This window comes from Actinopolyspora sabaoui, assembly GCF_051225635.1.
In the GTDB taxonomy this organism is placed as follows: Bacteria; Actinomycetota; Actinomycetes; order Mycobacteriales; family Pseudonocardiaceae; genus Actinopolyspora.
Map to the genome: position 1 here is coordinate 1 of NZ_JBMIHH010000014.1, position 115,343 is coordinate 115,343.

Sequence of the window (115,343 nt, forward strand, 5' to 3'; positions counted from 1 at the left end):
CCAAACCGACCTCGACCACATCGCCACCCAACTCAACACCCGCCCCCGCCACACACTGAACTGGATGACACCCTCCCAAGCACTAGCCCAAGCACTCGGTGTTGCAACCACCCCCTGAGACCGCCCGCGAAATCGCCGCGCCCCCAACCGAGCACCCGCGAAAACGTCCCCGGCACCGCTCAGGCGACCTCGCGGTGAATCATCTCGTAGGCCCGCCTGCGCGCCAGCCGGATGTAGTCGTCCCGCGCGTCCTGGTCGTCCAGGAACTTCTGCAGGAACTTGGTGTTGTCCTCACCGCGTTCGATCACCTTGTCCTGGAACCTGGAGTCGAACACGTCGGCGAAGGTCTCCTCGCTGTTGTTCAGCGCAGCCGCCTGCACGTGCCCGTCGGCGATGACCCGCTCCACGTCGGCGAGCATGTCGTGCTCACCGAGGTTGGTGCCGTGCCGCTCGTTGAACTCGGCCAGCAGCTCGGCCAGCGTGACCTTCTCCGGCTCTGCCGCCGCGCCCGAGCCGCCGCCGCTGAATCCGGGCAGCACCTGCTCACCCTCGGGTTCGACGCGCACGTCGTGCTCACCGGTCTTGCTGATCCGCAGGTGGGTGAGGTCGACCTTTCCGATGTCGACGGAGCCGTCCTCGCCGCGCGGCAGCACGTTGAGCAGGTGTTTGCCGAACAGGTAGAGCTGTTCCAGGTCGGTGTCGCGGTACGGGATCACCTGCGCGAGGAAGGCGTACATCCGCACGTAGTCCCGCAGCGCGGCCCGGAACTCCTCGGCCTCCTCCGGTTCCCGCTCCTGGTAGTGGGCGAAGCGTTCCTTGGCGGGTTCGGCGAACCGGTAGAGGTCGGCGTGGGCGCGCTGCCACTGCGCATCGGTGGTGGCCTGCTGCTGCGCGGCGAAGTAGGAATCGGCGAAGTTGCGCATCTCCGATTCCACGAGCAGCGCGTAGTGCATCACCCGGTGCTGCGCGGTGTAGAGCAGGTTGGGGTCGGTGGGCGGGGTGACCGCGTGCTCGTGGAACTTGCGGAACTCGGCCTGGATGTTCTCGGCCTCGTTGGCCAGGTCGAGCACGAAGATGTCGTCCTGGCTCTTGAGCGGGTGGGTGCGGTTGAGCCGCGAGAGCGTCTGCACGGCCGCCACCCCGTTGAGCTGCTTGTCCACGTACATCGTGGTCAGCAGCGGCTCGTCGAAGCCGGTCTGGTACTTGTCAGCGACCACCAGCAGCCGGTACTCGCGTCTGCCGTTGTGCGCGGCGTTGGGGTCGTCGGCCCTGGTGTAACGGAACCACCCGGTCAGCTCGTTCTCACCGAAACCGTTCAGGCCGGTCTCGGTGTACTCCGCACCGTCGAGGGACAGGCTGCCCGAGATCGCCACCAGCGAGTCGGGCTCGGTGTAACCGCGGGTCTCGACGTACTCGCGGATGGCCAGGAAGAGCCGAACCGCGTGCTCCCGGGAGCGGGTGACCACCATGGCCTTGGCGCGGCCGCCGAGCTGCTTGGCGGTGTGTTCCCGGAAGTGCTCGACGACCAGCTCGGCGCGCTGCCGCATGCTGGTGGGGTGCAGCTCGGCGAAGCGCACCAGGTGCGCCTTGGCCTTGCGCGCCTCGACCTCCTTGTTCTCGTTGGCCTGTTCGGTGGCCAACCGGAAGTAGGTCTTGTAGGTGACGTAGTTGCGCAGCACATCGAGGATGAATCCCTCGTCGATGGCCTGACGCATCGAGTAGACGTGGAACGGTTCGTAGTTGCCCAGCTCGTTGGGGGTGCCGAACAGTTCCAGCGTCTTGGGTTTCGGGGTGGCGGTGAACGCGAAGTAGGACATGTTCGGGTGCCTGCCGCGCGCCAGCGCCGAGGCGGTCAGCGGGTCGCCGTCCTCGTCGACGTCGTCGCTGCCGAGCTTGAGCAGCACCCGTTTGAGGTCCTTGGAGGAGTCGCCGGACTGCGAGGAGTGCGCCTCGTCCACGATCAGCGCGAAGCGCTGCTGCCCGGTGCTGGCGACCTGGTCCAGCACGTACGGGAAGGTCTGCAGCGTGGTGATGACGATCTTCACACCGGGGTCGTGCAGCGCGTGGGAGACGTGCGCGGACTTGGAGCCGCCCTTCTTCCCGTCGATCGGCTCGACCACCCCGACGACGTGGTCGAACTGGTTGATCGTGTGCTGCAACTGCCGGTCGAGCACCGTCCGGTCGGTGACCACGACGATCTTGTCGAAGACCTGCTGGTTGGGGCGTAGTCCCGCCCGGACGGCCTCGGGGTCGAGTTCGGACTGCTCGCCGGGAGTGTGCAGGCTGGACAGCCGGTGGGCGAGCCAGGCGATGGTGTTCGACTTGCCCGAGCCCGCCGAGTGCATCACCAGGTAGTTGTTGCCGGGGCCGTGGGTGGCGACGTGTCGGCTCATCCGCAGCACCGCGTCCCACTGGTGGTAGCGCGGGAAGATCGTCTCGCTCTGCTTGGCCTTGGCTTTGCGCGTGTTGGGCTGCTTGGACTTGTCGGGCTGCTCGTGGATGAACCGCCGGATCAGGTCGAGCCAGTTGTCCGGCTGCCAGACCTTCTCCCAGAGGTAGGAGGTGCGGTAGCGGCCGGGCTCGGCGGGCGGGTTGCCGCCTCCGCCGGAGACGCCGGGGCCCTCGCTGCCGGTGTTGAACGGCAGGAACCGGGTGTTCTCGCCCTCCAAGCGGGTGGTCACGAACACCAGCTCCGGGTCCACGGCGAAGTGCACCAGCGCGCGGCGGGCGAAGATCGTGTCCGCGGGGTCGCGGTCCTGGCGGTACTGGTGCTTGGCCTGCTCCACGGTCTGGCCGGTGAGGTGGTTCTTCAGCTCGGCCGTGGCGACCGGGATGCCGTTGAGCAGCAGCACCAGGTCCAGCGAGTCCTTGGGGTGCTTGTCCGAATGGTGCAGTTGGCGCACCACGGTGAGCCGGTTGGCGCGGTACTCGGCCAGCGCGTCCTCGGCCACGGTGTGCGCGGGGCGGAAGTAGGCGAGCTTGAGCAGCACGCCCTTGTCCTTGACGCCGTGCCGCAGCACGTCCAGCGCGCCCCGCTGGTCGATGGCCTCGGACAGTCGTTTGCCGAAGGCACGCTGCGCCTCGTCCGGGTCGGGGTAGAACGCGCGCAGCCGTTCCCACTCGCGGGGCTGGGTCTCGCCGAGGAACGTGAAGACCTCGGACATGTCCAACGCGATGTCGGCGCGGTAGGTCTCCGTCGAGCCCTTGAGCCATCCGGAGTCGAGTAACGCCTGTTCGATCGCCGCCTCGAAAGCGGCTTCGCCGTGCGGTGCGTGCATTCCTTCCCCACAGTCCTGGTCGAGTGGACCTTCACGAGCGCCGCGCGGCGAACGAGCGGCGGCCCCGTACCCGCCTTCCGCCCGCCGTACGCTTCGGTCGGCTCACGCGAAAGCTTGCCCTCGGTTTCTTCCGGTTTCCGATCGTGCGGGCCACCACGACCGGAAAGCCCGCCATTCTCCCGCGGCAGTGGCCCCGGGCCATCCGCCGAACGAAGGAAAGTCACGCCCGCAGATCCGACGTCGCCCGCCCCGCCGTCGTCACATCCAGCTGCCCCGTTACAGCGGCGGTGATGAGGGCCTGCTTGCGTTCTGCGAGGAGGTCGAGCTGTTGCTCACAGAGAGATACAGCATTATTTTTTACTTCAATTTCATTTTCTAGGTCATCCTCAATGAGCCTCTGATCATTAACCGTCACCCAAGGTACAGGAATTGATTTTATATCCTCCATGTTCAAGTGTGGATGCAAAGAACCTTGCGTCTTCAGCTCAAAGAACAGAGAAATACTCCTCGAGAGAAGAACATGTGCCAAGTACTTCGATCTCACCATCCTGAGATCTGGAGAAATGAGAACCATTCTCTGGCCGATCGCAATAGCAGGATCATTTTCGGAGTAGTACCCAATCTCTCCCACTGGAGCCTCTCGGCTCAAGAGTATGTCTCCAACAGAGGGAACCCTTCGCTTGGTCCACTCCGCATAAGACTCACTATCGGTTTCATAAAGCTGATCATGAACTATTTTTCCGCCCCTGACTGCGGAGGTCCCCGCTATCCAATACCCACCGCCAGTAACACCGGGGGCAGTCTTGTGCTCCGTGTCTGTAATTTCAGCCAGATACTTAAGTGGCACCTTCCTCAAAAAACCTTTAGATATCCTTTCCTCAACAGAGGAGAAAAATCTCTCAACTACAAGATCCAATTGACTTCTTCTGATTCGAGAAATGCTATCAATTCGAGGAAATTCCCTGTCAAGGAAGTCGGCGATGCGGCGCTGCTCTTCGAGAGGGGGAAGCCACATCCGATAGTCTCCCATTGCCTCCCACGAGGTCCGAGGCATCCTTACGCCGTAAGAAGTCGCAACAGCCCAATCGACCCAAGGAGCGGAAAGTGAACTGTAGAACAGGTAACGTTTGTCCAAGTTTTCACCTGGACGCAACACCATCAGCTCATTCGTGGCCACTCCCACATCTGTCGGCATAAGCGATTTCGAAAGATACGGACGCAACTTCCCAAAAAGGACATCACCAGGACGATGTTGGATTTCTTCTTCCGCATCTTTCAAAGGTAGATCGCTACGAAGCAGCTTTCCACTTCCGGATTCAACATCCTCGAGAGAAGTGTACGGCAGCTTTCCACCTCCACCCTTCACCACAGGAGAAGTAGCGCAGTGCTTCAACCGAACCAGCTCGTAGCTCACTCCGTCACCTCCGAAAGCAGCCGCTGGATCTCGGATTCCAGGCTCTTCAGTTCGGCGTCGATCTCCGCCAGCGGCCGGGGCGGCACGTACTTGTAGAAGTACCTGGTGAACGGGATCTCGTAGCCGATCTTGGTCTTGCTGTGTTCGATCCAGGCGTCGGGCACGTGGGGCAGGACTTCGCGGGTGAGGTACTCGTCGATGTCCTCGCCGAGGGGGACGTTCTCGTTGTCGCGCAGGTCCGGGTCCGGCAGCGCCGTGCCCTTCTTGTCGGTCTGCAACTCGCCGTCGGCGTCGGAGACCGCGACCGCGTTGCTCACGACCTTGTTCACCGAAGCCGGGAGTTTGCCGCCGGCACCGGCCTCGGCCAGTGCTTGGCGGAAGGCGGCGTCGAAGTCGACCTTCTTCCACCAGGTGTTGCCGACCAGCCCGCGCAGCGCGGCCAGCAGCGCCTCGCGGTCGTCGTAGTTGCCCACGGGCTTGGCGCTGTCCACCTCGGCGAGGGTCTGCTCGGTGACCTCGAAGCGTTGCCGCAGCGGCCGCTCCACGGTGATGCGCTGGTAACCGAAGTCGGTGGTGTCGAAGATCTTGACCTTGTCGTGCAGCTCGTGGTTCTCGTCGGCCGCGATCGAGTCGGCCTCGTTGTAGAGCCGGGTGAGCTGGGCGATCTGGTCCTCGGTGACGTACTTGCGCTTGTCGCCGAGGCTCTTGCGCATCTTGGCCCAGTACTCGCGGGCATCCAGCAGCGTGACCTTGCCGCGGTCGCGTTCGGCCTTGTTGTTGGACAGGATCCAGAAATAGGTGGAGATGCCGGTGTTGTAGAACAGCTGGTCCGGCAGCGCGACGATGCCCTCCAGCAGATCGTTCTCCAGGATCCAACGACGGATGTTGGACTCGCCCGACTCGGCGGCCCCGGTGAACAACGGCGAGCCGTTGAACACGATCGCCACCCGCGAACCGCCCTCCTCGACCCGTTTCATGTGCGCGATCATGTGCTGCAGAAACAGCAGCGAGCCGTCGTTGATGCGCGGCAGCCCGGCGCCGAACCGCCCGGCGTGGCCGAGGTCGGCCTCGCGCTCCACGTCCTCACGGACCTTCTTCCACTCCACCCCGAACGGCGGATTCGCCAGCAGGTAGTCGAACCGCTTGCCGTAGTGCCGGTCGTGGCTGAACGAGTTGTCGTTGGCGACGTTGCCAGCCTCCTGCCCCTTGATCAGCAGGTCGGACTTGCAGATCGCGTACGACTCGGGATTGAGCTCCTGACCGAACAGCGTGACCGTCGCGTTCGCGTTGTAGCCGGTGACCACGTCCTCGGCCGCCGAGAGCATCCCGCCGGTGCCGCAGGCCGGATCCAGCACCCGCAGCGTCGCCCCCGGCTGCACGATCTTGTCGTGATCCGGGTCCAGCAGCAGGTTGGTCATCAGCTTGATGACCTCACGCGGGGTGAAGTGCTCCCCGGCCGTCTCGTTCGAGATCTCGGAGAACCTGCGGATGAGCTCCTCGAACAGATACCCCATCCGCTGGTTCGACACCGTGTCCGGATGCAGGTCCAGCGAGGCGAACTTGCCCACCACCTGGTACAGGATGCCGCCGGATTCCATCCGGTTGATCTGGGTGTCGAAGTCGTACTTCTCCAGGATCTCGGCTGCCTCCTGCGAGAACCCGCCGATGAAGGCCCGCAGGTTCTTGCCCACCTGGTCCTGATCGGCCAGCAGCGAGGTCAACCCCTCGACATCGCGGGAGAAGGTGAACTTGCTGGTGTTGTAGAACCGGAAACCCGCTTCCTTCCGCAACAGCGGGTCGATGTTGCTCACCCCGAGCTGCTCGGTGGCGTGCTTCTTGCGCTCCAACACCTTCACCCGCGTGGGCTCCAGCACGCAGTCCAACCTGCGCAGCACCGTCAACGGCAGGATCACCTTGCCGTAATCGGACTGCTTGAAATCCCCACGCAACAGATCGGCCACCGACCAGATGAAATTGGCCAGCTCCTGGTCCTTCGTGCTCAACTCGGCATCCCCTCAACCATGTGAAACCGTTCCGATTCGATCAGTAGCGTCCGTCGTCACTCGCGGCGGGTGGCCTCAGCCGCGTTCCTCGTCGCGGGGCGGCCGCAGCCCGTTGCCGGTGAGCCCGTCGATCATGTCGTCGACCCACTTGCCCCCCTGCTCACGCACCCGGTGCAGCCCGTGCTCCAGCCGGAACAGTCCGCGGAACGTATCGGACCAGCGGCGCTGCTCCTCGGGCGGGACGCGGGGCAGCTCCACCTTGCGCACGTCCAGCCGCGCCGTCCCGGAGCCCGCGCCGAGCGCGGCGTTGGCCGAGTTGCGCAGGAAACCCGCCAGGAACCAGGAATCGAGCTGTTCCGGGTTCGGCCGCAGCAGCCACAGGTGCGGGCCGAGCACCGCCTCCTCACGCTCGATCACCCGGCTGACGAGCCGCTCACCGAGCATCGGCAGCACCACGTCGCCCTCGCGGAGCCGAACCGGTTCGGCGGCACCGCGCAGCACGCCGGAAGGCGCCCTGCCCGCGTGCACGTCCTGCGCCGTCAGCGCGGTCAGCTCCGCGGCGTCCTCCTCCCGCGCGCCGGTGGGGACCTGCTGCAGCACGGTCATCGCACCGGTGCGGGCCAGTTCCCCGATCCGCGCGTGCGGCCGTGCCGGGGCGTCCTCGGGCAGCACCTCCGGCACGAGCGCGGGGAGCTCCCGCAGCAGCCCGAGCAGGTGCTCCCTCGCGGTGCGGATGCCCGCCACATCGGTCCGCACCGAACCGGCCAGGTGCCGCGCCGGGCTGAGATCGACCTCCTCGTCGAGCAGGTCGATCGCGGGCACCACGCGGCACACCCCCGGTTCCTCGGGCCACGTACCGGCCCCGTCGAACTCCCGCCAGGCGGGCAGCACCAGCTCACGCAGCGCGTCCCAGTCCGGCGACTTCGCCTTGAGCAGCCGCGAACCGTCCAGCAACAGCACACCGCCCGGCGGTTCGGCCCCGGCGTTGCGCAGCACCCACAGCACCGTGCTCGCCGAGGTGCCGGGCAACGCCCCGCTGGGCAACGCGACCACCGCGCGCAGCACGCCGCGCCGCACCAGCTCGGCGCGGATGCGCCTGCCACGCGCCTGGCCGCACACCCCGGCGGGCAGCCCGAGCACGGCCACCCCCGAGGTGTCCAGGTGCGCGAGCGCGTGCTGCACCCAGGCCAGTTCGGCGGCACCGCGCGGCGGCAGGCCGTACTCCCACCGGGGGTCGAACTGCAGTTCCTCGAATCCCCAGTCCTTGACATTCCACGGCGGCACGCAGCGCACCGCACCGAAGGTCTGGCCGGGAAACCCGTCCTCGCGCAGCGCGTCACCCGCCGCCGGCCGAGGTGGGGTTCGGGTGTGCAGCAGCATCCGGGCGGTGGCCAGCCGCAGCAGCTGCCGGTTCGGGTGCTGCCCGGCGGCCACACCCGAATCCAATGTGGGCAGCAGCAGCTCACCGAGACCGCAGTAGGGGTCGAACACCTCGTCGCGATCGGCCAGTCCCGCCATCAGGCGAGCCAGCTCCGGCGGAACAACCCCGGCACCGCGCGGCTCCGCGCGTTCGGCGGTGGAGACCAGCAGCTCCTCGAAGGCGGACGGTTCCTCGGCCGCGCGGTCCAGCAGCCGCAGCAGCGGCGCCCAGTCGGGTTCGGGCGCGAGCGGTTCGAGGTCCAGATCCAGTTCCCCGACGGTGGTGGACACGCGTGCGGCGACGGCTTCGGTGAGGGCGCGGTCGTTTTCGAACGTCTCGGTGGTGAGCTCGGCGGCGAGCCTGCCGTGGTGGTCGAAGAGGTGGCGCAGCGCGACGGCGAACGTGATCAGCACTTCCACGGTGTCGGTCGTGCCGCGCAGCCCGTCGAGTTCGCGCCAGAGTTCGTCGGCCAGCGGGAGTTCGGCGAGCTTGCCGTACTTGTCCAGCCACGCGCGGATCTCGTCGGCGTCGAACAGCGGGCTGCTCGCGGTTCCCGCGATCTGTGCGGGGAAGTCGTCGTAGCGCTTGCGCCAGTTGCTCACCGCCGCACGACGCACCCCGGCCAGACGCGCGATGTTCACCGCGTTGATGGTGGTCACGGTGCCGGTGGGTGCGTCCTGCTGATCGTTCACAACGAAACCCTAGCATCACGTGACCATGCGTTGACAAGGTTCACAGCAAATTCGTGCTCACGTATCAGTAACAACCGCGTCCCGGCTCCGGAAGCGGAACCGGGACGCGAGAGGGCGAGGGCGACGTCAGCGGTCGAAGCGGCCTTCGCGCAGCGCCACGGCGAACGCCGACCACGCGGAAAGCCGCATCGCAAGCACCGGACCGTCGGGGCCGAGCTTGCTGTCGCGGACACCGATTACGCCCGGGGCCGAGCCGACCTCGACGCAACCGTTGGCCCTGCTACGCGAGGACTTCCGCCAGTTCGCGATGGCATGTGCGGGGTTCGAGTTCCGGTCGTTCGTCATGATCCCAGTTCCTCGGCTATTCGTTCGAGCACCGCGGGCGCTTCCTGCGGAGTACACGCGTGCGCCTGCAAGTGCCGCATCACCCAGCGATACGTGGCGATCTCTTCGGGCTGTTCGTAGTAATACCCTTTGACTCGGGTTTCGGCATAGACCGTGCCCGGATCATTTTCCAGCTCGGGCGGAAACGCCAGATAGATGAAAGCGCCCTCGATGCCGGTGTGTGCGCCCGCCGACATCGGCAACACCTGCACTGTGACGTGCGGCTGCTCGGACAGGCGCGACAAGTACCGGAGCTGTTCACGGGCTACCTCGACCCCACCGATCGGCGTGCGCAGCGCAGACTCGTGAATCACCGACCACAGCGCGGGTGGGCCGCCGTCCCGGTTCAGCACTTCGCGCTGACGCGCCATCCGCAGTTCGACACGTCGTGCGACTTCCTTCTCGGAACTTTCCGGTTGCAAACCCCGAATAACCGCCTCGGTGTAGCTCCGCGTCTGCATCAGACCGGACACGAGCTGTGCGTCGAAGCTCTCGATCGAAGCCGCACACGACTCCAGACCGAGAAAGAGCTCGAAGTACTCGGGCAGCACTTCGCTGGTGAAATCGAAGTTGATCCACCAGTCCCTGCCCTTCTTCGCGCGCGTCCGCAGCTCCTGGAAGAACTCGGAACGCTCCGGGACTCCGTAGAGTTCCAACAACTTGTCGAGCTGCAACGGCGGAGGCAATGAACGGCCGTTCTCGATGTGGCCGATCCCCTGCTCGCTTCCGCGCACCGCACGGGCCGAGTCCTCTCTGGACAGCCCCGACCTCTCGCGGAGCTTGCGCAACTCGAAGGCGATCCAGCGCTTCAGCACCGTGGGACTGCTCGGCGTACTGGGCACGTCTTCCTCCCGCCGCTGATGTTGCCTCGCAAGTCCATCACACCGGTTCCAAGCGGCATGCTCAGGTTCCTGCCGGGCACGACGCGGCAGCGATGATCACTCGATCGATCGACTATTCAATGAGCATGCTCATTTGTAGCGTACTCATTACGACATCGAGGCAACTCGCTTCGCCTTCGGTGATCGTGAGCCCAGGCAGCGGATCCGGGATGTGCCCCGAACTTCCCGGGTCGGCCACTCCCTTCCCCGGGCCGAGGCCCGCTGCCTGGCTCCGCCGAGGGGACCGGGAAACCCCGACACCGCCGGTCCCCTCGGCCCGATCCGCACGAAACCCCGGAAAGGAGACCAACATGAACACGCACCGACTCTCCTCCGCATGGACCCCGAGGTTGTTTCCCTGCATCGACGGGGACTCCTCGAAGACGACCGGCGACGGCGGAGGTACCTCGCCGCGCCCGTTCGGGCTCACCCGCACCGTGGAAGTGCACGACTCCCGGCTGAACACCCCCGGTGAACTCGACTACGACCCGCGGCGTCAGGTCAACGTCGCACCGGGAGGCGAGAACTCCGAGCAATTGGCGCTGCGCGCGGTCACCCATCAGGACACGCGCTACGACAGCCAGTGGTTCGTCGACAAGGACTGACCAGGAGCCACTCGGGTGGTGCCCTCCCGGAAAGGCACCACCCGGCTCCCCGCACCGTGCCACCCCGCCCCAGCAAAACCCTCAACTGGAACAACCCCACCGAACAACTCACCCGTGCACTCACCCCGCCCCGGCGATCTCAACCCGAACGGGCAATGGGGTTGGATCGCCGCGCACACCGGCCTGCCGCTCGCCGCCGCTATCGCCGACGAACTCACCGAGGACCGCACATGACCGACACAGCGCACGCCCACTCTCTACGGCAATGTCTCACCGACGAGCTCCGCCGGAGCGGGAACCCGCACAGCGCGCGCTGGGAGAACGCGTTCCGGAACGTGCCGCGCGAACGCTTCGTCTCCCGCTTCACCGTGCCCACACCGGACGGGCTGATCGAGTACGACGTGCACGGGTCGAACGCGAATCAGGCGCTGGCTGCCGTCTACTCCGACAACACTCTGATCACCCGGTGGGACTCCGCCGGGACCGCGATCAGCTCCTCCACCACACCGAGCCTGATGGCACTGATGCTCGAACAACTCGACGCCGCACCCGGTCACAGCGTGCTGGAGATCGGCACCGGAACCGGCTACAACGCCGCGCTGCTGTCCACAGGGCTCGGCGACGAGGCTGTTACCACCATCGACGTGGACCCGGTAGTGATCGAGAACGCGCGAGCCGCACTGCACGAGACCGGGTACGCCCCAACCGTGATCCGCGGCGACGGCGCGCGCGGCGTCCCCGGACGCGCACCGTTCGACCGAATCCTCGCCACCTGCGGGACGCACCGGATCCCGGCCGAGTGGCCGCGCCAGCTACGCCCGGACGGGGTCCTCCTGGTCAACCTCTCCTTCGCGCTGGTGCGACTGGAAGTCGACGAGCACGGCCACGCCCACGGCCAGTTCGCCGACACGGCGGCGTTCATGAACATGCGCCACGATCCGAACACGACGGAACCGACCGCGCGGGACGTTCTCGCACGTACCTCCGGCGAACCGAGCACCACGCGAACAGCGACACCACTGCCCGAACTGACCGATCCGAGCGTGTCCTTCCTACGCGCGCTGCTGTATCCGCGGCTGCGTCAACTCACGCTCGACCACGCCAGCGGAACCGAACAACGCCTCTACGACACGGAAACCGGAGCGTGGACGCGCGCCCGGCGCAACGGCGCGGACAGCGTCACGCTCGAACAGCACGGCAGCCGTGACCTCTGGTCGGAGCTGACCGAGCTGGTCACCGAATGGCACGAGTACGGGCGACCGGAACCGCACCACCACGGGCTACACGTGAGACCGGATGGAACCCACGTCCTCCGAGTGCACACGCCCACAGGGCCCGGAACCGTCCGGGAATTCTGAACACACGAGCCGCAGTGCGCGACACCCCCCCCGGGCGGAGCGGGGGAACCGGCGTGGCCCCTCGAACCGGCCTGGCCCCGCGAGGAAGCATCACCCGGTGACCCGCAGCCACAGGACGGTCCCGTCGTCGCCCACCGACACGGAGTGTCTCGGTCCCTGCGGGAGCGAGGGGCTCCGTTCATCGGCGATACGGTGGGCCTTGCGCATGAATCTTGCGAGCCTGCCCGCCTCCAGATCGCGAAACAGGTTCCGCTCGATCCCCTTGTGGATCTCCAACGTCCTGCCGCCCGGAAGCCGCGTGCTGTATTGGGTCCCCAGGATCGACATCCCGTTCGGCAGCTCGAACGACCGAAGGCCACCCCTTACGCCTTCCTCCTCGTGAAAACCCAGGGGAATGGTCTCTCCGGTTCGCCCGCTCTCCCGCAAGTACCGCGTGGCCGCCTCGCCCGCACCCGCGAACAGCAGCGCGGAGGCGGCGTTGGCGTTGGCCAGCAGCTTCGAGAACCAGATGCGCAGCCGCTCCGGCACGTTCACCACCTTCGAGCGGATCGGCTGCTGCCCGGAATCGCTCTCTTCCCCGGAATAGGCTTCCTCCGGAAGTGGGGCGGATCCCGAATCGGCTCGCTCCGCCGGCTCGCCCTCGTACATCGTTTCCTGCTCCGAATCCGGGGCCTCCGCACCGACCTCGCGGACCTCGAAGTCACCGGGAGGCGGGCCGGTGCGTTCGTCGAGCAGGTCGTCCATGTCCCGATCGGAGCCCTGCCACAGGTCGCTGTCACCGGGCGGATCGATCACCTTGGACTCGATGCCGGAAGCCTGTAGCAGCGTCGCCACCATCAGCCCGTCTGGGCTCTGGCCTCCGACCTCGACCGAGGCGACCTGTTTACACGCCTTCGCGAGCTGCGCCACGGCGTGCCCGGTGCCCTGGTGCGTCCCCTTGCACTCCAACACCACGAGCTTGAGACCCCCGCCACCCTTGGTCCGCCGCCCCACCAGAAAGTAGTCCGGACGGCTGTCGGTGTACTGGTTGAGCTCGCCCATGCCGGCCACGCCGCCGTACCGAAACGCGTAGTCCACGTCGACCGGGCTGAACGTCCAGTCCGGATACCGGTGCCGAAGAACCTCCCGCACCGCGACCAGCGAGAACCCGATACCCAGATACTCGGACTGGGCCACCTTGTGGTGGTGAACCACCCTGTTTCCCGCTTCGGAAAGCGCCAGCCGGCCCGCTTTATCGCGATGCAGGGTTCCGCAGTAGCGCAGCTGCGCCCAGTGCCGAGCCAGGTCCGCGAACGGCGAATCGTCGAACAGCGCGGTCGCCACGCCGATTTCCAGCAGGACATCGGCCGGACTCGTCCGCAGTGACTCCCGGCTCGACATCCCGAGCGAAGTGGGAGTCTTCCAGGTGCCGCCGAAATTCCGGTCCTCGCGCTGCTTCGCGATCTCCTGCTTCACCCGCTCCGCCAGCTCGTCCGAGCCGTCGTACCGGATGTCTCCCCGAGCCTTCAGCCTGTGAAACACCTGATCGAAATCCACGCGTTTCCCTTCCACGGGGCACCCGGCACGAAAGTAGGTTCACGGCGCGATACCGGACAAGGCTTTCCGGAGCTGATCACCGGGATGGCTCAGCACCTCATGCCACGTGGTGAGCGCGAGGCCACTCACGCCTCGTCGGTACCGCATACGCCGAAACATCCACCTTCAAGGGTCCAACAAGTACACACAGCAAACCAGTGTTGACATCGTTCACAGCATTGTGGTTACCTTGGATCATCAACGGTTGAACGGCATCCGAACCGATGCCGGAGCACGCGACACCTCGCCTTTCTCAAGCGGAATTCATTCCCGAACGAGCAACCCGGCCATTTCCAGGAGGAAACATGTCCCGAAACACCGAACGGGGCGCGGAACTCGGCAGATCGCCGCGATTCACGGTCGTGGCGGCCGCGCTGTTCGCCGTGGCCGTGCTCGGCGGCTGCGCCACCGGCGGCGAAAGCACCGGTTCCGGGCAGTCCGGCACGGGGTCGACGAGCAACGGCGTGGAGAACACCACCGACTCGGCGGGCCAACCGACCCGGCTGTCCTTCGGACAGACCTACACCTGGAACGGCGGCGAAGCCATCAGCATCGGCGCCCCCAGCGCGTACACCCCGGAGAACGAGTTTCTGCGCGCACCCGAAGGGCAACGCTACGTCGCCTTCGACGTGACCGTGACCAACAAGGGCGACGACGAGTACAACGTGGCCTCGGCGAAGTTCACCGTGCAGCACGCCGGGCAGGCCGCCCAACGCAACTACGCGGCGGGCGACACCCTCGCCGACGTGCAACTGCCCCCGGATGGCGACACGACATTCACCCACGTCTACCAGATCGGCGAATCCACGGGAAAACTCCAGGTCTCGGCACAACCGAACGCTTTCGCCGCCGAGACCGTGTATTTCTCCGGAAAGTTCTGACGGAACATTATCAGGATTTGGCGACTCGATTTTCCGCCGTGCTCGCTCGGCGGAACCCCGCGGCGGCGCCGGTCGCGAGAGCGGGCGTTTTCGGCGCTGCACACCGAAAACACCTGCGAACCACCACGCACAACGAACGTGCTCGATCCAACAAAGCACCACCCCCGCGAGGAGTTCGACCTGCCCCGGTCGAATTCTTTCCCCATCCGAAAGAACCCTCCCGGAAAGGAGCGGTAGACAATGCCGGAAACTCCCGCTGACAACCGGCTGACATCCCTCGTACGCGCACTGCTGAACCGCGAAACCCCACCTCCGACCGAGCGGGTGCGCGGGCTCGTGCTCGCCGCGCTGGAGGACGAGCAGCGACTACGAGCGGCACTCGACGGCACCCACACCCCGATCACCACCGAAGAAACCGAGGACGAGCCCCAACACCACGCCTCGCCCGCCGGCACGTTCCTGCGCGGCATCGAGGTCGGCGGTTTCCGGGGCATCGGAACCCCGACCAGGCTGCCGCTGCACCCCGCCCCCGGCCTGACGATCGTCGCCGGCCGCAACGGCTCCGGCAAGTCCAGCTTCACCGAAGCACTCGAACTCGCGCTGACCGGCAACAGCTACCGCTGGTCCACCGCGAGGCCCGCGCTCTGGAAGGAGAACTGGCGCAACGTCCACCAGGACATCTCCCCGACCGTTCGGGTGGAGCTGGCCGAGGAATCCGCCGGAGACACCTGGATCGACGTGGCATGGCCGGGCAACGGCGAGCCGGGCAGCGACAAGCCGGACCAGCACCGGAGCACCGTCCGGCGTCCCGACGAGAACCCCGAGCTTCCCCCGGAATGGCACCGGGCGTTGGAACTCAACCGTCCGATCCTGTCCTACGAGGAACTGGGCAACCTGTTCGAGGCGGGCCCCAGCAAACTCCACGACGCGCTGGCCAAACTCGTCGGACTGGAACAACTCACCGACGGGGTGCGGCGACTGGACACGCTCGCCAAGGAGCTGGCCACCGCGGAATCGCGGGCCAAAAAACTGCGCGACGAACTCAAGGACGACCTCGACCACAGCGAGGACGAACGCGCGCCCGAACTGCGGAAACAGCTCCGCAAGCACAACCCGGACCTGGAGGCGATCGGCGGATTCGTCACCGACTCCCCCGCCTCCGGCGGGGTGGCGGCCCGGTTGCGCGAGCTGGCCGAACCGGTCCTGCCCGAACAGGCCGAGGTCGACAGCTCCGTGGACCGGCTGCGTTCGGCGCTCGGGGAAGCCGCCGAGCTGGTCGGTGACTCCGTCGCCGGAGCCGAACAGCGCTCGGCGCTGCTGCACCGAGCAGTCGAACTGCACCGCGAGCACGGCGACCAGTCCTGCCCGGTGTGCGGGCAGGCCACACTCGACGCCGAATGGAGTTCACGGGCGCGGCAACGGCTGGACGAGGACGAACAGTGGATCACAGCCGCCCGGCAGGCCCGCGAGGCGGTGCGGCGCGGCGCCGAACGACTGCGTTCCCTCATCGCCCGCGTCCCCGCGCTTCCGGAAACCACGGGCGTCGAACTCGAAAACCTCGAACGAGCCCGCCTGGCCCGAGAGCGCTGGGCGACCCCACCGGAACGTGACAGTGAACTGGCCGAGCACGTGGCCGCCACCCACCCCGAACTCGTGGCGGCCCGCACGGCACTCCGCGAGGAGGCGACGGCTCGCCTGGAACAGTACCGGGACGCCTGGGCACCGATCGCCGAGAAACTGGCGAACTGGCTCGGGGTGATGCGCGAGGTCCGCTCGAAGGCGCAGGACCTCAAGGACGCGCGCACCGCCCACAAATGGTTGCGCGACAACACCAAGCGGCTCCGCAACGAACACCTGCGACCGTTGGCCGAGCACGCGCGTCAGATCTGGTCGCGGCTGCGGCAGCAGAGCAATGTGGACCTCGGGGCGATCGAGCTGACCGGCAACGGCCCCCAGCGGCGGGTGGCGCTGCACGCCGACGTCGACGGGGCCGAGAGCCAGGCACTGGGCGTGATGAGCCAGGGTGAGCTGCACGCGCTCGCGCTGGCGCTGTTCCTGCCCCGTGCGACCATGGATCAGAGCCCGTTCCGGTTCGTGGTGCTCGACGACCCGGTGCAGGCCATGGATCCGGCCAAGGTGGACGGATTCGTGCGGGTGCTGGCGGAGCTGGCCGAACACCGCCAGGTCATCGTGTTCTCGCACGACGACCGGCTCGCCGACTCCGCGCGACGTTCCAACGTGCGGGCACGGATCCTGGAGGTGCAACGCGGCAGGAACTCCGAGGTAACCATCGAGGACTGCCACGACCCCGCGCGCAGCTACGTCTCCGAGGCCCGTGCCGTGGCGAAATCCGACATGGAGCCGCATGTGGTCGATGCGGTGCTTCCCGAGCTCTGCCGGATGGCGGTGGAAGCCGCTGCCTGGGAGGTCTACAGCTCCAAGCGGTTCCACGGCGGGCTGGACCGCGACGAGACCGAGCGCCGCTGGAAGGAGGCCGAGTCGACACGCGGCAAGGTGGGGCTCGCGTTGTGCGGCGAGGGGAGAGCCGACCTCAATTTCTGGCTGGAGGGATATACACGGCGCCGACGCACGCTGGGCATCTGCTCCCAGGGTGCTCACACCGGCTTGAAGTGCTCGGCGGACGAAGCGGTGAAATACCTCGACACCACGGTCGATGACCTGCTGGGGGAACAACGATGAGCCTCTCGGAGAACCTGCTCGACCAGGCCAGGGAATTACTGGAGCACAAGCCGGAGGTCACCGAGCGGTCGACAACCCGGATGGCCGCGCTGCTCGCCCGCCGAGCGGCGGAAACGATCCTCCGAACCGCGTGCGAGAAGTACTGCGGTCGCGTTGATCAGGTGAACACCCGAGCCCTGTTGATCATCGCTGTTCAAGTGCTCGACGACGGAACCGGAGTCCTGCTGGAACGAGCCTGGTGCGAGCTCAGCAGGGCCTGCCACCGGCACGCCTTCGAACTGTCCCCACCGGAATCCGAGGTGCGCGAGCTGATCGGGCTCGTCGAACGCGCAGGCCATCACGACGGAGTCCCGTAAGCCGGTAAAACCTCCTTCCAGCCACTGGGCCGAACGGGGGAAAACGACCTACGTTCGGAAAACCCGGCGGCGACGACTCGATAACGGGCAGCGGGAGCCCGACCGGCCCGCTGCCCCTTCCTCGCCGGTGACCTGCTGATTCAGCGTTCCACACCGGCCGCGGGGAATACACCTGGCCCAACGAAGCACCACCGGCGAGTGCTAGAACGACGGGGAAGTGTGATGACGTCGGATCGCGAACCCCTTCAAGGTGCGGTCGTAGCGGGGAACGACTGCTTTCGAATCCGGCTAACCCTCCCGATCCACGCCGTTCCGAACGACGCGAACTCCCGAGGAGACGTGAGTAAACCTTGACCACCGTCAGGGAACCGAACTCCCCCGACGAACCGGACACCGACGGCCACGACAACCGGCCCGCCCCCGAGAGCGACCCGCTGGCCGACCGCGCGCGGCGACTGTTCCAGTTCCTCGGCGAGGCCCAGCGGCTGCGTACCACCCCGATCCACACCGTCGAGAAGTACCAGTCGGCCCGCTGGACAAGTCAGATCCCGGAACACCCGGCCGTCTCCCTCGCGGGCCGCGACAGCGACCCGACCGAGAGCGGGCACGTGCTCAGCGTCGAACGGCTGCCCAAGCAGGCCCCGCCCCAGCCTTCCGCGCTGCTGGCCGAGTGGCTCGGCGGCTCGATCGAGAACCCGGCGGAAGCGCCCCGGCTGCGCGAGACGGTTCCGGCCGCCTCCGCCCCGAGGACCGAACGCGGCGACGACGAACGCGGCGCGGAACGGTTGCGGCGCGAGGACCACCCGGAGATCGACGAGGCCTACGAGGACTGGGTCGAGGACTGGAGCTCCTGGGCCGAGCGGGAACTGGCCGACCGCCCGGTGCGGGAACTGTACAACGAGCTGTTCGGTTCCTACACCGAACTCGGCAACAACCCGGAGTCGCTGGAGCTGGTGTTGGGAGTCGGCTGCCTGAGCTGGCAGCCCGACAGCCGCACCCGGATCAAACGACACCTGCTGACCACCGCCGCCGGTATCCATCTCGACGACGACTCCGGCACGCTCAGCGTCGTTCGTTCCGATGAGGGCGCGGACGAGTTCACCCTCGAACGGGACATGCTCGCCCCCGAGCTGCTCACCGACGCCGAGAAGCTCAACGAACTGTCCGCCGAGGCCGCCGCGCTGGAGGCGCACCCGCTCGACCGGGAACGACTGGCCGGAGTGATCCGACGGTTCGTGCACACCCTCGACGCCGACGGCCAGTACCGGGACGAGGACGAACCCGCCCGGGCCCAGTCCTACCCCGTCGCCACCTTCGCCCCCGCGATCATCACCCGGAAGCGCTCGCAGCGCGGGATCGTGCGGATCTTCGAGTCGATCGCCGAACAGCTCGCCGAGAGCGGCGCCGTCCCCGCCGGCGTCCGCCCGCTCGTCGACCCGGACCAGCAGCCTGTCGGATCCGAGCGCCCCGGCTCCCCACGCGGTCGGGAGAACGTCGACGAGGAGACCTTCCTGCCGCTGCCGGTCAACGAGAAGCAGCTGCGGGTGGTGCGGCACGTCGACTCGAAACCGCAGACCCTGGTGCAGGGCCCACCCGGCACCGGCAAGACACACACCACGGCCGCGCTGCTGGCGCACCTGCTGGCCCAGGGCAAACGGGTGCTGGTCACCGCGCACACCGACCGTGCGCTGCAGGAGGTGCGTGACAAACTCCCGGAGGAGATCAAACCGCTGTCGGTGGCGGTGGTGGGAAGCTCGCGACAGGACATGTCGGATCTGCGGCTGGCCGTGGACACGATCTCCGACAACACCGAGCACTACGACAGCGAACGAACCACCGAGATCGTCACGGAGTGCTCGAACCGGATCGACGAGGCGCGGCGAGAACGCGCGCGGCTGCACCACGAGCTGGTCGAGGCCAGGCAGCACGAGACCAAGGAACACTCCGTGGGTGGATACCACGGCACGCTGTCCGCCATCGCCCAGCAGCACGCCGCCGACGCGGAACGCTACGAGTGGTTGGACGCGTTCGCCTCGGTCTCGGCCGACAGCGCACCGCCGCTGAACAACACCGAGATCGGCGAATGGCACGGTGCGCTGTACGACAGGGAGATGTCGGCGGAGGAACCGTGGGCGCGGCAACGGCTGGCCGATCCGGCCGAGCTTCCCTCCCCGGAGGATTTCGCCGACCTGGTGACCGGCGAGGCGAAGGCACGCGAGGACGAACAGCGCCACGCCGAACTCAAGGAACACCCCGCGTTCGACGCGGTGAGCTCACTGCCGCCGGCGGCACGGCAGGAGCTGCGGGAGCGGTTGGGCATGCTGGCCGACACCGCGGACGAACTCGCCCGCCGCAGCGAAGCCTGGATGGGCAGCGCCGTGGCCGACGTGCTCTCAGGACGCGGTAGCATCTGGCACTCCCGCTCGGAACGGATCGGCGAACTGGTCAACCGCTGTGAAGCGGCATTGAAACAGCTGGACCCACTCACCGAGGTACGAGCCGACGGGGACGTTTCGGCACTGACCAACCTGGCCAACGGGGTGCTGCAACGACTGCGGAACGGCGAAGTGATCAAGACCCGCTCCGACGGGACCGTCAAACTCGGTGTCTTCACCGCCAAGTGGGTCAAAGAGGCCGAAACGCTCTTCCAGCTGGTTCGGGTCAACGGCAGCGCTCCCACCACCGTCGAACAGCTGGAGATCTTTCTGCACTGGGCCGAGGCCTACCGGACGCTGACCGCGCTGGATCAGAGCTGGCCCGAGGATGTGACCATCCCCGCCGAGGACACCTTCCGCGAGCGGCTGGACTGGCACGTCACCGAAGCGGAACAGCTCGGCCGGGTGCTCAAACTCGGTGGTGAACTGGTCACCGAGGAACAGCGACTGACCGGGGCGGGACTGCCGCGACCCGACTGGAGCGATCTCGGTGCGGTACGCCGCTACGCGGCGCTGGTCGATGCCGTGGCCGCCGTGGAGGCCAGGGCATCGGCAGGCGAACCGTTGCACGAACTCGAAGAGACCCTGGCGGGAACCACACGCTGGACCGACACCGGGGAGTGCGTGCACGCGCTGCTGGAAGCCGTACGAGCCCGCGACATCGCCAACTACGCCGCGCATCACCGCAGGCTGCTGCACCTGCTGGAGATCCGACGGCGCGTGCGGCGGCGCGACGAGCTGGAACAGCGGCTGACCGAAGCGCTGCCGGAGCTACGGGCGGAGGTCGAGGCCGCCGATTCCACGGCGGATCTCTGGACCGAGCGGCTGGCCGACTTCGAGGCGGCCTGGCGGTGGTTGGCCGTGCGGGACTGGGTGAAGCGGCAGCACACGGTCGACGAGAACGAACTGCAGGCCAGGATCAACAGCCTGGAGAATGTGATCCGGCAGCAGAGCGAACGGCTCTGCGCCACGCGGGCGTGGAGCCACGCGGTCGCCCCGGAACGGCTCGGGGGCAGCGCCCGGGCGGACCTGCGCAACTACTCCAACCTCGTCCGACGGCTGGGCAAGGGCACCGGGACACACGCCGAACGGCGGCGCTCGGAGATCCGCGAGGCCATGATGCGCTGCAGGCCGTCCGTGCCGGTGTGGATCATGCCGATTTACCGGATCGCCGAGCAGTTCCGGATCCAGCCGGACATGTTCGACGTGGTCGTGGTGGACGAGGCCTCGCAGGCCGGGCTGGAGGCGGTGTTCCTGCAGTACATGGCGCCGAGGATGGTCGTCATCGGCGACGACAAGCAGGTCTCGCCGATGGGTGTGGGCCTGGACCAGGAGGACCTGCGCAAACTCGCGGGGCAGTACATCGCCGACGACCGCTACCGCAACGCCTGGCAGGACCCGCTGCACAGCCTGTTCGACGACGCCAAGATGCGCTACGGCGGGCAGATCACGCTGACCGAGCACCGGCGGTGCGTGCCGGAGATCATCGAGTTCTCCAACCGGATCGCCTACCAGCCGGACAACATCACGCTGAGCCCGGTGCGCCAGTACGACGCCGACAGGCTCGAACCGTTCCGGGCCCGCCACGTCACCGAGGGCCACCGGAAGGGCGATCTGAACGAGCCCGAGGCCGAGGCACTCGTCGAGGAAATCCAACGATGTGTGGCCGACCCCAGCTACGACGGCAAGACGTTCGGCGTCATCTCGCTGCTCGGTGACGGGCGGCAGGCGCGCCTGATCGAACGCATGCTGCTGGAGCGGCTCTCGCCGCAGGAGCTGGAGCGTCGGCAGCTGCGGTGCGGCACCCCGCCCGATTTCCAGGGCGCCGAGCGCGACGTGATCTTCCTGTCCATGGTGGAGGCCAGAAGCGAGCACAAGCGGATCAGCCCGCTGACCAAGCGGGAGCACGTGCAGCGCTTCAACGTGGCGGTCTCCCGCGCCAAGGACCAGGTGTGGTTGTTCCACTCGGTGGGTCTTTCCGAGCTGCACAACACCGAGGACATGCGATACCAGCTCCTGGAGCACTGCTACAGCATGATCGACGGCGGTGCTCGCACGGACGCGGGCGAGTTGGTGAGCGCGGTCTCCGAGGACCAACGCGACACCAGATTCGACTCGCTGTTCGAACAGCGGGTGTTCAACCGGCTGGTCAGCAGGGGCTACTCGGTGATTCCGCAGTACTCCGTGGCGCCCTACAAGATCGATCTGGTGGTGATCGGCAGCAAGGCGCGGCTGGCCGTGGAGTGCGACGGCGACGCCTGGCACGGACCCGAGGCCTACGAACGCGATCTCGCCCGGCAGCGCGAGCTGGAACGCTGCGGCTGGACATTCCACCGCATCAGGGAGTCGGCGTTCTACGTGGACCAGGGGAACGAGCTGGAATCGCTGTGGCGCGCACTGCATCAGGCCGGGATTCGCCCCAGGGGAGCCGAGCCGGAGGTCGTGGAGCAAGCCGGGACGACTACGGCCGAGGAAGCGGTTGCGGAGGTCGAACCCGGCATCGCGCCGGTTGAGCACTCCACGGCTGGCACAACAACCACGGTTGTCGATGTCGATACTCGCCCCACGGGAGCCGACGAGATCGCGGATTCCGTCGTCACCGACGAGGTCGTCACCGAGGAGAACGAGACGGAGCAACTCCACCTCGCGACTTCGACGGACGAGGCGGAATCAGACCCCGTGGAGGAGGATTCGGAGTTCACCGATGAGGAATCCGTTTCCGATCTGCCCGAGTACGAGGAGCACACGAACGCTCTGCTGCCGCCCTACGATCTCACCCGCAAACAGATCGCGGAGGGACTGCGAGACATCGTGGCCTTCGAGGGACCGGTCACCGGGGAACGCCTGACCCGGGCCTACGCCCAAGCCTACGGCGGACGGCGGCGAAAGGAGATCACGAAAACCCTCAACTCCGCCATATCCGCGGCCGTGCAGAGCAAAATGCTGGTACAGGACGCACCGCTGCGGGAAAGCGGCATCAAAGGCCGCACGTTCCGGCTGCCGGAACAACCACCCGTTCGCGTTCGCGCGGCGGGGCCACGGACCATCGAAGAGATCCCACCTCGGGAACTCGCGACCGTACTCGAAGAGCAGGCGTCGCTGTACGGCTGGCTGGACGAGAAACGACTGTTCCGTGCCGTACTGCGCCGCTTCGGCTGGAGGCAGCTGACAGCTAAGTCGGAACAGCGGTTGCGGACGATCACACCACTAGTGGACGAGGAGGAAGCCTAGCTTCTCGCGGCAAAGCACGGCGTTCCGCGCCGAGAACCAGGCGTGAGGCCGCGAGCGGCCACCACGTGATGACGGCGGGTCCGGGAATCGGATCGAATCACGTGGTGGCCGCGAACACGGCACGAGGGAGCACTTGGAGCGTTCCTAAGAACGAAAACCGTACGAACTACCCGTTACTCCACTCGGACGGGAACCGCGGGACATCTCCCCGAGTCCCGATCAGAATCCGGTGTTGCCGTTACAGGTGACCATCGCGTACTGCCCATTGCTGGTGTTCTCGGCAAGCACCTCGCCGTCCACGGTGATCTTGCAGGTGATGTCGCCACCGTTCTGCCCGTTCTGGGCGCTGAGGGCGTAGAACTCCATTCCCTCGGTGGCATCGGCGGTTTTCGACCACGGCAACTCGGCGTTCGTGTTCTGGCTGGTTTGCCCACCCTTACCGAAGGTGATAGAGCTCGCGCCGCCGGAACCGGTGACCTTGTAAACCACCTTGCCTGCCCCGGCGTTGGCCTGGTTCCCGCCGGAACCACCTTGGTTGGTGCCCGACTGAGAGCTCGACTGTTCGCTCCCCTGCCCCTGGTTCATTTCGTCGAGCTGTTTGTCCACCTCGTTCACGAGCACGGTGAACACGACGATGGAGACGACGAAGGCGATCACACCGGCAGCGAGCCCGATGTAGCTCATGACCATGTTGGTAGCAGTGCCCTTGTGGGACCGCACCACGGCGATGATTCCGAAGATGATCGCCAACGCCCCCAGGATGAAACCGAAGAAGCCGATGATCGGAATCCAGGCCAGCAGGATACCGACGAGCCCCAGCACCAGAGCGGTGATGCCCATGCCGTTCTTCGGCGCCGCAGCCGGCGTACCCGGCTGCTGGTACATGTCCGTCACTCTCTCTCCTCACAAGAACTTCACAGGATCCGAACTATTATCGCTTCACTACACTTCTGCGTTTCGGAATATGAAGTCACGAAAGAAACACGATCGGGACACGCTGAAGCCTCGCCCCCGTACGTAAAGCTCCGGTTCCGACAGGTGTCGCTTCCGGAGTCAGAACTGTCTTCACCGCACCAACGTGTTCACCGAGACGCGAGATCCCTGGAGCATCACGGGTCTCCTCCGGGGGACGCACCTGGCCGCGAAATTCAGCGACGTTCGACAATCCTCGCCGCGCGAGGTGTCAGTACGCGGTCATGTTGAGACCATACGGCGCTAAGCCCCACCCGATGCACCGGTGAGGGTGTCGAGCAGCACGGCATGGTGGATGCTTCTGGCCCGCAAAGTCCTCACTAATCACCACACCCGCATGACCTTCCCCGTCGGTTTCCGGCCGTATCGGTTTCCGGCTGTATCCGACTTCAACCGTGCGCACTGCCGCCGGAGAATTCAGTGCGCGTAACCAACACTCGATAGTGGTCGCTGTAGCACCTGATCAGCGGCTGGTGGTAGCAGCGGCGGGCGAGCAGTATGAAATACCGCTGCTGCGCGGCAGTAGTGGACTGCTGGGATGGGAGAGAGAGCAGGAATCAAGTCGGAAATCACTCCCATCGAACCGCTCACATTGAGAAGAAGGTAACTCAATTGTCGAAACGTCTATCCATCCTGATCTCGACGGTCGCCGCACTCGTGCTCTCGGTTGGCACGGTGTCCGCATCGGCGACACCGGCACCGCAGCGAGACTCGGCAGTGCCCGAGCGCCCCGTGGCCGCTACGTTGGTCGCGGAAACACCAGAAGTCGACAGTATGACCACAAAGGTGCACAAAGCGGCCCCGACGGTCTGGTGCGTCGATGGCTACTACAAAGGAATCTACCGCGGCAGAGGTTGTTTCAAGAACCACGGCGATCATGTGACCGCCTACGACGCCTACGCGGACGGCAAGCACATCAGAACGGACTGGTACACCGACTATGGTCGGGAAGGAGCATGCACCGATGGTGGTGACGCCGGTGGCGACGACTGCAACTACAACATGCGGGAAAACGGCTACCTGAAGTTCCAAGTGGAACTCCGGAACGGAAGCAAGCTGGTCGCTCAATCCAGTTGGGACGGCTACCACCCGATCGGACAGTGAACCGGGAGGTCGGTACAGCGCAGTAGGCGTCCCGGCGGGGCGCCTACTGCGCTGTACCGTAGCTTACCTCTGCTGCCGTATTCAGCAGCGGAAGCGAGCCGCTGGTTCGACCGAGTTCGGCGTGGCCCGGAGCGGTGGCCCCTGCCCCGAGTTTTCCTCCGCTGTGAGCGCCCGTTCGACGATCTCCGCCGAACCAGGACAAGGCAATCGGTTACCTTGAACACATGCAGCGGTACGTGCCGCCCGATATTCCCGTCAAGGTGTCGAGCAGGACCGCGTGGTGACTATTCGTGACCTGCATAGTCCTCGGCGGACTGAGTGGAAGCATCATGACGTTATATCTCGCCATGCCCTATGTGGCCGGACGAATCGGCTCACCTCAGTTCCTACTGGGATGGCTGTTCTGCACCTTGACGTTCGGCTTCCAGATATACAACTGGCGATCGATCTATCACAGAGCACTGCGGCAGGAAGCCGAGCGGGCGGGGCGGGCCGAGAGCTCCACAGGATCGTGAAACACAACCGGCCCGGGAAAGCTCAGCACCTTCCTACAGCGGCCCAGAACGCGTTGCGGGCGCCCTCCGGAACCTCGTCCGAATCGGGGTGCCAGTCGACGGCGTGCACCAGCCCCGGCTCCACGAGTTCGAGGTCGCCCAGCAGCGCGGCGAACTCGTCCACCGAGCGGTGCCTGGCCTTGTGGCTCGTGTCGCGGTACAGCCGCGAGATCTCCTGGACCCGCTCGGGCTCGTCGTAGTGGTCGGTGATGTGTGAGGCCACCAGGAAACTGCCCGGCGCCACCGCACGGCGGTAGGACTCGACGAGCTCGGCCGGTCCTTCCTCGTCGCCGACGAAGTGCAGCACGGCCGCCGCCAGCACGGCCACCGGCTCGTCGAAGTCGAGCAACCCGGCCACACCGGGTTCGGCCAGCACCTCGTCCGGCTTGCGCAGATCGGCCCTGCTGATCGTCGCGTTCGCGACACCGTCCAGGAGCTGGCTGGTGTGGGCCACCGCCACGGGCTCGTTGTCGACGTAGGCCACCCGTGTCGAGCTGTCCCGCTCGTGGGCGATCTGGTGCACGTGCCCCACGGTGGGAATGCCGGAACCGAGATCCAGGAACTGACGAACCCCCTGATCGAGGCAGAACCGCACCGCCCGCTGCAGGAACGCCCGGTTGGCACGCGCACCGGGGATCATGGTGGGCGTGATGCCCACCGCGCGCTCCGCGGCCTCCCGGTCCGCGGCGAAGTTGTGCGACCCACCGAGGTAGAAGTCGTACATCCGCGCCGCGTTCGGCGTACGTACGTCGATACCCTCGATACCAGCCGGTTCACCGGTTGCCATACCACGCGCTCCCCACGATTCCGTTGACTGCTCAGCCGGAAGCCTACCCACGCGAGTGTGAATCGCGAAGAGGTACAGCGCGATACCGACCACCGGAGCGCGGTTGGCGGGCACCGGCTCAGTGCCGGGCCGCGACGTCGACCATTCCGCTGACCTCGGCGACCAGTTCGAAGGAACGCAGCCAGGCATCCCGTTCCGGAGCCAGCGAGGTGACCATCAGCTCGTCGGCCCCGGCGTGCTCGGCGAAACCGTCCAGGTAGTTCTTCACCTCGTCGGCGGTACCCACCGCCGAGTAGGTCAGCATCTGCTGCGCCTGCTGCCCGGCTGGTGAGTCCAGAGCGCTGTCGGCTTCCTCACGGGTGAGGTCGCGGCCGGTGAGCATCCGCAGCCTGCTGCGCTTGGCTGCCTGTAGCTGTTCCCGCGCCTGCTCGGTGGTGTCGGAGGCGACGACGTTGACACCCGCGATGACGTACGGTTCCGACAGCTGTTCGGAGGGGGTGAACTCACGCCGGTACACCGACACGGCGTCCTCCAGCGCGTTCGGGGCGAAGTGCGAGGCGAACGAGTACGGCAGGCCGAGCGCGGCGGCGAGTTTGGCGCCGAACAACGACGAGCCGAGGATGTAAAGCGGCACACCGGTCCCCTTGCCGGGTACGGCCTGCACTCCCTGCACCAGGGACTTCTCCCCCAGGTACCCCTGCAGTTCCTGCACGTCCTGCGGGAAGGTGTCGGCCGCCTTCGGATCGCGGCGCAGCGCCTTCGCGGTGTTCTGGTCGCTGCCGGGCGCCCTGCCGAGGCCGAGGTCGATACGCCCGGGATGCAGCGTCTCCAGGGTGCCGAACTGCTCGGCGATGGTCAGCGGGGCGTGGTTCGGCAGCATGACGCCGCCCGCACCGAGGCGGATCGAGCTGGTGTTGGCGGCGATGTGCCCGATGATGACGCTGGTGGCCGAGGAGGCGATGCGGGACATGTTGTGGTGTTCGGCGTACCAGATGCGCCGGTATCCCCACCGCTCGGCTCGTTGCGCCAGGTCGATGCTGGCCCGCAGGCTGTCTCCCGGGGTTTCGTCATGACCGATGGTGGCGAGATCGAGTACGGACAGTGGGACACCCATGGCAAACGAATCCTTCCGCGCGGGCACCGGGACGAGCACGGTCATAGTTGTTACGACCAACCGGTCGAACGCGTTCACCCGCGACGGCTATTCCCGTTATTACGCAGATCACCTCTGTCGGAGCCCGTGGCACGGCCGTGTTAATCACGCGTCTCCGGCGGAACCAGGCACGGATCCCGGAAGACTTCCTCGGTGATCACCACCGCTGCCCCGCGCACGGCGGCGGTGAAGCCGAACACCGAGGCGATGACCGGGCATATCGCCGAGCGGCCCGCCACGGCTCTGCTCCGCAGTTCCCGCATCGCGGTCGGCACCACGTAGGAGGAGACCGTGGCGAAGTAGCCGCCGAGCACCACGACCCCCGGGTTGAGCATGTTGACCGCGATCGAGATCCCGATGCCGAGCCAACGGCCGATCTCGTCGAGACCGGCCAGCGCCTGCTGATCACCGGCCTCGGCGCGCTGCAGCAGTATCCGTGCCTGCTCGTCCGGATCCCGGAGGGTTCCGACCAGGTCCGGCGCGGCGGTTCGGACCGCCGCGGCCAGCCCGATCTTGGTCTCCAGGCAGCCGTGCTGCCCACAACGACACTTGCGTCCATAGGGGTCCACCGGGAAGTGCCCGATCTCCCCGCTGTAACCGTCCGAACCGCGCAGCAGTCGCCCCCCTGTGATCAGGCCGGAACCGATACCGAGTTCGCCGGTCAGATACACCAGTTCGGATACGGTGTTGGCCTCGTCGCCGAACTCGGCCAGCGCCGCCAGGTTGGCCTCGTTGTCGACGGTGATCGTGATTTCCGGATCGAGATCGAGTCGGTCACGCAGCCACCCGGTGATCGGCACGTCCTGCCAGCCCAGATTCGGCGCGTGGCGCACGGTGCCACTGGGCACGTCCACCAGTCCCGGCACCGCCACGCCGACGCCGACCAGCCGGAGACCCGAACTCTCCAGCTCGGTGATCGCCTCACCCGCGAGCCGAGTCAGCTCACCGACAGTACGGGAAGATCCCACCCGGACCGCGTCGAAGCCGACCCGACGATCGAGCAGCACCCGCTCCGCGAGGTCCACCCCACGCACCGCGAGACAGTTCGCGTTGACCTCCAGCCCGAGGGCGACCGCCGATCCCCCGTCGAGTTCGAGAATCCGCGAGGGGCGGCCGACGTTGCCCGCCTGCTTCCTTCCGGTCTCGCGGATCAGCCGCCGTCCGATCAGCTCGTTGACGAGATTGGACACCGTGGCCTTGGTCAGCCCGGTACGGGCGGCCAACGCGGCACGGGAATCCACCCCGGCCGAGCGGATCTCGCCGAGGACGCGAGCCAGATTGCCCCGACGAACCGCGGACTGGCCGACGACTCCACGCCCGTTGTCCCGGTTGACTTCGTTGTCGTAGCCGCGCACCCGGCCCCCTCTCGCACAGGGACAGCGGGAAAACTAACCCATTGTTATCGGAAACGCCATACCCCACGGAAGTCGGGAAATCCCGCGGAACTCGTGAACGACGAATCAGCACAACCACCGGGTTTTACACTTATGGCGCCTTGACACAGCGACACGAAAGCTGTTGCCAGGACGGGCAGCGCGGAGACGACCGAAAACCGTACCGGATACGAATTTTCCCGACGAACCCGGTGAAGAGCGTCCTTCAGCTGTGCTTTCGCCTCTTGACCGAGAACGGGGAAATCAGGCGACGACCACCGATAACACCACTGTTCCGGACCGGAGCGGATCACGGCGGAACCGCGTTTCCGAGTCACGTCCCGTCGAGTCCGGTCTCGGAGTGAACCTCGGGGCAGTGAACCCGTGACAGTAAACCTCGTGGCAAGGCGCCGCGCGGCCGTTCGGCCCGGTGCGGGCGTACCACGCGGCGCCACGGAGCGTTTCCGGTGAACGACTTCCGCTCAACCGGAGCGCGCGGGGAGCGTGAACCGCCAGCCCTCATCGCGCAGGCGCGGGACGACTCGGGAGACCGCCTCCACGGTCTGGCCGCGCTCGCCCCCACCGTCGTGCAGCAGCACGACACCTCCCGGCGAGATACCGTTCATCAGCCGACTGACCAGCACGTCCGTACCGGGGCGGTTCCAGTCGGCCACCGAAAGGCTCCAGCCGAGCGGCTGCATCCCCATGTCCGCGGCCACACTCGGAGTTTCGCCCCAAGCACCGTAGGGAGCCCGGAAGTAACGGATCTCGGCTCCCGGCACCGCCTCGTGAATCACCTCGTTGGTGGCCCGCAGGTTCGCCCTGATGTCCGCGGGCGACCAACTGCTCATGTTCTCGTGTCGCATCGTGTGGTTGCACAGGACGTGGCCCTCGGCGACGATGCGCCGCACCAGCTCGGGATTTTCCCGCACATGCTGGCCCCACAGGCAGAAAACGGCCTTGACGTGACGCTCGCCGAGCAGGTCGAGCAAGCGCGAGGTCTCTCCCGCGTTGGGGCCGTCGTCGAAGGTGAGCGCCACGGTGCGTCCCGGTTGTCCGGTCGAGTCGACCACGGTGGCGTTCGCGGCTGTGCCGGGCCCCGCCTGGGAGGGCCCCGCCTGGGCGAGGGTTGCCGAGCCGAGCGAGAGCCCGAGCACCAGCAGCGGCACGAGCAAGCGTTTGGTGGTTCGCCGATGTCTTCCAGGGGTCATGACGGGTCCCTTCGGCGTGTGCTGGGTGAGGCTCCGGGAAATAGTTCGACGGGAATTTCCGGAGCACGGGAAATATAGGGTCGGCACCGGGCACTGTCAATGTCCGCGAAGGCGAGTCCCGACATCCGAGGGTCATCCCGCCTGCTCATCGTGAGCCGAATTCGGATACATCATTCCACAGTGTACTGTGTTTTATCTGGAAAAATTTTGTTTTGGACGATCAGGAGTACCGCCCACTGGGTAACAAGCGGGTTTCCGGAACATTTACGGAAACCATTGACAGATCGACGTGGCCTGGTCGACATTGTTCGGTGTCGACAGACCTCGATCACCGTTGATCCTGGTCATGCGCGCGAATCGCTCCATCGACGGACCGTCGAGTCGTATCAACCGTTCGAACTCCACCGATCCGAACCGGAGGAAGCATGAACACCGACGATTTCACACCGAACTCATTCGGCCGCAGGAGTTTCCTCGGAGGCGCGGGAACACTGGCGCTGGGCGCGGGCGCACTGATGCTGCCCGGAACCGCCTACGCGGCCAGGACCATCACGCAGAACGAGACCGGCACCCACAACGGGTTCTACTACACGTTCTGGACCAATGGCGGAGGATCGGTTTCGATGACCCTGTCCTCCGGAGGCAGTTACAGCACCTCGTGGACCGACTGCGGCAACTTCGTCTGCGGCAAGGGCTGGAGCTACGGTGGCCGCAGGAACGTGTACTACTCCGGCAGCTTCTACCCCTCCGGCAACGGCTACCTGACCCTCTACGGATGGACGTCGAATCCACTCGTGGAGTACTACATCGTCGAGAGCTACGGAACCTACCGCCCCGGAGGCAGTGACCACCGGGGCACGGTCTACAGCGACGGCGGTACGTACGACATCTACCGGACGATGCGGTACAACGCCCCCTCCGTGGAGGGCACCGCGACCTTCCCGCAGTTCTGGAGCGTTCGGCAGTCCCCGAGGACGGGGGGAACCATAACCACCGGTAATCACTTCGACGCCTGGTCCTGGCAAGGCATGACCCTGGGAAGCTTCGATTACTACATGGTCCTCGCGACGGAGGGCTACCAGAGCAGTGGGAACTCCAACATAACGGTCAACGGCTGAGCCGCCTTTTCGGGAAGAGTCTTCTCGAAAGGAACGCTTTCTCCGGCGGCATCGCACCGCGCTCGGGACGATGCCGCCGTCCCCGTTCTCGCTCCCACCACCGCCCCGAAACAGCTCCCCCTCGTCGGGGCGGCACACGTGCTTTGTGGGAGCGCTCCAAAACTACCCCACGAGGAGCCACAGAAATGCTGCGAGCGTTACGCGACCACGGCAGGCTCGGCAGGCTGTGCGCGGTACTGACCGCCAGCGCCGGACTGCTCACCCTGCAGACGGCACCCGCGCTGGCCACACCGGACGCGGCGGAAACTTCCGGCGTCGGCGCACAGGCTCCGGCACGAACCCCGCTCAAGGATCTGACCGACAACCACGTCGGCAGCGCCGTAGCCGCTTCGGCGTTGGTGAACGAGGGTGACTACCGTTCGGTGCTCACCGACGAGTTCAGCAGCGTGACCGCCGAGAACGCCATGAAATGGTCGGTGCTGGAGCCGAACCGCGGCCAGTACGACTGGTCCGGCGCCGACGCGATCATGGACTACGCGCGGCAGAACGGCAAAAGCGTGCGCGGGCACACGCTGGTCTGGCACAAGCAGCACCCGAACTGGCTGAACAATCTCTCCGCCTCCGAGCTGCGGTCGGCGGTGAAGAATCACATCACCACGGTGGTCAACCGCTACGAGGGCGAGATCCGAGCGTGGGACGTGGTCAACGAGGTGTTCGACTCGAACGGCGTCCGACGTGACTCGATTTTCCAGCGGAAACTCGGTGACGGCTGGATCGCCGACGCCTTCCGCTGGGCCCACCAGGCCGATCCGTCGGCGAAACTCTACATCAACGACTACAACACCGGTTGGGTCAACGACAAGAGCAACGCGATTTACGACCTGGTGCGGTCGTTGCGGCAGCAGGGCGTGCCGATCCACGGTGTCGGGTTCCAGACGCATCTGTCGATCGACTACAGCTTTCCCGGTGGTTACCAATCGAACCTGCAGCGGTTCGCCGATCTCGGGGTGGACGTCGCCATCACCGAGGCCGACGTGCGGATGACGCTGCCCGCCACCAACAGCAAGCTCAACACCCAGGCCGACTACTACGAGCGGCTCTGGAACGCCTGTGAGGCGGTCTCGCGCTGCGTGGAGTTCACCACGTGGGGCTACACCGACCGGCACTCCTGGGTGCCGAACACGTTCGAGGGGCAGGGAGCGGCCTGCCTGTTCGACGAGTCGCTGAACCCGAAACCCGCCTACAACCGGATCAATCCCACCGCCTGAGCGTTGGCCGTGGGGCGCGCGACGGTTGTGCGTCGTGCGCCCCGCAGGCGGAGCATGCGGAGCCACCGGCCTCACGCCTCCACAGGAACGAGTCACCGAGTGCCCACGCACCACTGTGCACTCATCCCTTCGGGGGATGAAGTGTGTTCATATCATTACGATATGTTGACCCTTTCCTGTGCTCCTCCCCTGGAAACGAGGACGGCTCATGGCTATCGAGACAAACGTTCCCGCCCCCAGCTCCGTGCCAGTGGGAGTTGATCCCACACGGGCGAGCATCGCGCGGGTCTACGACGCCGCTCTGGGCGGCAAGGACAACTACGCCGTCGACCAACAGGTGCTGGCCGAGATCAAAACGGCGGCCCCCGAGATCCGGGACATGGCCTGGGCGAACCGCAATTTCCTGATCAGGGTCGCACGGTTCCTGACCAACGAGACCGACGTTCGCCAGTTCATCGACTGCGGCTCCGGCCTGCCGACCGCGGAGAACACTCACCAGGTCGTGCAACGCCTCGACGATCAGGTGCGGGTGTGCTACGTGGACAATGACCCGGTCGTGCTGGCCCACGGCAATGCCCTGCTGGCCGACAACGAGGGCACTCACATCGTCGATGCCGACATCTACAAACCGGAGCAGATCTACAACCACGAAGTGGTGGCCCGAAACATCGACTTCGAGCAACCCGTGGGACTGCTGCACATCAGCACCATTCACCACTATCCGGACGACGACTACGTGGAACTGATGCGCCGCTACATCGAGCCCCTGCCCTCGGGCTCCTTCGTAGCCGTGTCGCACTTCCTCGACCCGCAGACTCCGGAACTGAGTCCCCTGGCACGCCGCCTCGAGGACATCATGACCCAAAGCGCCATGGGTTCGGGGGTGTTCCGCACCCAAGAGCAGATCGCGGAGATGGTGCCCGGCATGGAGATCATCCAGCCCGGCCCCGGGCTGGAGCCCGGGGTGGTGATCTGCGACCAGTGGTGGCCGGACGGGCCGAAACTGCGTGCGTACAAGGACGTCGAACGCTGCGTGGGCTGTGTGGTCGCCCGCAAGCCCTGAACGATCCGTTCACCTCCCGGCGAGCGGCTCCGGCCGCCCCGGGCGGGCCTCCGCGCGGAGCGGAGGCCCGCCCGGGAACCGACGCGAGGCGTGTTCGATTCCGAACGCAACCGGCGGACGACGTGCCGGAGCGCTCGCCAGTGTCCGAGGAGACCACCCCGCGGTGGGCATGCGGCCGCGCTCTCGTCCGCTACGCCAGGTCGGATCCTCTTCCGGCCACAATCACGCCCGCATCACTCCGCGATGCGCTCGCCGGTGGCCGCCGAGAAGGCGTGCACGGCCTCCGGCCGGATGCCCAACCGCACCGACTCGCCGAGCGCGGGTGCCGAACGCGGTTGCGCGCGCGCCACGACCCCGTGCCCCTCGTCCGGCACGCTGCAGTGCAGGTACACATCGGAGCCGAGCTCCTCGACGAGATCGACGGTCGCCGCCATCCCTTCTTCGGCCGACCCCACAACCCGCACGTCCTCGGGACGAATTCCGATCGTGACGCTTCCGCCGCCTTGGGCCGCTTCCTCGCGGACGGCACGCGAGACGGGAAGCGCGGTATCACCGGCGCGAACGGTCTCCCCGTCGAGCTCGCAGTCGAGCAGGTTCATCGGGGGCGAGCCGATGAACCCCGCCACGAACGCGTTGGCGGGCCGCTCGTAGAGCTCGCGCGGGCTCGCGCACTGCTGCAACACCCCGTCGTGCAGCACCGCCACCCGGTCGCCCATGGTCATCGCCTCGACCTGGTCGTGGGTGACGTAAACCGTGCTCACACCCAACCGGCGCTGCAGTCCCGCGATCTGCGAACGGGTCGAGACCCGGAGCTTGGCGTCCAGGTTGGACAGCGGCTCGTCCATCAGGAACACTCGCGGCTCCCGCACGATGGCCCTTCCCATCGCCACCCGCTGTCGCTGCCCGCCGGACAGCGCCCTGGGCTTGCGATCCAGGTACTGCTCCAGGTCGAGCAGTTTCGCCGCCTCGCGCACCCGCTGTTCGATCTCCGGTTTCGGAGTCTTGGCCATCCGGAGCGCGAAACCCATGTTGTCGGCGACGCTCATGTGCGGATACAGCGCGTAGTTCTGGAAGACCATGGCGATGTCGCGATCCTTCGGCGAAAGACCGGTGACGTCGTGTTCCCCGATACGGATCGCACCGGAGTCCACGTCCTCCAGCCCGGCGAGCATCCGCAGACTGGTGGACTTGCCGCACCCGGATGGCCCGACGAGTACCAGGAACTCGCCGTCGGCGATGTGCAGGTCGAGACCGTCGACCGCGGGGTGTTCCGATCCCGGATACACCCGAGTGGCCCGGTCATAGGTGATGGTCGCCATCATCGACTCCTTTCCGGCGGCCTGCCGGCTGCCGGGGCCCGCCTCGACGGCGGCCCCGGGCTTCGGGACGAGCGGGAAATCAATCGGCCAACCACACCGCGGTGTCCGGCGGCAGTGACGAGCCGGCCGGCTCGTCACTGGACAGCAGGACCCGTTGGTGTTCGGGCAGTTCGCACGGTTCGTCGGAGAGGTTCACCACGCAGCGGAAGCCGGGTGTGCGGGAGAACGACAGCACCTCTCGCGGCGAGTCGTTCCAGACGAGGTCGCCCTCGCCGAGGGCCGGATACTCGCGGCGGAGACGCAGTGCCTCGCGGTACAGCTCCAGCATCGAGTCGGACCGGCCCTGCTGGCTCGCCGCGGTGTACTCGGCCCAGCCTTCCGGCTGCGGCAGCCACGGTTCGGCCTCTCCCGAAGGGCTGAACCCGAACGGAGGTCGCGAACCGGACCAGGGCAGCGGAACCCGGCAGCCGTCACGACCGCGTTCGGCGTGCCCGGTGCGTTCCCAGATCGGGTCCTGCAGGAACCGTTCCGGAATGTCCTCGACCTCGGCCAGGCCGAGTTCCTCGCCCTGATACACGTAGGCGCCCCCGGGAAGCGCCAGCATGAGCAGCGCGGCCGCGCGAGCACGGCGAGTTCCCAGGCTCAGGTCGAGCGGCCCCTCGGCACGGTAGTTCTCACCCGGGGCCCAGCTGTGCTGCGGACGGCCGTACCGGCTGACGTGGCGCACCACGTCGTGGTTGGACAGCACCCAGGTGGCCGGAGCGCCCACCCGCCAGAGGCTCGACGTGGTGGAGTCGATGGTCTCGCGCAGGTCCTGGGCGTCCCACCGGCAGCGGAGGAACTCGAAGTTGAAGGCGGTGTGCAGCCCGTCCGGCCGCACGTAGTTTGCCAACCTGTGGGGGCTGTCGGCTCCCGCCTCGGCTACGAACTTGCGTTCGCCCGGGTACTCCTCGGCGATCGCACGCCACCGGCGGTAGATCTCGTGCACCCCGTCGCGGTCCCAGTGCGGGTGCTGCCCGTCGAGGTATCCCCGCGTGTTGTCGCTGGAGATCACATCGGGCAGTTCGGCGTCCTTGACCAACCCGTGGGCGACGTCGATCCGGAAGCCGTCGACCCCCCGGTCGAACCAGAACCGCAGGATGTCCTCGAACTCCTCGTGGACCTCCGGGTGGTCCCAGTTCAGGTCGGGCTGCTCGGGCGCGAACAGGTGCAGGTACCACTCCCCCGGCGTGCCGTCCTGCTCGGTCACCCGGGTCCAGGCAGGTCCGCCGAAGCGGGAGATCCAGTTGTTGGGGGGATGCTCACCGTGCTCGCCACGACCGGGACGGAAGACGTACCGCGCCCGTTCGTCGCTGCCGGGGCCGGCCTTCAGCGCGGCGCGGAACCACTCGTGCTGGTCGGAGGTGTGGTTCGGCACGATGTCCGGAAGAACCCGGATGCCGTGCTCGTGTGCCTGGGTGATCAGTCGTTCGGCGTCGGTGAGCGTGCCGAAGCGCGGGTCGATGTCGCGGAAGTCGGCGACGTCGTAGCCGGCATCGGCCTGCGGGGAGACGTACCAGGGGGTGATCCAGATGGCGTCGACTCCCAGATCCCGCAGGTAGGGCAGCCGGGAGCGGATTCCCTCGATGTCGCCCATACCGTCGCCGTCGGCGTCGGCGAAACTGCGGATGTAGATCTGGTAGATCACCGCGTCCCGCCACCACGGTGTGGTGCCTGGCTCGGAGGAATTCGGCACTGTGCGCTCCTTCGGTAACTCGGAAAGGCCTTCGGTGATTCGGGAAGGCGAGGTCACGCCGGTCCGGCCGTGACCGGAAGGCGTTATTTCAGGCCGCCGGAAGTCAGTCCGGCGATGATCCTTCGCTGGAAGATGAGCACCCCGATGACCAGCGGAATCGTGACGATCACCCCGGCGGCCATCTGGGTGCCGAAGGGTTGGTCGTACTGGGTGGCGCCGGTGAACTTCGAGATCGCCACCGTGACCGTCTGCATGTTCTGCTCGTTGACCATGGACAGGGCGATGATGAACTCGTTCCAGGCGAGGATGAAGGTCAGGATCGCCGTGGTGAACATGCCGGGCGCGGCCAACGGGACGATGATCCTGCGAAAGGCCTGTCCCGGCGTGCAGCCGTCGACCATGGCCGCCTGCTCCAGTTCCTGCGGCATCTGCCGGAAGAACATGGTCAGGTTCCACACCGCGAGCGGAAGCGCGAACGACAGGCTGGGCAGGATCATCGCCTGGTAGGTGTTGATCCAGCCGATGTCGGTGAACAGCCGCAGCAGCGGGACGATCAACGAGATCCCCGGGAACATGCTTGTCGCGATGATCAGCGAGAGCACCAGGTTCTTCCCCCGAAAGGCCAGCCTGGCCAGGGCGTAGGCGGTCGAGGTGCCGATGATCAGCGTGAGGATCGTGGTCGTCGACGCCACGATCAGGCTGTTCAGCAGCGCGCGGCCGAATCCGGTGCCGGGCTCGAACACGGCCCGAAAGTTCTCCAGCGACCAGGTGCGCGGCAGCGGGCTCAGATCGTACTGGTCGGCGGGCCTGCGGAACGCCGTGACCACCATCCAGTAGAAGGGGGCCAGGCAGTAGAGCACGATACCGGCCACGCCCAGTATCGGAAGCCACTTCTTGATCTCGAAGCGGCGGCGCGTGATTCGACGCGCGTTCCCGGTTGCCGTAGTCATCGCGCACTCCCCTTTCCGCGCCGGAATCGAGCTCCACGACTCTTGGACACCTGCGAGCGGGCCTCACCGATCACGTCGGCTCCGAGCAGCTTGACGAACACGAACGCGATCAGCGCCACGTAGGCGAACAGCAGGGTGGCGTAGGCGGCGGCAGGGCCGTAGTGCACGTTCGTCGCCTCGGAGAAGGCCAGCATGGACAACGTCTCGACCGAGTCCTTCTGCTGTCCGATCAGGATGAACGGCAGGTCGAACATGCGCAGCGCGTCCAGCATCCGGAACAGCACCGCGACCACCAGGGCGGGTTTCACCAGCGGCAGCGTGATGTGCCAGAACCGCCGCCAAGGGCCCGCGCCGTCCACGGTGGCCGCCTCGTGCACCTCGCTGGAGATGACCTGCAACCCGGCCAGCACCAGCAGCCCCACGAAGGGGGCCGTTTTCCACACCTCCGCGGTGATCACGGCGATCTTCGAGGCGGTGGCCTGCGAGCTCCACAGCACCTGCTGGTTCAACATCGCGTTCGCCACGCCGTCCGGCGCGAAGATCCACCGCCACAGCAGTGCGGACACCGCGGTGGGAATCGCCCACGGCACGAGCACACTCGCCCGCACCAGTCCGCGACCGCGGAACGCCTGGTGCATCACCAGGGCCATGGCCATTCCCAGCACCGCCTCCAGCGTGACGGTGACCACCGTGAAGAAGGTGGTGTTCCAGAAGGCGTTCCAGAATCGTTCGGCCGCCGGGCCGAACAGGATGTCGGCGTAGGTTCCCAGCCCGACGAACTGGCGTCCCTCGACCACGAATCCCTGTGCGTCGAGCCGCTGGCCGGAGACGAACAGCGACTGGTACAGCGCGGCGATGATCGGATACATGACCACCACGGCCAGCACCAGCAGCGTCGGCGAAACCAGCGCCGAGGCGAGCCTGGCCGTGCCGGTCACGGAACCGGACCTTCGTCGCTTCGGAGATCCCGGGCTCGCGTGCTCCGGGCGCCCCGAACCGACTTCCGAGTTCGTCGGGGTATCGGTCGTCATCGACATGAACTCCCCTCTCCCAACGCCCGGCGAGCGGATCGGAATCCGCTCGCCGGGCGGACCGCGAAGGCGTGGATCACTTCTGCTCGATCAGTTTTTCCAGCCTGCGCTGCAGGGCGTTCAGTGCCTTGTCGGGTTTCTTGTCACCCGAGATCGCGGCGTAGACCTCGTCCTGGATGGCGAGTGTGACGTCGCCGTAGTTGACCACGCGGGGTCGTGGCTCGGCGCTCTGGATGGATTTCTTGAGTGTGTCCAGGTACGGGTATTTCCGCTGCAGTTCCGGATCGTCGTAGAGCGCGCTGCGCGTGGGGGCCAACGAGCCCTTGACCAACCGCTTCCGCTGCTGCTCCTTCGAGGTGTAGAACTTGATGAAGTCCAACGCGGTGGCCTTGTTCTCCGCGAAGGACGAGATCGCGAGGTTGTGTCCACCGAGGCTGGACACGCCCTTTCCGGTGATGCCGGGCAGCGGTGCGACGGCGAACTTGCCCGCGACCTTCGAGGAACCGTCGTCGGCGTTGGCCTGCGACCACATGAACGGCCAGTTGCGGCTGAAGACGAGCTCACCGCCGATGAACGCGCGCTTGTTGGGTTGTTCCTTGTAGGCGATCGCCGCGCGCGGGATGGTGCCGGAGCGGAATCCCTCGACCATGGTTTCGAGTCCGCGCAGCGCCTCCGGCGAGTCCACGGTGGGCTGCCCCTGATCGTCGACGATCTGCCCGCCCGCGCCGTGAACGGCCTCGGCGAAGTTGACCGTCAGCCCTTCGTACTTGGCGTGCTGACCCGCGTAGCAGGACATTCCCTCGGCCGCGGGGAGCTTGAGCACCTTGGCGCAGATCTCGCGCATTTGCTCGCGCGTGGTCGGTGGTTGGGCGTCCACCTTGTTCAGCAGGTCCTTGCGGTAGTACAGCAGCCCGCCGTCGGAGTAGGCGGGTACCGAGAAGAGCCTGCCCCGGTACCTGGCGGTTTTCATCGCGGACTTCAGGAAGGGCGAGAAGTCGAACTCCTTTTTCGGCAGCTCGACGACCCACCGGTTCGCCGCGAACTCCGCGTTCCACACGTTGTCCAGGTCCAGCACGGTGAACGCGCCGGACTCGGTCTGGGCGTTCTGCACCATCTGCTGCCGCTGCTGGTCGCCGTCGGCGGGCAGCTCGATCAACCGGACCCGCTGGTCGGGGTGGGACCCGTTCCACGTCTCCACCGCCTGGGTGACGGCGCCGGTCACGTCCTTGCCGGTGGCGAAGGTGATGGGGCCTCGACCGCTGATCTCGCTCGACGCCGACGAATCACCACCGCCACCGCCACAACCGGCGACCACGAAAGCCGCCACCATCATCACGGATACGGGTCTCCAACGTAATGACCTCATGCTTATCTCCTCGATTCGACCAGATCGGAACGCGTGACGGATCACGCGTCATGCGTTCGATTTCGAAAAAACGTGGGGTGACGACTTCTCGACCGGACGGCCGAATTGATTCCGGAAATCCGATCGAGGTCGGCCACACGAAAACCAGCCGGACGATTTCCGCTTTCGTAGCCACCTGGACGCCGTCCGGCGCGTCCAGGGCTTCTCACATGGAATCGTTGCCGGTGGTCGACGAACGCACCACCAGCTCAGTGGGCAGCACCACCTCACGGGTCTCGGTTCTGCCCTGTTCGAGCTGCTCCAGCAGCAGTTTCGCCGCCGTTCCTCCTTCCTGACGTACCGGCTGCACCACGGTGGACAGCCCGGAGCACTCGGACATCTCGTGCCCGTCGAATCCCACGAGCGCCATTTCCCAGGGAACCGAGATTTTGTGGTTGCGCAGTGCGTGCAACGCCCCGAAAGCCATCTCGTCCGACATGGCGAAGACGGCCGTGGGACGCAGCTCGTCGGCGAGTATTCGATTCATCGCTCGCCTTCCTCCCGAAACGGAGAAATCACCGGTGCCCAACCAGCTCTCCCGGACCGGGACATCGTGTTCGGCCATCGCGTCCCGGAAAGCGGTACAACGCTCGTGGGGGGCGGGCAGATTCAGCGAATCGGGCGCACCCCCGTGGATCATCGCGATGTCGGTGTGCCCCTGGTTGAGCAGATGCCGCACGGCGAGCATGCCCCCGCCGTGGTCGTCGATCCACACCGAGTTGAACCCGTCCATCCTGCCGCCCACGAATCCCAGCGGGACGCCCAACTCGCGCAGCCGATCGGACTCCTCGGTGGACAGCGAAAGGGTCAGCACCAGAACGGCATCCACACTGCGCCGCAGCGGAAGCTCCCGGAAGAACCGCTCCCGCCCCTCCTGATCCCCCACCACGTAGAGCATCAGGTCGTATCCCGCCGAACGCAGCGCTTCCTCCGCGCCAGCCAGCACCTGCCCGAAGAACCACCGCGAGACGTATGGCACCAGCACGCCGATACGCCGGGTCCTCCCGGTGGCCAGTCCCGAGGCCGATCTGGAGATGGAGTAGTTCATCTCTTCTGCCACGGTGCGCACGCGCTGCCGGGTCCGTTCGGACACACCCGGCTGTTGCCGCAACGCACGCGAGACCGTCGCGGTGGAGACACCTGCCGCACGAGCGACCTCCTCGATCGTGGCCATTGTGCTCCCTGTCACGTTGCTGCCTCGGTTGATCCGGAAGACTAAATGTGACCCACAACGCAACACAAGCGTTTACATCGATCAATCGAACATTTTTTTCGAACAAGCTTCTGAGCAGCGATGATGCAAACGCAAGCGCTTGCGTTCAGTAAGTATGAGCGGGCCGCGAGCCACGTAAATGGGTAACGAAGTGATACCGACGACGGTTAAATACCGTCAATTGGCCGAACGGATGAGATTCAGAGTCGGTGGTCGTCGTCCAACTCACGCGCCACCGTCAGCGCGGACTCGTCGAGGCTCGCCCGCGTGAGGCCGAAGCGGTCCTCGTAGACGTCGAGCAGCCCGGCTTCGAAGCTGTCGAGGTCGATCTCGGGGGCCTCCGCCCGAATCGAGCCGACCGAATCACCGTCGAAGTCGAGTCCCAGCGCTCGGTACACCTCGGTGAGCAGCGGGCGCAGCACCTCGTCACCGTCGAAGACGGCCACCGCGCTGAACAGCCAGGCACGCCGCAGGATCCGCTGGGCGGTGCCGACGAGCTTGACCTGCCCACGAGCGTTCACGCTGTGGGCGCCCGGGCAGTACTCGCCCGGGACAGCACCGACCCGCGCGTCCACGCCGTGCTCGGCCAGCAGCCCCGACCACATCCGGGCGTAGCCGTCGAAGCGCTCCTCCATCCCGGCCAGCGAGTCCGCCTCGGCCGCGATGTGATCGACCACCAACGAGTCGGGGGTGTAGGCCACCGCACGCCCTCCGGGAGCACGCACCACCGGGGTGAAGCCCGCGTCCCGGACCAGGGCAAGCGCCTCGGGAAAACCGGGACGCAACGTGTCGCGTCGACCGAACGCCACGGTGGGGGTGGTGGGCCGGTACACCCGCAGCGCCGAGCCCGCGTCACCGTCACTCGCCCGCCGGACGAGAGCATGCGCCAACGCGACCTCGAAGGACTGGCTCGTGTCCGCGCCCAGCGCTCCGTGATACAGCTCCACGGGCCAAGCCTACGCAACGAGCGAAGCGGGGCGGACGCGGTGCGGGGAACACGACTCGGTGCGGCGATTCGTGTTCCCCGCACCGGACCGAACCACGCCAGGGCGGCTCGACGAAGCCGCCGATCAAGCAGGCCCGCATGTCCGACGCCCACTTCCCGGCGTTTTCCCTGTCGGTCGAGTCGAGCAACACGGGTGTCACTTTCCGTGCCCGAAAACCACATTTGCGCGCCGGAGAATCTCTTATACTCGTTCGATCGAGTGAAACTTGCGCGCTTCGCCCCAACACACCAAGTGACTGATCCAGACTTTCTCCGACGAAGGGAGGAAGCCATGGCATCAAAGTACAGAAGCAGACCGGACGGCACGGTTTACCCGTTGGAAGGCGGAAGCGGTGGCAAAAGTAAGGCGACAGTTGTGGCGGGCGGCGTGGCGCTGGCCATGTGGGCGTCCGGGGGCGGTACCGGCGGCGTGACTCTCGGCGGTTCGGGAACGACTACGGCCAGTATGTCCACTGCGGACACTGCCGTGGTACGCACCATCGGAAAGAACCTCTCGAAAGCACGCCGGGACGTGAAGCGGGGGAACCGAAACCGCGCCTGGAAACGGCTCGGACTGCGCCAAGGACGCCGCGTCACCGGAAAAACCGTGAAATGCGTGACCACCACCTACGGAGAGGTACGGGAATTCCTCGTCGAAACACCGTGTCGAGATCTGCGCCGGTTCCAGTTTCCCGTGGACTACGAAGGCGGAACGATCTCGGTGTTCGTATCGCGCGTTCGGATGCGTTCCAGTGCCGCAGCGCGGGATTTCCGCTCCCTGATCGACGAACACGGCACCGGAGACATTCGTCCCGTGCTGTCCACGGTGCGCTTCAGCGGGTACCACTACGATTCGGCTCATCGCCGCGGTGCCGTGTTCGTGGCCGAGACCGAGTCCCGCACCGGCAACGTGCCGAAGCAGGTCCTCGACTCGACCGCGAAAGCCGCCACCGCCCTGGCCAGGAGCGCTGGATGAACCGCATCAGCAGCAATCACATCTCCCATGACCGAGGCGGCGGCAGACTGCCTGTAAGCAGGACTCATGCCTCAAGAGGCGAGCGCCCCGGCCGGACACCTCCGTGCCGCGGAGAAACGCCCGGTACAGGTTCTCACGGGAGAGGTGCCTCGGTGCTCTCGCTCGACGATCGTCCACCGTGCCCCAGCACCGCCGTGTAAACGGTGTTACTGGACTCCCCGCCAGTGTAGGGATTGTCGAACGTGACGACGTGCGCCCGCACGGTGTCGAACACTTCCGAAAGGGCCGCCGTGAATTCCTCGTGCGGCGGATCGTCCGACCACAGCGCGAAGACCCCGCCCGGTTCGAGATGCTCCGCGAGTCGGCGCAGCCCTTCGGGTTGGTAGAACCGGGCGTGGCTCGGATCCAGCACGTGCGTCGGCGAGTGGTCGATGTCGAGCAGCACGGCGTGGAACCGCCGTCGCGGCGCCTCGACGTCGAAACCGGTTCCGGCACCGATCATCGCGAAGAAGTCGTCGTGCACCAGCCGGGTACGCGGATCCGAGGTCAGTTCCGCCCCCAGCGGCAGCAGGCCGCGACGGTGCCACTCGATCACCTCGCCGAGGGACTCCACCACCCGCAGCGAACGCACCCGCGGTTCTTCGAGGGCCGCGCGGGCGGTGTAGCCGAGTCCGAGCCCGCCCACCACCACGTCGAGCTCGGTCGCTGAGGAGGCGGCCAGTCCGAGCCGCGCGAGTTCGACCTCCGCCACCGTGAACAGGCTGGACATGAGGAACTCCTCGTCCAGCTTGATCTCGTGCACGTCCCGTTCCAGCGAACGGTCCCAACGACGACGCAGGCTGATCGCACCGATCGACGTCTCGCGCCAATCGAGTTCCTCGAAACGGGCACTCACCAGTGGCATCCCTTCCGTGTGGTAATTCCGGGTTACCGACCGATGAGGTGGTACGGGCACCGCGTGATGTCGGGTACGTGAGACAGGTACCGCGAAGATTTCGCCAGCAGCATACGCACACATCCACGTCTCCGCCCCGCCCGGTTCATGGGCGGCGCCGTGAGCCCGCGTCAGCGCGCGGACCAGGTACGAGGTTTGAGCGAGGCCGGGGTGCCTCGGGAGATACGCACCGAGGCACCCCGGGAAGCCCATCACTCGTGGGCGGCACCGGTGTGCCGGTCAGCGCCCTCGCTGTCCCTGTCCTCGAGAACCCGCACGATCCGTTCGGTGGCCTCCCGCATGTGAGTGCGCACGACCTCGCGTGCTCGATCGGCGTCGCCCGCCTCGATCGCGTCCACGATCGGCAGGTGGCGCTGCCAGTCGATGTTGCGCAGCGCCAGGTCCTGGCCGGAACGACTGATGGTGGCTCTGGTCAGTCCGGAAATGTGCTGCCAGGAGTTGACCAGGGTCTCGTTGCCCGTCAGCTCGCACAGTTGCCGGTGGAAACCGAGATCGGCCTCGATCAGCTCCGCGAGATCCTGCCCGGTGTCACGCAACCGATGCAGTGACTCCCGCAGCGTTCGCACCACTTCGTCGCGTTCGGTCATCTCGCAGAGGGTCTCCACCGCCAGCGTCTCCAACGAGCGCCGGACGGCGAAGATGTCGCGCACCTCGGAGGTGGTCAGCGCACGGACCAGGAGCCGCCCTCGGTCGCCCGTGACCACCAGGCCCTCCTGAACGAGGTGGCGCAGGGCTTCGCGAAGCGTTCCGCGCGATACCGACAGCGCCTCGCTGAGCTCGGTCTCCACGAGCCGTGTGCCGGGAGCGAGCTGGCCGCTGCTGATCGCCTCGCGCAATTTGTGCAGGCTCTGCTCACGCAGGGTGTTGCGATCAACACCGCCGAGAGCCGGGACATCCAGGGGCAACGGGAGCCTTTCGTCGGGAAACGTGCTCGGTCCCCCTCAGTTTAATCGATTCGCAGTCGCCCGCTGCCGGTTGACTGTTGACAGTCAACAGGCGACAAGTTTCACTGTGTCCCACCTAACGCGTTCCACCGAACGTGTGAAGCACAGGTTTCTTGGGAGTTTCGGATGAGTGAACTGGGCTTCTCGACGATCTCGTTTCGTCACCGCTCGCTGCCCGAGGCGTTGGCGGCGATCTCGCGGCTCGGAATCACGGGCATCGACCTCGGCGGACTGCCCGACGTCTGCGAGCACTACCCGACCGACCGGGGAGGCGACATCGCGGAGATCGTGGAGACGATCCGGGACTTCCGAGTCGACGTGTGGGCGCTCAACGTGGATCCGGGCCCGCTGAACGACCCCGAGCTGGACCGGGAGACCCTGGCATCCCGCGGGGCCGAACTGGCCGCGCACGCCGCTCAGCTGGGTGCGGATCTCATCGTCCCCTGCGGCGCCCCCTCCCGAAGCCCGTTCGTCGACGAGACAGCCGATCTGGCTCGGACGGCGGGCGGGCTGCGGCTGTTGAGCTCGGTGACCTCCGAACACGGAGTCCGCCTGCTGGTGGAGGCGCCACACCACCACCGGTTCTGCCACAGCGCCGACCGGGTTCGCGCCCTGCTCGGGATGGTTTCGCCCGAGGTGGCCGGGGTGGTCTACGACGTCAGCCACGTCGTGGCGGGCGGCATCGACGAAGCGGAGTTCGCCGCCGAGTTCGCCGACCGGATCGAACACGTCCACCTGCGCGACGCCGTGGCGGGCGACATCAATCGCAGCATCGGCCGCGGCAGCGCCGACTTCACCGGCGTCATCGGCGCGCTTCACGAGCACGGATACACGGGGCGCTACGTCCTCGAACTCGAGACGCACGACGTAGCCGAGCACAGCAGGGAAACGGTCGCGGGTGAATCCCGGGACACGATTTCGGCCCTGCTGCGGGCATGAACGGCAAGCGACTACACGAAAGGAACCCGACAATGGGCCATTCCGCCACCGCGACGGCAGTGATCACCGGCGCCGGATCGGAACGCGGCATCGGCAGGCGCACCGCCCACCGGCTGGCCGAGGCGGGATTCGCGATCGCGGTGCTCGACCTCGACGAAGCCGCCGCGAAGAACACCGCCGACATCGTGGCTCGGGAGCACGGGATTCCCACTCTCGGAGTGGCCGCCGACGTCACCGACGCCGAATCCGTCGATCGAGCGATCGAGGCGGTCGAAACCTCCGAGTTGCCCGCCACCACCGCACTGGTGAACAACGCGGGAATCACGCGGCCGACACCGTTCCTGGAGATCGAGCGAGCCGAGTGGGACGCGGTGTTCGAGGTCAACGTCACCGGCACGTACCTGGTCACCCGCCGCGTGCTGCCCGGAATGATCGAGCGGGGCTACGGGCGCATCGTCAACCTCTCCTCCGTCAGCGGTGAGCGTGGTGGCGGCGTGTTCGGCGGGACGCACTACTCTGCCGCCAAGGCCGCCGTCCTCGGACTCACCCGCGCCCTCGCCCGCGAGGTCGGCGAGCACGGCGTCGTCGTCAACTCGGTCGCACCGGGCCTGATCGACACCGACATCACCGGCGGCCTGCTCAGCGGGGAACGCAAGCAGCAACTCGTCTCCGGCATCCCGGTCGGTCGCAACGGCGACACCGACGACGTGGCCGGAATGATCACGTTCCTGGCCGGTCCCGACGTCGGCTACATCACCGGGGCCACTTTCGACGTGAACGGTGGTTCGCACATCCACTGACGGTCGGTATGCCGTCACACCGACATTTCCGTCGGTTTCACTCACACTCACCGGGTGTGGAAAACACTTTGAATTCGCCTCGACGATGAGGCCTACGGAAAGACATCCCGCATGTCCGATACGCTTATTCTGCTGCACACCGCGCTGGCGGTCCTCGGCATCGTAGTGCTGGTCGTGCTGGCACGGATCAATCCGGTCATCGTCCTCGTGCTGGGAGCACTGTATCTCGGCCTGGCCACCGGACTCGGTTTCGACAGCACCACGACCGCGGTCGCCCAAGGATTCGGCGACCTCATGGCGGAAGTGGGGTTGATCATCGGTTTCGGCGTTCTGCTCGGCTCGTTGCTGTCGACGACCGGAACGCTGCAACGAATAGTGGAACTGTTCCTGCGCGTGTGCGGCCGCGAGAAATCGCCCTATGCCCTCGGTCTGGCATCCGGAATCATCTTCCCCGCGATCTATTTCGACGTCGCCCTGGTCATGCTGGCGCCGATCGCCAGGTCCGTGGCGGCCCGAACCGGGGTCGGCATCGCCGCGCTCGGCGGCTCACTGGCGATCGGCCTGGAAGTGGGGCTGTTGATGGTGCTGCCCGGGGCCGCTGCCCTGGCAAGTGCCGGTGCCCTGGGCGTGTCCCTCGGAACGATGCTGCTGTTCGGCATCCCGGTGGGAATCGTGTGCATCGTCGGCGGAATCTTCCTGCACAGCGCGCTGATGCGCCGCACGTGGCAACCCGCCAAGGACGAAACCACGCTCAACGGCGGCGTGGACGGAATGACGGTGGCCGAGGCCGAGGAACCCCGCCGCCGGCTTCCGCTCATGGTGATGCTGCTGCCGATCCTGGTTCCGCTCGCGCTGATCGTGTCCGGGACGTTCACGGAGATGGCAGGCGTCGGCGGCGGCCCGATCGGATTCCTCTCCCATCCGATCGTGGCGCTGCTGATCGGGCTGCTGCTCGCCTGCGGCATCACGGTCTACATGCTCTCCCGCGACGCCCTGGAGAAGTCGCTGAGCAAGGGCGCCGCCACCAGCGGAACCATTCTGCTGTTCACCGGTGTGGCCGGGTCGCTGGGAGAGGTGATCAGCCGTACCGGTATCGGCGACATCATCTCCGGACTGTTCGAAACCAGCCCGCTGTCCCCGCTGATCCTGGCCTGGGTCGTCGCGGCGCTGTTGCGGTTGGCGCAGGGCTCCGGATCGGTCGCGGCGATCACGGCGGCGACACTGCTCGCGCCGGTGGTCGGCGGGCTGGACGCCTCAGCCGTGCTGGTCCTGCTGGCGGCAGCCGCGGGAGCGAGCTTCGGCGGCCACGTCAGCGACAACACGTTCTGGATGTTCCGCACCCTGCTGGGGCTGTCCACGCGCGGCACCTTCCAGGTCTACACCCTCTCCCAGTCGATCATGTCGGTCGTGGGACTGGGCGTGGTGCTGGGACTGAGCGTGTTCGTCTGACCGGAATCCCCCTTCCCGAAACCCTGTGAGCGGTTATGACTCTGCTTTACAACGATCCGGCGCGGTTCACCGAGGACGCGCTGCGCGGATTCTGCGACCTGCACGCGAACCGCGTCCGAGCCGTGCCCGGCGGGGTGGTGCGCAGTACACCGCCCCCCGAGGGCAAGGTCGCCGTGGTCATCGGCGGCGGTTCCGGGCACTACCCCGCTTTCAGCGGCCTGGTCGGGTCCGGCTTCGCCGACGGTGCCGTGGTGGGCAACATCTTCACCGCACCTTCCGCGCAGCAGGTTCACACCGTGGCCGAGGCAGCGCACTCCGGTGGGGGCGTGCTGTTCGGCTACGGCAACTACGCGGGCGACGTCATGAACTTCGGTGCCGCACAGGACCGGTTGCGGGCCGAAGGGATCGACTGCCGGACGATCGTGGTCACCGACGACATCGCCTCGAACGAGGCGAACGAACAGCGACGCGGTATCGCCGGTGACTTCGCGGTGTTCAAGATCGCCTCGGCGGCGGCCGAGGAAGGGCTGTCGCTGAGCGAGGTCGAGCAGGTGGCGCGGCGGGCCAACGAACGCACCCGCTCGCTCGGGGTGGCCTTCCACGGCTGCACCCTGCCCGGGCAGAACGAACCGTTGTTCACCGTGCCCGAGGGGCAGATGGCCCTGGGGTTGGGCATCCACGGCGAACCCGGGATCTCCGAGGTGGACATGCCCACCGCCGACGAGGTCGCCGACACCCTGGTCGACGGGGTGCTCGCCGACGCGGGTGACGGTGACTCCTCCCGGGTCGCGGTGATCCTGAACGGGCTGGGCGCCACGAAGCACGAGGAGATGTTCGTGCTCTGGTCGCGGATCGCCGCCAGGCTCCGCGCGGCCGGGTTGACCCTCGTCGCTCCGGAGGTCGGCGAACTCGTGACCAGCCTGGACATGAGCGGGGTATCGCTGACGCTGGTGCGGCTCGACGAGGAACTCGAACGGCTGTGGCGTGCCCCCGCCGACACACCCGCCTACCGCAAAATCGGTGGTGCGGACGCCACCCCGTCGCGAACCCCGGCAACCGAGGCCGGCGGGGCGGAAACCGACGAGACGTACCCCGAGGCCGACCACGAATCACGGGAGTGCGCCGCCACGATCACGACCGTGCTCGACGGGATACGCCGCACCGTCGAGGAGCACGCCGAGGAACTCGGCCGGATAGACGCGATCGCCGCCGACGGTGACCACGGCAGGGGAATGCTGAAAGGCACCACGGCGGCGGCGCGGGCGGCCGAGGAAGCCCACGCAGCGGGCGCCGGAGCGTACTCCCTGCTCACGAGGGCCGCCGAAGCCTGGGAAGCCGAGGCGGGTGGCACCTCGGGAGCGCTGTGGGGTGCGGGCCTGCGCGGTATGGCCACCGCGTTGAGCGATCTGCGGCGTCCCGACAAGGCCGACCTCGCCGGTGGAGTCGAGAACTTCTCCGCCTCGATCAGACGGCTCGGCCGTGCCGAGGTCGGCGACAAGACGATGATCGACGCACTCGTCCCGTTCACCGACACCTTCGGCCGCACACACAGCTGGAGCGAGGCGGCGGCAGCCGCCCGGACCGGGGCGGAGGGAACCGCCGAGCTGGCGGCCCGCACCGGACGTGCCAAACACCTGGCCGAACGCGGCCTGGGCACACCGGACGCCGGAGCGGTGTCCTTCGCCCTGATCGCCGAAACCGTGGCCGAGGCCCTTCGAACCCGGAAAGAACACCCACAGGGGGAGAACACCCATGACTGACGCGAAACGGTGGCGCATCGTCGTCGGCTCCGACGACGCGGGGATGACGTACAAGAACACGTTCAAAGCCGACTTCGAGGCGGATTCACGCGTGGAATCGGTGACCGACGTCGGCGTGAACGGCGACGAGACCACCGCCTACCCGCGAATCGCCACGAGCGCCGCGGAGATGATCCACCGCGGCGAGGCCGACCGCGCGCTGCTGGTATGCGGCACCGGCCTGGGCGTGGCGATCAGCGCCAACAAGGTTCCGGGGATACGCGCCGTGACCGCCCACGACAGTTTCTCGGTCGAGCGCTCGGTGCGCAGCAACGACGCCCAGGTGCTCACGTTCGGGCAACGCGTGATCGGCCTGGAGCTGGCGCGGCGGTTGGCCTCCGAATGGCTGGATTACCTGTTCGATCCGAATTCGAACTCGTCGGCGAAAGTCCGCATGATCTCGACCTACGAGAACTCCGCTCGGTGAACGGGAATTCCGGCGAACTCATCGACGAAGGGGAGGCGAAATGTCACACGCCCTGAGTGAAGCACAGGACGCGACCGGGACGAGAAAGGCGGAGATCGCCGCGTTCGCCCACCGGATGCGGCACAACATCATCGACATGGGCGAGGCCCAGGGGCAGGGCTACGTCGGGCAGGCGCTGGGAGTCAGCGACCTCCTGGCCACGGTCTACCGGGACCGGCTGCGGTTCCGACCCGATGATCCGCAGTGGCAGGACCGGGACCGCTTCCTGCTGTCCATCGGGCACTACGCCATCGCCCTGTACGCCGCCCTGGCACAGGCCGGGATCCTCGACGTCGAGGAACTGGACACCTACGCCACCGACGACAGCAGGCTGCCCATGTCGGCCATGGCCACCTACACCCCCGGCATGGAGATCTCCGGGGGATCACTCGGCCACGGCATGCCGCTGGCCGTCGGGATGGCCCTGGGGTTGCGCGGGAGCGACAGCCCCGCCCGGGTCTACAACTTCCTCTCCGACGGCGAGCTCAACGAGGGATCCACCTGGGAGGCGGCGATGAGCGCCTCCCACCACGAACTCGGCAACCTCACCGCCGTGGTCGACCTCAACGCCCTGCAGGCCGACGGTGCCACCGGCTCGGTGCTGCGGGCCGAGCCCGTGGTGGACAAGTGGGAATCGTTCGGGTGGCGGGCCGTGCGCGTCGACGGCAACGACATCTCCGAACTGCTGCGCGGATTCGATCACCTGGAGCAGGGCGAGTCGAACCGACCTCGGGTGCTGCTCTGCGACACGACGATCGGCAAGGGCGTCCCGCTGCTCGAGAACCGGGAGAAGGCGCACTTCATGCGCGTCGACGAGCACGAGTGGCAGATCGCCCGCGAGCAGCTGGAGGGAACCGTCCAATCATGACCAAACGCCTGACGACCTCGGCGATGATCGCCTCCTTCGCCGATCCGAACCAGCCCACGAGTCCGGCTCCGTTCGGCCACGCGTTGACGCGCCTGGCGGCCGAGAACGAGAACGTCGTCGGCATGACCGCCGATCTCGGCAAGTACACCGACATGCACGTCTTCGCCGAGAAGTTCCCGGAACGCTACTACCAGATGGGCATGGCCGAACAGCTGCTGTTCGGCGCGGCCGCGGGCATGGCCGAGGTGGGCTACGTCCCGTTCGCGGCGACCTACTCGGTCTTCGCCACCCGCCGTGCGTACGACTCGCTGTGCCTGGACATCGCCGAACCCGGGCTCAACGTCAACATCATCGGTGGCCTGCCGGGGTTGACCACGGGGTACGGCCCCAGCCACCAGGCCACCGAGGACATCGCGATCCTCCGCGCGATGCCGGGACTGACCATCGTGGACCCGTGCGATTCGGTCGACATCGAACAGGCCGTTCCCGCACTGGCCGCCACCCCGGGGCCCACCTACCTGCGGCTGCTGCGCGGCAAGGTGCCCACCGTTCTCGACGAGTACGACTACACCTTCGAGCCCGGCAGGGCCAAGCGGCTGCGCGACGGTCGCGACGTGGTGCTGGTCAGCAGCGGGCTGATGACCATGCGCGCTCTCGAAGCGGCCGAGAAGCTGCGCGAGCACCGAGTGGACGCCGCGGTGGTGCACTGCCCCACGATCAAACCGCTCGACGAGGCGACCCTGCTGCACGAGGCCGACTCCGACCGGCTGCTGGTCACGCTGGAGAACCACACCCTGGTCGGTGGTCTCGCCGAGTCGATGGCCAGCACACTGGTGCGGAACAACGCGGCCAGGGGGCTGCTGCCGATCGGCCTGCCGGACGAGTTCCTCGACGCGGGGGCGCTGCCGACCCTGCACGAGCGTTACGGCCTGTCGACGGAGCGTGTGGTTCGCCGCGTGCTCGACGGCCTGGGCTGACCGGCGAGGAATCCCGGCCCGCGGTCTGCCCGACCGCGGGCCGGTTCGGTCCCAGCGCACGGGAACAGCGGAAGTCCTTCCCGCTCGGGATGGGATCCGGCCGCGTTCACGCCCCGGTGCCGGGCCGAGGTGCGGCAACGCCGCGACGGGTGAGAGGTTCGTCGGTGTCCGTACGACGCCGACGAATCCCGGTGAATCCCGGACCGGCGCTCACCGCCGCCGACTGCCTCCGAGGGCGTTCAACGGACGCCGTCGGAGGAGCAGCGACGCAGCAGCTCCTCGGCCTCGTACTCCGCTCCGACCGCCGAAGCCTCGAACTCCGGCGTGTCGAAGACTTCGCCCCCGATGGGATCCTCGACCGTGGAGTCCCCGGCCCGCTCGATGGCACCGGTCTCGGCGTCCACCGTGGTGGCATGCGCTGGAACGTCGTGCACCGCCAGCACCGTGGTGTCCGTGCCGTCGCTCGTCGACACGTAGGAGGGCTCGGGAGCGGTCCGCTCGAAACCGCCGAGTACCGCCGAAGTTCCCCGCAGCGCGCCGTTCGGTGACGTGCCGTCGCTCCAGGACTTCAGCAACCTGCGGAGGTTGCCCTGAAACTCCTGGTCATCGGCTGACTGCTGACGTGCCGTTGCGACGAGGGCCGACGGAGCGGCCTTCGAGCGGACACGTACGTAGCGAGGCATGATCGCCATCTCGTACCGGAACATCCGAACCAGCGCGACCACGGTGAACGCGTAGATGACGGACAGCGGTGCCGCGCCCGCGATCGAGCTGACCTGCAACACGGTCAGTGCGGCCTCTCCGCCGGAGAGCAGCAGCAGCGCTCCGGCCGCACCGAGGATCACGGCCCAGAACAGGCGGGTCAACCACGGGGTCTCGGTTCGTCCGCCGTGCGAGAGGACGTCGACCACGAGCGAGCAGGAGTCGGAAGAGGTGATGAAGAACAGCGTGATCACCAGGATCGCGATCACGGACATCGCGACGGCGACTCCTCCGCTCACCGGCAGGTTCTCGAACAGCAGGAACAACGAGGTGTCGGTGTCGACGACGCCGTCCTGCCCGATCATCGTGCCGTTGGCGAGCTGGTAGCGGATCCCGGTGCTGCCGAAGACGGTGAACCACAGGATCGCGATGACCGTGGGAGCCAGCATGACGCCGAGGACGAACTCGCGGATGGTGCGACTGCGGGAGATGCGGGCGATGAACATGCCCACGAACGGTGCCCAGCTGAGGAACCATCCCTGGTCGAACAGCGTCCAGTTCAGCGTCCAGTCGTCCTTCGCCCCCGCCCCGGTGACGAACATGAGCTGCGGGATCGCCTGGACGTACTCGCCGGTGTTCTGCACCACAGACTGGAGCAGGAAGACGGTCGGACCGATCAGCAGGACGCAGACCGCCAGCACCGCCGCCAGCACCATGTTGGCGTTGGAAAGCCAGCGCAGCCCCTTGTGCAGCCCGGTGATGACGGAGATGGTGCCCACCGCGGTGATCAGCACCACCAGTGCCAGCAGGAGGAAGTTGGAGGGTTCGAACCAGCCCAGGTGGACCAGACCGGCCTGGATCTGCAGCACTCCCTGGCCCAACGAGGTGGCGACCCCGAAGATGGTGCCGACGATGGCGAAGACGTCGACGACGTGTCCGACCCACGACTCGATGAGCCTGCGACCGAAGATCGGCTCCAGCAACCACCGGACCGACAGCGGACGACCGCGGCGGAAGGACATGTAGGCCAACCCGAGGCCGACCAGGACGTAGATGCCCCACGCGTGCAGCCCCCAGTGGAACAGCGCCTGACCGATGGCGGCTCGGCCCGCTTCGGCCGTGCCCGCTTCGACGTCGGCGATGTCCGGTGGGGAAATCATGTGGTTCAACGGCTCGGCCACACCCCAGAAGACCAGCCCGATACCCATCCCGGCGGAGAACAGCATGGCGAACCAGGAGAACAGCGAGAACTCGGGCCGCTCGTCCTCCCGTCCCAGCCGGATGTTGCCCGCTCTGGACAACGCCGCCCACAGGGCGAAGACCAGGAAAGCCGTGACGAGCAGGACGTACCACCAACCGACCGTTTCACCGATGCTGTTGCGCAGCTCGGTGAACGCGGTTTCGGCCTCCTCTCCGTACGCGGCCCCGTACCAGCTGGCGAAGGCCAGCGCGGCGAGGATGATCAACAGGGCGGGGAGGAACACCGGCTTGGAAAGACTGCGCCACGCTGCCACAAGGGGGTTCGCGCTCACTTCAGCTTCTGGTCGAGAAGCCAAGAACACTCCTTACTCCGGAACTACATGTCACGATCGGTCGTACGGCGTCCGCCGCACCGGTGCCCGTGGGCAGCAGGCGGGAACGCGCTCAGCGGCCTTGTTCAGCGCGAGAGGGTCACGGCGCTTGCCACCGGCGCGGACGAGCGGGTGCGAGCGTGTGGTTGCGCGTCGGTGAGATTGCACTCCGCAGCGGTACACCGTTCGCTGATCAGCGCACGCGGCGATCTGTCGTCGAACTCGCTCCCGGTGCGGCGACGAAGCAGCGAAGCGCGCGGGATCGCCAGGGAGCTGCTGAAGTAGACGAAAGGGGACTCGCGCTCGTTCGATCCCACCCGTTCCCGCGTCAGCGGGATTATCGACTCCCGCTCAGCACGCACTCGGCACACGCCCAGCGACACACCGCACAGTGGTTGGCATGAACGAAGCCGAACCGACTTACCGGGGGCGTGAGCTGCCCCGACCGCAGGACGAGCTCGTCGACCAGGGGATGGGCTTCGACCTCGGCACGCTGCGGCTGCTCGGGCGATGCCGCCTACGGCGACTTCACTGAACGGACGGAAAGTACTCCGCCCCAACGAGTGACCGTGCCCGGCGACACCGTTGTCGTCACTGCTCGTCCAGCAGCCGAGCGAGCCGCGTCCGCGCCCTCGCGTAACGCCAGTCGTCGGGATCCAGCAAGGTCAGCAGCCGCTCCAGCGCTTCGATGTCGTCCCTGCCCTGTTCGGTACCGACATAGCTCCACAACGGATCGGGGTGCTCGCAGCACATCACCGCACCACGCAATCCCGCCGCCAGCTCTTCCTGCTCTTCCCGAACGATCGGCGCCTCGGAGTCCGGCAGCAGTCCGGAGCCGTACGCGGCGAGCGCTGATCGCACCGCCCCCCGGCACAGCGCCTCGCGCACGCTGTGGACGTCCGTCTCGACCAGGGCGTCGAGCCGGTACGGCTTCGTTCGAACGACGGTGTGCCCGAGCTGGTTGCGCAGCCGATGAATCTCGGCGCGAACGGTGCCGGGATTGCCACCCTCGCCGTGCACGAGCAGCGTCAGCTGCTCGGAACTCACCCCGGAGGGACGCAACGCCAACGCGGCCAGCAACTCGGCGTGCCGCAACCCCAGTCGCAGCGGGACTCCGTCCAACTCGGCATCGGGGTAGTCGCTCATCAACCGGAGACGAAGCTCGTGTCGCCCCGTGCCGGTCTCGCGGGGGCGTGCCGTCCCAGCCATCCCGACACGGTGTGACCGCGTACGACGCGGCGCGCGCAGCAAGTACCCCTCGGAGAGCTGTTCGAGCACGATCTGCCTGTTCTCCCCGGCCGAGATCTCGGACGCGGGCTGGTCGAGATCGATCCGTTCGGGAAGTTCCAGATCGCCGGGGGAAGACTCGATCACATGCCCTCGTGGCCCGAGCAGCGCACCGGGCTCCCCACGAAGGGCACGCAGCGAGGGCAGGTGTCGCTGTCGGATGCGTTCGTGCTCGCGGCGCATCCGCTCCGTCAGCCGGTTCTCGGCGAGGCGAGCGGCAGCCGTGACCAGGGCAGTCAGCGCAGGGTGCACGGTACTGAGGGGTCCGCTGACGTCGATGGAGCCGAGGAGGGCCCCTGTTTCCGGATCGTGTATCGGACTGGCCGCACACGTCCACGAATGGTACGTGCACACCAGATGCTCGGCGGAATGAATACGCACCGGGAGACCCGTTGCCAGTGTCGTCCCCATCGCGTTCGTACCGATGGCGTCCTCGGACCACCGAGTTCCCTCACTGAGCAGCACGTCGTCGGCCTTGCGGCAGATCTCGGGATTGCCTTCCCGCCACAGGATGGTTCCGGCGGCGTCGGTGACGATCATGATGTGCGGCGTGTCGCCCGCAGCCTCCAGCAGGGTCTCCCGCAACAGCGGTACGCACTCCGCCAATGGGTGCGTCGCCCTGATTTCCGAGAGAGCCGAGGCCTCGAACTCGACAGGAGGTTGCCAACCGTTCGGGTCGATCCGCGCCGCCAACGAGCGTCTCCAGGACTCCACCACGACCGGACGTGGCGAACACTGCTCCGCTCGACTTCCGAGCTGGCGGTCGCGAGAGGATCGCTCGTCCCCGAGCACAGCGGCGTGGACCCGCTCGAGCAACCGGGCCTGTCGCAACGGATCGTCTGATGACTCGTCGAAGTACCTCATGGAAATGTCGACCACGCGGGGCGCCTCGCGGAACATTCGGGCGCCGGATCCGGTTCCGGCGCGGATCAACCCATGTTGCCGTGTGGCCCGTACAACGGACAAGGTTTCCCCACATCGGAGGTAGCTGTGCAGGAATCACCCGTCCACGCAACGTGACTGCAACGTGCACGACTCTACGGTGACCCGGAACATCCCCGGGTCACCCCGGCCGGGGTGACCGGCCACGGGGAACGACAAGTCACGACGCCGCACGGAGGCACGGGCATGGGCCAATACGCAGCACCAGGAACAGCCGGCTCGGTCGTCGAGTACCGCTCCCGGTACGACCACTTCATCGGCGGCGAACACGTGAGTCCCGCCAAGGGCGGGTATTTCGAGAATCCCACTCCGATCACCGGTAAACCCTTCACCGAGATCGCCCGGGGTACGGCCGAGGACGTGGAACGGGCGATCAACGCCGCCGAGGCCGCGGTGAGTACGTGGGGGAAGAAATCGCCCGCGGAACGCGCGGGGATACTGCTGCGCGTCGCCGACCGGATGGAGCAGAACCTGGAAAAGCTCGCGGTGGCCGAATCCTGGGAGAACGGGAAACCCGTACGCGAAACGCTGGCCGCCGACATACCCCTGGCGATCGATCACTTCCGCTACTTCGCCGGTGCGTTGCGTGCCCAGGAGGGCACACTGTCGCAGGTGGACGAGAACACGGTCGCCTACCACTTCCACGAACCACTCGGCGTTGTCGCCCAGATCATCCCCTGGAACTTCCCGATCCTGATGGCGACGTGGAAACTGGCTCCGGCGTTGGCGGGCGGCAATGCCGTCGTTCTCAAACCGGCCGAGCAGACACCGGCATCCATCCACGTACTGCTCGACGTGATCGCCGATCTGCTGCCGGCGGGAACGGTGAACGTGGTCAACGGGTTCGGAGTGGAGGCGGGCAAGCCACTCGCCGCCAACCCTCGCATCCGTAAGGTGGCCTTCACCGGCGAGACCACCACCGGTCGGCTGATTCTGCAGTACGCCAGCGAGAACATCATCCCGGTGACGGTCGAACTCGGCGGCAAGAGCCCGAACATCTTCTTCGACGACGTAGCAGCGGTCGACGACGCCTTCTACGACAAGGCCCTCGAGGGATTCACCCTGTTCGCGCTGAACCAGGGGGAGGTCTGCACCTGCCCGTCGCGAGCGCTGGTCCAGTCCGGCATCTACCGGGACTTCATGGCCGATGCCGTGGCCCGCACCAGAAACATCACTCCCGGACATCCGCTGGACACCGACACGCAGATCGGAGCGCAGGCCAGCAACGACCAGCTGGAGAAGATCCTGTCCTACATCGACATAGGCAAGCAGGAAGGCGCCAAGATCCTCACCGGCGGCAGCCGGGTGGAGCTGGGGGGTGAACTCTCCGGGGGCTACTACGTCGAGCCCACCATCTTCGAGGGCCACAACAAGCAGCGAATCTTCCAGGAGGAGATCTTCGGCCCGGTCGTGTCGGTGACCTCGTTCGACGACTACGACGACGCGATGAAGACCGCCAACGACACGCTCTACGGGCTGGGTGCGGGGGTGTGGTCGCGCAACGGAAACACCGCGTACCGGGCAGGCAGGGACATCCAGGCGGGTCGCGTGTGGGTGAACAACTACCACTCCTACCCGGCCCATGCCGCGTTCGGTGGCTACAAGCAGTCGGGCATCGGCCGGGAGACGCACAAGATGATGCTCGGTCACTACCAGCAGACCAAGAACATGCTCGTCAACTACTCCGAGAGCGCGATGGGACTGTTCTGATGAACCCGCAGGCCCCCGAACGGGTGGCCGTGACCGATCAGGCGGCGGCACTCCTCCGTCGCCTGATCGGACAGCACGGTCACGTCATGTTCCATCAGTCCGGCGGTTGCTGCGACGGCAGCGCACCGATGTGCTATCCCCGCGGCGAGTTCCGCACCGGAGTCAACGACGTGCACCTGGGAGACCTCCAGGTCGAGGGTGTCGCCGAGGGGGTCGAGGTGTGGATGTCGGGACCGCAGTTCGAGTACTGGCGGCACACACATCTGACCATCGACGTGGTCAGCGGCCGTGGCAGCGGCTTCTCCCTGGAAGCGCCGGAGGGCGTGCGATTCCTGCTTCGTTCCCGCCTGCTCACCACGGAGGAGTTGGCCGGACTCGAGTCCTGAAACCGTTTCGGCCGGTCGGCCGGTGGCCCGCCCCCAAGTCGCTCCCGGCGAGTCAGCAGGTCGTGCGGGCCCCGGTCAACCCGGGTGAAGGGCGCGGCGGAGCGCCCCGAGTGTCTCGGCCGCCTGCCGTCGGGACACCCCGGCCCCCGCGATCACCGCCGAGCGGTGGAACGTGCCGGGGAACAGGTGCAGTTCGACGGAGATCCCGGCACGCAGCAGAGCGGACGCGTAGGCCAGTCCCTCGTCACGCAGCGGATCGTTCTCGTAGACCGACACGTAGGCCGAAGGAAGCCCGGTGTGTTCCACCGCGCGGGCCGGAGCCGCGTAGGCGGGAACCTCGTCGTGCAGGCCGGACAGGTAGTGCCGCCAACTCAGCACCGCGTCGTGGTGGTTCCACAGCGGGGTCCGCTCGAAGGCGCGCACCGAGTGGGTGTCCAGCCGGTCGTCGAGCTCGGGCGCGTCGAGCACCTGGAAGCACAGCGGGGATTCGCCACGGTCACGGGCCCAAAGTGTGAGCCCCGCCGCGAGTCCGCCGCCCGCGCTCATGCCGTGAACCGCTACGCGCCCCGGATCGACACCGAGCGCCTCCGCTTCGGATAGGAGCCAGTCCAGCGCGGCCCGGCAGTCCCGCAACGCCGCCGGGTAGGGGTGTTCGGGGGCGAGGCGGTAGTCCACGGCCGCGACCAGGGCGGGAAGCTCCGTGCACAGGCTCGCTGCCTGCGCGGTGAGCGCGTCCGCGCTTCCCATGACGAACCCACCGCCGTGCAGCAGCAACACGGCGGGCAACGGAGTGGGCGTGTCGCGGGGTCGGAAGGCACGAACGGGAACGGCGTTGTCCTCGATCCCCGGAACCGAGTGCTCACTCACGAGGACGTCCTCGGGTGGCGCCGGGGCGTTCGCGGCGAGACCGGCCATGCGAGCGCGGGCCCCGTCGAGATCACGAATGTGCAGGTCCGGCAGCGAGGTCAACGCCGCGGCCAGCTCGGAATCCAGGTTCACGGCCTCCCCCTCGAACCGTTGACCGTTGCCAGGGTGAACGGATCGTCGACACCGACGTTCCCGTCCGATACTCACCGCTGAACCGACCACACACCAGCCGGAGGACCCGGCCCGGGAAAGCACTGAACGAGCTCGCGCGTCAACTCCGCGTATCGGTGATCGCGGGCAGCCGAGATCACCGAGCCTTGCCGTTATGAATCGAACCGAGGCGGAGCTCGCCGAGAGCACCCGCACCGCCAGGAGCCGAACACGGGGACCGTTATGCTGCCCGGCGATGACCACCCCGCCCTCCTCCTCGGAAACCGATCAGCCCGCCGCGGTCGAGCAACTGGCCACCGCACTGCACGCGCTGGGCCACTATCGCGGGACGAACACCGCGGACGAACACGCGGCAGCGGCCGAGCGTATCGGCGGCGAAGCGGTCTACCGCGCCTACCTGGCCAACGCGCTGCTCGGAGCGGCACAGCTCGAAGCGATTCTGAACGAGTCCGGCGAGTTCGACGCCGAACAGCGCACCGCCGTGTATCTGCAGCAGCAGCAAACCGCCGGAGTCGCGGGCGACCAGACCAGCATGCTCGAATTCCTGCGGTGGCAGTTGCTGCGGCTCGCCGCCCCACTGCGGGAGAACGCCCAATCCGAACAGGCCGGACCGGTCCAGGTGGCAGCCGCCCAGACCACCGAAGGGCTTGACCGGCTGCTGGGCGTGAGTGCAGCGAGCCAAACCCTCACCGATCAGGCCGACATCGACTCGGTCGCCGAACAGCTCGACACGGCGCACCAGGCGCTGAGCAGCGCTGTCGAGAACATCGACCAGCTGCGCGCGCTGACCGAACGGGCTCGTTCCGGATCGGATTCCGAGAGTTCCGAATCCTGAACCGACCGAACTCGCCGCCCGGCAGCGGGAGAGCCGTTCACGAGGCGACGCGAGGTCGCGCCGAGCGATCTCCACAACTGCGAAATGCGGAAACCACCGGGGGAACGGGCGGGTACGTACGGCTACGGCCGGAGATCTGAGTATTCGTACTGTTCCCGCCCCGGTGCCACGCACACCATCTTGGGAGCATGTCCGAGCCGGATCACCACACGCTGGAATCGATCGCCGCGGAACTCACCGAGATGAGCCGACGGCTCGACCGGCTCGCCGGTGTTGTGCAGCACCGGGTGAATCGGCCCGCACCGCACGTACCCGAGGAGCGGGAACTTTTCGAACCACCCGCCTCGACACCGCCGATCCCACCTTCACCGAACGTCCACCCGGCACCGGCCGCTCCGTCATGGCACACACCACCGGCACCTCCCCCGGTCGGTGCCACGGGTGGGCAACAGGAGCCCCGCCCCGTGGGGCACGGCTGGACTCCGAGCAGACTGCTGGCATGGATCGGCGGGGCGGTGACACTGCTCGGCGTGGTCTTCCTGCTCGTGCTGGCGGTCCAACGTGGTTGGCTCGGTCCCGCCACCCGGGTACTCGGTGGTGCCGGTCTGGGTATCGCGCTGCTGACGGTCGCTTTCCGGGTGCGTGGCAGGCCCGGTGGCACGTCCGGGAGTTACGCGTTGGCCGCGACGGGATTCGCCGTGTTCTACCTGGACACCGTGGCGGCCACCGTGCTGTACGACTACCTGCCGACATTCGGTGGTATCACGGCGGGTTTCGTGATCGCCGGTGGTGGGCTGCTGCTGTCCGACCGATGGCGTGCCCAGCCCGTAGCCGTGGGGGTGGTGATGGGCTGCGCGGTGTGCGCGCCGTTGGTGACCGGGGAGCCCAACGCGACCCTGGTGGGCTTTCTGGCGTTGTTGCACCTGGTGGCCACTCCGGTGCAGCTCCGACACGGATGGCGGCAACTGGCCCGGGTCGCCGCGTTTCCCGTGGTGCTAGCCGCGATCCTCGCCGACGCATGGGCGATGCTGACAACGACCGACCACATCGCAGTGGTAGCCGTGGTGAGCACCACCTCGTTGCTCGGGATTGTGGTGGCCACGCTCACCGCCGCACTCCGTCCGGACGACAACACCTCGATCGTGGCGTTGGTGGCCGCACCGATACCGGTCCTGCTCGCCACCCCGCTGCTGGTGCGGCCACTCGCGGCCACACTGGCGGCGGGAGTGGCCGTGGTGCTGACGATCCTGTGGGGCTTGCGATTCGTTCCGAGTTGGCGATTCGCACCGAGCTGGGGTCTCCTACAGAATCAGCGTGATCGACTCCCGGCGAAGTTCACCACCGCCGCGGGCGGAATCGCCGCGGTGGCCGCGATGCAGTCCACGATGACCTCGCTGGACGCCTCGGCCTGGGCCACGGCACTGCTGTGCGAGGCGCTGCTGTTGACGTCCGGGGCGTTGTGGCTGCGCAACCCGGGTGTACTGCTCGGGGCGCTGTGCTACGCGACCGTCGGCACGGTGATGGCGCTGCACCACGACATCCCACCGTGGCAGTTGGTGCTGGTGTCGCATTCCGAAGGGGTCGCCGGAATTCTGGTTGGAGTGTCAACCGCACTGGTGGCGGTGACGATTCCGGTCGTGGGGGTTCGTCTCGGTGCGCTGTCGCGCCCGCCGGCGGCGAAGGCCTTGTGGATCCTGGCCGGGGTCCTGATGCTCTACGGCACGGCAAGCGCCACGATGGCGCTGGTGTCGCTGTTCCAGCAGGACCGTTCCGGGTTCCTAACCGGATACGTGTCGATCACGTTGAGCTGGGTGGTCGTCGCGATCGCATTGCTGCTGCGCGGAATCACGATGCCTTCACTTCGAATCGCGGGGATGGTGCTGCTTCCCGCGGCGCTGACCAAACTGTTCCTGTTCGATCTAGCCACTCTGGACGGATTCGCGCGGGTGGTGGCGTTCATGTGCACCGGGTTGGTGCTGCTGGCGGCCGGGGTACGTTACGCGCGTGCGTTGAGCGCGGACTCGCCGGTCGGATGAATTCGCATCCCGCGCACGGAGTGATGTTGATCTCCGGCCTGTGAGGCCGGTTAAACTGTCGGCATGTCGCACGACGCGAATTTGGCCGCTCAGGTGGAGGGCGCGAACTTCGACCAGCCCAACATCGCGAGGATGTACGACTACCACCTCGGTGGGTCCGCGAACTTCGCCATCGACCGGACAGTGGCCGAAGAAGCACTACGGCTCGTGCCCACGGAACGGGACTACTGCTGGGCCAACCGCGCGTTTCTGGGCCGCGCGGTTCGCACTCTCGTCACCGAACACGGGATCGACCAGTTCCTCGATCTCGGTTCCGGCGTACCGACGGTGGGCAATGTGCACGAGATCGCCCACCAGCACGCCCCTTCCGCACGCGTGGCCTACGTGGACTGGGAACCCGTCGCCTGTCACCACGCCCGACACCTGCTCGGTGCCGACGAGCACCGCGTGACGGTCACCGAGGCGGACGTGTGCGAACCCGAGACCGTGCTCAACGCTTCCGGAGTCGCCGGACTGCTGGACTTCACCCGCCCGATCGCGGTACTGGCGTTCGGAATTCTGGACATTCTTCCCACCACCGACGGGGCCGGGCTGGTGTCCCGCTACCGCGAGGCCTGCACATCGGGAAGTGCGCTGGCGTTGTCCAACAACGCCCAGCTCAGCCGTACCGACCAGGAGGTGGCGGCGCTGCACTCCCTGCTGGCCGACACCTCCACACCGAACCTGTACCTGCGCACCAGCGAGGAAGTCGCCGCACTCCTGCCGGGCTACGAACTGCTACCGCCGGGAGTGGTGGCCGCGTCGCTCTGGCGTCCCGACCAGCCCGTCACCGAGCAGGAGGCCCAACGCGGCAACGTCTACGGCGCCGTCGGAATCCTGCCGTAGCTCCCGGAATCGTGGCCGAATCGTGGGGTTGCCCCTGGAGATCTCGCTGAACCCGCTGTCGCCCACGTGGTTCTCACCGGCATCCCGTTCGGCAACCACCGAGATCGATCCGTGCGATCATGACTTTCATGAGACCCCGGTGGATCGTGACGCTGTTTCCGATTGTCATGGCCCTCGTCATGACCGGTTGCGTCGCGAATCCGACACCCACTGGCGAAGAAACTTCGTCGGGGCCCTCGTCGGCCGCGTCCATCCCCACCACCTCGGCCGTCGAGGATTCCTCCGGAACGGGCGTGAGGTCCGCGAGCGACGGGAGAGCCTCCTCACCTTCGAGCACCCCCACGAACTCCTCGGCATCGGACTGCCCGGAGACCGGGGTGCGTCTCACGACCGATCTGGTGGAAGTGGCGATGGGCCTGCGGCTGATGCACGTCGAGCTGGCCAACTGCGGTGACCAGCCTTACACGCTGGACGGCTACCCACGCGTACGCGTGCTGGACGAGGAACGGCGACCGTTGGACGTCCGGGCAGAGCAGGGTTCTGCGGACATCGCGACCGTCGACGGCTTCGACAAGCCGCCGGAGGCGATCACGGTGCGACCGGGTGAGCACGCCGAGGCCCAACTGATGTGGCGCAACACCCACGCGAGCATGAACGCCCCGCAGGTCGGCAAGTACCTGAGGATCGCTCCGGCACGGGGACGAGCCTGGCAATCGGTGATACCGGTGGGCAGGGAGCGGAACTCGTCCGGGCAGGACCGCGACGAGATCACCATCAACCTCGGAAGTACCGGCAAGCTCGGTGTCCGCGCCTGGTACCGCTAGGACGCACGGGAAGGCGGAAACGACTTCGTGCGGATGGCCGGCCGAGGTCGAGCGCCCCGAGATCGGATTCGTGCGGAGGGTCTCGCTCAGCGAGCAACTCGACAACCCGGCCGGAAAACCTCGATGAGCTATTCCCGCGTCGGTTCCCGATCGAGACGTCGCATCTCGCGCACACCGTCGGCGAGTGTGCGGTCACCGAGCGCGTCGAGCACGGCCCGCTCCACATCCTCGGTCAGCTCGGCGAAGTAGGCCTGTGCGTTCGCGGCGACCCGGCAGTCGTGCTCACTGCCGGTGCGGCAGTTCCACAGCGGTTTGTCGCCCGTCGAACAGCGGTAGATCTCGGCCAGGGTGATCTCCTCGGCGGACCGCGCCAACCGGGCCCCACCCGTTCGCCCCTTGGTGCAGACGAGGAGTTCGGACCTGGCCAACGGGAGGATCAGTTTGCGCACCAGGCTCGCGTTGGTGTCCATCCGCTCGGCGAGCCGGGCGGAGCTCAGGGGCGACTCCCCCTCCTCGTCGGCGAGGGCGAGGATCAGCATCGCCATCAGCGAGCTGGAAAACCGGATGTCCAGCACGCGGGCAACACCTCCTCCGTCGAGCTCGTCCGTTCGCTTCCGACCGTCGGAATCCCAGGCTAGCAACGCCGTCGCGGCCACCCGCACAAGAAAGTGTATCTTTAAAAGGAACACTTTTTCACGTGCAGCAGGAGGACCCCGGCATGTCCGCTCGCGCAGCGCAGGCACTCGCCCGCCCGTTCACGCTCGGCTCGATGGAACTACCGAATAGGGTGGTCATGGCCCCGATGACTCGGGGCCAGTCCCCGGACGGCGTTCCCGACGAGAACGTGGCCGCCTATTACGCGCGGCGCGCGGCCGCGGGAACCGGCCTGATCATCACCGAGGGCACCTACGTCGACCACCCCTCCGCGGGCGACGGGAAGCACGTGCCGCGTTTTCACGATGAGGGACCCCTGGCGGGCTGGCGCGACGTCGTCGCCGCCGTACACGAACAGGGTGGAAAGATCATGCCGCAGCTGTGGCACGTCGGTATCCAGCGTCGGGCGGGCAAGCCACCGGTCCCCGAGGCCCCCTCGGTCGGTCCTTCCGGTATCGCGCTGGACGGTACCCGGCAGGCGGGAGAGGAGCTCTCCCTGGCCGATGTCGAACAGCTCGTCGAGGCCTTCGCCGAAGCGGCACGGCAGGCCGAGCGCATCGGCTTCGACGGTGTGGAGCTCCACGGGGCGCACGGCTATCTGATCGACCAGTTCCTGTGGGAACGCACCAACCGGCGCACCGACGCCTACGGCGGTTCCCCGGTGGAGCGCACCAGGTTCGCCGCCGACATCGTCGCCGCCGTGCGTGAGCGGGTGTCGGCGGACTTCCCCGTGGTGCTGCGGTTCTCGCAGTGGAAGGCCGACAACTATGACGCCAAGCTGGCCGAGAACCCGGACGAGCTGCAGCGGATGCTCGCCCCGCTGAGCGAGGCCGGGGTCGACGCCTTCCACGCATCCGGACGGCGCTACTGGGAACCCGAGTTCCCCGAATCCGATCCGACTCTCAACATCGGCGGCTGGGCCCGAAAACTCACCGGCAAACCGGTCATCACCGTCGGCTCGGTCGGGTTGGACGCGGTGTTCGACCCGGCTACCCTGGGTGAGGGTGCGGGCACCAACGTGGCCAGTGTCGAAGGACTGGCGGAACGGCTGGAACGCGAGGAGTTCGACCTCGTCGCGGTCGGCCGAGCCCTGCTGGCCGATCCGGAGTGGAGCCGGAAGGTGCTCGACGGCCGGGAGACGGAACTCGTCCCGTTCACCCGCGAAGCGATGAGCACGTTGTACTGAACCCACGCCACGGCGAGGGCGAGCTCCGGTTGCCATCACCTCACGGGGCACAGCGGCGGCTACTGCCAGGGGCCTCGCCGGGGCGTCGTTACGACGCTCCGGCGAGGCCCTGTTACACCGGTCGAGTGACCGCGCCGACCGGATCAGTCGTCGTGGCGGTCGTCCTTGTCGTCCCGCTCATTCAGGTCATCCCGGTCATCGCGTTCGTCCTGCTCATCGCGATCGGTTCGATCGTCCTGATCATCTCCTCGATCGTTCCGGTCATCCCGGTCATCCCGGTCATCCCGCTCGTTCCTGTCATCCCGGTCGTCCCTACCGTCGTCATCGCGGTCGTCATCCCGAATGACAACGCCGTGCTGCCCGTTGGAGGGCTGCGGAGCGTTCGCAGCCCCGTCACCGGCGAGAGCCAGTCCGGTACCGCCGAGTCCCAACGCCGTCGTCACCGCGGCTACGACCCAGATACGCTTCTTGTTACGCAAGATCTTCCCCTTTCCGTTGCCTCTCGCGCCGACACCCACAAGACTCCGGGACGGATCTGACGCCGGGCTGAAAACGGCGTGAAAGGATCTTCATCCGCCTGGTCAGGTACCGAGGCGGTATCCCATCCCGCGCACCGTTCCGATGCGCTCGGCCCCGACCTTGCGGCGCAGCGCCCGCACGTAAACGTCCACGATGTTCGAACCCGGGTCGAAGTCGTAGCCCCACACGTGCGATAGGATCTGCTCGCGCGAGAGGACCTGCCCGGGATGCCGCAGGAACAGCTCCAGCATCGCGAACTCTCGCGCGGTGAGGTCCACGGTGTTCTCCGCGATCCGTGCGCGTCGGGTGCGCAGGTCCAGGGACAGCTCCCCGTTGCTCAACACGGTCGTCTCGGGAGCACTGTCGGTGGAACGCAACCGCAACCGGACCCGGGCGAGCAGTTCCTCGAACCGGAACGGCTTGGTCATGTAATCGTCCGCGCCTCCTTCCAGTCCCGCCACCGTGTCGTGCACCGTGTCCCGGGCCGTCAGAATGATCACCGGCACGGTGACGCGCTGGTCCCGCATCCTGCGCAGCACCACGAAGCCGTCCTGGTCCGGCAGCCGGAGATCGAGCACGACCAGGTCGAAGTCGCCGGTGATCACGTAGTGCAGGGCGCTCTCGCCGTCGCCGACCACCGTGGTGGCGAAACCGTTGGAGGCCAGGCCCTTCTCGACGAATCGGGCGATGCGCTCCTCGTCCTCGACGATGAGGATCCTGCTCATGACCGGGGCTCCTCACTGGGCGCGTCCGGAGCCCGGAGCGGAATCTCGATCTCGAAACACGCGCCGTTCTCCGAACGGACCCGCACGCTGCCGTGGTGGGCCTCGGCGATCGCGCGCACGATGGACAGACCGAGTCCTGCTCCGCCACGCCGTCCCTGGTCGTGTACGAAACGTTCGAAAATATGCCCCATCCGTTCCGGGGCCACTCCGGGGCCGTTGTCGCTGACCCACAGCATCAGCGTCCGCTGGGTCAGCGAACAGCCCAGCCGGACCTCGGACCTCTGCTCGGTGTGCTGCACCGCGTTCTGCGCCAGCTGCACCATGGCCTGGGTCAGCCGCTGCGGATCCACCCACACCTCGCCGTCGGCCACGTGCTCCAGAATCCAGCGACGGTCCCCCAACGCCCGGACCTTGGCGTCGATGTCGCTGATCAGCTCGAGCACCAAGACCCGTTCCGGAGTGACGAAGTCGGGACGGTCCACCTTGGCCAGCACCAGGAGATCCTCCACTATCCTTCCCATCCGGTCCAGTTCGTCGGTGCACAGCCGGACGACTTCCTCGTGTTCCGCGGGATCGGACCCGAGCAGTTCCAGATTTCCCCGCACGATGGTGATCGGGGTGCGCAGCTCGTGGCTGGCGTCGTCGACGAACTCCCGCTGGGCCGCGAACGCTTCCTGGAGCCGGTCGAGCATTCCGTTGAACTGCTCGGCCAGCGCGGCTATGTCGTCACGCCCCTCCACGGGGATGCGTCGCGTCAGGTCCCGCTCCCCGATTTCGGCGGCGGTCCGCCGCACCTGACGCACCGGGGCCAGGATCACTCCTGCCACCCACCAGGCCGCCACCGCGGCCAGCGCCACTCCGACACCGCTGACCAGCAGTAATGTTCGAACGATCCGATCAACCTGGGCGGTGGCCTCAGCTGTGAACCGGGTGACCACGAACCAGGCCCGCTCCTCTCCCCCGGTCAGAACTCGAACACGTGCCCAGCGCATCACTCCGGCGGTGGTCCGCTCCGTACCGTACGTTCGCGAACTCGCCGTGATCCGGCGCAACAGATCCCGGTCCTCGGCTATGCGCACGATCCGCTCGTTCTGGGCCTGTGGCAGTGCTCGCATACCGTCCGTTCCTCGCCAGACACCGATCAGTGCTTCCGTGGCGTCCGGATACTGATCACCCAGATAGTCCCGGAAGAACTTCGCGGGCTCCTGCGCGGAAGCGGCGGCGGAATTTCCCTCCGCCACGAATCTGACGAACTCGCCGGTCTCCTGTTCCAGGGAGGTCGTCACGCGGTTGGTGGCCTGATTGTGCAGGTACTGCCGTACCAGCAGCACGACGGTGCCGAGCACGACGATCAGCACCAACAACAGCCAGGCCATGATCCGTGTCCGGGCCGGTACGCGGCTGCCGCGTCGGCGGCCGGGATCACTCTTCGTCATCGTCACGATCGTCGTCGGGGGCGGGCGGGCCGAGGTCGTCCGGTTCATCATCGCGATCGTCGTCATCCGGCTCGGCGGGTGGGCGCGATGTCGGTTCGGAGGTGCTCGGCGCGCCCGACGAGCCGGGAGGGATCGGCCGACCGGATGGACTCGACTGGCCTGATGGGTCGAACGGGCGCGACGGGCCGGACGAGGTCGCAGCGGGGCTACCGTCGATTCGAATCTGTCGCGGCACCTCGGGTTGTCGGGGCGCACTGGTCAACGTGTAGACGCCGAGCACCGCCACGGCGGGCAGCACCAGGGCCGCCACCAACAAGGGGAGGCGTAATGTCGATCTCATCTTCCATCACTGTGCTCCCGGCGGAAGCGGCACGGGATGAAACCTGAATGAAGATGTTTTAATCTTCTTGCCCCCGCCCCACTGTGCCACTTCCCCACCGGGTTACGCTCTCACCGAGACCGCCGCACCGGGGGTGCCGCCCGTTCCCGCTCGCCGCGCGCTCCGGGCGGCCCTTCCGAACGGTCCCAGCACATCCGTGACCAGGGCCTCGTGAGCTCCGTGGTGTCGACCGCCGGATGCGGTGCGAGCTCGGCGATGCCCGTCGCCGCGTCGGCACGGGAGAACACCGCCTCGTTGTAACGATGCCCGGTGTCGGCGGCGATGAATAGCACCGGCCCCGAGGAGTGGACGTAACGCTCCCAGCGTGCTGCCAGGTAAGCCGCACCAGTGGACAGACCCGCGAACACGGCGTGCCTGCGAAGCAGCTCCGTGCTCGCCGAGAGCGCGGTGTCGAAGGAGATCCAGTGCAGGATGTCGTAGGCGGTGTGATCGACGTTGCCGAACGGGATGGAACTACCGATCCCGGCGATGATCATCTCGCTGTCGGAGACGTGTTCGGCGCCGAAAGTGATACTTCCGAACGGTTGAACGCCCACCAGCGCGACATCCGTACCGGCCTCGCGAAGATACCCAGCCAGTGCCCCCGTGGACGCACCGGATCCGACGCCGCCCACGATCGTGAGCGCTTCACCGTCCAGTTCGGTACGAATGCGATCAGCGATCGTGCGATAGCCGAGGTAGTGAATGTCGTCGTGGTACTGCCGCATCCAATGGTAGTGCGGATTCTCGTCCAGCAGCTCTCGCACGCGACGCACTCGCAGGCTCTGGTCGAGTTTGAGATCCGCCGATGGTTCGACCTGCTCCAGATGGCAGCCCAGTAGGCGGAGTTGGTTGTACAGGGTGGAGTCGATGGTCGTCGAGCCGACGATGTGACACCCGAGGCCGTACCTGTGGCAGGCGAGTGCGAGCGCGTAGGCGTAGATACCGCTCGAACTGTCCAGCAGGGTGTCCCCGGGCCGCACACGTCCCTGGTCGAGTAATCGTTCGACCGCCGTCAGGGCGGAGACGACTTTCATCGTCTCAAATCGAAGGCATACGAGTCCCCTGTCGAGCCGGATCAGGTCGGGGCGTGCGACCGCGTCCGCGATGTGCTCGTCCATGTTCACCACTACCGTTTCGGAGTCGAGGCCGAGTACTGAACACTCGTGTGCTGGGAATGTCGTTGCGGTCCAGTTCGAGCAGGCAGGTCCGGATCCGGTGCCCCGTGTCCGGTTGTCTCGGATCGAAGAGCAGACCGGCGACATTGCCGCTGTGGGCGATCTGCAGGCCGACGGCGCCGACGCGCTCGGCGATCTCCACCAGCGACTCCAGCTGGGCCTTGTCGAGGATGCGCTGGTTGTGCCGAGCGCTCTCGGTGCCGACCCGGCCGAGCAGGGCGACGTCGGACCGGGTCACGGCCTCTCGCAGCAGTGCACGCAGTCGTTCACCGACCCGCACGTCCCGGTCACGGATGTGGTGGGTCCCCAACTCCAGGGTGTCGACACCGGTGGCACCTTCGGTGAGGCATCCCACCACCACGGCCGGGGGAAGCCTGCCACCGAGGTCTTCGAGGACTCTGCCCTCCCGTTGCGCGAACAGCAGGGCCCTGTCGTCGAACATCAGCGGATCGCTGGCGTGTTCGGCCGCCACCGCGATCCTCGACACGATCTCGGAGGGAAGGTGCGCGGCATAGGCATCCACCACAGCGCGGATCGTGGCCAGCACGTCGGCACTCGACGAACCCATGCCGAGACCGTCGGGAACCTCGCTGCTCAGGAACAGTTGTCCGCCACACGGAGTTCGTGCCGTGGTGCTGCCACAGAGTTCGCAGGTCAGAACCGCCGCTCGTCGCGCCTTGCTTCGGTCGTCCGGGCTGATGACCACGCTGTCCGGGGCCGTGTCGGGATCGGGTACGAAGACGGCCCTGCTGCGGGGACCGGCCAGTGGCATGGTCACCAGAGCCCGGCAGGCCGCTCCTCGGTCATCGAGGAAAGCCCCTTGCAGGATCTCACCGTGATGGCAGCCGGATTGGCCCGTTCCGGTGGCCGGGGGAGTTTTCCGGTTGGTGGGTGCGTTCATGACGAGTGGGCCGCGCGGTAGCGGTACAGCGTGGTGGTACCGGAGTCGAACTGGGAGAACGGGAAGGGTTCGGCGGACAGCGCGGTGACGCCGGAGCCGAGAAAAGCTCTCGCTACGGCGGAACCCGACTGGGCGTAGACGAGCAACGGCACGTTCCGCTTTTCGCAGTGGCGCAGAATCCCGTCGAAAGTCCCGTTGCCCAGCGTCATGCCGGTCGCCACGACGGCATCGGCGGGTTCGAGCACCTCGCTCATGACCGAGGTGACCAGCCCACCGTCCGCCGTGGCGGCGAGGTTGTAGTCACAGGGCAGACAGGCACATCCCCGCTCCTGCAGCGCCGCGACGAGTGGGGTAACCACACCGATGAGCGCCACCTTGCTTCCCGGTGCGACGTCGAGGAGCCCCGCTATCGCCTCGTCCCTGCTTCGGGCGCGTTGTTCGGGAGTTCCCGCCGGAAGCGTGACGGCTTCCGCGTCGGGGCGATCGCGGTGGTGCTGGGTCTCGGTGAGATAGGCGTCGAGCGCGGCGATCCGCATTGGAAGCGGCCCCTCACGAAGCAGGGTCCCGAGATCGCTGCCCGAGGCCCCGGAGCAGCTGTCCGAATCGAGTTCGCCCGCCTCGAAGGCGCAGGCCCCGTACGACTGTCCGACCCGGACGAGGACGTAGCGGTTGCGGTATACGGTGGTCGATCCGGCCAGCCGGGTCCCGTGCTGGATCCAGAACACACTGGTGGCGATCAGTTCACTCGGGCGCGGTGACTCGGAACCGAGTACCTCGGTGAACAGGGCGTCAAGGGTCGCTGTTTCGGCCATGGTGATGTCTTTCCGGAGTCGGAGGAGCGGGGAAGACGGGATCGTGGGTCATCGCCCGATGGAACGCAGGTACTCCGCGAACTTCTCGGCGGCAGCGATGTTGCGGGGACCGCTGACGGCGGATCCGTAGTCGATGACGTGGAACCGGTCGTTCTTGATCGCGGGCGTTTGCGCCAACGGGGGGAACGACTTCAGGAAAGCGATCTTGTCCTCGACGGGTTTGTCTCCGTAGTCGACGACGGTGATCACCTCGGGATTCGCCTGCACGACTGATTCCCACCCGATCGTGGTCCAGCGCTTGTCGAGGTCGTGGGTAATGTTGCGCCCACCCGCCAACGAGACGATGGCGTTGGGTGCCGCCTGAGCGCCGGAGGTGAAGGGCTTGTCGGTTCCGGAGTCGTAGATGAACACCCGGGGCGGGGGGCCCTCGGGTTGTTGCTCGCGAAGTGCTTGGGCGCGTTGCTTCAGGTCCGCGACCACTCGCTTGGCGCGGTCCTCGATGTGAAAGATCTTTCCGATCTGTCGTAGATCGGTGTAGAGGGCTTCCAACGGTGGCACGCGCACCGGATCCGAGCCGTAGTTGAAGCAGCTCTCGGTGTGCTGGTAGCTCTGTATTCCGAGCGAGTCGAGTTTGCTCGGGGTGATCCCTCGCGCCTGGCTGAAACCGGATTCCCAACCGGCCAGGACCCAGTCCGCCTTCGCGTCGAGAACCACTTCGAGACTGAGCACATCGGTACTGAGCGTTTCGACGGAACGATAGTCCTCCCGCCACGGGGAGCGTTTCACCGACGGGTCGGCCGTGCTGGGCATGACGATGCCCCGCATGCGGTCGGCCAGCCCGAGGGCGAACATCTTCTCGGTGCTGCTCATGTCGTAGGCGACCGGGCGTTCCGGTTCGGGGTACTCGATCGTCCGCCCGCAGTTCTCGATGGTGACCGTGCCGGATTCACCGTTCGAGGAAGGCGCGACGTTGGCTCCGCAGCCGGTTGCCAGTAACGAGGTGGTCAGTAGGAGCGTGACGGCGACGCGTGATGCCATTGCGGTTATTTCTCCTGTTCACAACGGTGGTCAGATGTCGTAGTGCAGCTGGGGAATTCCGGTGCTCGGATGACGGACGATCGAGGGGGTGACGCCGAACGCCTCGTTGATCAGCTCGGGGGTGAGCACTTCGGCGGGCGTGCCGAGGTGCAGCACCGTCCCGTTGGCGAGCACGGCGAGCCGGTCACAGGTGGCGGCCGCGAGGTTGAGGTCGTGCATGGCGATCAGCACGGTGGTCGAGTCCGTGCGCAGCTGGCGAAGCAGCTGGATCTGGTGGTGTATGTCGAGGTGGTTGGTCGGCTCGTCGAGAACCAGCACGCGGGGTTGCTGCGCGAATGCCCGGGCGAGCAGCACCCGCTGGCGTTCACCACCGGACAGCGACAGCACACCGCGGTCGGCGAGGTGAACGACGTCGGCACGACGCATCGCCTCGTCACAGACGGCGCGTTCCTCGGTGGTCAGCGGCTGGTTGCCGCGGTGGTGCGGGAACCTGCCGAGTTCGACGATCTCGGCGACGGTGAAGTCGAGGTCGTTGCTGCTCTCCTGCGGGACGGCGGCGATGTGCCGGGCGGACGCACGCTGCGCGAAGGTGGAGATATCGGCACCGTCGAGCAGCACCGCTCCCCTGCTCGGACGAAGCGCCCGGTAGACGCACCGCAACGCGGTGGACTTACCACTTCCGTTCGGCCCGACGAGTCCGAGAACCTCCCCTTCGGCCGTTTCGATGTTCAGATCACGGACGAGCTCGGCTCCCGCGAGGTGCACCGACAGGCCGTCGAGTGTGATCGACATTTACCTACCTCCGAACAGGTAGCCACGACGTCGCAGCAGAATGATGAACACCGGAACCCCGATCAGAGCGGTGATCACGCCGAGCGGCAGTTCCCGTGGTGCGAACAGCGTGCGTGAGGCGAGGTCGACCCAGACGAGGAAGATCGCACCGATCAGCGGGGCGATGGTCAGCACTCGACGATGGTTGGCACCGACCAACAACCGCACGAGGTGGGGGATGACGAGGCCGACGAAGCCGACCGCGCCGCTGACGGCCACCAGACATCCGGTCACGACCGCCGTAAGCAGGAAGAGCCTTTTGCGCACGGCGGTGGCGTCCATGCCCAGACCCGCTGCGGTCTCGTCACCGAGCGCCAGCACGTCGAGCGCCCGGGAGTTCCACAACAGCAGCACCGTGGCGAGAACGACGGTGGCCGCGGCCAGCGGGAGACCGGACCAGGTGGCACTGCCCAGACTGCCCATCAACCAGAACAGCACCGTTCGGGCCGAGTCGCTGAAAGGAGCGAAGAACACGATCGCGCTCATCAACGACTGGAACCCGTAGGCGAGGGCGACACCCGTGAGCACGAGGCGAAGCGGGGTGAGACCGGCCCTGCCACGGGCGGCGAAGTAGACCAGCACCGAGGCGCCCAGCGCTCCCAGCAGCGCGGCGGTGGACAACGCGTATACCCCCAGGCCCGCGAACAGTCCGAACGAGACCACGGCGCTGGCTCCGACCGAGGCTCCGGAGGAGACCCCGAGGATGAAGGGGTCGGCGAGCGCGTTGCGCACGGTGGCCTGGATCGCCACGCCGACGACGCTGAGGCCCGCTCCCACCACCGCCGCGAGCAGCACTCGCGGAGTGCGCACCTGCCAGATGATCGAATACCCGCTCGCGTCGGATGCGTCGATCGTTCCGCCGGTGATGGCGGCGGCGAGGTAGCGCACGGTATCGGGCAGCGGCACGGGAGCCGGGCCGAGGGTGATACCGACCAGGATCGAGATCGTCAGAACCACCAGCAACGGCAGGACCGTCGTGAGCAGGTTCTTTTCCTGGCGACTCGCCGCCGGATCCGACCGCGTGTCCGATGTCGGCCGCCTGTCCGAGCTGGACTGCCTATCCGAGCTGGACCGGGTAGCCGATGTCGAGTGGGTATCCGATGTGGTCACTGAGCGCGCTCCGGCTTCGAAACTCCGTGGGGGCGGATGCAGGGGGTGGAGGTCGGTTTTGGTGGTCGCTTAGGATGCATCGTAGAAAACGATAATCATTTTCGTCTACGGTTGATGTTCATTGGGAGAACCGTCACAATGACGCCACGTTCCGCGACCATCGGTGGTATCCGAAGTGGCCGATCGGGGAACGTTCTCCCGTACATCGCCCCAGGCACGTGCGACGGGAGCAGAGCCAGTGACATCCGCCCAGAAACAATCCGAGGAAACCCCGCCGCGAAGGTCGCTGCTTCGAGAGCCGCGTTTCCTGCGACTATGGGCGGGAACGACCGCCTCCGGACTCGCCACGTGGGCACTGCCCTTCGTGCTCGGCCTGGCCGTGCTCGACGGGACCATCGGCGCCGTGACGCTCGGCGTGCTGCTCGCGACGCGCACAGCGGGTTTCCTGCTCGCCGTACCCGTCGGCGGCGTGCTGGCCGACCGCTACACCAGTCGAACGGTCGTGACGCTGTCCGGGCTCACCGCGGCCGTGGCCACGTTCGTCCTCCCGATCGGGTTGGGGACCTCGCAAACCCTGATGGCAGCGGCAGCCGCCTTGGTGGGGGCCGGACAAGGGGCGTGCAGGCCCGCGTTCCAGGCCCTGACCGCCGAGGTCGTCGACTCGCCCCGACGGCAGCAGGCCAACGCCGCGCGGACCCTGTCGGTAAGGGTGACGACACTGCTCGCGCCCGGTCTGACGGCGCTGGCGGCCACCACCGTCGACACCACCACGCTGCTGTTGCTCACCGGAGTCCTCTGGTTGGTGGCGGCGTGGCTGCCTCCCACCGGACGTAGGAATGCCGGAGGCCCCTCCCGCGAGGGCGGCATCCCGTTCGTCTCCGAGTTCACCGAGGGACTGCGCGAGGCGCGCAGGCACCCCTGGTTCCTGGCGGGTCTGGCCGCGTTGGCCACCGTCATCACCACCGGTTACTCCGCCACCGGAGTCGTGCTACCGCTGATCAGTCGCGATCGCTACGGCACCGAGGCGGTACTGGCTGCCGCGCTGACCGCTTACACCGCCGGGGCACTGCTCGGGGCACTGCTCGTCACTCGGTGGCGACCCCGTTCGCAGGGGTTCTGGGCCCTGGCCGGCTTGGCCGGTTACGGCTTCGCCCCACTGGGGCTGCTGCTGCCGGTGCCTCCGGCACTGTTGGTCGCGGGCTACGTACTGGCGGGCATCGGGATCGAGCTGTTCAACGTTCCGTGGTTCACCGCGACGCAGCGCGAGGTCCATCCGGACAAGCTGGCGCGCGTGTCCGCCCTGGACTTCCTGGTCTCCTACGGACTGGCACCGCTGGGACTGGCACTGATCGCACCCGCCGTGACCCTGGCCGGGAACTTCTGGGTGCTGTTGGTGTGCGCGGCGGCGTGCTTCGCGGCACCGGCGTTGGCGGCGACGGCCCCCGGCGCACGGCATTTCACCCGGCCCAAGCACACACCACCGCACCACTCAGCCGATTGATCGCCCCCCGCGGACCACTCCACCTCGGCGCCGTGCTCTCAGTACGCTGCCTCGGGCGAACTCGGGAGCACAGCGGGCAAGCCTGCCATCACGGCGCGGAACTCACCGGCCAGCGAGCCCTCCGCCGACGGGGCGGAACGCCATCTGCGCTGTGCTTCGGCGGCGACGGCCCCGAACACCCCCACGGCCAGGTGGATCTCGGAATGCCGCTCCGCCCCGTATTCGGGATGCCGCTCGACCAGAGCGGCCAGCCGGTCCCGCATGTCGGCGCTGTGCAGCAACGCACGGGCGCGGACCGACTCCACCCGGTCGATCTGCTCGCTCATCGTGCGGATGGCGTCCTCGCCGACCCGCTCGGACAGTTCCTCGAGCGCCTCGGTCATGGCGTCGGTGAACGTGACGAGCAGGGGACCCTCGCCGAGGCGTTCCCCTACCCGATCGAGGAAGGCGTGGTTGCCCTCGATCACCAACCCGAGCAGTACGTCCTCCTTACTCGGGAAGTAGCGGTAGATGGTCCGGTAGGACATCCCGATCCGTTCGGCGATGTCGACCACGCCGACTTCCGAGAAGCCGTACTCGTCGAACAGCTCGAGCGCGGCGTGGATCATCCGCAGTCGACGGTCGTCCTTCTGCCGTTGCCGCAGCGATCCGCTCATGCCGTGCGCCTGGTGAGCCTGCCCGCGCGGAACAGGTGGGTGGCGGGACTTTCGGGACCACCACCCGAGAACGCGAGAACCTCGTGGGTGCCGAAGAGCCGGTCGGTGGCGATCAGGCGATCGTCGTCCAGCCGGACGAGCTCGGTAACCCTCGGCTCCGGTTGCAGCTGCCGGGCCTCGGCCGTGAGCGCCTCCGAACGAGCCACGGCCGAACCGTCCGGCCGCACGGTCACCTCCAGGGCCATGGTCGAGGAGTCGAACCGACCCGCGAACCGGGCGGGGTCCACCTCGTCCGGACGCGCCGGAGGGGTGGGCATCGCAGGCGGTCGCACCCCGACGAGCCGGTCGGCGATCAGTGCGACGACCTCGTGGTGGAAGGCGGCGTTGTCGCCGCCGTTGGCGTGCGAGGCGAGGGCGACACCGGCCTCGGGAAGCACTCGCAGGCTACAGCTCTGCCCGTAGGTGCCGCCGTCGTGCCCGACGACCCGTTGCCCGTCCCAGTCGAAGACCATCCAGCCGAGGCCGAGGTGGCCACCGAGCATGCCGACGTCCGGCACCGCGACGCGCGGACGCCACATCCGTTCGACCGTCGCCGGGTCGAGCAGCTTCCCGCCACCGTCGAGATACGCACCCGCGAAGGCCAGCAGCTCGCGGGGTGCCATGGCCAGCACGGTGCCCGCGGGCGCGAGGGAGGCGGGCAGGTTCCAGAACGGCGCGGGCTCCGGAGTCCCGTCCTGAGCGGGCACGTGCCCCACGGCCGTTCGGTGCAGCAGCGCCTCCTCCGGCGTGATCGCCCAGTGCCGCAGGCCGAGTGGTGTGCCGATGTGCTCACGCAGCAGTTGGTGGAAGGGCTTGGCACGCACCGCTTCGGCGATCCTGCCGAGCACGACGAAACCGGAGTTGGAGTAGGACATGCCTTCACCGGGCGGCACGTCCTGCGGCAGCGTGGGCACGATCTCGTCGACGTAGCGCCGCACCGCGTCCTCGTCGCGGGTCGTGGGCACGAAGGCGTCGCCGTATATGCCCGAGGTGTGGGTGAGCAGCCGGCGAACGGTGATGCCCGCGCCCACCAGCTCCGCGGCGAGTCGGAACTCGGGCAGATAACGGGTGACCGGGGCGTCGAGCTCGACCAGACCTTCCTCCACCAGCTGCATCACCAGCGTGCTCGTCCACAGCTTGGTCACCGAACCGATCTGGAACAGCGAGTCCGTGGTGGCCGCGACACCGGTGCGCAGATTGAGCTCGCCCGCCGCCGCCTCGGCGACCTGGTCGCCTGCGAGCACTCCGACAGCCGCACCGGGCACACCGTGCCGCCGAGCCAGCTCGGGCAGCTTCTCGTCCAGCCAGGTCCGCAGGCCCGACAGATCCGTCATCGCCACTCCTTCCACTGCCCGACAGTTTGTGTCACAGAATGACTAATGTCAATCAGTGACATTTTTATGGGTAAGATCCGGGCGCTACCGGCCGAAGGACGTAGAAGCCTGCTCGCCATGTGTCGGGATTTCGTCGACATCCGTGCCGCGGGGACGCCCCACGGCGGCTCAATAGGTCCGCTCCGAAGGCACCGGCGGAGCGGAGAGCACTCGTTGCGTCTTCCTGGTGAGCCCGATTCCCACCACGAAAGCAGCCACGACCAGCCACGACGAGACATTGAGCTGCGCGGCGCCGGAAAGCCCGTGTCCGAGGTTGCAACCTCCCGCGAGCAACGCACCGAAGCCGAGCAGGAATCCGCCGAAGAGCAACCGCAGGTAGCGCACTCGTGTTTCACCGCGCAACCACCATCCCCCTGCCGTCCGGGCGGCGAGGAATCCGCCGAGGACGATTCCGCACAGGAACGCGACGAGCCACCAGTTCACGTTGCCCGTCGCGATGCCGCTCACCGCACCCACGGTGCTCGCACCGAAGCTCGCTCCTCCCAGCCCTGCCAGCAGCCACGAGGCGACGGCGACCACGGCGAGAGCGACGCCCGCGAAGGGCCAGCGCCATTGCCAGGCGTACTGCCGGTGATCATCCCCGCGCCACCGCCAACCGAGCACGACCACCAACACCGCGAACGGCACCGCCACGACCGCGCGGGGAACGCCCAGCACGCCCGGCAAGGTCCCCTCGACTCCGCCCGGCAGTACCGTCGACCCCGGTAGTCGCACCCCGCTCGCCGCGAGCTCGCCGCACACCCACCCGCCCAACCCGACGAGAGCGCCGAGCATGCCGGAGCCGAGCTTGAAGAACAGACCCGAGACGCAACTGGCGGCCACGGCCATACCGACGCCGAAAACCAGACCGCCGAGGACATTGCCGACCGGATTCAGCGGGAGACCGGTACTGAGACCTCGCCCCGCCGGAGTCGCGTACAGCGCCGTCAGGCCGACCGAGGTCAGCGCCACCGCGAGCAACCAGGCGCGGGCCAGGGCGAACCTTCGTTCGTACATCCCGGCGAAGATCGCGTGGAAGCACAACCGACCTCGCTGCAGCACGTAGCCGAAGAGCACCCCGCTCACGAGTCCCGTGACTACCGCCAGGATCATGCCGCATCACACTCACTACGGTCCGGCGCTGTTCGGCGCCGCCATCATAGGCGGACGCGACCGCATGCGGCACGGAATCCGACTCGGGTGAGTGTCGCGCGGAAGCTACCGGTACCCGAGCTCCGCGTGGGTTTCGCGACATCGGCCGCGATGTCCGAACGAATCAGCTCGACGGAGGTCACTCGCCTGGGTAGGACCTCCGCACCGGGTTCACTTCGCCGGTGTGGCTCGCCGCGCCGACCGCCCGGCCGAGCGTGTCCACGGCCAGGTGATCAACGCCCACGCGGCGATGCCCACCGCGAACTCGACGGCGAGGTACCACGGCCACGGCCCCATGACGTCCAGCAGCGAGGGGTTGGCGGGCTTGCCGTTGAGAAAGCCGTAGTTCGCCCCGGTCGCCAGGTTGAACCCGAACACGGCCACCCCCCACGCGACCGTGACGCCGGCGGCGGTCGCCAGGCCGCGCCAGTCGGGCCGCAGCCCCAAACCCCAGGTCAGATAGATCGCCGCCCACACCACGAGGATGTGCTGGGTCCAGAAGTCGACGAAGTCGACGTGCGGGAACCCAGGCGCGTCCAGCGCCGGAGTGATCATGGCCTGCGGGTTGAGCGTGAGACCCCAGTAGTAAGTCAGCGAGTACGCCCACTGCCGCCTCGTCCACAACGCGTAAACCGCCACGATCCAGGTGAAGTCGGACAGGTGCAACGGCAGCGAGACATCGATGTCCCACTGCGACGGCAGCACTCGGTAGATCTGCATCGCCACCGCGAACAACCCCAGCAACAACGCGAACGCCCTGGCGAACAGCACCCCCGAGCGCGTTCCGCGCTGTCGACGTCCGGCCCGGACGAGCAGCACCGCCCCCACTGCCGCCACCCCGAGGAGAACCCAGTGAGAGACGCCGTAAGGAGTAAACGTTTCCGCCCCGCCCGATGCGCTCACAGCGTGAGAATGCCAGTGGAATCGGCCGATGCACGCGCAAGGACACGCGACGACGCCCACCGATGGCGACCGACCCCGCACAGGTACTCCCGCGTCGCGCTCTTGCGAGGAAGGCCCGACGTCGTGTAAATCGCTACCCGAAGTCGGGGATTCCGGAGCGAGATCCGGCGGGAGGTTCCGCCGAACGAGCATCCCGACAACCCGGCCGGAAAACTTCGATCAGTCAGTGAAAGCACCGCGGCAGGAGCAGACCCCTGTCAGGATCCGGGAGGCGGAGTGCTGTTCGACAGCCATCTCCACATCATCGACCCACGCTTCCCCGTCGCCGCCAACCAGGGGTACGTGCCACCCCCTTTCACGGTCAACGAGTACACCACGCACACCGCGCATCTCGACGTCACGGGCGGCGCGGTGGTTTCCGGTTCGTTCCAGGAGTTCGACCAGGAATACCTGTGTGAGGCACTGGCGCGTCTGGGGCCTGGTTTCGTCGGTGTGACCCAACTACCGGCCGATGTGACGAACGAACGGATTCTGGAACTGCATCATGCCGGAGTACGTGCGGTGCGGTTCAATGCCCGACGTGGCGGCGGAACTCCACTCGATCAACTCGACGCACTCGCACGACGAGTACACGAGATAGCTGGTTGGCACGTCGAGTGCTACGTCGACGCGCGGGAACTGCACGAGCTCGCCCCGACCCTGGCGTCCCTACCCGCGATCAGCGTCGACCATCTCGGTCTCAACGCCGAGGGACTGGATCACTTGCTGCGGCTGGTGGAGCGCGGCGCACGGGTGAAAGCCACCGGGTTCGGACGTTTCACGGGTGATGTACCCACCGCCATGCGCGCGATCGTCGATGTCAACGAAAACGCGCTCATGTTCGGCACCGACCTGCCATCGACACGGGCTCCCCGACCGTTCCGGGACAGTGACATCACCCTGGTACGCGAGACTTTCGAGGAATCACAGGCGAAGCGTGTGCTGCACGACAACGCGGTGGAGCTCTACCGTCCTCCCGCGTTCACCGACCTGCCAACGTAGCACCACGTGCTCCCGCCCCACCTCGGCGACCATCGCGACGGGGTGGTTCACCTCGCCCGGAACCGCCTGGCGCGTCGAAACGGGACGGAGCCGTGGCACGTGCCCACCGACGGTTCGGAAAAATCCCCGAACCGTTCTCCGAACCGTCTACTCGGTCACCCCTTCCGCTCCTTCCTCCTGGGCGATGGCGTGCAGCGTACGCAGGATCCCCGCCTCCGGACGGAAGCGCCGCGCCAGCCCATCGGAGGGCATCGAGGACGGAACGTGCGTCGAGACCGCCCCGCCGTGCCCCTCCAGCAGCACCTGCGCGAGCCGCAGCCAGTGGTCCCCGGAGCGCATCGCCTCGGACGTCCACCGCAGGAACTTCTCCGAGGGAACCAGGTCGCACTCCCAACCCGCTTCCCGGAAAAGACGCAGCAGCTCCTCCGGAGCGGGGGGCTCGGGATGGATGACCTCGTGTGCGCCCCGACCGTCGGGATCGAGAGCGCCGCGTGCGATCGCGTGGGCGACGTAGTCGACGGGTGAGCCGGTCCCGAGCCCGTCGTCCGGCAGCGATCGCGAGTCCACGACGGCCCGGAAGATGTGGTATTCCCCCTGGCGTTTGTTCACGGCTCCGCGTTCCGCTCCCGCGATCACGACACCGGGGCGGAACACCGAGGTCGACAGCCCCAGCTCCCGCGCCGCCCCGACCAGGTACTCGGCGGCGCGTTTACTCGTTCCGTACCCCTGGAGCGGACGGTCGTCGTCCCAGTAGTTCGCGTCGAGCGGCGGCACCACGTCGTGCACAGCCTGGGTGGACACGAGCGAGAAGTGCTGGTGAGCCCCCGCAGACGCGAGTTCGAGAAGCTGGTGTACCCCGCCGATGTTCACCCTGGCGAGGTCGCGGAAGGGGGCGAACCAGTCAACCGCCGCCCCGTTGGCCAGCACCTCGGTGGTCTCGTGAGCCACCCGCCGGAACTTCTCCTCACCCATGCCGAGCCGGTGCTTGCCGAGATCACCCGCGTGAACGCTCACCCGCTCCGCGAAGGCTCCTTCCAGGTGCGACAGGCCCCACTGGTGCAGTGAGCGGTGAACCCGCTCGCGGGCCTCGTGATCGTCGCCGGCGCGCACCACCGCCACGACCCGCTCGACCCGCTGATCGTCGAGCAGCGCGTCGAGCAGATGGGCGCCCAGGAAGCCCGTCGCCCCCGAGAGCAGGACGGAGCGGGTCGCCGCGTGGCGCGGCTCGAACGAGAGTTCGCGGGTCATCGACAGCCACGGCTCGGCGACGAACTCGCCGATCGGCGTGGCAGGAGCCCCGTGCGCGCCCCGGTCCGCAGCGGGTGCGTCCGCGAGGTCGGGGTCCTCCTCGGTCGCCACACCGAGCTCACCGACGAGAAACCGCGCGAGGTCGCGAGGTCTCGGGTGTTCCAGCAGCACCGAAGCGGACAGTCGGGCGTCGACGAGCGATCCGAGTCGGTTGCGCAGCTCGACCGCCATCAGCGAGTCCAGCCCCAGCTCCTGCACCGGGCGCTCGGGGGCGATCCCCGACGGCTCCGCGATGCCGAGGACGGCGGCGAACTCGCTCCGCACGATCTCGAGCAGAGCCGCTTCGCGCTCGCTCGCGGGAAGTCGACGCAGTCTCGCCGCCACACCTCCGTCGGCGTCGCCCGTTGCGGCGGCACGACGTTTGGGGACGTGGGCCAGCCCCCGCAGCATCGACGGCGTCGATCCCGGCTGCGCACTCGCCGTCCGCTGGAGTGCGGAGCGGTCGAGCGGCACCGGCGCGAGGAACGCGTCCGGGCGGCGCAGCGCGTCGTCGAACAGCCGCACCCCGAGCTCGTCGTCGATCGGCGAGAGCCCCATGCGGCGCAGCCGAAGTCGCAGGAGGTCGTCGAGCTCGGTGACCATCCCCGCCTCGACCCACGTCCCCCAGCCGAGGCTGAGTCCCGGCAGGCCCTGCTGTCGCCTGCGGATCGCGAGCGCGTCGAGAGCGGCGTTGGCCGCCCCGTAGTTGGCCTGCCCCATCGCACCCAACGTTCCCGCCGCCGAGGAAAACAGCACGAACGCGTCGAGGTTGGCCTCGCGGGTCAACGCGTCGAGATGGAAGGCGGCGTCCACCTTCGGTGCGAGCACCTTCTCGACCTGCTCGGCGGTGAGGTCGGTGAGGAGTCCGTCGTCGACGACCGCGGCGGTGTGCAGCACCACGGAAAGCGGGTTCTCCTCCGGAATCTCCTCCAGGACGGTTTCGAGTTCGGCACGGTCGGAGACGTCGCAGGCGCGCAGCGCGACGGTCTCCGCACCTGCTTCCCGCAACTCCCGAACGAGGTCGTCGGCACCGTCGGCGGTCGCTCCCGAGCGGGAGAGGAGCAGCAGGTGTCGCAGCCCGAAGTGCCGCACCAGATGCAGACAGGTCACTCGCGCGAGGGCCCCCGTTCCGCCGGTGACCAGGGCCGTGCCGTCCGGATTCCACGCGGGCCCTGGCTGTTCCGCTCCGCTGTCGACCTGTGTCAGCCGCGGCGCGGAAACGGTCTCGCCCCGGATCAGGAGCTGGTTCTCGTCGTCCGGGAGAGCACGCAGCAGCTGGTGCAAGGACTCGTCGTCGGCGTGGGACTCCTCGATGTCGACGAGCACGAGATCACGGTCCGGGTGCTCGGTGTGCAGGGAACGCCCGAGGCCCCAGAGCGCGGCGGATGCCGGGTTGGCCGGCGCGTCGTCGTGGTCGGCACACCAGGCTTGCCTCGTGAGCCAGACGATACGCGCGTGTTCGAGTCCCTCGGTCTCGAGCAGGCCGCGCAGCAAGCTCAACCCGCGATGCGTGAGCTCCCGGACGGTGGAGGCAGTCGGTTCCGGTTGCGGCCAGCGGACGAGGAGAACCGGATTCTCCTCGCGCACCTCGACCGCGAGCGTGGCGAAGTCGGGGGTGTGCGGGTCCACCTCGCGGAACGTCGTCGGGGTCGCGGCGCGAGAACGCACCGGCCGCATGTCGACCCGGTAGAGCTGTGGTCGCTCACCTCCGACGGTGGCGCGGATCTCCGCGGCGGTCACGGGACGTCGAGCGAGGGCACCGACCGTGGCCACAGGGGCACCGGTCGGGTCGAACAGCTCGATGCGGGCCTCCGGGCCACCGAGACCGGTGATTCGGGCGCGCACCGACCTCGCCCCGACCGCGTGCAGCCGGACGGCGCGCCACTCCACCGGTAGGTGGAGGTCCCCCTCCGGAGAGGGGTCGTTCCCTTCCAGCGCCCGCAGCGCCGCGTCGAGCAGCGTGGGGTGAAGGCCGTACCCCTCGCCCCCGTCGGTGGCGTTCCCGTCGGTGTCGTTACCACTCGCGCGGTCTCCCTCGTCGGTTTCCGGTAACGAGGCTTCCACGAACAGGGTGTCTTCGTGCCGCGAGACCCGCCGGAGACCGCGTGTGGCGGTCTCCGGGTGCCATCCGCGTGCCACGAGCGTCTCGGACAGCTCGTCCAGGTCGAGTTCGGTCGCGTCTCGCGGTGGCCACTGCTGGGCTGCGGTCGTCTCCTCCGCCGGGATCGCGGCCAGCGTTCCGACGAGATGGCACGTCCACGTACCGGCTTCCTCCGCTGCCCGGCTGTGCAGCGTGAAGGCCCGTGTTCCGCCGTCGTGTTCCGGTTCGAGCGAGAGCTGCAATCGCCTCGCGACGCCCTCGACCGCCAGGGGCGTCCGCGACGTGGCCTCCCGCACCCCCATCATGTCCGCAGCCGAGACGGTCGAGAGCGCGTGCAGCACCGCGTCGAGCAGCGCGGCGGCGGGAACCATCCTCGTGTCGTGAACATCGCACGCCACCGACCAGCGGCCCGTCGGTGCGACCAGGCCGGTGAACACCACACCGCCGTCGGGCCGGTCGGTTCGTCCACCGAGAAGCGCGTGCTCCGAGGTGTCCAGCCCCAGCTCGGTGAGGTCGTGGGGCGAGGTGCGGTCCGATTCGAGCCAGTAGTGCTGCCGCTGGAACGCGTAGGTGGGAAGTGCGACCGGTTGCGCACCCAGTCCGAAATGGACGGCTTCCCGATCGACGGTGATCCCGTGCGCGAAGAGTTCCGCCGCCGCGACACGCACGCGACTCGCGGCGTCGGCGTCGCGGTGCAGCGAACCCACCACCGCCTCGTGGCCGCTGCCGGTCAGGGCGGCTACGAGCAGCGGATGCGCGCTCAACTCGAGGAACGCCGTCTCGTCACCGGGGTCGAGTGCCTCCAGCGCCAGGTCCAGCCGCACCGGCAGGCGCAGGTTGTCGGCCCAGTAACCACCGTCCAGTTCGCTCCCGTCGAGTCGTTCACCGCGTACCGTGGAGCAGATCGGCACGCGGCCCTCGCGCGGCGTCAGGTCCGAGAGCTCGGTTGCGATCGCGTCGAGGATCGGGTCCACCTGCGGCGAGTGCGAGGCGTAGTCCACCGCGATGCGGCGGCAGAACACCCCATCGGCCTCCAGATCGCCGAGCAGCGCGTCGAGCGCGGTCGGGTCTCCCGCGACCACTGTGGACTCGGCGGTGTTGACCACCGCCACCGACAGCCCCCGGTCCCGCTCGGCGAGACGTCGCTCGACCTCGTCGACCGGCAGTCCGACGCTGCCCATCGCGCCGTCACCGTCGAGCCCCCGGATCAGCCGACTGCGCACCGCGACCACGCGGGCCCCCTCGTCGAGGCTGAGCGCACCGGCGATCACGGCGGCACCCACCTCCCCCTGGCTGTGCCCGATGACAGCGGCCGGGGACACTCCCCACGACTCCCAGAGCCTGCCCAGGGCGACCGAGACCGCGAACAGCAGCGGCTGCGCCACGTCCACCCGCGCCATCGCCTCGCGCTGCTGTTCGTCGTCGGACTCCAGGAGTTCGACCACGGAGAACCCGACGCGCCCACGAAGTGCTTCGTCGCACTCCACCAGCGCCTCGCGGAAAACCGCTTCCCCGAGCAGTGAGCGGCACATACCGGGGTGCTGGCTGCCCTGTCCGGGGAGGACGAAGACCGGTTGGGTCCGCTTCGCGGTCGCCAGCACTGTTCCAGTCGGCCGCGAACCCGCCGCGCACGCACGCAACCGCTCGATCGCCTCCGCCCTCTCGGTCGCCGGGACGACGAGGCGGTGCCGGAACGCGTCGCGGGTGGCGGCCAGGCTGTAGGCGGTGTCCACAAGGGATACCCGCTGGTCGTCGGCTCGGTCCTCGAGATGCTCGGCCAGCCTCGCCGCGTTCGCGCGCACCGCGTCCTCGGAGTGCCCCGACAGCACGAGCGGAACGGTCGAGGAAGCCGGGGTGTCGCCCGCCGCGGCGAAGCGGTCGACGGAGGGCTCGGTCTCGGACTTCGCGGGCGCTTCCTCGACGATGACGTGCGCATTGGTCCCGGACAGGCCGAAGGAGCTCACGCCCGCGCGTCGCACGTGCCCCTCGCGCTCGGGCCACGGGGTGGATTCGGTGAGCAGCTCGATGTCCCCGGTGGACCAGTCGATGTGGTGGCTCGGCTCCTCGGCGTGCAGCGAGCGCGGCAACAGCTCGTTGCGCAGTGCGAGCACCATCTTCATCACGCCCGCCGCGCCCGCGGCTGCCTGCCCGTGGGCGATGTTGGACTTGACCGAGCCGAGCCGCAGCGGCTCCCGCCCGGCACGGTCCGCGCCGTAGGTCGACAGCAGGGCATTGGCCTCGATGGGATCGCCGAGCGTGGTGCCGGTCCCGTGCGCCTCCACCGCGTCCACATCGGCGGGAGCGAGCTCGGCCGATTCGAGAGCGGCTCGGATCACCCGCTCCTGCGAGGGACCGTTCGGGGCGGTGAGCCCCTGGCTGCGGCCGTCCTGGTTGACCGCGCTCGCCCGCAGCACGGCAAGCACCTCGTGCCCCCGCCGCTGGGCGTCGGAGAGGCGTTCGAGCAGCAGCATGCCGCACCCCTCGCCGAAGCCCATGCCGTCGGCGTGCTCGGAGAAGGCCTTGCAGCGACCGTCGGGGGCCATGCCCCGTTGTCTGCTGAACTCGACGAAACCGGCCGGGCTGGTCATCACCGTCACCCCACCGGCGAGCGCGAGGTCGCAATCGCCGCGGCGCAGTCCCTGCATCGCGAGGTGGAGCGCGGTCAGGCAGGAGCTGCAGGCGGTGTCGACCGACACGGCCGGGCCTTCCAGGCCGAGGGTGTAGGAGATCCGCCCGGAAGCGGCGCTCGGCAGCGAGCCGGCGGTGGCGTGCCCGTCCAGTTCTTCGAGGTCGCCGGTGGCGTAGAAGTTCGGGAAGAGACCGGTGTAGACACCGGTCGTGCTGCGGGCCAGCGAGGAGGGGCGGATTCCGGCACGTTCGAAGGTCTCCCACGAGGTCTCGAGGAGGAGCCGCTGCTGCGGATCGATGTGCCGCGCCTCCCGTGGGCTGATCCCGAAGAAGGCGGGGTCGAACTCACCGGCCTCGTGCAGGAAACCCCCTTCGTACCCGTAGGACTTACCCGGCACGTCCGGGTCCGGATCGTAGAGGCGGTCCCGGTCGAAGCCGGGTCGGTCCGGGAACGGCGTGATCGCGTCCCTGCCCTCGGCGAGGAGCTCCCAGAAGTCCTCCGGGGTGTTCGTGTCGCCCGGATAGCGGCACGCCATCGACACGATCGCGATCGGTTCGCGCATCGAGGCGACGAGTGCTCGTTTTTCCTGCTGCAGCCGCTCGGACTTCTTCAGCGAGGCTCGAAGGGCTTCGGTGAGCTTTTCCTGGTCGGGCATGAGTACCTCTCGGCGTCGCGCGTGGGCTTGTCGGTCGTCGCCCGGCTATTCGCCCTGTCCCTCGTCGACGAGGCGAAGGAGATCGTCCACGTTCATCGAGTCGATCTCCCCGGCCTCGGTGGTTTCCCCGGCGTTTTCGGTGCCGACGCCTTCGGCGACCTCCAGTAGCGGGGTGAGCAGACCGGTCTCCCGCAGCCGTGCGAGCGGTATCGTGGCGAGGAGATCCCGGATGCGGGACTCCTCGTCGCTCACGTTCCGCCGCGTGGCACCGGTTCCCCAGCCGAGCTTCTCCCCGAGTACACCGGCGAGTTCCTCCGGCGTGGGATGGTCGAACAGGAGGTTCGCCGAGAGCGGCACGCCGACCAGTGCCGCCAGCCGGTTGCGGGATTCCACGGCCATCAGCGAGTCGAGGCCGAGCTCACGGACCGGACGATCCGGCGGAACCGCCGAGGAGCCCGACAGTCCCAGTACGACGGCGAGCTCGCTGCGCACCGCCTCGAGCAGCGCGGGGGCTCGCTCCGCCTCCGGGAGCCGTTCGAGCCGGGTGGCCAGTTCGGATCCGGTGCCGCCCCCGGCCGCGGCCCGCCGGAGCGGTCCGCGGACCAGGGACCTGAGCATGACGGGCACGGTCTCCGGCCTGGTGGAGACGCGCCGTCGCAGCAGTGGCCTGTCGATCGGAGCGGGCGCGACCACGGTGGTCGAGCCGCGCAGTGCGGCATCCAGCAGCGCCGTACCGGACTCGCGGTCGATCGGCAGCATGCCGGTGCGGTCGAGTCGTTTCCGGAGCTGTTCGTCCAGTTCGGTCGCCAGGCCCGCCTCCGCCCAAACGCCCCACGCGAGGCTGAGCGCGGGAAGTCCCCGGTGCGCGCGGCGTTCGGCCAAGGCGTCGAGAGCCGCGTTCGCCGCCGCGTAGTTGGCCTGGCCGGGGCCACCGATGGTGCCCGCCACCGAGGAGAACAGTACGAAAGCGGACAGCTCGGTGTGCTCGGTCAGCTCGTGCAGGTGCAGCGCCCCGTCCACCTTCGGTCGCAGCACGGTGTCGACGCGTTCCGGCGTGAGATCACCGATCAAGCCGTCGTCGAGGACGCCCGCGGTGTGGAACACGCCCGTCAACGGCCGCTCCGGCGGGATGTCACCGAGCGCTTCCGCCAGGCGCGCCCGATCGCCGACGTCGCAGGCCGTGACGGTGACCGTCGCCGCACCGGCCGCTTCGAGCTCCCGCACCAGCGCGTCGGCACCGGCTGCCCGCTTCCCTGACCGGGACAGCAGCATCAGGTGTCGCACGCCGTGCCGGGCCACGAGATGGTGGCAGGTGAACCGGGCGAGCCCGCCGGTTCCGCCGGTGACCAGCACCGTCCCCGAGGCGAGCGAGGCTCCCTCGGCGGGGTCCTCGGCGGCGGGGTCCTCGGCGGGACTCTCGGAGACCGGGGCGCGGACCAGGCGGAGCACCGTGAGAGCCCCGTCGCGCTCCACGAGTTGGTGCTCCTCCTCCGGTGCCCGCCGCACGAGCGCCGCGAGGTCCGCCTCGTCCCGTTCGGTGTCGGTGTCCAGGAGCACGAGGCCGTGCTCGGGGTGTTCGGCCGAGAACGACCGGCCGAGTCCCCACAGGGCCGCCGTGGCGGGATTCGGAGGGTGATCGTCATCGCCCGCGGCGACCGCGCCGCGCAGCACCCACACGACACGTTCACCTTCCGGGGGTTCGGCGGCGAGCGAGTCCCGCAGCCGGGCGAGTCCCAGGCGAGTCGCCTCCCGGATCCCCTCGGAGGTGGGATCGAACTCCGGGAAACGCACGACACGCACCGGGTTCGGCTCCTCCGGGGCCTGGCGTGCCGGGACCGGCCGGGCCTCCACGCGGTGGAGCGAATCCGCCGACCGCCGTGGTGCGCGCGGCAGGTCCTCGGCCGCCACGGGCCGGAAGGAACAGCGGTCGATCGTGGCCACCGGCGAGCCGCTCGGGTCGAACAGCTCGATCCGGAACTCCGCGTCGCCGAGGTGGGTGATGCGCGCCCGGACCGCCGTCGCGGCGAACGCGTGCAACCGAACATCCCGCCACTCGGCGGGCAGCAGTGGCCCCTCGGTGTCGATGGCGTGGGCGACCACGGTCCGCAGCACGGTCTCCAGCAGCGCGGGATGCAACCGGAAGGACGCGGTACCGTTCGAATCGACGTCCGTGGCCAGGTCCGCGGGCAGCACGGCCTCGACGAACCACGTCTCCCCTCGGTTCCGAACCGTATCCACCGGGGGAAGGGTCGGTCCGATGTCGATACCGCGACCCGCCAACAGCTCGCCGGTGTCCCCCGCTGCCGGTTCGGCTCCCGCCGGGGACCACTCACCGAGCGCGTCGAGCTCCTGCTCGGGAGAGTCCTCCCCGAGCAGTGTTCCGCTCGCGTGCGTGCACCACGGTTCGTCCTCACCCGCGTCGCGGGGCCTGCCGCGCACCACGAACGAACGCTGCCCGTGCTCCTCGCCGGGACTCACCGTGAGCTGGACGAGCCACCCACGCCGGTCGTCGAGCGGCCACCAGGAATCGGCGGTCAGCGATGTGAGGCCGCCGGTTCCCAGTTCGACGGCGGCGTGCAGCACCAGTTCGGCCACCACGGCCGCGGGCACGAGCGGTGTCTCGTGGACACGTTGGTCGAACAGCCAGGGATGCGTGGCGGGATCGAAGCCGCCGGAGAACAGCACGCCGCCGTCCGGCAGTTCCGTGCGGGCCACCGCGATCGGGTGGTCACCCGCTTCGAGACCGAGGGCCCGCGTGTCACCCCACGAGGTGGCCGGGACGTCCAACCAGTAGTGCTCCCGCTGGAACGCGTAGGTCGGCAGCTCGACGGCACGCGCCCGGGAGCCGTCCCAGACCGTGTCCCAGTCCACCGCGATGCCGTGGGCGAACAGTTCCGCCGCGGCGATCCGCAACCGCGCCCGGGGGTCCTCGTCGCGGACCAGGGACCCCACGACCGCCTCGTGGCCGTCCCCTCGCAGCGGTGCCGCCAGCAGCGGGTGCGCGCTGATCTCCAGGAACACGGTCCGGCCGCCGGGGGCCAGTGCGGCCAGGGCACGGTCCAGGCGCACCGGCTGCCGCAGGTTGTCGGCCCAGTACGCACCGTTCAGCTCCGCACCGGAGAGCCGCTCACCGCGCACCGTCGAGTAGATCGGGATCTCTCCCGTACCAGGGGCCAGTGCGGCCAGCTCCCGACGGATCGGGTCCAGGATCGGATCGACCTGCGGTGAGTGGGAAGCGTAGTCGACCGCGATGCGGCGGCAGAACACCCCCTCGGCGTCCAGTTCGGACATGAAGCGTTCGAGCTCGTCCCGATCGCCCGCCACTCCCGTGGACCCGGTGGTGTTGACCGTGGCGACCGAGAGACCGTGGCGCCCGGCGAGCCGTCGCTCCACCTCCTCAACCGGCAAGCCGACACCGGCCATTCCACCGTCCCCGTCCAGCCCTTCGACGAGGCGGCTGCGCACCGCGACGACGCGCGCCGCGTCCGCCAGGCTCAGGCTTCCCGCGACGACCGCCGCCGCGACCTCCCCCTGGCTGTGACCGAGCACTCCGGACGGCTGGACGCCCCGGCTCTGCCAGAGACGTGCGATCGCGACCGCCACGGCGAACAGCAGCGGCTGCACCACCGTCACCCGCTCCATCGCCTCGCGTTGTGCCTCGTCGTCGGCCTCGAGCAGCTCGACCACCGAGAAGTCGGTGTGGGGACGAAGCGCCCGATCGCACTCGTCGAGCGCCTGGCAAAACACGCGGTCGGCGAGCAACTCGCGGCACATTCCGGGATACTGGCTGCCTTGCCCGGGGAAGACGAGCACCACCTGTGACCGCTCCCCGCTCGCCCGGACCGCGCCGGAGGGCATCGTGCCCTCGGCGACCGACCGGAGGGCGTCGACGGCGTCCGCACCGCTCACGGGCAGCGCGAGCCGCTCCCGGTGCGCATCGCGCGTCGTGACCAGGCTCCAGGCCACGTCCCGGAGCGCGGTGGTGGCTTCGTCGGGTTCCGCGTCGGCGAGGCGTGGGGCGATGCTGTCGGCGAGACGTGCGGCGTTGGCGCGGAGCGCCCCCGCACCGCGTCCGGACAGGACCAGCGGCAGCGGGGTCGGAAGTGCTCGGGGCGCGGTGTCGAGTTCCGAGCCCGAGGTCCGGTCGACGCCGTCCTCATCCGGTTCGGGGGGTGGCGGTGCCTCCTCGACAACGAGGTGGGCGTTGGTCCCGGAGATACCGAACGAACTCACGCCCGCACGGCGGACGTGCTCCTCCCGGCGCGGCCAGGGCACGACTTCCGCGAGCAGCCGGACCCGCCCCGACGACCAGTCGACACCGCTCGAGGGATTCTCGGCGTACAGCGATCGGGGTAACCGCTCGTTTCGGAGCGCGAGCACCATCTTCATCACCCCGGCCGCGCCCGCTGCCGCCTGGGTGTGGCCGAAGTTGGACTTGACCGAGCCCAGGTACAGCGGTGCGTCCGGGCCACGCGCTGCGCCGTAGGTCGCCAGTACGGCGTTGGCCTCCATCGGATCACCCAGCGTCGTGCCGGTGCCGTGCGCCTCCACCGCGTCCACGTCTTCCGGACCGAGGCCTGCCGCGGTCAGCGCGGCCCGCATCACCCGCTCCTGGGAGGGGCCGTTCGGCGCGATCAGTCCCTGACTGCGGCCGTCCTGGTTGGTGGCGCTCGAGCGGAGTACCGCCAGCACCTCGCGCCCGTTGGCCCGCGCGTCCGAGAGCCGCTCGAGCAGCAGCATTCCGCAGCCCTCCGCCCAGCCGACACCGTTCGCCTCGGCGGAGAACGGTTTGCAGCGACCGTCCGGCGCCGCCGCGTACTGCCTGCTGAACTCGATGAGGATCGAGGGGGTGGCCATCACCGTGACACCGCCCGCGAGCGCGAGATCGCACTCACCACGCCGCAGCGCCTGCATCGCGGTGTGGATGGTGACCAGTGAGGAGCTGCAGGCGGTGTCCACCGAGACAGCGGGCCCCTGGAGCCCGAGCGTGTAGGCGATGCGTCCGGAGACGAGGCTGCCCGCGCCCGCCGCGACGTTGTGCCCGTCGAAGTTCGTGTTGTCGTGCCCCAGCCGCGACAGGTAGTCGTTGTACATGACACCCGCGTAGACGCCGGTGAGGCTGCCCTCCAGGGAGGAGGGCGGCACGCGGGCGCGTTCCAGGAGTTCCCAGCAGGTCTCGAGGAGGACGCGCTGCTGCGGGTCGAACCGCTCGGCCTCTTTCGGACTGATCCCGAAGAACTCGGGGTCGAACAGGCCCGCCTCGTGCAGGAAACCGCCTTCCTTCGCCGTCGAGCACCCCGGCGCGTCCGGATCGGGATCGTAGACGTCCTCGACGTTCCACTCCGGACGGTCCGGGAAGTCGCCGATACCGTCCCGCCCCTCGTCGAGCAGCCGCCAGAGTGCCTCGGGCGTGTCGGCTCCCCCCGGGTAACGTCCGGCCATCGACACGATCGCGATCGGCTCGTTGTTGCGGTACAGCTCGTCGGCGAGTCGGCGCTTGGTCTCCTTCAGCTCCGCGGTCGCCCGCTTCAGATACGTTCGTAGCTCTGGGTCGGTCGCCAAGTCGAATAACCTTTCCGAGAGGGCCGGATTCCGCCCGGGATCCGGGAGTGGGGCGTCCGTCCGGCCCGGGTGGGATCACCGGTTCGAGATCTCTTCGTCGAGGATTTCGAGCAGCTCCTCGTCCGAGGCTTCCTCGAGTTCCTGCCGCTGCTCGTTCGTGTCGTCCGAGCGCTGCCGCTGCCGATACGTCAGATCGAGCAACCGCCGGGTGGCCCCGCTGCGTTCGAGCGCTTCCGGCGAGAAACGTTCCAACGAGGCGACGAGCTCCCGCGCCCGCTCGGCCTCGTCTGGCTCCGCCTCGTTCGGGGTGAGGAGCTCCGAGAGCCGCTCGGCGAGCGCCTGCGCGGTGGGATAGCTGAACAGGAGGTCGACCGGGAGTTTCTCCCCGGCGAGCCCGGACAGCCGGTTGCGCACCTCCACCGCCAGCAGCGAGTCGAGTCCGAGCTCCTGCAGGGCCTGCTGTGCGGGCACCGCTTCGGCGGAGCCGAACCCGAGTACCGCCGCGAGCTCCGAGCGCACCGCCTCCAGCACGACACGGGGACGCTCCGCCTCGGGCACCCGCACCAGCGTTTCGGCGAGCGTCGTCCCCTCTCGGCCAGACTCACTCGATTCCCGCGCCCGCACGAGGCCACGTAGCAGCGGTGGGGTGCTTCCGGCACCACCCGCGTCCCGGAGGGCCCCGCGGTCCAGCGGTACCGGCGCGAGCACCGCCTCGGGCCTGGCGAGTGCCTCGTCGAACAGTCGCATCCCGCTCTCGGGGTCGATGAACCGCAGCCCTTCGCGCCGCAGCCGACGCCGCGACGCCTCGTCCATGGCGGCCGCCATGCCGGACTCGGACCACGGCCCCCAAGCCAGGCTCGTCGCCGCCAGTCCCAGCGCTCTCCGGCGCGACGCCAACGCGTCCAGCGCGGCGTTGGCCGCCGCGTAGCCACCTTGGGCGGCACTGCCGAACGTGCCCGCCACCGAGGAGAACAGCACGAACGCCGACAGCGGCATCGACTCGGTCAATTCGTGCAGCAGCAGCGCCGCGTCGACCTTCGTGCGAAGGGTCGCCTCCACCCGCGCGTCGGTGAGGTCGGCGAGCAGACCGTCATCCACGATTCCCGCCACGTGCACGACCGAACGCAACGGACGCGTCGAGGGGATCGTCTCGAGCGCCGCCCCCAGCTCCTGACGGACGGACACGTCGCACGCGCGGAGGGTCACCGTTTCCGCGCCGAGCTGCTCGAGCTCGGTGACCAGCTCGGCGGCGCCGGACGCGTTCTCCCCGGAACGGGAGAGCAGCAGCAGGTGGCGAACACCGTGCTCGGTGACGAGATGCCGACTCACGAGGCGACCGAGCCCACCGGTAGCCCCGGTGACGAGCACGGTGCCCGAGGTGTCGAACCGAACACCGGAGTTCTCGGCTGCGTCGTGTTGCGAGGACGTGGTTTCGACAGTAGCCAGGCGAGGAACGTGCGGATCCCCGTCGCGCAGCACCAGCTGGGGCTCGTCGGCGGGCAGTGTCCACAGGGCACTGTCGAGCGAGGCGTGGTCGAGTTCGGCATCGACGTCGAGCAGCACGAGGGAGCGGTCCGGGTGTTCCGACTGCGCCGTCCGACCGAGTCCCCAGACCGCCGCGGCGGCCGGGGACGTCGCTTCGTCACCGACCGCCACCCCATTGCGCGTCACCCACACGAGCCGCGTCGCCGCGGGAAGCTCGGAGCCCAGCCACGCCTGGGTCCAGGAGAGCGCGCACCTGGTCGCATCCCGAACAGCGTCCGAGGTCGGGGGAAGCTCCGGCCACTCCACCACGATCGTCGGTGGCTCGCCCGTGACGATCGACTCGGCAGTCAGGGCGGTGAGCTCCGTTCCGAACGCGGGCAGGTGCCGGAAGGTTCGGGATCCCTCGGTCGTGGGCTCGGAAACCACCGGCTCTGGGTCAACGGCTTCGAGCACGATGCGGAAGAGATCGTCCTGATGTCGGGGAGCCAGGAACCGATGCATCGGAGCACGGTGCGCGGTGAACCCCTCCAGGTGGAACACCGGGTCCCCGGCCGCGTCCCGACCGACGAGGTCGTCCACCCGTGTCATCGACTCCTGCGAACTGGAACCGGCACCGGTGGCGGTTCGGACGGTGCTGTGCCGTGCGTTCCAGACGAGCCGTTCGATGTGGAAGGGCAACTGCGGGGTGCCCGCCTCGATGTGCCCGGAAAGCGACATGGCCACCGCGAAGGCGTTGTCGAGCAGACCAGCCGGTACCGGAGCCCCCTCGGGGTCGACGCCTTCCGGAACCGTGAAGGAGCCATGACAGGCGTCACCGGTGTTCCGGAATCCGGACAGCCATCGCCAGCGTGGCCCCCAGTCGACCTCCACCGCGCGCAGGGAGTCCAGGAGTGAATCGGTGGTTTCCATCTCCTCCGGGGGCGGAACGGCAGGAAGGGTGGGAAGCCCGACGGGCTCGTCGGTGGGGGTGAGTTGGGCGTGGGTGTGGGTGGTCCATTGGTCGTGTTGCCAACTGGCCACCGTCGCCCGCAGCGTCTCAGGTCCGGACGGGTCGTCGTCGGGCACCAGATGCACCCGCACCGGCAGACTCTGCCCGGCCTCGTCGAACACCAACGCCGCCACGAACCGCACATCCACCAACGCCACCGACCGGCCCGGCCACCACGAAGCCGCGATCGCCAACAACACCGACACATGAAACGCCCCCGGCACCACCACCCGACCAAACACCCGATGATCAGCCAAATACGACTGCACCCCAGGACCCACCCGCAACGCATGCACCGCCCCACCAGCAGGAAGCACCTGCCGCCACCCAGCAAGACCCCACGAACACGCCTCACCCGAGAACTCACCAACCCCCACCTCGGGCGGACTCAACCAGTAGTGCTCCCGCTGGAACGCATACGTCGGCAGCAGCACGGGTTTGGCCCCGGTGCCGTGGTAGAACACCTCCCAATCCGGGGAATGCCCCGCCGTGTGCAACGCGCCCAACGCCGCCACAAACGATTCCGCCTCACCCAACTGACCGGACCGGCCGCCCAGGGTGGGAATCAACGCCACCGACTGGTCCTCGGGCACGCAGTGGGCGGCCATCGCAGACCCGGTGTTGTCCGGGCCGCACTCCACGAACGTGTCCACCCCCAAAGACACCGCCGTGTCCACCCCGTCGGCGAACCGCACCGCCCGCCGCACATGCCGCGCCCAATACCCCGGCGAACACATCTCCTCATAACTCAACAGGTGCCCGGTGACATTGCTGACCACCGGAACCGAAAGCTCACCGAACACACACTGCCCGGCGACCTGTTCCAACTCCGACAACGCCGGATCCATATGCCCACTGTGAAAGGCATGACTGACCGACAACCACCGCGCAGTACGCCCCCGGGACTCGAACTCCGCAACCACGTGACGCACCGCCTCGGCATCACCCGACACCACACACAGCCCCGGACCATTCACCGCCGCCAACCACACACCCTCACCCAACACCGACCGGACCTCACCCTCCGAGGCCCGCACCGAGACCATCACCCCATCAGCCCGACACCCCTGCATCAGGCGAGCCCGCGCCGCCACGAGTTTCGCCGCATCCGACAGCGACAACCCCCCAGCCACATGCACCGCCACCAACTCACCAATGGAATGACCCAGCAACACCCCAGGCCGCACCCCCAGACGAGACAACCGACGGAACAGCGCCACCTCCACCACAAACAACGCAGGCTGCGCGAACTCCGTGCACGCCAACAACCCCCCAACCCCAGAAGACTCCTCATCCCCAGAGGAATCCTCATCCCCAGAGGAATCCTCACCCCATATCACCGACAGCAACGACCGCGACAACAACCCCTCAAAAGCCGAGGCCACCTCGGCCACATCCGAAGCGAACACCCCATCCACCTCGGCCAACCCCCGAGCCATCCCCACACGCTGCGACCCCTGCCCCGCGAACAACACACCCAACCCACCAGGCGACACACCACCAGCCGAGACACTCACACCCGCACCGGACTCACCCCCAGCGAGAGCACGCAACCCTCGAACCGCCTGCTCCACCGACGAGGCCACCACCGAACCCCGACACCCAAACACCCCACGACCCAACCCCAACGACAACCCCACATCGGCCAACGACACACCCCGACGGGCCTGCACAAACTCCGCCAACCGCGCCGCATTCCCCCGCAACGCAGCCCCAGAACCCCCCGACACCACAAGCGGCACCGCGACATCCAACAACGAACGCTCAGCACCGTTTCCGGACCGGTGAGTCAGCTCCACTTCCGCCGTTTCCGCCGTGGCGGGTGCCTCTTCCACGATCACGTGCGCGTTCGTGCCCGAAATCCCGAACGACGACACACCCGCACGACGCACCCGACCCGACTCCACAGGCCACGACACCGACTCGTCCAACAGACGCATGTTCCCCACTGACCAGTCGATCTGCCCGCTGGGATTCTCCGCGTGCAGGGACCTGGGCAGCTCCTCGTTCCGCAGCGCCAACACCATCTTCATCACCCCGGCCACCCCGGCAGCCGCCTGCGGATGACCCAGATTCGATTTCACCGACCCCAGATACAGCGGGTGCTGCTCCGAACGTGCCTTGCCGTAGGTCGCCAGCAACGCATGGGCCTCCATCGGGTCGCCCAGCGCGGTGCCGGTGCCGTGCGCCTCCACCGCGTCCACGTCTTCCGGACCGAGCCCACCAGCGTCGAGCGCCGAACGAATCACCCGCTCCTGCGCCGGACCGTTCGGCGCCGTCAACCCCTGACTCCGACCGTCCTGATTGAGCGCGCTCGACCGCAACACCGCCAACACCTCACGCCCGTTGGCCCGCGCATCCGACAACCGCTCCAACAACAACATGCCGCAGCCCTCCGACCAACCCGCACCGTCGGCCGCGGCGGAGAACGGTTTGCAGCGACCGTCCGGAGCGAGCCCGCGCTGCCGACTGAATTCGACGAGTGCCGTGGGGGTGGACATGATCGTCGCACCGCCCGCCAGCGCGAGGTCGCACTCACCACGCCGCAATCCCTGCATCGCCAGGTGCAGCGCTACGAGTGACGAGCTGCACGCCGTGTCGACGGTCATCGCGGGTCCCTGCAGCCCCAGCGTGTAGGAGAGGCGACCGGAGGCCGTGCTGGACATACTTCCGGTGCCCAGGTGGCCGTCGAGAAGTTCGAGATGCGCGGAGTGGCGGTTCAGGTAGTCACTGCCCTGCGAACCGACGTAGACGCCGGTAAGGCTGCGGTCCAGCGACGACGGGGGCAGACCGGCCCGTTCGATCGCCTCCCAGGAAGTCTCCAGCAGCAACCGCTGCTGCGGATCCAACCGCTCCGCCTCCCGCGGACTCACCCCGAAAAACCCCGCATCGAACCACCCCGCCTCGTGCAGGAAACCACCCCCACGCGCATACGTCGCCCCCGCCACATCCGGATCCGGATCGAACAACTCCGCAACATCCCAACCAGGACGATCCGGAAAACCCGACACCGCGTCACCACCCCGAACAAGCAGCTCCCACAACCCCTCCGGAGAATCCACCCCACCCGGATAGCGACACGACATCGCCACCACCGCGATCGGAGCATCGTTGCGCGCCTGTTCGCGTTCGAGTTTGGCGGTGGTCAGGTCCAGCGCCTTGCTCGCGCGTTCCAGGTAGGACTTCAGTTCGTTTTCCGTCGGCATGACGACACCTTCCGACCGCGGCAAGGGACGACGTCGGGCCACACACCGCGGCGCCCTTGCGATACGACTTCATTCGAGATCTGTCAGCTTCGAGAACTGCGCATCGAGCCGACCGAACAGCTCCTCACCGGCATCCGTGCCGGTATCCGACGATGTCTCGTCGTTCGCCGCCCCGTCCTCGGTGTGGAAGACCAGTCCGACGAGCTGTTTCATCAGCCCTTCCCGTTCGAGCCGCTCGGCAGGGATGCGTTGCAGCACCTCGATCGCTTCCCGTGCCTCGGCGAGCTCATCGCGTCGGGGGTGGATGAGCTCCAGCAGGAACTCGGCGAGTGCCCGGGCCGTGGGGTGATCGAACAGCAGGCTCGGCGAAAGTTTCCGATCCACCACCGTGGAGAGCCGCTGCTGGACCTGGACGGCCAGCAGCGAGTCGAGACCGATTTCCTGGAAGGATTGGTCGACGGCGATCGCCTCGGGTCCGGACATTCCCAGCGCCGCCGCGACCTCTTCGCGCACGATGTCCAGCGCCACGTCCGCCCGTTCCTCCGGCGCCGCGTCCCGCAGCCGCGTGTGCTGGTGCGACTCATCACCGGGCTCTCCGGTGGACGAGTTCTCGGTAAGCGCGAGCTCGGCTTCCGCCACGCCGTACAGCAACGGGCGTGACCGCGCGAAGGAGAAGCTCGGCGCGAACCGGGACCAGTCGACGTTCGCGACCACGAGCGAGGGACGACCGCCGCGCAGGGCGAGTTCGAGGCCACGGAAGGCCGCCTCCGGCGCCATCGGCTCCAGACCTCGGCGCCGCAGCTGGGCGTCGGCTTCCTCGGTCACCATGCCGCCCTCCGCCCAGGGGCCCCAGTGCAGCACCGTGGCAGCCATTCCCCTGTCGTTCCGATACCGGCTCAAACCGTCGAGGAACGCGTTGGCCGCGGCGTAGGCGCCCTGTTCCCCGGAGCCCCAGAACCCGGCGATGCTGCCGTAGAGGACGAACGCTTCCAGCGGCTCGGGGTCGAGGAGCTCGTGCAGGTTCGCGGCCCCGGCGACCTTCGACGCCAGTTGGGGCTCGATGGCCTCGGCGTCGAGTTGGGAGAGTGGCACCAGTTCGCTCGTCCCGGCCGCGTGGAAGACGGCACGAACCGGCTCGTCCAATCCACCCAACAGCCGAGCGAGCTCACCCCGATCAGCCACATCGCACCCCGCGACGGTGACCTTCGCCCCCAGCTCCGCCAGCTCCGTGCGCAACGCGCCGACACCCGGCGCATCGCCACCACGACGCGAGACCAACACCAGATGCAACGGTCCCCGGGCACACTCCGCCAACCACCGCGCCGTACGGGCACCCAACCCACCGGTCCCCCCGCTCACCAGCACCGCGCCCTCGAACACGAGGTCTTTTCGGCGGTGTGACGGTCGGGTACGAACGACACGCCGGACCATGCGACGGACCCCACCCGCCGGGTTCGGGCGGAGCGCGAGCTGGTCCTCGTCGGCGTGGGTCGCCAGTACCGGCGGAAGTTCGGCGAGTGCGGTCGCGTCGAGGTTTTCCGGGACGTCGAGGAGACCACCGAGATGGTCGGGGTGTTCCAGGCCGACGACGCGGCCGAGGCCCCAGACCAGTGATTGGAGCGGATGGTGCACCGCGTCGGCATCGCCGGTCGAGACCGCACCGCGTGTCACGCACCAGAGCCTGGTCGTGGTGGGAGTTCGTCGCACCGCCTCGACCAGGTTGACGACGCGGGACAGTTCGGCGGTGAGCTCCGGGGAATCGTGCTGCTGCTGGTGGGCGAACGCTCCCACCAGCAGCGCCCCCTCCCACGGTTGCGATTCGAGTCGTGCCACGACGGGTGCCGGGTCGGTCGACACCGCGATGCGCTCGACATCGACACCCGCCGCTTCGAGAGCACGCGCGGTGGCATCGACCACGGGGTCCTCGCTCGCGGCGAGCAGCAGCCAGCGACCTTCCGGGGCCCCAGCAGTCCCGGTCGTCGGTCGCGCCGGTTCCCAGTGCTCGTCGTAGAGCCACTCGGACAGCGCGGCGTCGGCTTCGCGGTCGCGGTACCACTCGGCCACGTGCGGCACGAGTGACTCCAGATCGGCCCGTGACTCAGCCGAGATGCCGAGGAGATCGGCGACCTGATCGGTTCGCCCCGCGGTTAGGGCGTTCCAGAGCGCGTCATCGGCGGAGTGTGCGCGATCGTTTCCGTGGGTGGGTGTCGTGTCGAGCCAGTAGTGCTCCCGCTGGAAGGCATAGGTCGGCAGCAGCACGGGTTTGGCCCCGGTGCCGTGGTAGAACGCCTCCCAATCCGGGGAATGCCCGGCCGTGTGCAGCGCGCCCAACGCCGCCACAAACGATTCCGTCTCACCGGCCTCACCCGACCGGCCGGACGAGTCACCCCCAGCACTCCGAGCCCGCAGGGTGGGAATCAACGCCACCGACTGGTCCTCGGGCACGCAGTGGGCGGCCATCGCAGACCCGGTGTTGTCCGGGCCGCACTCCACGAACGTGTCCACCCCCAAAGACACCGCCGTGTCCACCCCGTCGGCGAACCGCACCGCCTGCCGCACATGCCGCGCCCAATAGCCCGGCGAGCACATCTCCTCATAACTCAACAGGTGCCCGGTGACATTGCTGACCACCGGAACCGAAAGCTCACCGAACACACACTGCCCGGCGACCCGTTCCAACTCCGACAACGCCGGATCCATATGCCCACTGTGAAAGGCATGACTGACCGACAACCACCGCGCAGTACGCCCCCGGGACTCGAACTCCGCAACCACGTGACGCACCGCCTCGGCATCACCCGACACCACACACTGCGCCGGACCATTCACCGCCGCCAACCACACACCCTCACCCAACACCGACCGGACCTCACCCTCCGAGGCCCGCACCGAGACCATCACCCCATCAGCCCGACACCCCTGCATCAGGCGAGCCCGCGCCGCCACGAGTTTCGCCGCATCCGACAGCGACAACCCCCCAGCCACATGCACCGCCACCAACTCACCAATGGAATGACCCAGCAACACCCCAGGCCGCACCCCCAGACGAGACAACCGACGGAACAGCGCCACCTCCACCACAAACAACGCAGGCTGCGCGAACTCCGTCCGCGCCAACCCAGTCTCAGAATCCGCAGCCGCAGAATCCGCATCCGCCCACATCACCGACAACAACGACCGCGACAACAACCCCTCAAACGCCGAGGCCACCTCCGCCACATCCGAAGCGAACACCCCATCCACCCCGGCCAACCCCCGCGCCATCCCCACACGCTGAGCCCCCTGACCCGCGAACAACACACCCACCGAACCCGACGACACCCCACCAGCCGACACACTCACCCCAGCAGCCTCACGACCCTCCGACAACGCCCGAAGACCCGACACCGCCTGCCCCACCGACGAAGCCACCACCGAACCCCGACACCCAAACACCCCACGACCCACCGCCAACGACAACCCCACATCGGCCAACGACACACCCCGATTACCCTGCACAAACTCCGCCAACCGCGCCGCATTCCCCCGCAACGCAGCCCCAGAACCCCCCGACACCACAAGCGGCACCGCCACATCCAACAACGAATCGCCAGCTCCGTCCCCAGCAGACTCGCCCACCTCAACCACGGACGAACCCGAACCAGAAATCTCCAACTCGGGTGCTTCCTCCACGATCACGTGCGCGTTCGTGCCCGAAATCCCGAACGACGACACACCCGCACGACGCACCCGACCCGACTCCACAGGCCACGACACCGACTCGTCCAACAACCGAACCGGCCCCGCGCTCCAGTCCACATCCGAGGTCGGCTCCTCGGCGTACAACGAGCGCGGCAACTCACCATGCCGCAGGGCGAGCACCATCTTCATCACCCCAGCGACACCCGCCGCAGCCTGCGGATGACCGATGTTCGACTTGATGGAACCGATCCGAAGCGGCCGCTCCGCGTCACGCCCCTGGCCGTACGTGGCCAACAACGCGTTCGCCTCCATCGGATCGCCCAACGCGGTACCGGTGCCGTGCGCCTCCACCGCGTCCACATCCGACGGCTCCAACCCACCGGCCGCCAACGCAGCACCGATCACCCGCTCCTGCGCCGGACCGTTCGGCGCCGTCAACCCCTGACTCCGACCGTCCTGATTGAGCGCACTCGACCGCAACACCGCCAACACCTCACGCCCATTGGCCCGCGCATCCGACAACCGCTCCAACAACAACAACCCACAGCCCTCCGACCAGCCCACACCGTCGGCACTCTCGGAGAAGGGCTTGCAACGACCGTCGGGCGAGATCAGTCGTTCCTGGCTGAAGGCGATGAACGGCACGGGTGTCGCCATCACGGTGACCCCACCCGCGAAGGCGAGGTCGCACTCACCACGCCGCAACGCCTCCATCGCCTGGTGAATACTCACCAGCGAGGAACTGCACGCCGTGTCCACCGACACCGCCGGACCCCGCAACCCCAACGTGTAAGCCAACCGACCGGACGCGGTGCTGTTGGCGACCCCGGTGGCCACGTGCCCGTCGAGCTGGTCCGGGTCACCGGAGTGCAGCACGTAGCCACTCGACTGAATCCCGAGGTAGACGCCGGTGAGGCTGCGGTCCAGCGACGACGGGGGCAGACCGACCCGTTCGATCGCCTCCCAGGAGGTCTCCAGCAGCAACCGCTGCTGCGGATCCAACCGCTCCGCCTCCCTCGGACTCACCCCGAAAAACCCCGCATCGAACAACCCAGCCTCGTGCAGGAAACCACCCTGGTCCGTACTCGTCCGGCCGACGGCATCCGGATCCGGGTCGAACAATCCCTCGACATCCCAGCCGGGACGATCCGGAAAACCCGACACCGCATCACCACCCCGAACAAGCAGCTCCCACAACTCCTCCGGAGAATTCGATCCGCCCGGATAGCGCCCCGCCATCGACACCACCGCGATCGGCTCGTCCGGTGCGCGCCGTGTCGTCGGAACGTCGGTCCGAGCCCTACCCGACTCGGTGCCGCGCACCTTGCTCGCGAGGAACCGGCTGAGTTCCGTGGGCGTGGGGTGGTCGAACAGCAGACTCGCCGGGAGTTTCTCGCCGACGAGTGCCGCGAGGCGGTTGCGGGACTCCACGGCCATCAGCGAGTCGAGGCCGAGATCGCGAACCGGCCTGTCGACGGGGACAGCGCTCGCTTCCGGCAGACCCAGGACGGTGGCGAGTTCGCCACGCACCAGTTCGAGCAACGCCGCGGCACGCTCGGATTCGGAACGGCCCGCCAGTCGCTCGGCGAGCCCTGTTCCCGTGGCAGTACCCGCGGCTCGCCGAAAACGAGGACGGACGAGCCCCCGCAGCAACGCCGGGAGTGCGCCCTCCTTCGCTCGTTGTTCGAGTCGACCGTGATCGAACGGGATGGGGGCGAGATCCGCCTCGGGACGTCCGAGGGCTTCGTCGAGGAGTCGCATGCCGAACTCGGGGGTGATCGGAAGACCGCCCATCCGGCCCAGCCGGTGCCGCAGCGGATCGTCGAGACCGGTCACGAGCCCCACGTCGGTCCACATGCCCCAGGCCAGACTCACCGCGGGCAATCCCGTGCGGCGCCGCCGCGCCGCCAACGAGTCGAGGGCGGCGTTCGCGGCGGCGTAGTTGGCCTGTCCCGCGCTGCCGAGGGTTCCCGCGGCGGAGGAGAACAGCACGAAGGCCGACAGCGGCAACTCCGCGGTGAGCTCGTGCAGGTGGAAGGCCGCGTCGATCTTGGGGCGCAGTACAGGGTCGACCCGCTCCGGCGTGAGGTCGGCGAGGAGTCCGTCGTCGAGGACCGCGGCGGTGTGGAACACGGCCGTCAGTGGGCGCTCGGCGGGGATGGCGTCGAGGAGGTCCGCGAGCTCGGCCCGGTCGGACACGTCGCAGGCGTGCAGGGTGACCGTGGTCGCGCCCGCCGCTTCCAGTTCGGCCACGAGCTCGGCGGACCCGGTGGCAGCGGCTCCGGAGCGCGACACCAGCGCGAGGTGCCGGATCCCGTGCTCGGCGATGAGATGGTGCGCGAGGACCCGGGCGAGACCGCCCGTCCCGCCGGTGACGAGTGCGGTGCCGTCGGTGTTCCAGGTGGGCGCGGCCGGTTCCTCCGAGCGCTCCACGGGCAGCAGCCGCAGCGCGTCGAGTTCCCCGTCGCGCAGCACCAGCTGGGGTTCGTCCCCGGGAAGCCGAGCCACGAGGTCCGCGAGTGCAGCGGGCTGCCGATCGGCCTCGGTTTCCGTGTCCACCAGCACGAGATGCCGGTCGGGATGTTCCTGCTGGAACGCGCGGGCGATTCCCCACAACGCCCCCGCTGCGGGGGACGGCGGGGATTGTGCCGATCCGTGCCCGGTGGCCCGGTGGGTGAGCCAGACGACCCGGGTATCGCCGAGAGCGTCCGCTGCCAGCCACCCCCGTAGCCAGGCGAGAGCGCGGTGGGTCAGCTCGTGCACAGCGGCGGGTGTCGCGTCCGGCTCGGGCCAACGGACGAGCAGGGTGGATGCTCCCGTCGTCCGCATCCTGGCCGCGAGTTCGGCGAAGTCGGGAGTCGAGTCGCCCGGCGCCGCGATGTCGACCTCCAGGTGGTCGGTCGGCGCTCCCCTCGGGGTGTCCGCCGCTGGAGCGGGGACGGGCTGCCCGACGACGTGATACAGCGCGGGGGGCGCGATCGTAGCCGTCGAGCCCGCCGATTCCCGGATGCGCGGTTCCGTGACCTCCTCGGTGGTGACCGCTCCGATCGTCGCTACGGGATCACCGGCGGGATCGAAGAGCGCGAGGCACACTCGTCCCTCGGAGGTTCGGCTCACCCGCGCTCGGACCGTCGTCGCTCCGACCGCGTGCTGCATCGCGTCCGTGACGATGCACGGCAGGTGGACCGCTTCGTCGGTGCTCGGGAGGAGTCGCGTCGCGGCGGTCAGTGCGGCTTCGAGGAGTGCCGGGTGCGTCCCGAACGTCTCGCTCTCGTCCCGCAGCTCTTCCGGCAGGCTCGCCTCGACGACGGCCTCCTCGTCGAGGCTCCACCCGCGCGTGATCGTCCGAAAAGCGGGTCCGTAGCGGTGTCCGTCCTCGTCCAGCGACGCGTAGAGCTCCTCGACGTCGAGCGGGGTGGCCCCGGGAGGCGGCCCGGCGTCGGGAGCGGGATGCGTTTCGGTGGTTCGTTCGGCGAGCCATCCGTTGGCATTGGGAACCCACGGCCCGTCGGCGAGACGGCTGTGCAGCGTGAAGCCTCGACGGCCGTCCTGTTCGGGTTCGATCACCAGCCGCAACCGGCGTGGGCCCGCGTCGAGCGGGAGCGGATCCTCGAGCGAGATCTCGGCGACGCGTTCGAGACCGATCCTGCCCGCGGCGTGCAGCGCGAGATCGACGAGAGCGGCCGGGGGCAACAGTGCGGTGTCGAAAACGTGGTGCTCGGAGTTCCACGGCGGGGCGAGCGCAGCGGTGCTACCCGTGAACACGACGGTGCCGTCCGAGAGGTCCGTGCGGCCCGCGAGGAGTGGGTGCTCTCCGGCGTCGAGGCCGAAGGCAGCCGCGTCTCCCTGGCCCGCTTCGGGGAGTTCCAGCCAGTAGTGCTGGCGTTGGAAGGCGTAGGTGGGCAGGTCGACCGGTCGTGTGTCGGTGCCCGCGTAGACGGTGTCCCAGTCGATCGGGATGCCGTGGGCGAACAACTCCGCCGCGGCCTGCCGCAACCGCGACGCACTGTCCTCGTCCCGGTGCAACGAGCCGACCACGGCCTCGTGCCCCGCGGCGCGAAGTGTCGCGACCAGCATCGGGTGGGCACCGAGTTCGACGAGGACTGTCTCTTCGCCCGCTGAGAGTTCCTCAAGCGCCAGGTCTAGCCGCACCGGCTGGCGGAGATTGTCCGCCCAATAGTCACCGTCGAGCTCACTGCCGTCGACCCGAGCCCCCCGCACCGTCGACACCACCGGCACATCCCCAGAGCTCGGTGCGAGATCGGCCAACTCCGACCGGATCTCCCCCAACACCGGATCCACCTGCGGCGAATGCGACGCGTAATCCACCTTGATCCGACGGCAATACACACCCTCGGATTCGAGCTCGGCCAACAGCCCCTCGAGGGCGACCGTGTCACCGGCCACCACTGTGGACTCGGCGGTGTTGACCACCGCCACCGACAACGCACCGCCCCACTCGTGCAACCGCCGCTGCACCTGGGCCACCGGCAGCGACACACTGCCCATCCCCCCGTCACCAGCAAGACCGGCAACGAGACGACTCCGCACCCCCACCACCCGGGCACCCTCAGCCACACTCAACACACCCGCCGCCACCGCCGCGGCCACCTCACCCTGACTATGACCCACCACCGCCGACGGGACCACTCCCCAGTGCCGCCACACCCGCGAAAGCGCCACCCCCACCGCGAACAACACCGGCTGCACCACCGACACCCGAGCCAGCGCCTCGCGTTGTACCTCGTCGTCAGCCGCAAGCAGCTCCACCACCGAAAACCCCGTGTGCGGCCACAACGCCTCATCACACTCAACCAACGCCGCCCGGAAAACCTCGTCCCCCAACAACGACCGACACATCCCCGGATGCTGACCGCCCTGCCCCGGAAACACGAACACCGACCGCTCACAGGAGGCACTCGCACGAACCGCCCCCGACGGCAACGAACCATCGGCGACCGACCGAAGCGCCGGGGCGGCATCAGTTACATCCCGTGCCGGAAGGCAGACTCGTTCGGTCGAGGGCGTGCGGGTGGTGACAGTGCTGTAGGCGATGTCGCGCAGCGCGGCAGCATCCCGGCGGGTGGGCTCGTCCGAATCCGTGCGGTCCGACGCCACGAACTCCGCCAACCGCGCCGCGTTCGCCCGCAACGCCGACTCGGTGTGTCCACTGAGCACGAACGGGAACGAGGCGGCACTCGACGGAAGGCGCACGTCGCCGTCGTGTTCGAGCTGCTCGGCCGGGGCCTCCTCCAGAATGACGTGCGCGTTCGTCCCCGAAATCCCGAAGGAGGAGACACCCGCCCGACGAACATGCCCCTTCCGACGCGGCCAGGACACCGCCTCGTCCAACAACCGCACACGCCCGGACGACCAATCCACATGCCGAGTCGGCGACTCGGCATACAACGAACGAGGCAACACCTCGCGCCGCAACGCCTGCACCATCTTGATCACCCCGGCAACACCCGCGGCCGCCTGGGTGTGTCCCAGGTTGGACTTGATCGAGCCGACGAGGAGGGGGCGCTCCGGGGTGTGCGCCTGACCGTAGGTCGCCCCCAGCGCGTTGGCCTCGATCGGGTCACCGAGAGGTGTACCGGTGCCGTGGGCCTCCACCGCGTCGACGTCGGCGGCACCGAGCTCGGCCGATTCGAGAGCGGCTCGGATCACCCGCTCCTGCGCGGGACCGTTCGGGGCGGTCAGCCCCTGACTGCGGCCGTCCTGATTGACCGCGCCCGAACGCAGCACCGCCAACACCTCGTGCCCGTTGGCCCGCGCGTCCGACAACCGCTCCAGCAGCAGCATGCCGCACCCCTCGGACCAACCGGCGCCGTCAGCCAGCTCCGAGAACGGCTTGCAACGACCGTCCGGCGCCAAGCCGCGTTGTCTGCTGAACTCGACGAACGCGAACGGAGTGGCCATCACCGCGACGCCCCCGGCGAGAGCGAGATCGCACTCCCCTTTCCGGAGTGCTTCCATGGCCATGTGGATGGTCACCAGTGACGAGCTGCAGGCCGTGTCCACGGAGATCGCGGGACCCCGCAGGCCGAGGGTGTAGGAGAGGCGGCCGGACAGGATGCTGTGTCCCCCCGCCGTGCCGTTGTGCCCGTCGAAGTTGGTGAGGTCACGGCCGAGGCGGGAGAAGTAGTCGTCGTACATCGCGCCGACGTAGACGCCGGTGGGACTGTCCCGCAGCGAAGCGGCGGGAACGCGCGCCCGTTCGAGCAGTTCCCAGCAGGTTTCCAGCAGGATTCGCTGCTGCGGATCGATCCGCTCCGCCTCCTTGGGGCTGATCCCGAAGAAAGCCGGGTCGAACAGGTCGACGTCGTCGAGGAAACCGCCCTCCTTGGTGAGGGAACGTCCGGGAGTGTCCGGGTCGGGGTCGTAGAGCTCGTCGACGCTCCATCCCGGCCGATTCCTCGGGAACTCGCCGACCGCGTCACCTCCCTCCGCGACGAGCCGCCAAAGCGCCTCCGGTGTCTCCGCACCGCCGGGGTAGCGCCCGGCGGTCGAGACGATGGCGATCGGCTCGTTGGCACGCGATCTGAGTTCGACGATCTTCTGGTTGGCCTGCTGCAGCGCCGCGACCGCACGCCGCGCCCTTTCCTGCGGATCCGTCTCTGACGACATCGGCTTTTCGTCCTTCGGCATGCTCATTCGAGCTTCCTGATCTCTTGGTCGAGGAGGTCGTCGAGGTCGTCGTCGGCCACGTCCTCCAGGTCGTGGGCTTCCGCCGTGCTCCCCTCGCGTCGCGACCGCAGTCGCGTGGCGAGTTCGAGCAGGCGTTCCACCGAGCTGTCCTCGTCGAGAGCGGCGAGCGGGGTTCGTTCGAGCACATCGACCGCCTCGGCGATCGGTGTGGGAGCCGCTGGTGGCTTCTCGACGAGCGAGCTGAGATGAGCGGCGAGCGCGCTCGGCACCGGCCGGTCGAACAGCAGAGTGGCGGGTAGGCGCTGCCCGACCAGGCCCGACAACCGGTTGCGCAGCTCGACCGCCATGAGCGAGTCGAGTCCGAGCTCCTGGACCGGCCGGTCGGCGGGGACGGCGGCGCTTCCGGAAAGTCCGAGTACCGCGGCGAGTTCACCGCGCACCGCGTCGAGCACCGCCTTCTCGCGCTCGGCGTCGGACAGCGATCCGAGCTGCTCCAGGAAACGAGACCGCTCCGCCGACATCGCCGAGGCCCGACGTGCGGGTGGCCGAACGAGTCCGCGAAGCATCGGCGGAGTCGTGTTCGGATCGGTGTTCGCGTTTCGTTGCAGGGCGGCACGGTCCAACCGCACCGGCGCGAGGTACGTGTCGGGCCTGGCGAGTGCCTCGTCCAGCAACTCCATCCCGGTTTCCGGATCGAGGGGGACGAACCCGGAGCGCCGGATCCGGCGTCGGAAGGACTCGTCCATGGCGGCGAGAAGCCCCACCTCGGACCAGCTGCCCCAGGCGAGGCTGGTCGCCGGGAGACCTCGGTTCCCGCGGAACGCGGCCAGGGCGTCGAGGGCCGCGTTCGCCGCCGCGTAGTTGGCCTGTGCGGCCGCGCCCAGGGTGCCTGCCATCGACGAGAACAGCACGAACGCCCGCAGGTCGGTGTGCTCGGTCAACTCGTGCAGGTGCACCGCGGCATCGATCTTCGGGCGGAGCACCGCATCGACCCGCTCCGGTGTCAGATCGGACAGCAGGCCGTCGTCCAGGACGGTCGCCGTGTGCACCACCGCGGTCAGCGGATGCGCCTCGTCGATCGAGGACACGGCCGCGGCCAGCTGTCCGCGGTCGGAGACGTCGCAGGAGCGGACGGTGACCCGCTCGGCGCCCAGCGCTTCGAGTTCCTCGACCAGCGCAGCGGCGTCCGGCGCGTCCGGCCCCGAACGCGAGAGCAGCAGCAGGTGTCGAGCACCGTGTCGCGTGACGAGATGCCTGCAGGTCACCCGCGCCAGCCCGCCGGTGCCACCGGTGACGAGCACCGTCCCGTGTGGAGTGACGGCGGACGGTGGTGCCTCGGCGTTGTCCGCCACCGGCTCCCTCGGTTCGACCGGGGCGAGTCTCGGAGTCGCGATCTCCCCCTCGCGGAGCAGGAACTCGCTCTCCCCGTCCGGCAGGCGAGCGAGCAGCGCGGAAAGCGTCTCTTCGCCGGGCACCTCGTCGACGTCGAGGTGTACGAAGGACCGTTCCGGGTGCTCTTCCCGGAAGGTCCGTCCCAGACCCCACAGCGCCGCCGAACCCGGGTTCGCGGTTTCGGCCTCCTCGCGAGCCACCGCACGGCGCGTGAGCCAGACGACCCTGGCTTCGGCGAGCGCCTCGGCCGCCAACCAGTTCCGCAACCAGGTGAGACCGCGATGCGTGGTGTCGTGGATCTCCTCGGCGCTCACCGCCGGCTCAGGGGGCACGACCTCGTCCCAGCGGACGACGAGCGTGGGGCGGTCCGCTTCCGCACCGGTGCGGGTGTCCCGCACGAAACGCTCCGGCTCCGGCTCGCGCGGATCGACGTCGACATAGGAGATCGGCGCGCCGTGTTCCCACCCCGGCAGCGGGTGCGTGACCGTGCGATACAGCTCGATCGTCGGGCCGCGCAGTGCCTGTCGGATTCCCGCGGCACTCGCGGGCTGCCCCGAGACAGCGCCCACGGACGCGACGGGTTCCCCGGCCGGATCGAAGAGCGTGAGCGTCGTTTCGTCAGTGCCCTCGTCGCCCTCCGTCGACGGCACGATGCGGGCCCGGAGCGCGCTCGCTCCGACCGCGTGCAGCCGCACATTCCGCCAGGCGAAGGGAAGTGAGACTCCTTCGCCGTCGCGTGCGGGTTCGGCCACCGCGTGCAGCACGGCGTCGAACAGCGCCGGGTGCAGCCCGAAGGAGTCGGCATCCGCGCTCACCCCGTCCGGCGGGTTCACCTCCGCGAAGATCACGCCGTCCCGTTGCCAGAGTCCGCGCAAGCCCCGGAAGGCCGGGCCGTAGGACAGTCCGTTCTCGTCGAGGTGCCCGTAGTGCTCCTCCACGTCGACCGGTTCGGCACCGGCGGGCGGCCACGCTTCGAGCCGCTCGGGTTTCGAGGCCGTTTCCCCGAGCACCCCGGATGCGTGCTGGACCCAGTGGGCATCGGGGGTGGGCTCGGAGGAAGCTCCCTCGGTTCTGCTCCGGAGGACGTAGGAACGGGTTCCGTCCGCTTCGGCCGCGTTGACGGTGAGCTGGATCCGCCGAGGCGATCCGGGGTCGAGCGCGAGCGGCGTTTCGAGCACGGTGTCGACGACGCCGTCCAGATCCACGTGCCGCGCCGCGTGCACCGCCAGCTCCACGATCGCGGCGCCGGGCAGCAGCGTCGTGTCGAAGACCCGGTGGTCCGTCAGCCAGGGGTGCGTCTCGGTGTCGATACTTCCGGTGAACACCACGCTTCCGTCCGGAAGGTCCGTCCGTCCACCGAGGAACGGGTGCTCTCCCGTGTCCAGGCCGAAGGCGGCGGCATCACCACCGCCGGTCGCCGCGAGCCGGAGCCAGTAGTGCTGTCGCTGGAAGGCGTAGGTGGGCAGGTCGACCGCTCGTGCCCCCGTTCCGTCGAAGACCTTCTCCCAGTCGACGGGCAGGCCGTGGGCGAAGGTTTCGGCTACCGCGCGGCGGAAGCGAGCGGTCGGGTCCTCGTCGCGGTGCAGCGACCCGACGACCGCCTCGTGCCCTGCTCCCCGCAGCGGCGCCACGAGCAGCGGGTGCGCGCTCAGTTCCACGAAGACCGTCTCGGGGCCGGACGCCACGGAATCCAGAGCCAGATCGAGCCGCACCGGCCGACGCAAGTTGTCGGCCCAGTAATCCGCGTCGAGTTCGGTCCCCCGCAGCGGCAGGCCGAGCACCGTCGAGTAAAACGGCACGCGCCCGGTGCGCGGCGACAGGGTCGCGAGCTCCTCCCGGATGGCGGGGAGAATCGGATCGACCCGCGGCGAGTGGGAGGCGTAGTCGACCGCGATCCGGCGGCAGTACACCCCTTCCGCTTCGAGCTCGGAGAGGAGGCCCTCCAGCTCCTGCCGGTCTCCGGAGACCACCGTGGACTCCGGACTGTTGACGACCGCCACCGACAGCGCACCGTCCCGCTCGTACAGTCGGCGGTGAACCTCCTCGACCGGCAGTCCGACACTGCCCATACCGCTGTCCCCCGCCAAGCCCTCGACGAGCCTGCTGCGAACGTGGACGACGCGGGCACCGTCCTCGAGGCCGAGGGCGCCTGCGACGACCGCGGCCGCCACCTCGCCCTGGCTGTGCCCGACGACCCCGGCGGGTTCGATCCCCACGTGTTCCCAGAGCCTGCCGAGCGCGACCGCCACGGCGAACAGCAACGGCTGGACCACCGTCACCCGGTTCATCGCCTCGCGTTGCGACTCCTCGTCGGCTTCGAGGAGTTCCAGCACGGAGAACCCGGTGTGGGGACGCAGCGCCTCGTCGCACTCGACGAGCGCCGCCCGGAAGGTCTCGTCCTCGAGTAGCGAACGGCACATCCCCGGGTACTGGCTCCCCTGGCCCGGGAACACGAAGATCGGGCGGGTTCCGGTGGCCGTGGCCGGTACGGTTCCCGAGGGGAGTCCGCCCTCGGCCACGGTGCGCAGTGCCTCGACCGCCTCGTCGTTGCTCGCGGCCGGCACGACCGTGCGCCGCTGGAAGGCATCGCGCGTGCGCACCAGCCCGGCGGCGATGTCGAGCGGAGCGACGCTTCCCCGGGACGAGTCGACGTGGTCGGCTAACCGCGCCGCGTTCGCCCGAAGCGCCTGGTCGCTGTGCCCGGTCACGACCAGCGGGACCGGACGGGGAGAGCCGCTGCCGTCGTCGCCCGAGCGGGAGCCGGGATCGGCTCCGGGAGCGACGTCGTCCTCCGGCGCCTCCTCCACGATCACGTGAGCGTTGGTCCCGGAGATCCCGAAGGAACTCACTCCGGCACGGCGAACGTGCCCGGAGCGGCGCGGCCAGGGCATCGGCTCCGCCAGCAGCCGCAGGTGGTCCGCTGCCCAGTCGACGTGTTCGGTGGGTTCCTCGGCGTGCAGGGTCCGGGGTAGCCGCTCGTGCCGCAGCGCCGAGACCATTTTGATCACACCGGCGACCCCGGCCGCCGCCTGCGTGTGCCCCAGGTTGGACTTGACGGCACCCAGCGCGAGCGTGGACTCGTCGGGGCGCGACCGGCCGTAGGTGGCGGCGAGTGCGTTCGCCTCGATCGGGTCTCCGAGCGTCGTGCCGGTGCCGTGCGTCTCCACCGCGTCGACATCGGACGGCTCCAGCTCGCCCGCGGCGAGGGCCGAGCGGATCACCCGCTCCTGCGAAGGACCGTTCGGGGCGGTGAGCCCCTGGCTGCGGCCGTCCTGGTTGACCGCGCCCGAACGCAGCACCGCCAGCACGTCGTGGCCGTTCCGGCGGGCATCGGACAACCGCTCCAGCAGCAGCACACCGCAGCCTTCGGACCAGGCGACCCCGTCCGCGTGCCGGGAGAACGACTTGCACCGCCCGTCCGGCGCCAGG

Annotated in this window: 73 protein-coding genes and 3 pseudogenes (1 of these 76 running past the window's edge); 32 read left to right on the top strand and 44 right to left on the bottom strand. The window is 67.9% G+C overall.

Annotated features, from left to right (window positions below):
* Positions 1-118: pseudogene (locus tag ACOQFL_RS21320) on the top strand (IS30 family transposase); the annotation flags it as partial.
* Between the two features lie 61 nt (positions 119-179).
* Here the strand turns inward: ACOQFL_RS21320 and ACOQFL_RS21325 are convergent.
* From ACOQFL_RS21325 to ACOQFL_RS21350, 6 genes are all read right to left on the bottom strand, one after another.
* Positions 180-3,278, bottom strand: a complete 3,099-nt coding sequence (locus tag ACOQFL_RS21325; protein WP_435545982.1) for a type I restriction endonuclease subunit R — start codon at positions 3,276-3,278, stop codon at positions 180-182.
* 220 nt (positions 3,279-3,498) lie between these two features.
* A complete protein-coding gene (locus ACOQFL_RS21330) occupies positions 3,499-4,692 on the bottom strand; it encodes a restriction endonuclease subunit S (protein ID WP_435545983.1) in 1,194 nt (397 codons plus the stop codon).
* Positions 4,689-6,695 (bottom strand): type I restriction-modification system subunit M, encoded by a 2,007-nt coding sequence (locus tag ACOQFL_RS21335; RefSeq protein WP_435545984.1) that lies wholly within the window; start codon positions 6,693-6,695, stop codon positions 4,689-4,691. The genes ACOQFL_RS21330 and ACOQFL_RS21335 overlap by 4 nt, the downstream gene beginning before the upstream one ends.
* A gap of 75 nt (positions 6,696-6,770) precedes the next feature.
* A complete protein-coding gene (locus ACOQFL_RS21340) occupies positions 6,771-8,807 on the bottom strand; it encodes an N-6 DNA methylase (protein WP_435545985.1) in 2,037 nt (678 codons plus the stop codon).
* A gap of 126 nt (positions 8,808-8,933) precedes the next feature.
* A complete protein-coding gene (locus ACOQFL_RS21345) occupies positions 8,934-9,152 on the bottom strand; it encodes a DUF397 domain-containing protein (RefSeq protein ID WP_435545986.1) in 219 nt (72 codons plus the stop codon).
* Entirely contained in the window at positions 9,149-10,033 is an 885-nt protein-coding gene (locus ACOQFL_RS21350) for a helix-turn-helix domain-containing protein (protein ID WP_435545987.1), read from the bottom strand. The genes ACOQFL_RS21345 and ACOQFL_RS21350 overlap by 4 nt, the downstream gene beginning before the upstream one ends.
* A gap of 350 nt (positions 10,034-10,383) precedes the next feature.
* Between ACOQFL_RS21350 and ACOQFL_RS21355 the strand changes: the two genes are divergently transcribed.
* From ACOQFL_RS21355 to ACOQFL_RS21365, 3 genes and pseudogenes are all read left to right on the top strand, one after another.
* A complete protein-coding gene (locus ACOQFL_RS21355; RefSeq protein ID WP_435545988.1) occupies positions 10,384-10,677 on the top strand; it encodes a hypothetical protein in 294 nt (97 codons plus the stop codon).
* Between the two features lie 135 nt (positions 10,678-10,812).
* Positions 10,813-10,911 (top strand): annotated as a pseudogene (locus ACOQFL_RS21360) (ATP-grasp ribosomal peptide maturase); the annotation flags it as partial.
* Positions 10,908-12,035: a methyltransferase domain-containing protein gene (locus ACOQFL_RS21365; protein ID WP_435545989.1), complete on the top strand. Its 1,128-nt coding sequence runs from the start codon at positions 10,908-10,910 to the stop codon at positions 12,033-12,035. The pseudogene ACOQFL_RS21360 and the gene ACOQFL_RS21365, both read left to right, overlap by 4 nt.
* A gap of 90 nt (positions 12,036-12,125) precedes the next feature.
* Here ACOQFL_RS21365 and ACOQFL_RS21370 read toward each other — a convergent pair whose 3' ends face one another.
* Positions 12,126-13,571: a hypothetical protein gene (locus tag ACOQFL_RS21370; protein ID WP_435545990.1), complete on the bottom strand. Its 1,446-nt coding sequence runs from the start codon at positions 13,569-13,571 to the stop codon at positions 12,126-12,128.
* Positions 13,572-13,915: 344 nt separating this feature from the next.
* Here ACOQFL_RS21370 and ACOQFL_RS21375 point away from each other — a divergent pair, with 344 nt between their 5' ends.
* From ACOQFL_RS21375 to ACOQFL_RS21390, 4 genes are all read left to right on the top strand, one after another.
* A complete protein-coding gene (locus tag ACOQFL_RS21375) occupies positions 13,916-14,491 on the top strand; it encodes a DUF4352 domain-containing protein (RefSeq protein WP_435545991.1) in 576 nt (191 codons plus the stop codon).
* 240 nt (positions 14,492-14,731) lie between these two features.
* Positions 14,732-17,191, top strand: coding sequence for an AAA family ATPase (locus ACOQFL_RS21380; RefSeq protein WP_435545992.1), 2,460 nt, complete (start codon positions 14,732-14,734; stop codon positions 17,189-17,191).
* Positions 17,188-17,547, top strand: coding sequence for a hypothetical protein (locus ACOQFL_RS21385; protein WP_435545993.1), 360 nt, complete (start codon positions 17,188-17,190; stop codon positions 17,545-17,547). The genes ACOQFL_RS21380 and ACOQFL_RS21385 overlap by 4 nt, the downstream gene beginning before the upstream one ends.
* Before the next feature lie 350 nt (positions 17,548-17,897).
* Positions 17,898-23,213: a PDDEXK-like endonuclease domain-containing protein gene (locus tag ACOQFL_RS21390; protein WP_435545994.1), complete on the top strand. Its 5,316-nt coding sequence runs from the start codon at positions 17,898-17,900 to the stop codon at positions 23,211-23,213.
* Positions 23,214-23,432: 219 nt separating this feature from the next.
* Here ACOQFL_RS21390 and ACOQFL_RS21395 read toward each other — a convergent pair whose 3' ends face one another.
* On the bottom strand, positions 23,433-24,098 hold the full coding sequence (locus ACOQFL_RS21395) for an MmpS family transport accessory protein (RefSeq protein WP_435546049.1): 666 nt from the start codon (positions 24,096-24,098) through the stop codon (positions 23,433-23,435).
* Between the two features lie 699 nt (positions 24,099-24,797).
* On the opposite strand from ACOQFL_RS21395, the gene ACOQFL_RS21400 reads away from it, so the two are divergent.
* Together ACOQFL_RS21400 and ACOQFL_RS21405 are read left to right on the top strand one after the other, a co-directional pair.
* Positions 24,798-25,289 carry a hypothetical protein gene (locus ACOQFL_RS21400; protein ID WP_435545995.1) on the top strand — a complete coding sequence of 164 codons (492 nt, stop codon included), beginning with the start codon at positions 24,798-24,800 and terminating at the stop codon, positions 25,287-25,289.
* 329 nt (positions 25,290-25,618) lie between these two features.
* Positions 25,619-25,804 carry a hypothetical protein gene (locus tag ACOQFL_RS21405; RefSeq protein ID WP_435545996.1) on the top strand — a complete coding sequence of 62 codons (186 nt, stop codon included), beginning with the start codon at positions 25,619-25,621 and terminating at the stop codon, positions 25,802-25,804.
* Positions 25,805-25,826: 22 nt separating this feature from the next.
* Here ACOQFL_RS21405 and ACOQFL_RS21410 read toward each other — a convergent pair whose 3' ends face one another.
* The 4 genes from ACOQFL_RS21410 to ACOQFL_RS21425 form a co-directional block, all read right to left on the bottom strand.
* A complete protein-coding gene (locus ACOQFL_RS21410; RefSeq protein ID WP_435545997.1) occupies positions 25,827-26,630 on the bottom strand; it encodes an SAM-dependent methyltransferase in 804 nt (267 codons plus the stop codon).
* A gap of 118 nt (positions 26,631-26,748) precedes the next feature.
* Complete coding sequence (locus tag ACOQFL_RS21415; RefSeq protein ID WP_435545998.1) at positions 26,749-27,744, bottom strand: LLM class flavin-dependent oxidoreductase; 996 nt, start codon at positions 27,742-27,744, stop codon at positions 26,749-26,751.
* 140 nt (positions 27,745-27,884) lie between these two features.
* Positions 27,885-29,138 (bottom strand): ROK family protein, encoded by a 1,254-nt coding sequence (locus ACOQFL_RS21420; RefSeq protein ID WP_435545999.1) that lies wholly within the window; start codon positions 29,136-29,138, stop codon positions 27,885-27,887.
* 500 nt (positions 29,139-29,638) lie between these two features.
* A complete protein-coding gene (locus ACOQFL_RS21425; RefSeq protein ID WP_435546000.1) occupies positions 29,639-30,367 on the bottom strand; it encodes a polysaccharide deacetylase family protein in 729 nt (242 codons plus the stop codon).
* A gap of 425 nt (positions 30,368-30,792) precedes the next feature.
* On the opposite strand from ACOQFL_RS21425, the gene ACOQFL_RS21430 reads away from it, so the two are divergent.
* The 3 genes from ACOQFL_RS21430 (at position 30,793) to ACOQFL_RS21440 (ending at position 33,816) form a co-directional block, all read left to right on the top strand.
* Positions 30,793-31,485: a glycoside hydrolase family 11 protein gene (locus ACOQFL_RS21430; RefSeq protein WP_435546001.1), complete on the top strand. Its 693-nt coding sequence runs from the start codon at positions 30,793-30,795 to the stop codon at positions 31,483-31,485.
* A gap of 185 nt (positions 31,486-31,670) precedes the next feature.
* Positions 31,671-32,753 carry an endo-1,4-beta-xylanase gene (locus tag ACOQFL_RS21435; protein WP_435546002.1) on the top strand — a complete coding sequence of 361 codons (1,083 nt, stop codon included), beginning with the start codon at positions 31,671-31,673 and terminating at the stop codon, positions 32,751-32,753.
* A gap of 208 nt (positions 32,754-32,961) precedes the next feature.
* Positions 32,962-33,816: an SAM-dependent methyltransferase gene (locus ACOQFL_RS21440; protein ID WP_435546003.1), complete on the top strand. Its 855-nt coding sequence runs from the start codon at positions 32,962-32,964 to the stop codon at positions 33,814-33,816.
* Between the two features lie 233 nt (positions 33,817-34,049).
* On the opposite strand, the gene ACOQFL_RS21445 is transcribed toward ACOQFL_RS21440, so the two are convergent.
* From ACOQFL_RS21445 to ACOQFL_RS21475, 7 genes are all read right to left on the bottom strand, one after another.
* Entirely contained in the window at positions 34,050-35,135 is a 1,086-nt protein-coding gene (locus ACOQFL_RS21445; RefSeq protein WP_435546004.1) for an ABC transporter ATP-binding protein, read from the bottom strand.
* Positions 35,136-35,214: 79 nt separating this feature from the next.
* A complete protein-coding gene (locus ACOQFL_RS21450; protein ID WP_435546005.1) occupies positions 35,215-36,870 on the bottom strand; it encodes a glycoside hydrolase family 13 protein in 1,656 nt (551 codons plus the stop codon).
* Between the two features lie 83 nt (positions 36,871-36,953).
* Entirely contained in the window at positions 36,954-37,820 is an 867-nt protein-coding gene (locus tag ACOQFL_RS21455) for a carbohydrate ABC transporter permease (protein ID WP_435546006.1), read from the bottom strand.
* The gene (locus tag ACOQFL_RS21460) at positions 37,817-38,851 is read right to left on the bottom strand and encodes a carbohydrate ABC transporter permease (protein WP_435546007.1); all 1,035 of its coding nucleotides are present in this window, start codon (positions 38,849-38,851) and stop codon (positions 37,817-37,819) included. Before ACOQFL_RS21460 ends, ACOQFL_RS21455 begins: the two co-directional genes overlap by 4 nt.
* 76 nt (positions 38,852-38,927) lie before the next feature.
* Entirely contained in the window at positions 38,928-40,217 is a 1,290-nt protein-coding gene (locus ACOQFL_RS21465) for an ABC transporter substrate-binding protein (RefSeq protein WP_435546008.1), read from the bottom strand.
* A 205-nt stretch (positions 40,218-40,422) separates the two neighbouring features.
* Positions 40,423-41,430 carry a LacI family DNA-binding transcriptional regulator gene (locus ACOQFL_RS21470; protein ID WP_435546009.1) on the bottom strand — a complete coding sequence of 336 codons (1,008 nt, stop codon included), beginning with the start codon at positions 41,428-41,430 and terminating at the stop codon, positions 40,423-40,425.
* 239 nt (positions 41,431-41,669) lie between these two features.
* Positions 41,670-42,416 carry a lipoate--protein ligase family protein gene (locus tag ACOQFL_RS21475; RefSeq protein ID WP_435546010.1) on the bottom strand — a complete coding sequence of 249 codons (747 nt, stop codon included), beginning with the start codon at positions 42,414-42,416 and terminating at the stop codon, positions 41,670-41,672.
* 330 nt (positions 42,417-42,746) lie between these two features.
* On the opposite strand from ACOQFL_RS21475, the gene ACOQFL_RS21480 reads away from it, so the two are divergent.
* Entirely contained in the window at positions 42,747-43,430 is a 684-nt protein-coding gene (locus ACOQFL_RS21480) for a hypothetical protein (protein ID WP_435546011.1), read from the top strand.
* A 133-nt stretch (positions 43,431-43,563) separates the two neighbouring features.
* Here ACOQFL_RS21480 and ACOQFL_RS21485 read toward each other — a convergent pair whose 3' ends face one another.
* Together ACOQFL_RS21485 and ACOQFL_RS21490 are read right to left on the bottom strand one after the other, a co-directional pair.
* Positions 43,564-44,325 carry a polyamine aminopropyltransferase gene (locus ACOQFL_RS21485; RefSeq protein ID WP_435546012.1) on the bottom strand — a complete coding sequence of 254 codons (762 nt, stop codon included), beginning with the start codon at positions 44,323-44,325 and terminating at the stop codon, positions 43,564-43,566.
* Between the two features lie 251 nt (positions 44,326-44,576).
* Positions 44,577-45,290, bottom strand: coding sequence for a GntR family transcriptional regulator (locus ACOQFL_RS21490; protein ID WP_435546013.1), 714 nt, complete (start codon positions 45,288-45,290; stop codon positions 44,577-44,579).
* Positions 45,291-45,455: 165 nt separating this feature from the next.
* On the opposite strand from ACOQFL_RS21490, the gene ACOQFL_RS21495 reads away from it, so the two are divergent.
* From ACOQFL_RS21495 to ACOQFL_RS21525, 7 genes are all read left to right on the top strand, one after another.
* Positions 45,456-46,268: a sugar phosphate isomerase/epimerase family protein gene (locus ACOQFL_RS21495; protein WP_435546014.1), complete on the top strand. Its 813-nt coding sequence runs from the start codon at positions 45,456-45,458 to the stop codon at positions 46,266-46,268.
* 32 nt (positions 46,269-46,300) lie between these two features.
* A complete protein-coding gene (locus ACOQFL_RS21500; protein ID WP_435546015.1) occupies positions 46,301-47,068 on the top strand; it encodes an SDR family NAD(P)-dependent oxidoreductase in 768 nt (255 codons plus the stop codon).
* 111 nt (positions 47,069-47,179) lie between these two features.
* On the top strand, positions 47,180-48,517 hold the full coding sequence (locus tag ACOQFL_RS21505; RefSeq protein ID WP_435546016.1) for a GntP family permease: 1,338 nt from the start codon (positions 47,180-47,182) through the stop codon (positions 48,515-48,517).
* 35 nt (positions 48,518-48,552) lie between these two features.
* Positions 48,553-50,277, top strand: a complete 1,725-nt coding sequence (locus tag ACOQFL_RS21510; protein WP_435546017.1) for a dihydroxyacetone kinase family protein — start codon at positions 48,553-48,555, stop codon at positions 50,275-50,277.
* Positions 50,270-50,743, top strand: a complete 474-nt coding sequence (locus ACOQFL_RS21515; protein ID WP_435546018.1) for a ribose-5-phosphate isomerase — start codon at positions 50,270-50,272, stop codon at positions 50,741-50,743. Before ACOQFL_RS21510 ends, ACOQFL_RS21515 begins: the two co-directional genes overlap by 8 nt.
* A 40-nt stretch (positions 50,744-50,783) precedes the next feature.
* The gene (locus ACOQFL_RS21520; protein ID WP_435546019.1) at positions 50,784-51,650 is read left to right on the top strand and encodes a transketolase; all 867 of its coding nucleotides are present in this window, start codon (positions 50,784-50,786) and stop codon (positions 51,648-51,650) included.
* Entirely contained in the window at positions 51,647-52,627 is a 981-nt protein-coding gene (locus ACOQFL_RS21525; protein WP_435546020.1) for a transketolase family protein, read from the top strand. Before ACOQFL_RS21520 ends, ACOQFL_RS21525 begins: the two co-directional genes overlap by 4 nt.
* A 239-nt stretch (positions 52,628-52,866) precedes the next feature.
* Here the strand turns inward: ACOQFL_RS21525 and ACOQFL_RS21530 are convergent, their stop codons facing one another.
* Positions 52,867-54,885 carry a BCCT family transporter gene (locus tag ACOQFL_RS21530; protein ID WP_435546021.1) on the bottom strand — a complete coding sequence of 673 codons (2,019 nt, stop codon included), beginning with the start codon at positions 54,883-54,885 and terminating at the stop codon, positions 52,867-52,869.
* 415 nt (positions 54,886-55,300) lie between these two features.
* Here ACOQFL_RS21530 and ACOQFL_RS21535 point away from each other — a divergent pair, with 415 nt between their 5' ends.
* Entirely contained in the window at positions 55,301-55,435 is a 135-nt protein-coding gene (locus ACOQFL_RS21535) for a hypothetical protein (RefSeq protein WP_435546022.1), read from the top strand.
* A 56-nt stretch (positions 55,436-55,491) separates the two neighbouring features.
* On the opposite strand, the gene ACOQFL_RS21540 is transcribed toward ACOQFL_RS21535, so the two are convergent.
* Positions 55,492-57,066: a GAF domain-containing protein gene (locus ACOQFL_RS21540; RefSeq protein ID WP_435546023.1), complete on the bottom strand. Its 1,575-nt coding sequence runs from the start codon at positions 57,064-57,066 to the stop codon at positions 55,492-55,494.
* Positions 57,067-57,315: 249 nt separating this feature from the next.
* Between ACOQFL_RS21540 and exaC the strand changes: the two genes are divergently transcribed.
* Positions 57,316-58,839 carry an acetaldehyde dehydrogenase ExaC gene (gene exaC / locus ACOQFL_RS21545; protein ID WP_435546024.1) on the top strand — a complete coding sequence of 508 codons (1,524 nt, stop codon included), beginning with the start codon at positions 57,316-57,318 and terminating at the stop codon, positions 58,837-58,839.
* Complete coding sequence (locus ACOQFL_RS21550) at positions 58,839-59,225, top strand: DUF779 domain-containing protein (RefSeq protein ID WP_435546025.1); 387 nt, start codon at positions 58,839-58,841, stop codon at positions 59,223-59,225. Before exaC ends, ACOQFL_RS21550 begins: the two co-directional genes overlap by 1 nt.
* A 75-nt stretch (positions 59,226-59,300) precedes the next feature.
* Here the strand turns inward: ACOQFL_RS21550 and ACOQFL_RS21555 are convergent, their stop codons facing one another.
* A complete protein-coding gene (locus ACOQFL_RS21555) occupies positions 59,301-60,224 on the bottom strand; it encodes an alpha/beta hydrolase (RefSeq protein WP_435546026.1) in 924 nt (307 codons plus the stop codon).
* 274 nt (positions 60,225-60,498) lie between these two features.
* Here ACOQFL_RS21555 and ACOQFL_RS21560 point away from each other — a divergent pair, with 274 nt between their 5' ends.
* The 3 genes from ACOQFL_RS21560 to ACOQFL_RS21570 all read left to right on the top strand — a co-directional run bounded on the left by ACOQFL_RS21560 (position 60,499) and on the right by ACOQFL_RS21570 (position 64,019).
* The gene (locus ACOQFL_RS21560; RefSeq protein WP_435546027.1) at positions 60,499-61,098 is read left to right on the top strand and encodes a DUF6245 family protein; all 600 of its coding nucleotides are present in this window, start codon (positions 60,499-60,501) and stop codon (positions 61,096-61,098) included.
* 188 nt (positions 61,099-61,286) lie between these two features.
* The gene (locus ACOQFL_RS21565; protein WP_435546028.1) at positions 61,287-63,134 is read left to right on the top strand and encodes a DUF2339 domain-containing protein; all 1,848 of its coding nucleotides are present in this window, start codon (positions 61,287-61,289) and stop codon (positions 63,132-63,134) included.
* A gap of 63 nt (positions 63,135-63,197) precedes the next feature.
* Entirely contained in the window at positions 63,198-64,019 is an 822-nt protein-coding gene (locus ACOQFL_RS21570; protein WP_435546029.1) for an SAM-dependent methyltransferase, read from the top strand.
* 73 nt (positions 64,020-64,092) lie between these two features.
* Here ACOQFL_RS21570 and ACOQFL_RS21575 read toward each other — a convergent pair whose 3' ends face one another.
* Positions 64,093-64,362: a hypothetical protein gene (locus ACOQFL_RS21575; RefSeq protein WP_435546054.1), complete on the bottom strand. Its 270-nt coding sequence runs from the start codon at positions 64,360-64,362 to the stop codon at positions 64,093-64,095.
* Between ACOQFL_RS21575 and ACOQFL_RS21580 the strand changes: the two genes are divergently transcribed.
* Positions 64,313-64,843: a DUF4232 domain-containing protein gene (locus ACOQFL_RS21580; protein WP_435546030.1), complete on the top strand. Its 531-nt coding sequence runs from the start codon at positions 64,313-64,315 to the stop codon at positions 64,841-64,843. The genes ACOQFL_RS21575 and ACOQFL_RS21580 overlap by 50 nt on opposite strands.
* Before the next feature lie 128 nt (positions 64,844-64,971).
* Here ACOQFL_RS21580 and ACOQFL_RS21585 read toward each other — a convergent pair whose 3' ends face one another.
* A complete protein-coding gene (locus ACOQFL_RS21585) occupies positions 64,972-65,418 on the bottom strand; it encodes an RrF2 family transcriptional regulator (RefSeq protein ID WP_435546031.1) in 447 nt (148 codons plus the stop codon).
* 143 nt (positions 65,419-65,561) lie between these two features.
* On the opposite strand from ACOQFL_RS21585, the gene ACOQFL_RS21590 reads away from it, so the two are divergent.
* Positions 65,562-66,683: an NADH:flavin oxidoreductase gene (locus ACOQFL_RS21590; RefSeq protein WP_435546032.1), complete on the top strand. Its 1,122-nt coding sequence runs from the start codon at positions 65,562-65,564 to the stop codon at positions 66,681-66,683.
* Positions 66,684-66,808: 125 nt separating this feature from the next.
* Positions 66,809-67,222, top strand: coding sequence for a hypothetical protein (locus tag ACOQFL_RS21595; protein ID WP_435546033.1), 414 nt, complete (start codon positions 66,809-66,811; stop codon positions 67,220-67,222).
* Between the two features lie 42 nt (positions 67,223-67,264).
* Here ACOQFL_RS21595 and ACOQFL_RS21600 read toward each other — a convergent pair whose 3' ends face one another.
* The 9 genes from ACOQFL_RS21600 to ACOQFL_RS21640 all read right to left on the bottom strand — a co-directional run bounded on the left by ACOQFL_RS21600 (position 67,265) and on the right by ACOQFL_RS21640 (position 75,486).
* Positions 67,265-67,927 (bottom strand): response regulator transcription factor, encoded by a 663-nt coding sequence (locus ACOQFL_RS21600; protein ID WP_435546034.1) that lies wholly within the window; start codon positions 67,925-67,927, stop codon positions 67,265-67,267.
* Positions 67,924-69,363 carry a sensor histidine kinase gene (locus ACOQFL_RS21605; RefSeq protein WP_435546035.1) on the bottom strand — a complete coding sequence of 480 codons (1,440 nt, stop codon included), beginning with the start codon at positions 69,361-69,363 and terminating at the stop codon, positions 67,924-67,926. Before ACOQFL_RS21605 ends, ACOQFL_RS21600 begins: the two co-directional genes overlap by 4 nt.
* Positions 69,350-69,703 carry a hypothetical protein gene (locus tag ACOQFL_RS21610; protein WP_435546036.1) on the bottom strand — a complete coding sequence of 118 codons (354 nt, stop codon included), beginning with the start codon at positions 69,701-69,703 and terminating at the stop codon, positions 69,350-69,352. The genes ACOQFL_RS21605 and ACOQFL_RS21610 overlap by 14 nt, the downstream gene beginning before the upstream one ends.
* Positions 69,704-69,813: 110 nt before the next feature.
* Positions 69,814-70,863 carry a pyridoxal-phosphate dependent enzyme gene (locus ACOQFL_RS21615; RefSeq protein ID WP_435546037.1) on the bottom strand — a complete coding sequence of 350 codons (1,050 nt, stop codon included), beginning with the start codon at positions 70,861-70,863 and terminating at the stop codon, positions 69,814-69,816.
* Complete coding sequence (locus tag ACOQFL_RS21620) at positions 70,784-71,821, bottom strand: GHMP family kinase ATP-binding protein (protein ID WP_435546038.1); 1,038 nt, start codon at positions 71,819-71,821, stop codon at positions 70,784-70,786. Before ACOQFL_RS21620 ends, ACOQFL_RS21615 begins: the two co-directional genes overlap by 80 nt.
* The gene (locus tag ACOQFL_RS21625; protein WP_435546039.1) at positions 71,818-72,633 is read right to left on the bottom strand and encodes a Rossmann-like domain-containing protein; all 816 of its coding nucleotides are present in this window, start codon (positions 72,631-72,633) and stop codon (positions 71,818-71,820) included. The genes ACOQFL_RS21620 and ACOQFL_RS21625 overlap by 4 nt, the downstream gene beginning before the upstream one ends.
* A 48-nt stretch (positions 72,634-72,681) precedes the next feature.
* Entirely contained in the window at positions 72,682-73,671 is a 990-nt protein-coding gene (locus tag ACOQFL_RS21630) for an ABC transporter substrate-binding protein (protein WP_435546040.1), read from the bottom strand.
* 30 nt (positions 73,672-73,701) lie between these two features.
* Positions 73,702-74,463, bottom strand: coding sequence for an ABC transporter ATP-binding protein (locus ACOQFL_RS21635; protein ID WP_435546041.1), 762 nt, complete (start codon positions 74,461-74,463; stop codon positions 73,702-73,704).
* Entirely contained in the window at positions 74,464-75,486 is a 1,023-nt protein-coding gene (locus ACOQFL_RS21640; protein ID WP_435546050.1) for a FecCD family ABC transporter permease, read from the bottom strand. It lies immediately after the preceding gene.
* Between the two features lie 364 nt (positions 75,487-75,850).
* Between ACOQFL_RS21640 and ACOQFL_RS21645 the strand changes: the two genes are divergently transcribed.
* On the top strand, positions 75,851-77,113 hold the full coding sequence (locus ACOQFL_RS21645) for an MFS transporter (protein ID WP_435546042.1): 1,263 nt from the start codon (positions 75,851-75,853) through the stop codon (positions 77,111-77,113).
* Between the two features lie 38 nt (positions 77,114-77,151).
* Here the strand turns inward: ACOQFL_RS21645 and ACOQFL_RS21650 are convergent, their stop codons facing one another.
* The 4 genes from ACOQFL_RS21650 to ACOQFL_RS21665 all read right to left on the bottom strand — a co-directional run bounded on the left by ACOQFL_RS21650 (position 77,152) and on the right by ACOQFL_RS21665 (position 81,236).
* The gene (locus ACOQFL_RS21650; protein WP_435546043.1) at positions 77,152-77,769 is read right to left on the bottom strand and encodes a TetR/AcrR family transcriptional regulator; all 618 of its coding nucleotides are present in this window, start codon (positions 77,767-77,769) and stop codon (positions 77,152-77,154) included.
* Positions 77,766-79,142, bottom strand: a complete 1,377-nt coding sequence (locus ACOQFL_RS21655; RefSeq protein WP_435546044.1) for a serine hydrolase domain-containing protein — start codon at positions 79,140-79,142, stop codon at positions 77,766-77,768. The genes ACOQFL_RS21650 and ACOQFL_RS21655 overlap by 4 nt, the downstream gene beginning before the upstream one ends.
* 168 nt (positions 79,143-79,310) lie before the next feature.
* The gene (locus tag ACOQFL_RS21660) at positions 79,311-80,294 is read right to left on the bottom strand and encodes a YeeE/YedE thiosulfate transporter family protein (RefSeq protein WP_435546045.1); all 984 of its coding nucleotides are present in this window, start codon (positions 80,292-80,294) and stop codon (positions 79,311-79,313) included.
* Positions 80,295-80,504: 210 nt separating this feature from the next.
* Positions 80,505-81,236 (bottom strand): YwaF family protein, encoded by a 732-nt coding sequence (locus ACOQFL_RS21665; RefSeq protein ID WP_435546046.1) that lies wholly within the window; start codon positions 81,234-81,236, stop codon positions 80,505-80,507.
* A 279-nt stretch (positions 81,237-81,515) separates the two neighbouring features.
* Here ACOQFL_RS21665 and ACOQFL_RS21670 point away from each other — a divergent pair, with 279 nt between their 5' ends.
* The gene (locus tag ACOQFL_RS21670; protein WP_435546051.1) at positions 81,516-82,277 is read left to right on the top strand and encodes an amidohydrolase family protein; all 762 of its coding nucleotides are present in this window, start codon (positions 81,516-81,518) and stop codon (positions 82,275-82,277) included.
* A gap of 147 nt (positions 82,278-82,424) precedes the next feature.
* Here the strand turns inward: ACOQFL_RS21670 and ACOQFL_RS21675 are convergent.
* From ACOQFL_RS21675 to ACOQFL_RS21695, 5 genes and pseudogenes are all read right to left on the bottom strand, one after another.
* Positions 82,425-88,862, bottom strand: a pseudogene (locus ACOQFL_RS21675) (SDR family NAD(P)-dependent oxidoreductase); the annotation flags it as partial.
* 132 nt (positions 88,863-88,994) lie between these two features.
* A complete protein-coding gene (locus ACOQFL_RS21680; RefSeq protein WP_435546047.1) occupies positions 88,995-94,511 on the bottom strand; it encodes a type I polyketide synthase in 5,517 nt (1,838 codons plus the stop codon).
* Between the two features lie 75 nt (positions 94,512-94,586).
* Positions 94,587-100,172, bottom strand: a complete 5,586-nt coding sequence (locus tag ACOQFL_RS21685; protein WP_435546052.1) for a type I polyketide synthase — start codon at positions 100,170-100,172, stop codon at positions 94,587-94,589.
* A gap of 87 nt (positions 100,173-100,259) precedes the next feature.
* Positions 100,260-110,528 (bottom strand): type I polyketide synthase, encoded by a 10,269-nt coding sequence (locus ACOQFL_RS21690; RefSeq protein WP_435546048.1) that lies wholly within the window; start codon positions 110,526-110,528, stop codon positions 100,260-100,262.
* A protein-coding gene (locus ACOQFL_RS21695) for an SDR family NAD(P)-dependent oxidoreductase (RefSeq protein WP_435546053.1) crosses the window boundary here: on the bottom strand, positions 110,525-115,343 show its 3' portion. Its footprint extends 4,439 nt past the window's final position; the window shows 4,819 of its 9,258 coding nt (coding positions 4,440-9,258); its start codon lies beyond the right edge, outside the window; the stop codon is at positions 110,525-110,527. The genes ACOQFL_RS21690 and ACOQFL_RS21695 overlap by 4 nt, the downstream gene beginning before the upstream one ends.

Bases quoted from the DNA above. Each gene is read 5' to 3' on its own strand.
- ACOQFL_RS21505 (WP_435546016.1), top strand. From the start codon at position 47,180: ATGTCCGATACGCTTATTCTGCTGCACACCGCGCTGGCGGTCCTCGGC.
- ACOQFL_RS21560 (WP_435546027.1), top strand. From the start codon at position 60,499: ATGACCACCCCGCCCTCCTCCTCGGAAACCGATCAGCCCGCCGCGGTC.
- ACOQFL_RS21435 (WP_435546002.1), top strand. From the start codon at position 31,671: ATGCTGCGAGCGTTACGCGACCACGGCAGGCTCGGCAGGCTGTGCGCG.
- ACOQFL_RS21630 (WP_435546040.1), bottom strand. From the start codon at position 73,671: ATGGCATCACGCGTCGCCGTCACGCTCCTACTGACCACCTCGTTACTG.
- ACOQFL_RS21565 (WP_435546028.1), top strand. From the start codon at position 61,287: ATGTCCGAGCCGGATCACCACACGCTGGAATCGATCGCCGCGGAACTC.
- ACOQFL_RS21525 (WP_435546020.1), top strand. From the start codon at position 51,647: ATGACCAAACGCCTGACGACCTCGGCGATGATCGCCTCCTTCGCCGAT.
- ACOQFL_RS21550 (WP_435546025.1), top strand. From the start codon at position 58,839: ATGAACCCGCAGGCCCCCGAACGGGTGGCCGTGACCGATCAGGCGGCG.
- ACOQFL_RS21440 (WP_435546003.1), top strand. From the start codon at position 32,962: ATGGCTATCGAGACAAACGTTCCCGCCCCCAGCTCCGTGCCAGTGGGA.
- ACOQFL_RS21620 (WP_435546038.1), bottom strand. From the start codon at position 71,821: ATGAACGCACCCACCAACCGGAAAACTCCCCCGGCCACCGGAACGGGC.
- ACOQFL_RS21660 (WP_435546045.1), bottom strand. From the start codon at position 80,294: ATGATCCTGGCGGTAGTCACGGGACTCGTGAGCGGGGTGCTCTTCGGC.
- ACOQFL_RS21425 (WP_435546000.1), bottom strand. From the start codon at position 30,367: ATGACCCCTGGAAGACATCGGCGAACCACCAAACGCTTGCTCGTGCCG.
- ACOQFL_RS21405 (WP_435545996.1), top strand. From the start codon at position 25,619: ATGACGTTATATCTCGCCATGCCCTATGTGGCCGGACGAATCGGCTCA.
- ACOQFL_RS21410 (WP_435545997.1), bottom strand. From the start codon at position 26,630: ATGGCAACCGGTGAACCGGCTGGTATCGAGGGTATCGACGTACGTACG.
- ACOQFL_RS21590 (WP_435546032.1), top strand. From the start codon at position 65,562: ATGTCCGCTCGCGCAGCGCAGGCACTCGCCCGCCCGTTCACGCTCGGC.
- ACOQFL_RS21385 (WP_435545993.1), top strand. From the start codon at position 17,188: ATGAGCCTCTCGGAGAACCTGCTCGACCAGGCCAGGGAATTACTGGAG.
- ACOQFL_RS21625 (WP_435546039.1), bottom strand. From the start codon at position 72,633: ATGGCCGAAACAGCGACCCTTGACGCCCTGTTCACCGAGGTACTCGGT.
- ACOQFL_RS21495 (WP_435546014.1), top strand. From the start codon at position 45,456: ATGAGTGAACTGGGCTTCTCGACGATCTCGTTTCGTCACCGCTCGCTG.
- ACOQFL_RS21445 (WP_435546004.1), bottom strand. From the start codon at position 35,135: ATGGCGACCATCACCTATGACCGGGCCACTCGGGTGTATCCGGGATCG.
- ACOQFL_RS21515 (WP_435546018.1), top strand. From the start codon at position 50,270: ATGACTGACGCGAAACGGTGGCGCATCGTCGTCGGCTCCGACGACGCG.
- ACOQFL_RS21650 (WP_435546043.1), bottom strand. From the start codon at position 77,769: ATGAGCGGATCGCTGCGGCAACGGCAGAAGGACGACCGTCGACTGCGG.
- ACOQFL_RS21395 (WP_435546049.1), bottom strand. From the start codon at position 24,098: ATGTACCAGCAGCCGGGTACGCCGGCTGCGGCGCCGAAGAACGGCATG.
- ACOQFL_RS21460 (WP_435546007.1), bottom strand. From the start codon at position 38,851: ATGACGACCGATACCCCGACGAACTCGGAAGTCGGTTCGGGGCGCCCG.
- ACOQFL_RS21365 (WP_435545989.1), top strand. From the start codon at position 10,908: ATGACCGACACAGCGCACGCCCACTCTCTACGGCAATGTCTCACCGAC.
- ACOQFL_RS21325 (WP_435545982.1), bottom strand. From the start codon at position 3,278: ATGCACGCACCGCACGGCGAAGCCGCTTTCGAGGCGGCGATCGAACAG.
- ACOQFL_RS21690 (WP_435546048.1), bottom strand. From the start codon at position 110,528: ATGAGCATGCCGAAGGACGAAAAGCCGATGTCGTCAGAGACGGATCCG.
- ACOQFL_RS21500 (WP_435546015.1), top strand. From the start codon at position 46,301: ATGGGCCATTCCGCCACCGCGACGGCAGTGATCACCGGCGCCGGATCG.
- ACOQFL_RS21480 (WP_435546011.1), top strand. From the start codon at position 42,747: ATGGCATCAAAGTACAGAAGCAGACCGGACGGCACGGTTTACCCGTTG.
- ACOQFL_RS21520 (WP_435546019.1), top strand. From the start codon at position 50,784: ATGTCACACGCCCTGAGTGAAGCACAGGACGCGACCGGGACGAGAAAG.
- exaC (WP_435546024.1), top strand. From the start codon at position 57,316: ATGGGCCAATACGCAGCACCAGGAACAGCCGGCTCGGTCGTCGAGTAC.
- ACOQFL_RS21355 (WP_435545988.1), top strand. From the start codon at position 10,384: ATGAACACGCACCGACTCTCCTCCGCATGGACCCCGAGGTTGTTTCCC.
- ACOQFL_RS21610 (WP_435546036.1), bottom strand. From the start codon at position 69,703: ATGAGATCGACATTACGCCTCCCCTTGTTGGTGGCGGCCCTGGTGCTG.
- ACOQFL_RS21430 (WP_435546001.1), top strand. From the start codon at position 30,793: ATGAACACCGACGATTTCACACCGAACTCATTCGGCCGCAGGAGTTTC.
- ACOQFL_RS21455 (WP_435546006.1), bottom strand. From the start codon at position 37,820: ATGACTACGGCAACCGGGAACGCGCGTCGAATCACGCGCCGCCGCTTC.
- ACOQFL_RS21570 (WP_435546029.1), top strand. From the start codon at position 63,198: ATGTCGCACGACGCGAATTTGGCCGCTCAGGTGGAGGGCGCGAACTTC.
- ACOQFL_RS21470 (WP_435546009.1), bottom strand. From the start codon at position 41,430: ATGGCCACGATCGAGGAGGTCGCTCGTGCGGCAGGTGTCTCCACCGCG.
- ACOQFL_RS21415 (WP_435545998.1), bottom strand. From the start codon at position 27,744: ATGGGTGTCCCACTGTCCGTACTCGATCTCGCCACCATCGGTCATGAC.
- ACOQFL_RS21465 (WP_435546008.1), bottom strand. From the start codon at position 40,217: ATGAGGTCATTACGTTGGAGACCCGTATCCGTGATGATGGTGGCGGCT.
- ACOQFL_RS21635 (WP_435546041.1), bottom strand. From the start codon at position 74,463: ATGTCGATCACACTCGACGGCCTGTCGGTGCACCTCGCGGGAGCCGAG.
- ACOQFL_RS21345 (WP_435545986.1), bottom strand. From the start codon at position 9,152: ATGACGAACGACCGGAACTCGAACCCCGCACATGCCATCGCGAACTGG.
- ACOQFL_RS21605 (WP_435546035.1), bottom strand. From the start codon at position 69,363: ATGACGAAGAGTGATCCCGGCCGCCGACGCGGCAGCCGCGTACCGGCC.
- ACOQFL_RS21375 (WP_435545991.1), top strand. From the start codon at position 13,916: ATGTCCCGAAACACCGAACGGGGCGCGGAACTCGGCAGATCGCCGCGA.
- ACOQFL_RS21600 (WP_435546034.1), bottom strand. From the start codon at position 67,927: ATGAGCAGGATCCTCATCGTCGAGGACGAGGAGCGCATCGCCCGATTC.
- ACOQFL_RS21535 (WP_435546022.1), top strand. From the start codon at position 55,301: ATGAACGAAGCCGAACCGACTTACCGGGGGCGTGAGCTGCCCCGACCG.
- ACOQFL_RS21380 (WP_435545992.1), top strand. From the start codon at position 14,732: ATGCCGGAAACTCCCGCTGACAACCGGCTGACATCCCTCGTACGCGCA.
- ACOQFL_RS21510 (WP_435546017.1), top strand. From the start codon at position 48,553: ATGACTCTGCTTTACAACGATCCGGCGCGGTTCACCGAGGACGCGCTG.
- ACOQFL_RS21655 (WP_435546044.1), bottom strand. From the start codon at position 79,142: ATGACGGATCTGTCGGGCCTGCGGACCTGGCTGGACGAGAAGCTGCCC.
- ACOQFL_RS21615 (WP_435546037.1), bottom strand. From the start codon at position 70,863: ATGGACGAGCACATCGCGGACGCGGTCGCACGCCCCGACCTGATCCGG.